The organism is Paenibacillus sp. 2KB_22 (genome assembly GCF_052115745.1).
Taxonomy (GTDB): Bacteria; Bacillota; Bacilli; order Paenibacillales; family Paenibacillaceae; genus Paenibacillus.
Genome location: NZ_JBFRHG010000001.1, coordinates 2,364,531 through 2,479,873 on the forward strand (window position 1 = coordinate 2,364,531; position 115,343 = coordinate 2,479,873).

The 115,343-nt window shown below is 47.6% G+C and carries 97 protein-coding genes (2 of these 97 cut by a window edge); 41 read left to right on the top strand and 56 right to left on the bottom strand.

Annotated elements, in window-relative coordinates; genetic code table 11:
- The 4 genes from AB4111_RS10500 to AB4111_RS10515 form a co-directional block, all read right to left on the bottom strand.
- On the bottom strand, positions 1–889 hold the 5' portion of the coding sequence (locus tag AB4111_RS10500) for an extracellular solute-binding protein (protein WP_442031457.1). The gene continues 707 nt to the left of window position 1, outside the view; the window shows 889 of its 1,596 coding nt (coding positions 1–889); it begins with the start codon at positions 887–889; its stop codon lies off the left edge, out of view.
- A 41-nt stretch (positions 890–930) separates the two neighbouring features.
- Positions 931–1,839 (bottom strand): carbohydrate ABC transporter permease, encoded by a 909-nt coding sequence (locus tag AB4111_RS10505; protein WP_442031458.1) that lies wholly within the window; start codon positions 1,837–1,839, stop codon positions 931–933.
- Between the two features lie 15 nt (positions 1,840–1,854).
- On the bottom strand, positions 1,855–2,826 hold the full coding sequence (locus tag AB4111_RS10510) for an ABC transporter permease (RefSeq protein ID WP_442031459.1): 972 nt from the start codon (positions 2,824–2,826) through the stop codon (positions 1,855–1,857).
- A gap of 830 nt (positions 2,827–3,656) precedes the next feature.
- Positions 3,657–4,580, bottom strand: coding sequence for an S-layer homology domain-containing protein (locus AB4111_RS10515; RefSeq protein ID WP_442031460.1), 924 nt, complete (start codon positions 4,578–4,580; stop codon positions 3,657–3,659).
- Between the two features lie 360 nt (positions 4,581–4,940).
- Here AB4111_RS10515 and AB4111_RS10520 point away from each other — a divergent pair, with 360 nt between their 5' ends.
- From AB4111_RS10520 to AB4111_RS10530, 3 genes are all read left to right on the top strand, one after another.
- A complete protein-coding gene (locus AB4111_RS10520; protein WP_442031461.1) occupies positions 4,941–6,683 on the top strand; it encodes an ABC transporter ATP-binding protein in 1,743 nt (580 codons plus the stop codon).
- Positions 6,676–8,493 (top strand): ABC transporter ATP-binding protein, encoded by a 1,818-nt coding sequence (locus tag AB4111_RS10525; protein ID WP_442031462.1) that lies wholly within the window; start codon positions 6,676–6,678, stop codon positions 8,491–8,493. Before AB4111_RS10520 ends, AB4111_RS10525 begins: the two co-directional genes overlap by 8 nt.
- A gap of 151 nt (positions 8,494–8,644) precedes the next feature.
- The gene (locus AB4111_RS10530) at positions 8,645–9,145 is read left to right on the top strand and encodes a hypothetical protein (RefSeq protein ID WP_442031463.1); all 501 of its coding nucleotides are present in this window, start codon (positions 8,645–8,647) and stop codon (positions 9,143–9,145) included.
- A 38-nt stretch (positions 9,146–9,183) separates the two neighbouring features.
- Here AB4111_RS10530 and AB4111_RS10535 read toward each other — a convergent pair whose 3' ends face one another.
- Positions 9,184–9,615 (bottom strand): Lrp/AsnC family transcriptional regulator, encoded by a 432-nt coding sequence (locus AB4111_RS10535; protein WP_442031464.1) that lies wholly within the window; start codon positions 9,613–9,615, stop codon positions 9,184–9,186.
- A gap of 131 nt (positions 9,616–9,746) precedes the next feature.
- Here AB4111_RS10535 and AB4111_RS10540 point away from each other — a divergent pair, with 131 nt between their 5' ends.
- A complete protein-coding gene (locus AB4111_RS10540) occupies positions 9,747–10,499 on the top strand; it encodes an MBL fold metallo-hydrolase (protein ID WP_442031465.1) in 753 nt (250 codons plus the stop codon).
- 114 nt (positions 10,500–10,613) lie between these two features.
- Here the strand turns inward: AB4111_RS10540 and arfA are convergent, their stop codons facing one another.
- Positions 10,614–12,119 carry an arabinosylfuranosidase ArfA gene (gene arfA, locus AB4111_RS10545; RefSeq protein ID WP_442031466.1) on the bottom strand — a complete coding sequence of 502 codons (1,506 nt, stop codon included), beginning with the start codon at positions 12,117–12,119 and terminating at the stop codon, positions 10,614–10,616.
- Between the two features lie 179 nt (positions 12,120–12,298).
- Here arfA and AB4111_RS10550 point away from each other — a divergent pair, with 179 nt between their 5' ends.
- Complete coding sequence (locus AB4111_RS10550) at positions 12,299–13,207, top strand: ArsR/SmtB family transcription factor (protein WP_253431263.1); 909 nt, start codon at positions 12,299–12,301, stop codon at positions 13,205–13,207.
- A 129-nt stretch (positions 13,208–13,336) separates the two neighbouring features.
- On the opposite strand, the gene AB4111_RS10555 is transcribed toward AB4111_RS10550, so the two are convergent.
- The 4 genes from AB4111_RS10555 to AB4111_RS10570 all read right to left on the bottom strand — a co-directional run bounded on the left by AB4111_RS10555 (position 13,337) and on the right by AB4111_RS10570 (position 23,366).
- Positions 13,337–14,131 carry a C40 family peptidase gene (locus AB4111_RS10555; protein ID WP_440387288.1) on the bottom strand — a complete coding sequence of 265 codons (795 nt, stop codon included), beginning with the start codon at positions 14,129–14,131 and terminating at the stop codon, positions 13,337–13,339.
- 579 nt (positions 14,132–14,710) lie between these two features.
- A complete protein-coding gene (locus AB4111_RS10560; RefSeq protein WP_442031467.1) occupies positions 14,711–17,986 on the bottom strand; it encodes a glycoside hydrolase family 48 protein in 3,276 nt (1,091 codons plus the stop codon).
- 309 nt (positions 17,987–18,295) lie between these two features.
- Positions 18,296–21,289: a glycoside hydrolase family 9 protein gene (locus tag AB4111_RS10565; RefSeq protein WP_442031623.1), complete on the bottom strand. Its 2,994-nt coding sequence runs from the start codon at positions 21,287–21,289 to the stop codon at positions 18,296–18,298.
- A 340-nt stretch (positions 21,290–21,629) separates the two neighbouring features.
- Positions 21,630–23,366, bottom strand: coding sequence for a methyl-accepting chemotaxis protein (locus AB4111_RS10570; RefSeq protein WP_442031468.1), 1,737 nt, complete (start codon positions 23,364–23,366; stop codon positions 21,630–21,632).
- A 494-nt stretch (positions 23,367–23,860) separates the two neighbouring features.
- On the opposite strand from AB4111_RS10570, the gene AB4111_RS10575 reads away from it, so the two are divergent.
- Positions 23,861–24,856 carry an LCP family protein gene (locus tag AB4111_RS10575; RefSeq protein WP_442031469.1) on the top strand — a complete coding sequence of 332 codons (996 nt, stop codon included), beginning with the start codon at positions 23,861–23,863 and terminating at the stop codon, positions 24,854–24,856.
- Positions 24,857–24,994: 138 nt separating this feature from the next.
- Positions 24,995–26,248 (top strand): acyltransferase, encoded by a 1,254-nt coding sequence (locus AB4111_RS10580; protein ID WP_442031470.1) that lies wholly within the window; start codon positions 24,995–24,997, stop codon positions 26,246–26,248.
- 39 nt (positions 26,249–26,287) lie between these two features.
- Here AB4111_RS10580 and AB4111_RS10585 read toward each other — a convergent pair whose 3' ends face one another.
- The gene (locus AB4111_RS10585) at positions 26,288–27,025 is read right to left on the bottom strand and encodes a hypothetical protein (protein WP_442031471.1); all 738 of its coding nucleotides are present in this window, start codon (positions 27,023–27,025) and stop codon (positions 26,288–26,290) included.
- 224 nt (positions 27,026–27,249) lie between these two features.
- Between AB4111_RS10585 and AB4111_RS10590 the strand changes: the two genes are divergently transcribed.
- Positions 27,250–28,197, top strand: coding sequence for a hypothetical protein (locus tag AB4111_RS10590; protein ID WP_442031472.1), 948 nt, complete (start codon positions 27,250–27,252; stop codon positions 28,195–28,197).
- A 54-nt stretch (positions 28,198–28,251) separates the two neighbouring features.
- A complete protein-coding gene (locus AB4111_RS10595) occupies positions 28,252–28,494 on the top strand; it encodes an NHLP leader peptide family RiPP precursor (protein WP_017690236.1) in 243 nt (80 codons plus the stop codon).
- 75 nt (positions 28,495–28,569) lie between these two features.
- Here AB4111_RS10595 and AB4111_RS10600 read toward each other — a convergent pair whose 3' ends face one another.
- Together AB4111_RS10600 and AB4111_RS10605 are read right to left on the bottom strand one after the other, a co-directional pair.
- Positions 28,570–30,468 carry an ATP-binding protein gene (locus tag AB4111_RS10600; RefSeq protein WP_442031473.1) on the bottom strand — a complete coding sequence of 633 codons (1,899 nt, stop codon included), beginning with the start codon at positions 30,466–30,468 and terminating at the stop codon, positions 28,570–28,572.
- A gap of 153 nt (positions 30,469–30,621) precedes the next feature.
- Complete coding sequence (locus AB4111_RS10605) at positions 30,622–30,903, bottom strand: hypothetical protein (RefSeq protein WP_062832955.1); 282 nt, start codon at positions 30,901–30,903, stop codon at positions 30,622–30,624.
- A gap of 145 nt (positions 30,904–31,048) precedes the next feature.
- On the opposite strand from AB4111_RS10605, the gene AB4111_RS10610 reads away from it, so the two are divergent.
- The 3 genes from AB4111_RS10610 to AB4111_RS10620 all read left to right on the top strand — a co-directional run bounded on the left by AB4111_RS10610 (position 31,049) and on the right by AB4111_RS10620 (position 31,937).
- Positions 31,049–31,210, top strand: a complete 162-nt coding sequence (locus tag AB4111_RS10610) for a hypothetical protein (RefSeq protein ID WP_167483752.1) — start codon at positions 31,049–31,051, stop codon at positions 31,208–31,210.
- Between the two features lie 121 nt (positions 31,211–31,331).
- Positions 31,332–31,703: a hypothetical protein gene (locus AB4111_RS10615; protein WP_442031474.1), complete on the top strand. Its 372-nt coding sequence runs from the start codon at positions 31,332–31,334 to the stop codon at positions 31,701–31,703.
- A gap of 39 nt (positions 31,704–31,742) precedes the next feature.
- Positions 31,743–31,937 carry a hypothetical protein gene (locus AB4111_RS10620; protein WP_442031475.1) on the top strand — a complete coding sequence of 65 codons (195 nt, stop codon included), beginning with the start codon at positions 31,743–31,745 and terminating at the stop codon, positions 31,935–31,937.
- Positions 31,938–32,238: 301 nt separating this feature from the next.
- On the opposite strand, the gene AB4111_RS10625 is transcribed toward AB4111_RS10620, so the two are convergent.
- Positions 32,239–33,453: an MFS transporter gene (locus tag AB4111_RS10625; protein ID WP_442031476.1), complete on the bottom strand. Its 1,215-nt coding sequence runs from the start codon at positions 33,451–33,453 to the stop codon at positions 32,239–32,241.
- A 256-nt stretch (positions 33,454–33,709) separates the two neighbouring features.
- On the opposite strand from AB4111_RS10625, the gene AB4111_RS10630 reads away from it, so the two are divergent.
- From AB4111_RS10630 to AB4111_RS10640, 3 genes are all read left to right on the top strand, one after another.
- The gene (locus tag AB4111_RS10630; RefSeq protein ID WP_442031477.1) at positions 33,710–34,360 is read left to right on the top strand and encodes a peptidylprolyl isomerase; all 651 of its coding nucleotides are present in this window, start codon (positions 33,710–33,712) and stop codon (positions 34,358–34,360) included.
- 433 nt (positions 34,361–34,793) lie between these two features.
- Positions 34,794–35,057 (top strand): YqkE family protein, encoded by a 264-nt coding sequence (locus tag AB4111_RS10635; RefSeq protein WP_036612099.1) that lies wholly within the window; start codon positions 34,794–34,796, stop codon positions 35,055–35,057.
- 147 nt (positions 35,058–35,204) lie between these two features.
- Complete coding sequence (locus AB4111_RS10640) at positions 35,205–36,062, top strand: SDR family oxidoreductase (protein WP_367399849.1); 858 nt, start codon at positions 35,205–35,207, stop codon at positions 36,060–36,062.
- A gap of 138 nt (positions 36,063–36,200) precedes the next feature.
- On the opposite strand, the gene AB4111_RS10645 is transcribed toward AB4111_RS10640, so the two are convergent.
- A complete protein-coding gene (locus AB4111_RS10645) occupies positions 36,201–36,962 on the bottom strand; it encodes a YwaF family protein (RefSeq protein ID WP_442031478.1) in 762 nt (253 codons plus the stop codon).
- Positions 36,963–37,379: 417 nt separating this feature from the next.
- Between AB4111_RS10645 and AB4111_RS10650 the strand changes: the two genes are divergently transcribed.
- The gene (locus tag AB4111_RS10650; RefSeq protein ID WP_442031479.1) at positions 37,380–38,354 is read left to right on the top strand and encodes a ring-cleaving dioxygenase; all 975 of its coding nucleotides are present in this window, start codon (positions 37,380–37,382) and stop codon (positions 38,352–38,354) included.
- A 146-nt stretch (positions 38,355–38,500) separates the two neighbouring features.
- Here AB4111_RS10650 and AB4111_RS10655 read toward each other — a convergent pair whose 3' ends face one another.
- From AB4111_RS10655 to AB4111_RS10665, 3 genes are all read right to left on the bottom strand, one after another.
- Positions 38,501–39,208: a stalk domain-containing protein gene (locus AB4111_RS10655; protein ID WP_442031480.1), complete on the bottom strand. Its 708-nt coding sequence runs from the start codon at positions 39,206–39,208 to the stop codon at positions 38,501–38,503.
- A 270-nt stretch (positions 39,209–39,478) separates the two neighbouring features.
- Positions 39,479–40,324, bottom strand: coding sequence for a hypothetical protein (locus tag AB4111_RS10660; protein WP_442031481.1), 846 nt, complete (start codon positions 40,322–40,324; stop codon positions 39,479–39,481).
- Between the two features lie 198 nt (positions 40,325–40,522).
- Positions 40,523–41,800 (bottom strand): methyl-accepting chemotaxis protein, encoded by a 1,278-nt coding sequence (locus AB4111_RS10665; protein WP_442031482.1) that lies wholly within the window; start codon positions 41,798–41,800, stop codon positions 40,523–40,525.
- 325 nt (positions 41,801–42,125) lie between these two features.
- On the opposite strand from AB4111_RS10665, the gene AB4111_RS10670 reads away from it, so the two are divergent.
- The gene (locus AB4111_RS10670) at positions 42,126–43,559 is read left to right on the top strand and encodes an aspartate ammonia-lyase (protein ID WP_442031483.1); all 1,434 of its coding nucleotides are present in this window, start codon (positions 42,126–42,128) and stop codon (positions 43,557–43,559) included.
- A 125-nt stretch (positions 43,560–43,684) separates the two neighbouring features.
- Here the strand turns inward: AB4111_RS10670 and rpoN are convergent, their stop codons facing one another.
- Together rpoN and pruA are read right to left on the bottom strand one after the other, a co-directional pair.
- Entirely contained in the window at positions 43,685–44,989 is a 1,305-nt protein-coding gene (gene rpoN / locus AB4111_RS10675; RefSeq protein WP_442031484.1) for an RNA polymerase factor sigma-54, read from the bottom strand.
- Between the two features lie 86 nt (positions 44,990–45,075).
- Positions 45,076–46,623: an L-glutamate gamma-semialdehyde dehydrogenase gene (pruA, locus tag AB4111_RS10680; RefSeq protein ID WP_442031485.1), complete on the bottom strand. Its 1,548-nt coding sequence runs from the start codon at positions 46,621–46,623 to the stop codon at positions 45,076–45,078.
- A 257-nt stretch (positions 46,624–46,880) separates the two neighbouring features.
- Here pruA and AB4111_RS10685 point away from each other — a divergent pair, with 257 nt between their 5' ends.
- Together AB4111_RS10685 and AB4111_RS10690 are read left to right on the top strand one after the other, a co-directional pair.
- Positions 46,881–47,804 (top strand): proline dehydrogenase family protein, encoded by a 924-nt coding sequence (locus AB4111_RS10685; RefSeq protein ID WP_253431201.1) that lies wholly within the window; start codon positions 46,881–46,883, stop codon positions 47,802–47,804.
- A gap of 534 nt (positions 47,805–48,338) precedes the next feature.
- Positions 48,339–50,186 carry a sigma-54 interaction domain-containing protein gene (locus AB4111_RS10690; protein WP_442031486.1) on the top strand — a complete coding sequence of 616 codons (1,848 nt, stop codon included), beginning with the start codon at positions 48,339–48,341 and terminating at the stop codon, positions 50,184–50,186.
- 48 nt (positions 50,187–50,234) lie between these two features.
- On the opposite strand, the gene AB4111_RS10695 is transcribed toward AB4111_RS10690, so the two are convergent.
- A complete protein-coding gene (locus AB4111_RS10695) occupies positions 50,235–52,304 on the bottom strand; it encodes a hypothetical protein (RefSeq protein ID WP_442031487.1) in 2,070 nt (689 codons plus the stop codon).
- 319 nt (positions 52,305–52,623) lie between these two features.
- Here AB4111_RS10695 and AB4111_RS10700 point away from each other — a divergent pair, with 319 nt between their 5' ends.
- Complete coding sequence (locus AB4111_RS10700) at positions 52,624–52,914, top strand: hypothetical protein (RefSeq protein ID WP_442031488.1); 291 nt, start codon at positions 52,624–52,626, stop codon at positions 52,912–52,914.
- 59 nt (positions 52,915–52,973) lie between these two features.
- Here the strand turns inward: AB4111_RS10700 and AB4111_RS10705 are convergent, their stop codons facing one another.
- The gene (locus tag AB4111_RS10705; RefSeq protein WP_442031489.1) at positions 52,974–54,644 is read right to left on the bottom strand and encodes a PucR family transcriptional regulator; all 1,671 of its coding nucleotides are present in this window, start codon (positions 54,642–54,644) and stop codon (positions 52,974–52,976) included.
- 189 nt (positions 54,645–54,833) lie between these two features.
- Here AB4111_RS10705 and ald point away from each other — a divergent pair, with 189 nt between their 5' ends.
- Complete coding sequence (gene ald, locus AB4111_RS10710) at positions 54,834–55,967, top strand: alanine dehydrogenase (protein WP_442031490.1); 1,134 nt, start codon at positions 54,834–54,836, stop codon at positions 55,965–55,967.
- Between the two features lie 170 nt (positions 55,968–56,137).
- On the opposite strand, the gene AB4111_RS10715 is transcribed toward ald, so the two are convergent.
- Positions 56,138–57,055 carry a PD-(D/E)XK nuclease family protein gene (locus AB4111_RS10715; RefSeq protein WP_339240108.1) on the bottom strand — a complete coding sequence of 306 codons (918 nt, stop codon included), beginning with the start codon at positions 57,053–57,055 and terminating at the stop codon, positions 56,138–56,140.
- 600 nt (positions 57,056–57,655) lie between these two features.
- Between AB4111_RS10715 and AB4111_RS10720 the strand changes: the two genes are divergently transcribed.
- On the top strand, positions 57,656–58,339 hold the full coding sequence (locus AB4111_RS10720; protein WP_339240105.1) for a serine/threonine protein kinase: 684 nt from the start codon (positions 57,656–57,658) through the stop codon (positions 58,337–58,339).
- Between the two features lie 269 nt (positions 58,340–58,608).
- Here the strand turns inward: AB4111_RS10720 and AB4111_RS10725 are convergent, their stop codons facing one another.
- Positions 58,609–59,505 carry an AraC family transcriptional regulator gene (locus AB4111_RS10725; protein WP_442031491.1) on the bottom strand — a complete coding sequence of 299 codons (897 nt, stop codon included), beginning with the start codon at positions 59,503–59,505 and terminating at the stop codon, positions 58,609–58,611.
- 129 nt (positions 59,506–59,634) lie between these two features.
- Between AB4111_RS10725 and AB4111_RS10730 the strand changes: the two genes are divergently transcribed.
- Positions 59,635–60,522 (top strand): sugar phosphate isomerase/epimerase family protein, encoded by an 888-nt coding sequence (locus AB4111_RS10730; RefSeq protein ID WP_105600839.1) that lies wholly within the window; start codon positions 59,635–59,637, stop codon positions 60,520–60,522.
- A 135-nt stretch (positions 60,523–60,657) separates the two neighbouring features.
- Positions 60,658–61,713, top strand: a complete 1,056-nt coding sequence (locus AB4111_RS10735; protein WP_442031492.1) for a Gfo/Idh/MocA family protein — start codon at positions 60,658–60,660, stop codon at positions 61,711–61,713.
- Between the two features lie 304 nt (positions 61,714–62,017).
- Here the strand turns inward: AB4111_RS10735 and AB4111_RS10740 are convergent, their stop codons facing one another.
- Positions 62,018–63,337 (bottom strand): glycoside hydrolase family 125 protein, encoded by a 1,320-nt coding sequence (locus AB4111_RS10740; RefSeq protein WP_442031493.1) that lies wholly within the window; start codon positions 63,335–63,337, stop codon positions 62,018–62,020.
- A gap of 374 nt (positions 63,338–63,711) precedes the next feature.
- Here AB4111_RS10740 and AB4111_RS10745 point away from each other — a divergent pair, with 374 nt between their 5' ends.
- On the top strand, positions 63,712–64,773 hold the full coding sequence (locus AB4111_RS10745) for a LacI family DNA-binding transcriptional regulator (protein WP_442031494.1): 1,062 nt from the start codon (positions 63,712–63,714) through the stop codon (positions 64,771–64,773).
- 226 nt (positions 64,774–64,999) lie between these two features.
- Here AB4111_RS10745 and AB4111_RS10750 read toward each other — a convergent pair whose 3' ends face one another.
- The 3 genes from AB4111_RS10750 to AB4111_RS10760 all read right to left on the bottom strand — a co-directional run bounded on the left by AB4111_RS10750 (position 65,000) and on the right by AB4111_RS10760 (position 67,939).
- Positions 65,000–66,613, bottom strand: a complete 1,614-nt coding sequence (locus tag AB4111_RS10750) for a hypothetical protein (protein ID WP_442031495.1) — start codon at positions 66,611–66,613, stop codon at positions 65,000–65,002.
- Positions 66,591–67,166, bottom strand: a complete 576-nt coding sequence (locus AB4111_RS10755; RefSeq protein WP_442031496.1) for an RNA polymerase sigma factor — start codon at positions 67,164–67,166, stop codon at positions 66,591–66,593. Before AB4111_RS10755 ends, AB4111_RS10750 begins: the two co-directional genes overlap by 23 nt.
- Before the next feature lie 257 nt (positions 67,167–67,423).
- Positions 67,424–67,939 (bottom strand): mismatch-specific DNA-glycosylase, encoded by a 516-nt coding sequence (locus AB4111_RS10760; protein ID WP_442031497.1) that lies wholly within the window; start codon positions 67,937–67,939, stop codon positions 67,424–67,426.
- A gap of 120 nt (positions 67,940–68,059) precedes the next feature.
- Here AB4111_RS10760 and AB4111_RS10765 point away from each other — a divergent pair, with 120 nt between their 5' ends.
- The gene (locus AB4111_RS10765; protein WP_315938154.1) at positions 68,060–68,980 is read left to right on the top strand and encodes an AEC family transporter; all 921 of its coding nucleotides are present in this window, start codon (positions 68,060–68,062) and stop codon (positions 68,978–68,980) included.
- 61 nt (positions 68,981–69,041) lie between these two features.
- Here AB4111_RS10765 and AB4111_RS10770 read toward each other — a convergent pair whose 3' ends face one another.
- Positions 69,042–69,293, bottom strand: a complete 252-nt coding sequence (locus AB4111_RS10770; RefSeq protein WP_442031498.1) for a hypothetical protein — start codon at positions 69,291–69,293, stop codon at positions 69,042–69,044.
- A gap of 275 nt (positions 69,294–69,568) precedes the next feature.
- Between AB4111_RS10770 and AB4111_RS10775 the strand changes: the two genes are divergently transcribed.
- Positions 69,569–69,961, top strand: coding sequence for a RidA family protein (locus AB4111_RS10775; RefSeq protein ID WP_442031499.1), 393 nt, complete (start codon positions 69,569–69,571; stop codon positions 69,959–69,961).
- A gap of 131 nt (positions 69,962–70,092) precedes the next feature.
- On the opposite strand, the gene AB4111_RS10780 is transcribed toward AB4111_RS10775, so the two are convergent.
- The 3 genes from AB4111_RS10780 to AB4111_RS10790 form a co-directional block, all read right to left on the bottom strand.
- Positions 70,093–70,725 (bottom strand): copper amine oxidase N-terminal domain-containing protein, encoded by a 633-nt coding sequence (locus AB4111_RS10780; RefSeq protein WP_442031500.1) that lies wholly within the window; start codon positions 70,723–70,725, stop codon positions 70,093–70,095.
- A 168-nt stretch (positions 70,726–70,893) separates the two neighbouring features.
- The gene (locus tag AB4111_RS10785; RefSeq protein ID WP_442031501.1) at positions 70,894–71,694 is read right to left on the bottom strand and encodes a nucleotidyltransferase domain-containing protein; all 801 of its coding nucleotides are present in this window, start codon (positions 71,692–71,694) and stop codon (positions 70,894–70,896) included.
- A gap of 26 nt (positions 71,695–71,720) precedes the next feature.
- Positions 71,721–73,214, bottom strand: a complete 1,494-nt coding sequence (locus AB4111_RS10790; protein WP_442031502.1) for a TROVE domain-containing protein — start codon at positions 73,212–73,214, stop codon at positions 71,721–71,723.
- Positions 73,215–73,673: 459 nt separating this feature from the next.
- Here AB4111_RS10790 and AB4111_RS10795 point away from each other — a divergent pair, with 459 nt between their 5' ends.
- The 3 genes from AB4111_RS10795 to AB4111_RS10805 all read left to right on the top strand — a co-directional run bounded on the left by AB4111_RS10795 (position 73,674) and on the right by AB4111_RS10805 (position 76,147).
- Positions 73,674–75,029 carry a helix-turn-helix transcriptional regulator gene (locus AB4111_RS10795; protein WP_442031503.1) on the top strand — a complete coding sequence of 452 codons (1,356 nt, stop codon included), beginning with the start codon at positions 73,674–73,676 and terminating at the stop codon, positions 75,027–75,029.
- Complete coding sequence (locus tag AB4111_RS10800; protein WP_442031504.1) at positions 74,977–75,861, top strand: WYL domain-containing protein; 885 nt, start codon at positions 74,977–74,979, stop codon at positions 75,859–75,861. Before AB4111_RS10795 ends, AB4111_RS10800 begins: the two co-directional genes overlap by 53 nt.
- 124 nt (positions 75,862–75,985) lie before the next feature.
- Complete coding sequence (locus tag AB4111_RS10805) at positions 75,986–76,147, top strand: hypothetical protein (RefSeq protein ID WP_442031505.1); 162 nt, start codon at positions 75,986–75,988, stop codon at positions 76,145–76,147.
- On the opposite strand, the gene AB4111_RS10810 is transcribed toward AB4111_RS10805, so the two are convergent.
- From AB4111_RS10810 to AB4111_RS10835, 6 genes are all read right to left on the bottom strand, one after another.
- Positions 76,118–76,621: a hypothetical protein gene (locus AB4111_RS10810; protein WP_442031506.1), complete on the bottom strand. Its 504-nt coding sequence runs from the start codon at positions 76,619–76,621 to the stop codon at positions 76,118–76,120. The genes AB4111_RS10805 and AB4111_RS10810 overlap by 30 nt on opposite strands.
- A gap of 188 nt (positions 76,622–76,809) precedes the next feature.
- Positions 76,810–77,550, bottom strand: a complete 741-nt coding sequence (locus tag AB4111_RS10815) for a hypothetical protein (RefSeq protein ID WP_442031507.1) — start codon at positions 77,548–77,550, stop codon at positions 76,810–76,812.
- On the bottom strand, positions 77,547–78,245 hold the full coding sequence (locus AB4111_RS10820; protein WP_442031508.1) for an ABC transporter ATP-binding protein: 699 nt from the start codon (positions 78,243–78,245) through the stop codon (positions 77,547–77,549). Before AB4111_RS10820 ends, AB4111_RS10815 begins: the two co-directional genes overlap by 4 nt.
- Positions 78,238–78,624 (bottom strand): GntR family transcriptional regulator, encoded by a 387-nt coding sequence (locus tag AB4111_RS10825; RefSeq protein ID WP_026081254.1) that lies wholly within the window; start codon positions 78,622–78,624, stop codon positions 78,238–78,240. Before AB4111_RS10825 ends, AB4111_RS10820 begins: the two co-directional genes overlap by 8 nt.
- A 184-nt stretch (positions 78,625–78,808) precedes the next feature.
- Positions 78,809–79,675 carry an aldo/keto reductase gene (locus AB4111_RS10830; RefSeq protein WP_442031509.1) on the bottom strand — a complete coding sequence of 289 codons (867 nt, stop codon included), beginning with the start codon at positions 79,673–79,675 and terminating at the stop codon, positions 78,809–78,811.
- A gap of 39 nt (positions 79,676–79,714) precedes the next feature.
- A complete protein-coding gene (locus AB4111_RS10835; RefSeq protein WP_442031510.1) occupies positions 79,715–80,272 on the bottom strand; it encodes an STM3941 family protein in 558 nt (185 codons plus the stop codon).
- Positions 80,273–80,835: 563 nt separating this feature from the next.
- On the opposite strand from AB4111_RS10835, the gene AB4111_RS10840 reads away from it, so the two are divergent.
- On the top strand, positions 80,836–82,845 hold the full coding sequence (locus AB4111_RS10840) for a S9 family peptidase (protein ID WP_442031511.1): 2,010 nt from the start codon (positions 80,836–80,838) through the stop codon (positions 82,843–82,845).
- A 186-nt stretch (positions 82,846–83,031) separates the two neighbouring features.
- Here AB4111_RS10840 and AB4111_RS10845 read toward each other — a convergent pair whose 3' ends face one another.
- The gene (locus tag AB4111_RS10845) at positions 83,032–83,721 is read right to left on the bottom strand and encodes a stalk domain-containing protein (RefSeq protein WP_442031512.1); all 690 of its coding nucleotides are present in this window, start codon (positions 83,719–83,721) and stop codon (positions 83,032–83,034) included.
- A gap of 410 nt (positions 83,722–84,131) precedes the next feature.
- On the opposite strand from AB4111_RS10845, the gene AB4111_RS10850 reads away from it, so the two are divergent.
- Positions 84,132–85,322 carry a MalY/PatB family protein gene (locus AB4111_RS10850; RefSeq protein WP_442031513.1) on the top strand — a complete coding sequence of 397 codons (1,191 nt, stop codon included), beginning with the start codon at positions 84,132–84,134 and terminating at the stop codon, positions 85,320–85,322.
- A gap of 197 nt (positions 85,323–85,519) precedes the next feature.
- On the opposite strand, the gene AB4111_RS10855 is transcribed toward AB4111_RS10850, so the two are convergent.
- The 11 genes from AB4111_RS10855 to AB4111_RS10905 all read right to left on the bottom strand — a co-directional run bounded on the left by AB4111_RS10855 (position 85,520) and on the right by AB4111_RS10905 (position 97,446).
- Positions 85,520–86,125 carry an ABC transporter ATP-binding protein gene (locus AB4111_RS10855; protein ID WP_442031514.1) on the bottom strand — a complete coding sequence of 202 codons (606 nt, stop codon included), beginning with the start codon at positions 86,123–86,125 and terminating at the stop codon, positions 85,520–85,522.
- On the bottom strand, positions 86,115–87,071 hold the full coding sequence (locus AB4111_RS10860) for an oligopeptide/dipeptide ABC transporter ATP-binding protein (RefSeq protein WP_442031515.1): 957 nt from the start codon (positions 87,069–87,071) through the stop codon (positions 86,115–86,117). The genes AB4111_RS10855 and AB4111_RS10860 overlap by 11 nt, the downstream gene beginning before the upstream one ends.
- A 2-nt stretch (positions 87,072–87,073) precedes the next feature.
- Entirely contained in the window at positions 87,074–88,072 is a 999-nt protein-coding gene (locus tag AB4111_RS10865; protein ID WP_442031516.1) for an ABC transporter permease, read from the bottom strand.
- Positions 88,069–89,064 (bottom strand): ABC transporter permease, encoded by a 996-nt coding sequence (locus tag AB4111_RS10870; protein ID WP_442031517.1) that lies wholly within the window; start codon positions 89,062–89,064, stop codon positions 88,069–88,071. Before AB4111_RS10870 ends, AB4111_RS10865 begins: the two co-directional genes overlap by 4 nt.
- Positions 89,065–89,106: 42 nt before the next feature.
- On the bottom strand, positions 89,107–90,768 hold the full coding sequence (locus AB4111_RS10875; RefSeq protein WP_442031518.1) for an ABC transporter substrate-binding protein: 1,662 nt from the start codon (positions 90,766–90,768) through the stop codon (positions 89,107–89,109).
- Between the two features lie 289 nt (positions 90,769–91,057).
- Complete coding sequence (gene nikR / locus AB4111_RS10880; protein WP_442031519.1) at positions 91,058–91,597, bottom strand: nickel-responsive transcriptional regulator NikR; 540 nt, start codon at positions 91,595–91,597, stop codon at positions 91,058–91,060.
- A gap of 52 nt (positions 91,598–91,649) precedes the next feature.
- Complete coding sequence (locus tag AB4111_RS10885) at positions 91,650–92,675, bottom strand: alpha/beta hydrolase (RefSeq protein WP_442031520.1); 1,026 nt, start codon at positions 92,673–92,675, stop codon at positions 91,650–91,652.
- An 80-nt stretch (positions 92,676–92,755) separates the two neighbouring features.
- Positions 92,756–93,871 carry a hypothetical protein gene (locus AB4111_RS10890; protein WP_442031521.1) on the bottom strand — a complete coding sequence of 372 codons (1,116 nt, stop codon included), beginning with the start codon at positions 93,869–93,871 and terminating at the stop codon, positions 92,756–92,758.
- A 288-nt stretch (positions 93,872–94,159) separates the two neighbouring features.
- The gene (locus AB4111_RS10895; protein WP_442031522.1) at positions 94,160–96,187 is read right to left on the bottom strand and encodes a hypothetical protein; all 2,028 of its coding nucleotides are present in this window, start codon (positions 96,185–96,187) and stop codon (positions 94,160–94,162) included.
- Complete coding sequence (locus AB4111_RS10900) at positions 96,162–97,064, bottom strand: ABC transporter ATP-binding protein (protein WP_442031523.1); 903 nt, start codon at positions 97,062–97,064, stop codon at positions 96,162–96,164. The genes AB4111_RS10895 and AB4111_RS10900 overlap by 26 nt, the downstream gene beginning before the upstream one ends.
- On the bottom strand, positions 97,057–97,446 hold the full coding sequence (locus AB4111_RS10905; protein ID WP_036606399.1) for a GntR family transcriptional regulator: 390 nt from the start codon (positions 97,444–97,446) through the stop codon (positions 97,057–97,059). The genes AB4111_RS10900 and AB4111_RS10905 overlap by 8 nt, the downstream gene beginning before the upstream one ends.
- A gap of 1,138 nt (positions 97,447–98,584) precedes the next feature.
- Between AB4111_RS10905 and AB4111_RS10910 the strand changes: the two genes are divergently transcribed.
- A complete protein-coding gene (locus AB4111_RS10910; RefSeq protein WP_442031624.1) occupies positions 98,585–99,400 on the top strand; it encodes a futalosine hydrolase in 816 nt (271 codons plus the stop codon).
- Positions 99,397–100,239: a 1,4-dihydroxy-6-naphthoate synthase gene (locus AB4111_RS10915; protein WP_442031524.1), complete on the top strand. Its 843-nt coding sequence runs from the start codon at positions 99,397–99,399 to the stop codon at positions 100,237–100,239. Before AB4111_RS10910 ends, AB4111_RS10915 begins: the two co-directional genes overlap by 4 nt.
- 498 nt (positions 100,240–100,737) lie before the next feature.
- Here the strand turns inward: AB4111_RS10915 and AB4111_RS10920 are convergent, their stop codons facing one another.
- Together AB4111_RS10920 and AB4111_RS10925 are read right to left on the bottom strand one after the other, a co-directional pair.
- Positions 100,738–101,361: a pyroglutamyl-peptidase I gene (locus AB4111_RS10920; RefSeq protein WP_442031525.1), complete on the bottom strand. Its 624-nt coding sequence runs from the start codon at positions 101,359–101,361 to the stop codon at positions 100,738–100,740.
- Between the two features lie 20 nt (positions 101,362–101,381).
- Entirely contained in the window at positions 101,382–102,383 is a 1,002-nt protein-coding gene (locus AB4111_RS10925; RefSeq protein ID WP_442031526.1) for a Gfo/Idh/MocA family protein, read from the bottom strand.
- Between the two features lie 654 nt (positions 102,384–103,037).
- On the opposite strand from AB4111_RS10925, the gene AB4111_RS10930 reads away from it, so the two are divergent.
- The 4 genes from AB4111_RS10930 (at position 103,038) to AB4111_RS10945 (ending at position 107,975) form a co-directional block, all read left to right on the top strand.
- Positions 103,038–104,768: a helix-turn-helix domain-containing protein gene (locus tag AB4111_RS10930; protein ID WP_442031527.1), complete on the top strand. Its 1,731-nt coding sequence runs from the start codon at positions 103,038–103,040 to the stop codon at positions 104,766–104,768.
- A 99-nt stretch (positions 104,769–104,867) separates the two neighbouring features.
- Positions 104,868–105,941, top strand: a complete 1,074-nt coding sequence (locus AB4111_RS10935; RefSeq protein ID WP_442031528.1) for a FecCD family ABC transporter permease — start codon at positions 104,868–104,870, stop codon at positions 105,939–105,941.
- A gap of 2 nt (positions 105,942–105,943) precedes the next feature.
- On the top strand, positions 105,944–106,960 hold the full coding sequence (locus AB4111_RS10940) for a FecCD family ABC transporter permease (protein WP_442031529.1): 1,017 nt from the start codon (positions 105,944–105,946) through the stop codon (positions 106,958–106,960).
- A gap of 67 nt (positions 106,961–107,027) precedes the next feature.
- Positions 107,028–107,975, top strand: a complete 948-nt coding sequence (locus tag AB4111_RS10945; protein ID WP_442031530.1) for an iron-hydroxamate ABC transporter substrate-binding protein — start codon at positions 107,028–107,030, stop codon at positions 107,973–107,975.
- A gap of 132 nt (positions 107,976–108,107) precedes the next feature.
- On the opposite strand, the gene AB4111_RS10950 is transcribed toward AB4111_RS10945, so the two are convergent.
- The 4 genes from AB4111_RS10950 to AB4111_RS10965 form a co-directional block, all read right to left on the bottom strand.
- Entirely contained in the window at positions 108,108–108,530 is a 423-nt protein-coding gene (locus AB4111_RS10950) for a macro domain-containing protein (RefSeq protein ID WP_442031531.1), read from the bottom strand.
- A 59-nt stretch (positions 108,531–108,589) separates the two neighbouring features.
- Positions 108,590–109,582 carry a TIGR02452 family protein gene (locus AB4111_RS10955; RefSeq protein WP_442031532.1) on the bottom strand — a complete coding sequence of 331 codons (993 nt, stop codon included), beginning with the start codon at positions 109,580–109,582 and terminating at the stop codon, positions 108,590–108,592.
- A complete protein-coding gene (locus AB4111_RS10960) occupies positions 109,575–110,060 on the bottom strand; it encodes an NADAR family protein (protein WP_253431031.1) in 486 nt (161 codons plus the stop codon). The genes AB4111_RS10955 and AB4111_RS10960 overlap by 8 nt, the downstream gene beginning before the upstream one ends.
- A 91-nt stretch (positions 110,061–110,151) precedes the next feature.
- A complete protein-coding gene (locus AB4111_RS10965; protein WP_442031533.1) occupies positions 110,152–111,090 on the bottom strand; it encodes an NUDIX domain-containing protein in 939 nt (312 codons plus the stop codon).
- A gap of 413 nt (positions 111,091–111,503) precedes the next feature.
- Between AB4111_RS10965 and AB4111_RS10970 the strand changes: the two genes are divergently transcribed.
- The 3 genes from AB4111_RS10970 to AB4111_RS10980 form a co-directional block, all read left to right on the top strand.
- Positions 111,504–111,938 (top strand): MarR family winged helix-turn-helix transcriptional regulator, encoded by a 435-nt coding sequence (locus AB4111_RS10970; RefSeq protein WP_442031534.1) that lies wholly within the window; start codon positions 111,504–111,506, stop codon positions 111,936–111,938.
- A 103-nt stretch (positions 111,939–112,041) separates the two neighbouring features.
- Positions 112,042–113,829 carry an ABC transporter ATP-binding protein gene (locus AB4111_RS10975; RefSeq protein ID WP_442031535.1) on the top strand — a complete coding sequence of 596 codons (1,788 nt, stop codon included), beginning with the start codon at positions 112,042–112,044 and terminating at the stop codon, positions 113,827–113,829.
- A protein-coding gene (locus AB4111_RS10980; protein ID WP_442031536.1) for an ABC transporter ATP-binding protein crosses the window boundary here: on the top strand, positions 113,813–115,343 show its 5' portion. 311 nt of this gene lie beyond the right edge of the window; 1,531 of the gene's 1,842 nt are visible here — the first part of the coding sequence; the start codon lies at positions 113,813–113,815; its stop codon lies off the right edge, out of view. The genes AB4111_RS10975 and AB4111_RS10980 overlap by 17 nt, the downstream gene beginning before the upstream one ends.

A 115,343-nucleotide genomic window follows, 5' to 3' on the forward strand; every position in this document is an offset into this window, starting at 1 on the left:
TTGCTTTTTTCTGATCGCCTGTTTGAGAGAAGGTCTCATGATCCAGCAGGTCTTCCTTCCACAAGCGATTCATGAATGTCAGATACCCTTTATAACCTTCTTCTTGATAAGGGTAGTGAACTTTTCCGTCCTTATCGGAATAGATGCCTTCGTTGTACATTCCCCAGAAGCCGAAGAAAAACATGCGAAGATCATCGAGTTTTACAGAAGTCAGCGGAATTTCATCTTGCTGGCCATTGCCATTAGGATCTTCTTCTTTTACACGCTTGAGATACGTATACAATTCTTCCGTGGTCTTAGGCTCTTCAACGTTAAGTGCCTTTAGGAATTCCCCGTTGTACCACATTGGGCCTCTATACCATACAGCTGCTTTATCAATGAATGGGAGTGCATACATATGCCCATCAGGTGTTGTAAATGATTTGCGGACATCCGGGTTCTCATCGAGAATCTTTTTGATATTCGGGGCGTAACCTTCGTCAATGTATTTTTCCAACGGGATCAGGATGCCTTGGCTGCCATATGTCACCTGCTCGGCTGGTTTGAGGTCCGCAGCATAGAACATATCCGGCAAGTCTCCGCTGGCAAATACCAGATTTTTTTTCGTTTCAAAGCTGTCGATTGGTGATAGTTGGTATTCCAACTTGATGCCCGACAGTTTCTCCATTTCTTGCAGCACAGGCATTGTGCTCCAGTCGGCTACACCCGCATCCTGAGACATGACCTTCAAGGTTAGCGTTTTGTCTACAATGGGAAAGCCTTCTTTTTTGACTCCCTCAACTTTCGAGGTCGCGCTTCCGTCTTCGTTGGTTGAACCACAAGCTGCAAGCAATGTTGCGAATAAGGTGAGACAGAGTGTAATGGATGAAGCCTTGTGAAGCTTTTTCATGACAACAACTCCCCTTGTTTGATGTGGTATATGGATTAAGATCATCCCTTAACGGAACCGATCATAACACCCTGTACAAAGTAACGCTGGAGGAATGGATACACTGCAATAACCGGTAGGGTAGCAACAATAATGACAGCATATTTGACCAGTGCAGCAATCTCCGCTTTGGTATTCATCGCTGTTGCTGAAGAGGTATCGATAGCGCCTCCCCCCTGTGCCGCCATTTCCTGAAGCACCAGAATCTGGCGCAGAAAGAGCTGCAGCGGGTACTTGGAGGAATCATTCAGATAGATCATGGCACTAAAATAGCTGTTCCAGTGTCCGACTCCGTAAAAGAGTGCCATCACTGCAATGATTGGCATGGAAAGCGGGAGCACGATTTTGACGAACAACCGTGTGTTGGTACACCCATCAATATGCGCCGCTTCCTGCAGCTCCTTGGGAATGGTTGATTGGAAGAACGTACGGCATACGATAATATTCCAGATGGATGCAGCTCCAGGCAATATAAGTGCCCACATGCTGTTCACCATACCAAGATCCTTAACCAGCAGGTAACTCGGGACAAGCCCTCCGCCGAAGAACATCGTTACCATAAACATAGCCATGAAGAATCCGCGTCCCACAAAGTCCGAGCGGCTAAGCGCATAGGCTGCTGGTAGTGTAACAATCAGGTTGACGATGGTACCTACGACGGTATAGATGATCGTATTTTTGTACCCGATCCAGATGTTGGTGTTTTCAAACACTCGGGCATAGCCCTCAAATGTAATTCCTTTCGGAAGTAACCACATCTCCCCTGAGCTTACGTATTTGGGATCACTAATTGAGGCACTGATGATGTACAGTAGCGGATACAACACAATCACGAGTGCTACCGTCAGATAGATGTAATTGCACACTAAGAACACCTTATCGCTTCTGCTTTCTTTCACTGCGGATGACATGTGTATTCCCTCCTTTTACCACAGGCTGTTTTCACTGGTACGACGTGCAATCTGATTCACGGTAATGAGCAAAATTGCATTAACTACGGAGTTGAACAATCCCACCGCCGTAGAGAAACTGTACTGTGCATCAACCAGCCCCGACCGATAGACGAAGGTTGAGATGACATCGGACGAGCCCATGTTCAGCGGATTTTGCAGCAGCAGGATTTTCTCGAATCCGACGCCCAAAATACTGCCCATATTTAGAATTAACAAGATGGTGATCGTAGGGATGATTGCTGGTATGTTAATATGTAAAATCCGTTTAAACCGGCTCGCACCATCCACCACAGCCGCTTCATGCAGTTGCGGGTCTACGCCAGATAGGGCGGCAAGATAAATGATCGTGCCCCAACCTGCGCTTTGCCAGACTCCGGACAGCACATACACTGTTTTGAACCACGCAGGGTCCGTCAGGAATTGAGGTGCCTGTAATCCAAGGGCCTCCACCAAATTGACAATCATGCCTGATGAGGGAGACAAAAAGGTAATGATCATGCCCGACATCACGACGACCGAAATAAAATGCGGTGCATACGTGACGGTCTGCACAGTACGCTTGAAGAAGGAATCCTTCACTTCATTGAACGCTAACGCAAGAATGATCGGCAGCGGAAAACCTATAGCCAACTCATACAAGCTGATGCTGAGGGTATTCCATAGCAAATCCCAGAAATAATAAGAATTGAAGAAACGAATGAAATGATCAAATCCGACCCATGGGCTTCCCGTGACACCAAGCGTTGGAATAAAGTTTTTGAAAGCAATTTGTATGCCGTACATCGGACCATAGTGGAATATAAGAAAGTATAGAAAGGCAGGCGCGATAAACAGATACAACTCCCAGTTTCGAATCATCCTTCTCCATAATTTATTTTTCTTACTGCTCGGATTCGTGTATACCGATAGGTTTTGCGACAAGGCGGACTTCCCATCTGGTTGCATCAGTTGTTTCCTCCTTTTTTGATAACGCTTACATACCGAGTTTATGGTTCATTTCCCCATCCGTAAATATGCCATTTCAACCTTTCGATTTAAAATCACCGAAAATACTGTTACAACGGGGGTTTACACTTTTGTTGCCAGCTTGTCATTGTCATTTTGGGGAAGTAAAACATGTAGAATTTGACCCGTTTCCCTCCCGTAGTTGTCATTAGAGTTTCATCACATGAACCTGGAAAGATGTCAGATCTAAACTGCGGTTAGAAAACAGACCTTAAAGTCAAAACCCACATATACGATCAGACATGGCGTTCATGTCTAAAAGCATTATGCTAAATTCTAAGGGTTACAGATTTCACCAATGCGAACCAATGTAATGTAATGTAATGTAATATTATCTATCATACATCTATCGCATATTATAAACCTGTAATTGCTTGCCTTTATTCTATATTTCTCTTCCCGCTTTCGTATATATGTTGTTTTTATCTTTGCCTGCAGGATACACAAACGCTTATAAACACTGGAATTATGAAGTCGTATGTGTAGATTTTGCACAAGGTGTGGAATCTGATACCCATAGATATTTGGGAAAAGACCATTAAAAAAAGCCGATCCAGTAAGACGAATTGGCTTTAGAACCTAAGCAGATATCCACTTCATTCGCTTTATATGTCACTATAAATATCAATAAATGTAATATAAATGACCATACAAAAGCCTATGTACAGTTTTAACTCAAATAAAAAACCACTCCCCATATATGTATGGAGAGTGGTTTGAGGATACACATTCGTTTTATCCATGATTAGATTATAGGGTTTGCAGTGAATTTACTTGCCAGAAGGTTGAGCTTCTGCCGTATACCCTGTTGGGATATCTGTTTCTGCAGTCACATTCGTGATAACCATCGGATACATCATATCCGGGTCAGGTTGAATAATGGAATAGAGCACGATCGCGCGTCCATCCTTCTCCAATTTCACATCATCAATCTTCAATCCATAACCAGGGTGTGGCATTTCAGCACTGAGTTTAACTTTGGTTGTTTTGTCATCAACCTTCGTTGTTGTCACTTCAGGTACGATCGCTTGTTGGCCTTCACCTGGATTGGTTGGAGCTGGCTCTGCTGAGCCGCCATTGCCGTGTTTATCCACAAATTCGAGTGCATTGAAGATCATGCTTGCAGCCTCCATACGGGTAAGCGACTGATCTGGACGGAAGTTACCGTCCTTATCCAGTTCAATGATGTTCATGTTCAGCAAGTTCTGGACCGCAGATTTGGCGTCCTTACCGATTTTATTTTCGTCCTTGATATCATTATACTTCATGATGACCGGATAATTGCCGGTTGTGTTAATTCCTTCAAGAAGCAAAGTAACAAATAGCTCACGTGTCATCTTGCCTTGCGGATTCACTTCTACTGGAATAGACAATCCATTTTGAGTAGCAGCTTGAACAGCATCGGCATACCATGTGTCCGGACTAATTTTATCCTGAGTGGCAGACGCAGCGTATGCATTTTTCAGACCAAATGCATTCACAATCAGTTGAACACCCTGTGGCTCAGACAATGCGAGATCTGGACGGAACAGATCCGCTGTTACTCCGTTAACAATACCTTTTGATTTCAATGAATCCACAATCGACTTCTGACCTTCATCCTTCACATCTGAGAAAGCGAATACCGATGCACCTCCTGCTGTCAAAGAAACGCAGAGTGCAAGCGTTGCAGCCAATCCTTTTTTATGTTTCATTTCCTGGCACCTCCATATAATTAGTAAAGCCTATTTTTTACCTCTTCATTCCTACAGACGGGGTACCCCTAGAAAATGTTTCAGTAATTTCGACATCTGGTGAATACAACACGGGAACACTGCATAGAACTCATCTCCGACGCCGATAATCCGATTACCTGCTTTTTGCTAACTGGCTTCGTTGACATCCCATTGGATTAGCGCAAAAATAAGAATAGAGAAATCCATCGGATGACGGATAAACAGCGAACCGGATCGCATACAGTAAGAGGGCACGACGCGCTAATAACAGGTGTCGGCCCTTTTCTTGACTCCACCCGCTGAACTGACTTCACCTATAACAAAAGGAGAACAATGCTTATGTCCAAGAATGGATTACTTCGCGGTTATGTTGTATCGAACTGGCCTGTCTATCTGGTTGCTGTTCTTCTGATTATTGCCTCCAATGTGGGGCAAGCATCCTTGCCCCGAATACTTGGCAGTTTCACGGATCAATTGATGCAGAACACGCTTCATATGCAGACAATCGTAAGGTACAGCCTGTCTCTTTTGGCTATTGCCATCGGGTATAATGTGCTGTTCGGTACCGGGCAATTCATGATTATGAAGCTCGGTCGACGCTTCGAATTCATAACGCGTGAGCGTATATTCAGTAAGTTTTCCGAACTTAGCGAACATTATTTCTCCAAACAAGGAAACGGGAAATTGCTCAGTTATGTCATGAACGATGTTACTTCCGTACGTGAAGCAATATCCAATGGCGTGACGCTCATGACCAATGCCACCTTCCTGCTATTGTCCTGCATTGTCATGATGCTGCTTAGCGGGATTCCGTTGACACTCATTCTAATCAGCGTTGTACCTTTGCTGGCGATTCCATTTCTGGTCGTATTTTTCGGTCCGCGGATTCGCAAGCGCTCTCGTGACGTACAGGAAGCCCTTGCAACCATGACGGAATCCGCAGAAGAACAGCTCGGTGGCATTCGCGTAACCAAGACGTTTGCCATCGAAGACAGTGCTCGTGCACGCTTTGGAACTACCGTCGATGCAATCAAGAGCAAACAGCTTCGGCTCGTTCGTCTATCTTCCTTGTTTCAAGCCTTGCTCCCGCTGCTGGGAGCTATCTCATTGGTTGTTTCTCTGCTTGTCGGAGGTATGATGACCATGCAGAATTCTATTACACTCGGGAGTTTTGTCGCCTTAACCTTATATCTGCGCATCATCATGGGGCCGCTTCAACAGATCGGCAATGTCATTAATACCGTTCAGCGCTCAGGCGCATCCCTGGAGCGGGTGAATGACCTGCTCAGCGAAGTAGCAGATGTACGAGAACTTCCTGAAGCTACAGCACTCAAAACCTTACAAGATATCACCATGGAGAATCTGACCTTCTCCTATCCCGGCAGTTCGTCTCCTGCTCTCAAAAACATTCAACTGAATATCCGTGCCGGGCGAACGGTGGGTATTGTAGGCAAGACCGGTTCAGGTAAAAGTACCCTCGTTAAGCTATTGCTGCGTACATATGAACCACCTGAAGGAACGATTCGCATCAATGGTACCGATATTCGGCAGCTGTCGCTGGAAAGTCTGAGATCGCGCATCGCCTATGTCCCTCAGGATGGATTCCTGTTTAGTACCACCATCCGGGATAACATCGCATTCAGCGACCGGGAAGTATCACTGGATACAGTGGAACACAGTGCACGGCAAGCCATGATCTATGACAATATTGTCCGTTTTCCTGATCGCTTCGATACACGTCTTGGCGAACGCGGACTCACCCTGTCTGGTGGACAACGTCAGCGAACCAGCCTTGCAAGAGGACTGATCAAGCAAGCACAGTTACTTATTCTGGATGACAGCATGAGCGCGGTTGATGCCGTCACAGAGAGTGGTATTCTGCGCAGTTTGCGCGAGATCGGCAAGGGCAAGACCACATTGATCATCTCTCATCGCATCAGCGCGGTCCGTCATGCGGACGATATTATCGTTCTGGATGAAGGGCGAGTCGCTGAGCAGGGAACACATGCTCAGTTGATGGCTGCCAAGGGGTTATATGCGGCCACCTACCGTTTGCAGGAGGAGGGATTACATCATGTCTGACGCTAACGCTGAACTTCGACCAGATGCAGAAGAAGATCAGAGTAAACGAACTTCGTTCAAAGCGATGATGGCATACGCCAAACCGCATAAATGGGCTTTTGCCGGTATCTTCTTCTGCTCACTGCTGGGCATATCGGCAGATCTGCTGCAACCCTATCTGGTGAAGATCGCCATCGATGATCATCTGGCCATCGGCCAGACCAGTGTGGGCTTTCTCGTTCAGCTCGCAGCCATCTTTCTTGGGCTGGCTGTCATCAGTTTTATTTTTACCTATATCCAGAATAATCTGTTGCAGCATGTGGGACAGAACATTGTATCCCGGATCAGAAAGGACCTGTTCAAACATATCTCCAAGATGTCCATGTCCTTCTTTGACCGTTTCCATATCGGGAGTCTGGTTACGAACGTATCCAGTGATACGGAGACCATCAGCAGCTTTTTCACCCAAGTACTGCTCAGTCTGATTCGAGATGGTATGATGCTGGTGCTCATTATCGTCTTTATGTTCCAACTTGATCCTGTGCTGGCGAGTTACTCCCTGATCGTCCTGCCTGTCATTGCAGTGGTTGCGGTATTATTCCGTAGTCGACTGCGGAAAGCTTATCAGAATGCCCGTACGCGTCTTTCCCGTTTGATCGCATTTACGGCGGAGAACCTGTCCGGCATGTTCCTAATTCAGGCCTTTCACCAGGAAGAAGAACAGAAGAAACGTTTCTCGGAACAAAATGCGCTCCATCTGAAAGCCAACATTGCTCAAGCCCGCTCCAATGTCATCTTCAACCGGACGTTTGATATCCTTGGCAATGCGGCACTTGTCATGATGGTCTGGCTTGGAGGTCGCGCCGTACTGGGTGAGTCCCTGCAAGTCGGGGTATTGTATGCGTTTATCAGCTATATTCGTCAGTTCTTTCAACCGATTAACCAGATTACGATGCAATGGAATACATTCCAGTCCACGACCGTATCCATGGATCGCATCTGGAACATTCTGAATACGCGGCCTGAAGTTGCTGATCCCAAACCCGGGATGGCCTCCTCTCTGGAACCACAAAATGTGATGGGCCAGATTGATTTTAATGATGTGTCATTTGGTTATCGGGCAGACCGGCCCTTGATCCAGCAGATGAACCTGCACCTCTATCCGGGTGAAATGGTGGGTATCGTGGGAACAACAGGCGCTGGTAAAAGCACACTGATCTCCCTGCTCAATCGCTTCTACGATGTAGACAAGGGCAGTATTGAGATCGATGGTACCGATATTCGACATCTGCCGCAGGCCAAACTTCATCGGATTGTGGGTCTAATTCAACAGGAACCATTCCTGTTCTCCGGTTCCATTATTGATAATGTGAGAATGTTTCGTGAGGATATTACGCGAGAACAAGCGATTGAAGCCTGCCGGTTTGTTGGAGCACATGCCATGATTTCGCGTTTGTCACAAGGGTATGATACACATCTGTCCGAACGCGGAAGCGGGTTGTCCGCCGGGGAGCGGCAGTTGATATCGTTTGCCCGGATCGTTGTGTTCCAGCCCCGAGTGCTCATCCTGGATGAGGCAACCGCCAATCTGGACTCACACACGGAACAGCTCGTGCAGCAGGCTCTGGAATCGGTATCCCAGGGACGCACCACCATTGTCATTGCCCATCGTCTGTCCACAGTGATGCATGCGGATCGAATTCTGGTGATGGAGAATGGTGAGATTGTGGAGGAAGGCTCGCATCAGGAGCTGATTGAAGCTCAAGGCGTATATGCCGATCTGTACACGCATGCGCGTGATGCAGGTAAAAATTCAGCTATATCAGGGTAATGGACCTGAATTAAGTTCGTGTTAAACTATAGTTCGGGCTAATGAATTCATCTGAGTTGTGTTATAGCCAATAACGTCGAACATGCCGCTCTGCTCATGCAGGCGGCACGTTTGGCATATCGATCAGCATTGTTCATTAGGAGGTACATCCATGCAGCAACCCGAAACACCCAAGCATGACCATCAGCAGATTCATTACCGACGCAGCACTGCTCTGTGGAAAGCAAGTCTATGCTTCCTTTTCCTTCTCTTGTGCGTGAGCCTATTATGGATCATCGTGGACGGACAAGCCGAAAGACTGGAAACGATATACTATTCCATCGCTGCCGTGCTGGGTATGTGGTTGATCGGCCCCCTATTCTTCATGTTCGTGTCACGACTAACCAGAACGCCTGCCGTGTTGTTATCCTGGGATGATGATGCGTTGAACACGGGCAAGCGGAAGATTCCATGGAGCCGGATTCGCAAGATCGAACTCGCCTCACCTGCCCGCAGCAAGTGGCTCCTGTCCGCTTCTCCCATGATCGTTCTATTCCTGAAGGACGGCACCCGGTCTCATATTCAGACCGATCATCTACTTAGCAAAAAAGAACTGAATCAGGCCGTGTCTTTGCTTCAGAAGACTTTGCATGAACAGCAGCAAGATCATTGAGTATCGTGAGGGATGAGAAAAGCCTCCCACACCACACATCACTGTGATTTTTCCACACCTATGGACAGGCTGACTCTGTAATTGCCATAAGGCAGCAATGCTTCCAACAGTTGTCCAAGTTGCTCTGTGGTGCCGGTCTGTACCCGCATCAGATAACAGCCTTCTCCGCTGACGCGATGGACTTCAACGATGTCTTTACGATCAGCAATGAATGTACGAAAGGCAGCATGTCTGTCACCGGAGTTCAAGAAAACCGTGACAAATGCCTGTAGGCCGAGGCCAAGGCGTTCCGGGTTCCATTTTACCGTGTACCCTTCGATTACACCCAGGTCTTGCAACTTGCGCACTCTTGCACCGACGGCCTGTCCCGTGAGATGAACCTGTTCACCGATCTCTTTGTGAGAACGTTTGGCATCCTGAATCAGGATCTGCAAAATACGGATATCTGTGTCATCTATGATTTCATTCATCTTGCTTCAGCAATCCTTTCACGGTGAAATTAGCTTAGCCTAATTCCATTCATCATGTTATGTACGCCGTTAAACGGGTTGTATACCATATAGGGTAATACTATTCAACAACCCGAAGGAGTGCAAATATAATGAAAATTCAGTTGATTCGCAATGCAACACTGTGGCTGGAATACGGAGGGCTGAACATTCTTGTTGATCCAATGCTGATGGACGCCGAAGTCATGCCTGCATTCCCCAATACACCCAATGAGTTACGTAATCCAAGAGTAGCTCTCCCTGAAACTGAAACGGATTATCTGAATCCAGATCTGTTGATTGTGACACATACCCATCCGGATCACTGGGATGAAGCAGCGGCGAAACAACTTGGCAAAGACATTCCTCTGTTCTGCCAGCCCGGGGATGAGCATGTATTTCTGGGTGCCGGATTCACGAATGTAACAGCTGTATATGAAAAACATGAGCATCACTCTGTCCGATTCGCCCGTACATCCGGGCATCATGGCACAGGTGAAATCGGAGAACGTATGGGCAACGTGTCCGGTTTCGTACTTGAAGCAGACGGAGAACCCGTCACCTATATCGCTGGGGATACCATCTGGTGTGAAGAACCTGCTGAGGCCATTCGTCAATATACGCCTGAAGTCATTATCGTGAATGCCGGAGGCGCACGCTTCCTGGAGGGTGATCCCATTACAATGGACGGGCCTGACGTTGTAGCCGTGAAGCGCCATGCGCCGTCTGCTCATGTCATCGCTGTGCACATGGATGCGATTAATCATTGTATGATGTCTCGTACGGATCTTGCCACTTATCTGGCATCCGAGCAGTTGGACGGTCAGGTACTCATTCCGCGTGATGGCGAAAGTTTTGAGTTTTAAAGCGAAAGCGCGTACACACCTCCGATGCATTCCTTTCCCTATAAATACAACGAAAAAAGCTGGATGCGATGAACTCGCACTCAGCTTTTTTTGATTCAAGAAACACTCTGACCATTACTGTACTTTCAATCGGATCACGTTCCATGACGCTTTCGCCAAGCTCGCTGTAATCAGGGTATCGGATACAACTGCCCCCCCGCGATTATGAGGAGCAACGCGGTTCGGTTGTGCGGCCGTATTCGATGCTTTGAGATCATCGCTTTCCAGCACGATATGCTCGATCAAGCTGCACTTCCCAAAACTGCGCAGATCCACTTCGAGCGGAAGCGATTCTTCCAGATGACGATTGACTGCGAATACAGTCACTTCACCCTGCTCTTCGTTATGAACTGCAATACCCTCCAGATAAGGAACATCTGTGATTTGTTTAGTGTCGTATTTCGGAGATTGGATCAATGGCACCAATGCTGTTCCACGTCCGAACAAGGACGTATGCATGAATGGATAGAAGATCGTCTGTCTCCACGAACCACCGCCCGTCTCTGTCATGATCGGCGCAATAACATTAACGAGTTGGGCCAGACATGCCATTTTGACCCGATCTGCATGTTTGAGCATACTGATCAACATACAACCGACAAGCAGCGCATCCTCGTGGTTATAGATATCCTCCAGTTGTGGTGGAGCAATCTGCCACGGGTCCATTTTGGAGTCATTTTCATTAGAGTGATACCATACATTCCACTCGTCAAAGGACAGGAACATCGTCTTCTTGCTGCGCTTCTTCGCTTTGATATAATCACAAGTCGCCTTCACAGTATCGATAAAACGATCCATTTCAAGCGAGCGTGCCAGGAACGTTGGTGTATCCTGCTCCTGATTGCCGTAGTACTGATGCAGGGACAGATACTCCACATGGTCATACGTATGATCCAGCACGGTTGCTTCCCAATCCGGGAAGGAAGGCATATTCAGATTCGAACTTCCGCAGGCTACCAGTTCAATGGTCGGGTCCGTCCATTTCATGACTTTAGCCGCCTCAACGGCTGCACGTCCATACTCTTCTGCCGTTTTGTGACCGATCTGCCAAGGCCCATCCATCTCGTTGCCCAGACACCATGTTTTGATCGCATGTGGCTGCTTGTATCCATGCTTGATGCGAAGATCACTATAATACGAACCTTCCGGATGGTTGCTGTACTCTACAATATTGCGTGCTGCATCGGCGCCCCGTGTTCCCAGATTAACGGCCATCATGACTTCGGAATTGGCCTGTTTCGCCCAGTCCACGAATTCGTTGAAACCAAATTCATTGGTCTCAATCGTTCTCCAGGCCAGTTCCAGTCTGCGTTTGCGTTCAGACACAGGCCCAACCGAATCTTCCCAATTGTAACCGGATACAAAATTACCGCCTGGATAACGTACAATCGGTACATTTAACTCCTTGACCATCTCCAGCACATCCGTGCGGAAACCCTGTTCGTTCGCTGATGGATGCCCTGGCTCATAAATCCCGCCATATACGGCACGTCCCAGATGCTCAATAAATGAACCGTACAAGCGCTTATCCACTACACCAATAGTAAAATCTTTATCTACCGTCATTTTTGCTTTTTCCATAATGAATTTCAACTCCCTAAGATTAATATAAAAATTAATTGATATTCTATGGATCAACGTTCATATTTATATTAAAATCGATTATAGCCTTAATTTCAACCTGAATTTTGCAAAATGTTATCCTTTTTATTGGATTTATGATTAACTTAATTCTATACAGACAAAATGGAGGAACAACTGTGATCAGAGCAAATACCGATGCCGAATGGCTTCCCCTATATGAAGCACTTGCCAGTGAAGTACGTTTGCAGATTATCCGCCTTGTTGCCGAGACACCCATGAATGTGAAAGACCTCGCTGCTTCATTGGGTCTGAGTAGTGCCATCGTGACCATGCATGTCCGCAAACTTCAGGATGTGGGCATTATTCAGTCCAAAATGATACGCAAAGACGGTGGCACGCATAAAATGAACAGCCTTGCTGTAGACTGGATTGGCATCTCCATGCCGCAGGAAAGTGGCACAGCCCGCAAGCTGCACGAGGTTTCTGTACCTGTAGGACACTACACCCACTTTGACGTCTATCCGACATGTGGTCTCGCTACATCCACTCAGGTCATTGGACAGTACGATGACCCTCGCTATTTCCTCGATCCCGAGCGGATGCATGCCCATATTCTGTGGTTTGGCCGCGGTTTTGTGGAGTACAAAATTCCAAACTATATCTTATCCGGACAACAGATTAACGCCATTGAATTGTCACTGGAGATCGGATCAGAAGCACCTTCAGTTAATCCAAACTGGCCCTCGGATATTACATTCATGCTTAATGGCATCCGACTGGGGGAATGGACAAGCCCTGGAGACTCAGGCAACGGACGCGGCATGTTCACCCCGGAATGGTGGAGCGACAGTGTCAATCAATATGGGATGCTCAAGGTACTGCGAATTACGAATGAAGGTACATTTATTGACGGACAACATCTATCCGAAATCACTCTCGCAGATATCCCCGTGGAACGCAACCAGTGGACCCTTCGTCTTTCGGTGGAGGAAGATGCCCAGCATGTAGGCGGGCTTACCTTGTATGGTGAGGGATTCGGAAACTACAATCAGGATATCCTGTTCCGACTGTACTATCAGGATTGAATTCTTCAGCTCAATAGAAAACACAAAAACACCTTCCACTCGCCCTCAGAGGCAAAATGGAAGGTGTTTAATATACATATGAACATCTGCAAAATATCGTAGAAGTTCTAAGAAGGTTCCTGTTGCAACTTACAGCGCACTGCCACCAAACAGGAAGCGGTACTCCCAATGTTTGCCGGAGATATCACTAATCGTTACACCACCGCCCGCATTGGAATACGTATGTAATACCTTGCCGTCGCCCAGGTAAATCCCTGTGTGCGTAATTCTTGCACTAGATTTATTAACACTGGAATACGATGATGCGGAGCTGCCTTTATACGACATGAAGTACATCAGGTCACCGCGTTTCAGGTTCTTCCAGTTGGTCTGAACCGCACCCTTAGCTTTTACATAGTCTCCCTGCTTACGAGAATCGGCTGGAAGCTTGATGCCCAGTGCATCGATGAAAGCCTGACGTACAAAGCTGGAACAGTCAAACGTAGCTGTGCTGTTACGACTCGCTCCGAACTCATAAGGTGTACCCCAATATTTCATGCCCGCCGCAATTACTTTTTCCACAGACGCATTGCCGGTTTCTGATGTACCGCTATTCGAACCCGACCCGCTTGTACCGCCACTTACCGCTTGTGTGTATTTGGATGAAGAAGATATGTAGCCTGTCCGATTAGCAGAATCCTTAACTTTATACCAATTCGAACCGGATTGCTGAAGCACCGTTACCGTTTCTCCTTTAGCAACCAAGCGAACAACTTTCGCAGAAGAAGAAGGTGTTGTGCGCAGGTTTACGCCCCAAATTACTTTTACTTGTGAATTCTCAACAGCAGCTGCCGATACCTGTGCCGTTAGTGCTCCTGTCGTCAGACTTCCCATCAGCATCGTTGCTGTGACACTTGCCGTAATAATCGTTTTCTTCCAATTCATGATGTCGAGTTCCCCCTGATGTTACAGAATTTTAACCTGGCTTGCTTCTCCCCGGCTTGCCCCATTGTAAACGGGCTATCCATAACGTTCATCAGTCAAAAGTCCTGTATTGATGCAGGCGCACTTGAGCACTAAGTATCAGGGTCTGTCCATCCTCTATTGGTAAAAAGCACTGCTGATTCCTTCTTTTACAAAGGTTAAATTATTGTAACTATTTGATATGCTTCATTTTTCCGCGATACAAGAGTTAGGTCAAATCTCATCCAGGACATGCGTCATATGAACTAGATTTTAATGTTTAAAATCGCAAATATGGTAAACATTACTATGATTCAAATTCTGAATATCGTTCCCCGTATTCACAATTCTGCCTCCAACCTGGATACAGATCGATTTTCCAACCGTGTCCTTTAGAGTAAGTCAGATTTCATTGTTGCTTGATGAAGTTATATTTTCAGTCAAGATCAACATTTGAAGGATTATTATAAAAAAAAGAAAAGCCAGGGATTTCTCCCCGGCTTAACCTGTATTCCTCATGTTCTTAATGATCCTACAACTGGTAGAGCAACTGTTTACTGTTTAGGGTTCAATCCCCCATACCTTGGCGCCATCCTGATAAGCTGTCACTTTCGTCCAGGCACTGAAGGCCGTTTGGGTGGAATCAAAGGAATAATCATTCGTTAGATCAAAATTCGTCCAGTTGTTTTTCGAGAAACGCACCTGGATAATTCCGGTCTCGGCACCCGCAGCCAAACTGCCCGCACCCGATTTGAATCCAATCTCCAGATAGGTATCTGCCGTGCCCTTGGCCGGATCTATTGATACAAAATGCCCTTCCACGTTACCGCTTCCAATCTGGGCATAATCACACCAGAAACTCAGATCAGCCGCACTATCCTTCGTGAAATAATACCGGACTTTCACTTTGCTCAAGTCCACAGCAGTTGTACCTGTATTCTTCACATTGAACTGTGGAGTGATCGCATTGCCTGAAGTTCCTGAACCACCATTGCGATATTGCACTTCAAGCGTTCCCGTTGTGACTGGAGGGGCTAATGGTGTCAACACCAATACATTCGAATTCGTCTGACCACTCGTATTCACGGCTACGATTCGGTAATTATATGCCGTACCATTCACCGCTGTAGCATCGGTATACGTCAGTGCAGTCAACCCCATTGCCAGATCAGCATACGCCCCGCTGCCTACCGAACGTTGCACCTTATAACTTACTGCTCCAGTCGATGCTGTCCATGTCAGTACCGCCTGGGCATTGCCAGCTGTTCCAGTAAGGTTGAATACGCCTGGCACAACGACACCTGCCAACGGTGTTGCAGATGCCTGTGTCGATGGCGCGGACTCGCCAACGGCATTCACCGCAGTGATGACATAATAATACGTTGTGCCGTTGGTCAAACCTGTATCCGTGAATGTCGATCCTGTGACTCCTGTCGCTACAGACGTATAAGGACCACCGTTCACTTCTGCACGCTTCACGGTATACGAGGCTGCACCAGCAGCTGCGTTCCAATTCAATACCACTTGCTCGCTTCCTCCAGTTGCTGTTACGCCAGCAGGAGCACCGGGTACTTCCACTCCCGGACTATCAGAATCTCCGAGGAGACGATCATACTCTCCGTACGCTGTAGCCATATCCACCTGTGACCAGAAGCGGTGATACGTAAAGGTAGGTGCACCGTTTTCCCACTGCTTCGTGGTCGGGTTATAAGACGTTTTGTACAGGTTATCCAGATAAGCCCACGCCGGATCTTGCTTGATGGCCGGACGCAGATCGGAGTAACCAATGTATACACCATTGCCGCCTTTCGCCGGATCGGATGGTACACCTGCTGTACCCGGAATCGTGTTGCCTTGACCAAAGGTTCCAGACCAGTTCGCCGGGATATAGATCTCTTTGGCAAAGAAGCGGAAGTAGTCTTTCCGCTCTTCTTCCGTTACAATCCCCACGCCATCATTGTAATCCCAAGCTGTATCCAACAGAGCCTCAGCCAGATCCTTGGCTTCTTGACCTTTCACGCTAAGTGTGCCGTTCTCCGCCTGTGTTCCTGCCGCGAAGAAAGTCAGAGCTTTAACGTAACTTCCCAGAACTCCTGTGTCCTGCACGGGATCTTTGGTCGTTACACGGAAGTTCGGATTTTCCGTAAACGAACTGAATCCGTTCCATTTGTCCGGTTGACCCTGCCATTCCTGACCACCCGGAATCCAGAACTCTCCCGGAGCCGGTGTTGTCGCTACCTGAACATTCGTTCCACCCACAATGCGTTGTCCAGCCGCATTCAGATAGTAGCCTTGCGCATCCGTCACCGGACGCTCACCTACAAATACATAATCCTTGGACCAGTCAATCCATTTCGTGATCACTTTCTTGGCCATCTGGAAGTTCTCAGAGGACAGATCACCGCTCTCGGCAAGAATATAATACATCTCGGCCACACGCTCCAGCGGCCATGCCTGGAATCCAAACCATGTGTTGGAATCCGGGTCACGATACACTGGCGCTTCTTGATAGGCCATGTCATAGAATGTACTCGTTCCTGACGGATAAGCCGCGTAGGAACCGCCGATACTGTTGGTTGCTCCCCCGCCGATGGCTCCTTCATGGGATTGCAGCCAAGTGTAGAATTCTAGCTGACGTTTCAGCGTAGCATTCCAGTCTGCCTTCGCTGTCGCTGATTTCGGGATCAAGCCGCCAGCCGGATCAGACAAGGCATAGGCTGCAACCGGGTTTTGATAAGCCTGATGGGTATGGCTCGCTCCAATGCGCCAAGCCCAATCCCCACCTTGACCCAAACCACCGCCCCATGACGTATACCAAGCCATGAGATACATGTTGGAATCCTTGCCTGTACCCGGAGTCGGTGTACCATTCTTAGCACTTCCAATTTTCTGGAAATATTTATCATACATGCCATAGCGCAGGTAGTCGCCCATCTTCTTCGCTTTATCCAGATATTCCGGGTTGTTGTACCCCATCTCCTTCGCCCAATACAGCACCTGTACAGCACGTGCATCGGCATCCGTTGCGTTGGTGTAACGCCATTGCGCTGACGGTGTCTGATTTTCCTTTGTGAACAAACTCATGAAGCCTTCGTTAGCCTTACCAAAGGATTTATCATCCTGGGATGGATGCGGAACGGCTTCCCACACAGACTCCTGCTCCCCGCGCTGGAACGTGTTCACATAGGTAGCCGTATGGGATGGATTCAACAGGTTGCCATACCCATACCAGTTATCTACATCCACCAGCCAGTGCATGAGATAGGTCTGATTGTTACCATAGGTGGCCTTAAGTTCGGCATCAATCGGGTCTTTACCCGCTGCATATTGACCATTAAGTTGCGATGGATATTGATCAGGGAAAGGTTTTTCCCCTGCATACGTAGCAGGGCTGTTCGGGTTGTATGAGCTCATCGTAGGCTGCTCTTCCTTGCCGTCACCTTCGTTGACCGGGATAATGAATTTTTCCATACTGTCCCATGCCGCTTCCAGTTGGGACCAATCTCCCGTATAGTGACCATACATGGTCTCTAGCCATAGCCAGTAACTGTATGCCTCGGACGTCGTCATATGACCATAATCCGGGGCCTCACTCAGCAGGGTCTCAATGGAATGATAAGGTAGACCCTCTGGCGAAAAATATCCGTTTGCCGGATCTTTCAACTGTTCATACAATTGCAAAAACCGGGCTTCATTGATGCTGTCTGACTGAATCTCGATGGCCTGATCTGCGGCATGTGCCGTCTGTGGCCCTGCCCACAGTCCGGTGTATCCGGTCAACATGACAGTTCCCGCCAGCATGGCTGTTAAACTTTTTTTCGCAGCTGATTTCAACATGAATATATACCTCCCTGGAATAGTGAATTGAATATAAGTTCGTGTTCAAAAAGACCGGTTTTCAGTACCGAGAAGATGGGATGAAGCTAGAAATGGAGTAGCGGAGCGTAGGGAAAACTACGTGAGCAACCACAATGTTTCCCAAGGAAACATACTTCGTAAGCCTCCCACTTATTTCGGCTGAATTCCATATTCGATGCTGATGATGCCACCAGGCATCCTTCGTAATCAAAAGTGAACTTTTTGAACATCCTCTATAGATGCTGTTGGTCTGCCCATGCTGCTCTTCGACTTATCACATTCAGCCAGTTACGGCTCCAAGCCCCATACTTTGGTGGTTCCCTGATACCCGGTTACCTTGTTCCATACGGCAAAGGCCGTCTTGGAAGCATCATAGGAATAGTCATTACTTTGATCAAAATTGCTCCAGTTATTTTTGGAAAAGCGTGTCTGGATCACCCCGGTCTCTGCTCCAGCAGCCAAACTGCCTGCTCCGGACTTGAAACTGATCTCCAGATACGTGTCAGCTGTCCCCTTCGCCGGATTCACTGCGACAAATGTTCCTTGAACATTGGCCGTGCCCATCTGAGCATAATCACACCAGAACGTCATATCATCCGTACCATCCTTGGTAAAATAATATCGGATCTTCACTGCACTGAGATCAATCGCCTGTGTTCCGGTATTTTTCACATTGAACTGCGGGGTCACCGCATTACTTGAATTGCCGGACCCTCCACTGCGGTACTGCACTTCGAGTGTACCCGTCGTCACTGGAGGTGCAGAAGGCGTCAGTGCCAGGACGTTGGACAGCGTCTGCCCGTTCGTATTCACGGCTGCAATCCGGTAATTGTATGTGGTGCCATTCATTGCAGTAGTGTCAGTGTAAGTCAACACGGACAATCCGGTTGCCACATCCGCGTATGTTCCGCCTGCCACCGAACGTTGTACCTTATAGCTAGTAGCGCCCGGGGCTGCTGTCCAGGTCAGGACCGACTGTGCATTGCCAGCTATCCCACTTAAAGTCAGTGCTCCCGGCACCGTCGAAGCTGCTTGCGGTGTAGCCGACACCTGTATAGAACCCGATGATTCCCCTGCTGAATTCACAGCAGTCACTACATAATAATAAGTGGTCCCGTTCGTCAGCCCCGTGTTGGTATAGGTCAATCCATTAACACCTGTCGCGACAGTTGTATATGGTCCTCCACTTACCTCGGAACGTTTCACCGTATACGATTCGGCTCCGGACACTGCTGCCCAAGTCAGGTTAACCTGACTGCTTCCCGCCACAGCCTGCACACCGGCAGGTGCGCCGGGAACCGTACCTGGTGTAACACCAGGCTCCTGTCCGTACACCTTCACCCCTGCATCATAGACTGGAAGGTATACGCTCTTCACAGGATTGCCTGTAGTCAGCGTCTGGAACGAATGATCATTGCTTGCGTTCCATGCACCCTGCGGGCCTGTAATGCGGAACTGTACTTCTTTGCGGTAATTCCCTTCCCCACCTGGATAGATCTTCGTATTACCAAAGTTCGCCGTAACGGCATAGATATGCTGGGCTGCATCCACCACAACCGGTTGGGATACCGTCGCCCCCTCCGTATAGGAGGTTGTCACTTGAACGTCCGATACAGTACGTCCGGCAGCATACACTTCACTCAAATCCAGGAAATATTTAAAAGACAGTTGATCTCCCATTCGGGCAGGCCAAGCAGAACGATTATTCAGCTGTGCCCGGATTTCCGTATAATTGGAACCCGATGATTTGATGGAAGCTTCCACAAAGAACTCATCACCCTTGACCTCAGGTGCAGGGAAGTTCGCAAGGGGCTGATGATTCTGACCAAACAATAGATTCATCTTCGCCAGTGCGCCAGTAAAACCGGCATTATAATCGGTTGCCACCTCATTGCTCACATAATCTCCGATATCATCGGTATATCCATCTGATGCATCCGGTCCGCCAACCATGGCACCATACAGAATGTGGCGATGGTTAGCCGGGGTATCCTCGTTATTCAGCCACGAACTGTGAGCGGTCCGATGATGCGGATGTTGGGGTGCATTTTGCCCGTATCCGACCACATAACTGCTCTGACGCGGATTATCACCCAGAATATAATTCATCTGCGAGACAGCGAAATCCTGATATCTTGATTTTTTCACAGGGTCACTGACCCAGTCGGAGTATACGAAAGAAATAAAGGATGCATTCGCTGCATATCGGAGCGAGCCCCATTGATCCAGCCACGCAAGACCTCCTGGCGTATACTTGACTCGTGTCCCGTTAACTCCAACTGTCCAGTAATCCAGATTGCGTTCAGTCGACTGAATAAATCTCGTCGCCTCCGGCATGTTCAAACTGGACGTAATTCGAGCAAGCAGGATCTGGGCACCATAATGTTTACTGTCCCAACCTTGTGTCCAGGTATACGGCCAATTGGCTGAGCCTCCGCTAGAAGACCAACGGTCCGTAGCTGCAATGGCTTTGGACAAGTAAGCGCTATCATTAGTGGCTAAATATAACCATGCTCCGCCCCATGCCAGCTCGTCTTCGTATCCTGTCCACGAGTTATAGAACGCTGCGGCATCCGTGATACAATCGGTGTATTCCCCACGATACGTATCTGCAAAGTTGTACAGCTCTTTCGCATGTTGGAGCAGTCTGGCCGAATATGCCGGATCATCATCTGCAAATACAATTGACGACGCTGCCAGCGCGGCAGCCGTTTCTGCCGCCAGATCACTGCCCGGGCAGGAAGCGTCGATCTTAAACGACGGACGGTTCATCTGCATGACTTCTGCGGGCCCCCACCAGGCATGGTCGGTATTGCCTGCCCCGACTTGTCCCCATAATTCATTTGGTTTCGTATGCGCTTTCATAAAATAGTCAGTCGCCCATCGGATATTATCCTTGATCTCCTCCAGTTGTCCGGCCTGTTCATATCCGTCGCCGTATTCCACGACAGACCAAGCGAGCATCGTAGCTGAAGCAGCCATCGGAAAGCCGAATTTCACATGATCCCCGGCATCATACCATCCTCCGGTCAGATCAACGCCTACATCCGCGCCATCCTGCATGCCCGAATTACCGCGCCATTCGACCCGATTACTCGCTGGCAACGGACCCGAACGCTGTGCCTCATAGAAATAAATGGCCTTTTGCAGTGCTTCAGCATAGTTCTGATCTCCGGCGGCCGCATCCGCCTTAGGAATTCCTGTGCCCATCGATAAACTGCCTGCCAGTAGTCCTGCCGATAACGCAATCATAGCGACTCGTCTCCACCAGCTCCCCTTCATGTTCAACTATTCATCTCCTCTTCATGAATATTCCGTATGCATTACTCTGAACTGCGAGTTTATATCGCTCCTCCCCATGGTGTATTTCAGTGTAAGTTCCACCATTAATTACCATTATAGCCGTTTGTTTTACTAGCTATATAAGCGTTGGTGACTTCTGAAATAACATTGTTGTGACCTGCTCTGCGTCAAACGACAAAAAAGCTGTTTCTCTGACGCATATACGCGTTAGAGAAACAGCTTTTTGCCCTTGCTATAATCAATACCACAAATCAAATGGCATTCTGACCATTCCATCTGTATGTTCTTCTACCCCTTAGGTATCCAAACCTCTCATTGGTTACACTTTGAACTTGTTAATTTGCTCCTGCAGTTCTTCAGCCATTTTGGATAATGAACCTGCGGATGATGCAATCTCTTCCATGGAAGCCAACTGCTGTTGAGTTGCGGCAGATACATTATGAACCCCGCCCGCTGCCTCTCCGGCAATATTGGAGATCTGACTTACATATCCTACAACCTCAGTCGTACTCGCCGACATTTCCTCTGAACCAGCGGATACTTCTTGAATTTCACCCGCTACTTTGTTAACCGCATCCGAGATCTGCTCGAACGCTTGTCCTGCCGCAGTAACCATCTCGATTCCTGCTTCCGTCTCACTGCTGTTCACTTTGACTGCCTGAACCGCATGATCGGTATCTTTCTGAATCAATTGAACAAGATCCGTAATTCGTTGCGCAGATGTGGAAGATTCCTCAGCAAGCTTACGCACTTCTCCTGCAACTACAGCAAAACCACGTCCATGCTCTCCTGCTCGTGCGGCTTCAATGGCTGCATTCAATGCAAGCAGATTGGTCTGCCGGGCAATGTTGTTGATTACCTCGGTAATGGTTCCAATCTCTGCTGAACGTTCCCCCAGCCCTGTCACCAACTCTGTAAGTGAAGCAATGGAATTTCGAACAGAACCCATCTGTTCTACCGCTTGCTGAATAATCATGTTTCCTTCGGAAGACTGATTCGCCGCATCCACAGCAGATACGGATACACTCTGAGCAAGCTCGGCAATCTGCTCTGATCCAAGAGCCATCTCATTCATCGCCTGTGAAGAACGCTTCACAATATCAACTTGATCAGATGTACCTACAGCCAATTCCTCGACTGTTTGGGAGATCTGTTCCGAGGCTTGAGTATTTTGCTCTGCACTTGCAAGAAGCTCCTCCGATGAAGCAGCTACCTGTTCTGAAGTCATCGATACCGATTCAATCATGGAGCGCAAATTACCACTCATGGTATTGAAGGAAGTCGCCAGCATTCCCAATTCGTCCTTGTTCTTGAGCACAATCGTCTCACCCGTCAGATCACCATTCGCAATAGCCATGGCTGCTTCATTCATCTTTTTGATTGGACGTGAAATGATGCTAGCAATGAAGAAAGCAATGAACACGGCGATCAGGAATGCAAAAATCGTCACTGCCAAAATTACATTAAATGTACTCTCGGCCATCTCAACAGATTCATTTGTTGCCGCGTCCGAGCCTTCATTACCTAAAGTGATTAACTTGGTGATAGAGTCGTTTGCTGTGTACCACAATGGATAGGCTTCAGTGTGCAGTCTACTTGCTTCTTCATAGTTATTTGCAATACCGAATTCTATGAATGCAGGCATTTTCTCCACATAAGCATCATAATTCGTACTGAAATCATTGTAGAGCTTCATCGCTTCATCATTGCTCTCAATGTATGTAAGCAACTGTTTACGCTCATCCTCAATCTTCGTGAGGAGCAACTTTAACGATTCATTCACCTTGACATTTTCTGCTTCGTCTTGTTCAACGATAATCGCCAGCGCCAACCTCTCTACGTCTGAGATATCACCATTCATCAATCCCAGGAGGCTCACACTCGGCATCCAAGTCTGATCTACATCATTGGCTTTACCAGACATATTATGGATCTGTACTAGTGCATAGCCGCTTACAATAATCAACAGAGCCACGACTATAAGAAAACCAGTCAGTAACTTGCCTCGAATCGTTAACTTCAATTTCCCCAACATGTTTCCCCGCGTGTCTTCCATGTGTCCCACTCCTCAAAATAATACATATTTATAGTATATCGTCACCTTTAGTCATGAATTGTAGATGTTAGAATTCAATTTCTAGAAATTTCATGTAACTTCGGGAATAACCCAAAACAAGTCCCCCATATTTGGAAAAACCAGAGATACGAGACTTATATATTGAACAAAATGATCACGATTTTGCTACATATTACGTTCAGACTATCCAAAAGAAATCCACCCACAATATCTCCTGAGACATGTCCATCTACACGATAACGGGCAGTGCAAATCATGACCCAGACCGCATATTCGGATGACGTAATCATAAACCAGTCCAAAAACGGGATTCAGTACGGGAACAAGTTTTTTTATATAATTAACAAACGCTAACTATTTGTCAATCAATCGTTACATTGACCGAAGTTACGAAATCAAAGAGGACATTTTGCTTTCTTTTTGTTAAACTAGTTTGGGTTACATATCAGTTCAATCATAGAAAGGTGAAGATTATGGTTAAAAAATGGTTATGGGGTACAGCCCTGACCCTGGCACTTGCGATTACAGGTGTCGTTGTATATTACGGATATTCGATTGTTCATTTTGCCAATAGCATCTCCACTGCTTCCGGGACTTCATCCCACTCGTCCTCTTCCGGCACAAATAGCGATTCAGACACACCATCTACAACGATTCCCAGATGGGAGGGCCAGGAACGGGTGAACATTCTGCTGCTTGGCGGAGATTCAAGAGGTGACGATGCGGGACGCTCGGACTCGGTCATGGTCGCTTCCATTGATCCGGTAAGCAAGAAAGCACATCTATTCTCCGTACTGCGAGATACCTATGTCGCCATCCCAGGGCATGGCAAAAGCAGGCTGAATGCAGCCTTCTCCTACGGAGGTGCGGAGCTGACCAAACAAACTGTCAGTGATCTGCTCGGTATTCCCATTCAGCACTATGTCTACACGGACTTTACAGGCTTCATGGCACTCGTAGATGCGGTAGGCGGTATTGAGATCGATGTGGAGAAAGACATGTATTACACCAGTAAAGCGGATAAACATATGTACGACATCGATTTAAAAAAGGGGTTGCAGCATATGGATGGCAAGACAGCCCTTCAATATGTTCGGTTCCGTCATGATGCCACCTCGGATTTCACCCGTACCGAACGGCAGCGAATCTTCATGACCGAACTGGCCAAGAAGATGCAGAGCACCACTTCGCTCTTCAAAATCCCGGATATCCTGGAAGCGATCGCTCCTTATATAGAGACCGATCTTAGTCCAACCCAGATGCTGAAACTGGCATCACTTGGCTTCGATATCCATGCGAACGAAATAGACCAGCAGCAGATTCCACCGAACAAGCTGCTCACCAATGAACTGGTCGGCTCAGCACAGGTGCTGGGTGTCGATGTGACCAAACTCCAGTCCTACATTCAGAGACTGTTTGAAGAAGATGCCGCATCTTTGCAGCTCCAATCTTCAGACGAACAGAACTAAAACAAATATGAGCTATACTAACAGAAAAGACGGTTTCGGCCGTCTTTTTTTGTACCTATTTTCTCCATTTAATGCAGCCTTAATGTTTAACAGGTACCCTTATATGATGAACTCCGGTTCCTGGAGGGAGGATTATATGTGAAAAAACCGCGAATAGCGGAATGGACCGAGCTGCGGGGCATTGCCTTTCTGGCGATCGTCATGCAGCATAATATCGCTGAGTATATCTATCGCGCCGATATTGAGCAACCGGATTCCATTATGCTGACTATGATATATCATTTGACCCGGTTTGGTACGCCAACATTTGTATTTCTATCGGGTGTCATGTTGTTTTACCATCATCGTAACACCAAACCGGAATATCCTCGCTTCATTCGAAAGCGATTTGGCGATATCTATATGCCGTTTATCGTATGGACACTGATCTACTGGCTGTCTGTCCGTATCTTCACCCCCGCGTTCTGGCTTGCAGGCATACCGGATTTTCGCAGTCTGATTCGTGAACTGTTTGTCCCGCAGACGGGATATCATCTCTGGTTTGTCATTATGGTGTTTCAGTTCTATATTCTGTTCCCCCTGTTCTGGACAGGAGCAAAAGCCATCCAGAGACGTATCCAGAACGCCTCACGTTTCACGTCCATGCAAATCATTGTGGCACTCATTGTCTTGGCAGCTGCATTCTACGCCCTGCTTATGAAATGGTCCTACTATAATATGGGGGGCTGGACAGAATCCATGTCTGAGCCTTGGTCAACGTTACTTCAATATCGCTCCTATTCATGGGTGATGTACTGGTTCTACTTTTTACTGGGTGCCGTATGTGCCTGGTCAGTGGATAGCTGGAGGAGTTGGACCACCAAGGTGCTGCCATGGACGATCTGTCTGTTTGTAGGGATGTATATATGGCTTGGTTACGATGTGCTGCGTGGATCGGGGGATGTTGTTAATCTGAATATCTCCACCTATCTGAAACCAACCACATTTCTGATCATTATGGCTCAGATGCTTATGATGTATGGTTTCCTTGTACTGATGCGGGGCAAAGATACACGGTTTCAGCGATTGCTAGCCTGGATTGGCCGCTATTCGTTTGGTGGATATCTGGTTCATGCACTGGTGATCTACGCGATCGCTTATGTAACTAGACCGCTTCAACTCAGTGGATGGCATCTGCCTGTATCGTTGCTATCGTTCCTTGTAACGGTTGGTATTGCTCTTGCAATCAGCTGGGCACTTTCCAAACTTCCTGGCTCACGTTTCACCGTAGGGTTAATGCGCAAACCACGTTCAACCCCCAATCCAACAGCTGCTGTGGACAAAAGAAACTCACCTGAGCGAACTCCGTCACCCGGCGCAACTCGCAGTCCGGGAACGAGTAAGCCGTTTTAAAATAAAAGAAGCGCGTCCCCTCACGGAGACGCGCTTCTTTTATTTTACTTCGCTCGAAGTTGACCGTCCAGGAACAGGTTCCTGGGGACCTGGGGCTGGATGCACGTTGCCCTTCTGATTCACAAACCTCTTCAGATCACCCGTTAATTGTTCCTTCAGCTTGTCCACCAGCTGTGTTTCGCTAATGCCTTTTGCCTGAGCAATCTCAGCCAAGGATTTCCCTCCCTGAAGCTGCTCGTGCAGTTGAGCAGGGGTGACTCCAATAAAACGGGCAATTTCGCCCTTATCTACCATTGGACGTTTGCCGTGGTGGGCAAATTCACGCCGCAAATCACGCAGCGGGGTATTGATGACCTTTTTTAACTTGGTATCCATGTCCGCCTTCGTGGCTGCAGCTTGTTCCTTGGTGAGACAACCTTCTTCTACAGCTTGATCCAGACGCTGTGCCAGTGTAGGCTTCAACTTCTGCAATAACTGCTCCTCACTAAGTCCCTTACGCTCTTTCGCAATCTGGGACAACGTCTTGCCAAGTTCCATCTGTTCTTTCAGATCCCGAAGTCCAATTCCAAGCAAGTCTGCCGTTTCACCAATCATGAACAGACCGTGTCCTGCCTGCATGCATGGCTTCGCTGGTTTGCCGGAGGAAGAAGCTTTTGACGCACCGCCATGTTCCTCAGCCCGAACCGTTGAATCAGCGAATGCTACATGTCCTGTTGCTGCTGTTATGACTACGGCTGCCAATCCGGCTGCCATCCATGTTTTCCATTTCAAATTCATTTTTCTACCGCCTTTCCGATGTCGAAATCCTGTGCCTTCCTAGTTTGAGCCTAAAATCCACTTTTTTATGCCATAAAATACAAAAAGTCATCATTTTTCTCACAATTGATCACAAAAAATCCTATTTTTTTCAGTTTATTTCAGCTATACTGAATGTAACTTCATGATCTATATCAGTTGAACAGTCCTAGACCACCTTATCGCAGGAAGGACGATACGTAACGATGCGGAGAGATTGGTTAGATCCGTTTAGCTCCGATCTGGAGGTGGTGTTTGCTTCAGCGGAACAGCTCGTACGGAAATATCCCGAACCCTTGTCAGGACATGCATTGAAGCAACTTCATTCGGTTAATCCCCTGTTACGAGATTCGGGGCACAGTTATATCGGGTATATCATTCCACTATGGATGCAGTACTCAGATAAACTCCCTCAGGAGAAAGCACACCAATTAAGTACAGCCTGTCTCATTCACATGTTATATTTTCTGAATCAGGACGACGTGATGGATGAACAACCGGAGAATGCCACACTGAAGTTATCCCTGGGCAATCTATATTACTTGGATGCACTTCAATCTTACTCCGTATTATTCGATCTTTCCTCCACGTTCTGGATCTATTTCAGACAATATGTAGTGGATTGGGCCGTGAGTGTTACGGGTGAGCATTCCATTGATTATTTCCAACAGAATCCCTTGTTGATTGCACAAAAGGCTGCTCCTCTGCTCATTGGAGCTACGGGTGCACTCCTTCTGCTGAATCAGTCCGAGCGGATCATCCCGATCTGTTCTGCCATCAACATTACACTCATGACACTCCAGATGACCGATGACTTCACAGACACGCAACAAGATGCTGTGCATGGAAACTACAACAGCTACCTCTCCCACATATCCGCAGCACTGAATCACAACTATCCCGCTCATCCTCTTAGCGAACGTGTACATGACAATGTATACAATACACAACTCATGAACTCTTACGTAGACATTGCATATCACTATAATCGCACATTAACATCGTCTAACTTAGGAATATCGCATCTCGAGGCGTTTGACTCTTATTTATGCAGCACTTTAGTACAAGCTGTTCAGGACATCACACAACGGAAGAAACGGCTCCTCCAAGGCGGGTTTCATCACTGGATCAGCGATCAACAGTTGGAATTCTGAGCATAAGCACTAAGCTGATTCAGTTTAATTTCAAATATGAAGGGAATGTTGACGATGATGGTATCAGAGAAAACGTTGCATGAGGATATTATTGAAAAGGCTTGGACTGACGAGCACTTCAGACAACAATTGCACTCCAATCCGAAGCAGGCGCTTCGTGAAGCTTTCGGTATCATAATCCCGGAGCACATTCAGGTACGTACCGTTGAGGAGCAGCAGAATGACTATGTTCTTGTCATACCTCCCAATCCTTCCAAAGTAAATTATGATGTGAATTGCGGACCTTGGAGAAGTTAAATCGGGTGAGTTAAATTGGTAATGTAAGAAATTAGGGTAGGAACAAAAAAGCCGCTGTATCCTTCTGGGAGTTCGTCATTCGACGAACTCAGCAAAAGATACAACCGCTTCTGTTCCTACCCCTTTTGTGCTTGTAAAGCTGATCTGCCCTTGCATCGCTTCAACAATACGGAATGTCACCATCATGCCCAGACCTGTGCCTTTGATTTTATTGGAGAAATAAGGCTCGCCCAACCGGGAGAGTGCTTCCTCGTCCATTCCTTCTCCGTTATCCCTGACATGCACCTTAATCATTCCATCCTGCTTGTACGCCCAGATATCAATCTGGCCTTGTCCCTGCAGAGCTTCAATACTGTTCTTGATAATGTTGATAAAAGCCTGCTTAAACTTCGAGGAATTGCCCCGAATATATAAATCTGGCGGAATGTCAGTAGTGATTTTGCCACCTTCCAGATTAGCCATCGGTACAAGAATACCTTCGATATGATTGAACTCATCCGAGATATTGAGCGAGATAATATGGTCAAACTCAGGTTTGGCAAAGGTAAGAAAGTCCGTGATGATGCCCGAAGCCCGATCGAGTTCCTCCAGTGCAATACGCACATACCCCTTATTTTTGTTGTCTTCCTGCTCTGTCATAAGTTGCAGAAACCCTCTTGTCACCTGAAGCGGATTACGTACTTCATGGGCAACGGAAGCGGCCAATTCGCTAATAATCTCCATCTTCTCGGATCGCTGCAACTCATTGTTGAATAACTCCAGTTCCTTGGAATACTCCAGCACTTTGGTGTGTTTTTCGGCAAACCGACTTCCGAGAATGGCAATCAGCGAGATCACAAATGCAACCATGGACCATTTCCACCATAACAGATGATACGTCCCACTCCGCTGATAATACCACAACAGTTCAGCCACACTGATCAAGGCAAATGTACCGAATCCTGTCGCAAGCAGGATGGCTTCCCTATTTCGTTGCAGTGCTTTGGCGATGGTTCCAACCAACAGAATTGTCAGCAGGATGACCAGCACCATACCGACCACACGCTGTACGAGCAGATTGTAGAGAAACTCCCATTGCCCACCTGAAGTAACGTAGATAAATAGAGAGAACACAGCGATAACTGAATATATGAATGTTATTTTTCGCAGTTTGGTGAAGATACCATGCAGTCCCGGCCCGATAATCTGCTCAAAAAAATAACATAGCGCTGGCATACCCAGCAGCATCGCCAGATCAAAGACTACGGAATACAGGTCACCATATACCTGATAGAATGTATACAAAAATTGCGAGTACGTGATGATCATTGTGCCGATGGAACCCATCACTATGCATAGTGAGATCCATAATCCCTTATGGAATTTGCCAAGGAAGAACGTACAACTCAGCATCGTAATCGCTGTGAAGACAAAGGTAGCGCCCAAAATCACATCAATAAGCCCGTTATGAATATATTTCTCCTGTAACGCAGCATAAGGTCCAACCTGAACAGTACCTTGTATGCCCAGACGACCTTTCTCATTTTGAGACCATACATAGAGCGTGTCACCCGCATTTTCGCTGGATAAGGGCAGCAACACCGCATTATTATCATAATTGTAATGGTAGTTCTCGTAGACCTTGTGGTCCTCCAGATAGATAACAATATGATTGCCTTTAATGTTCTCAAATCGAATGGCTGAACTTTCCTCACTCAATTTAGGGATGGTCAGGCGAGTCCATAAGGAACTCGATCGATCTGTATTACTATACTCTAACTTATCGATGCCCTGCTTTTCCCATATCTCGTCTGCTCCCTTAACTTCACTTATGAACCCTTGATCGTCAACGTTCCCCCATTTTACTTCCCATCCTGTTATGGATACAGGTTGTTGAATCGCTCCTGTAGTTGCAAAGACTATCCCATGTGGCATACCCAGAATAATCAATACGCTCATCCATAAGATGACGATAGCTTTGGGCACATTTTTCATTCACAGCACCTCAAAGTTCTAATTTTCCCTATCTTAGATTCTCTCATTTATCATTCGCCACCATTTGTCACGTCACCTTCTTGAGATAAAATGAAATTTCACATTTAAGTCGATTTATAGTCTTATTTCCATTTTATTGTTAAAGCTATCCGGTCAATCACGCAAGTCTTCGAACTGGTTCTCTATCATTTCCCGTTCTTTCTGTTCAACTTGACTGCGGAATTCAAGCCACTGCTCTGTTTCCTCATCATCATAGATGGTCCATATATCGGAAAAAAGGAAATCCCGCAACTGGACAACTTGTCCGGACCATATTCCGCCTACCCAAAATAAACCGTCTGGACGACGGATGACGGTACGGGAGAAACCGGGTGTGGACGCCTTTTGCCCGATACGGATACGTGTAATCATATTGCCCAGTGTGAACCAGTCCACTTGAGATCCCTCCCTTACATATTCAAGCTTCATCATAACATAGGCAAAACAGGAAAAGCTGTAAAAACGGTGGCTGCGATTCAATCCTTTGCTCCAGGTGTAATGGTTTCTCAAAGCAAACAAACACGCTAAGGAGATGATTGTAATGAATGAGCCACATCGTACAGTTGAGGTAGAACATAAGGATGTTCAGCATAAATCGGATTCAAGTAAGGTCGCTTCCACATTTATTAAATACGCCGCTTATATCATTATCTTTTTCGGATTCTTATACTTCTTGGTTAAATATGTATTCCCCAAATTCTAAGGCATTCATATCGTAGCAAACACCCGGGGATAATAAGCTGTGCAAGATTACAACACAAGCGCTTTGGGTAACTACGAGGTAAGAAGCATTGGACAAACGACAATGAAAGGAAGTGTTACTCATGTCTGACAAACCAATTAGTAACGAAGAGAGCGACCGCTATTATGACCGTTATCAGAGGTCCCGCGATATTCCGCCAGAGACGGAAGTCCCGGAAGGCGATATGGATACCTTTGATGAAGTTTCCGGCAGACGGATTATAACGGAAGATTCGGATGTGGCACCCGTAGCCGCAACCGCTGTGGACGAGCCGGAATTGGATTCTCGTTTGGCAGAGACACCGCTGGAATCTGTACCGGATGCAGACCTCCTGCAACCAAACAGTCCAGTTGATCCAGCTGCCCCCGATCCGGATGCACTGCATGGTACCGATCTGCTCAATGGTGCTGGTGCGGATGCCAAACCAGAGAACGACATTCCACCACGACGTTAATTGCTGTTATGACATCCTGAATGAGGAGGTGCATACCCGATGAAGGAAGATCGTGACAAGCATGTGCATGAACCGGATAATCTAGTGACCGAAAGGGACATTGACCCGGACTTCGGACTCTTCACTGAGGACTCCTTCCCCGAAGCGCTTGAGGATGAGGATCAACGTGATGCGGTGGAGCATGCCATTCCTAAAGAGAAGGCCTCTCACAAGCCCTCTTCGAATGACCAATAAAGCCTCCCTATAAAAATTGAACTATAAAGTATTTACACTTGCCACTCCGATGACAGAATAACCTTCTGATCGCTGTTATCCCCAGATTTTTTGATTCACTTTTCAAAGGTAATAATCCGGGGATAAAGGCGAGCACTCCGTTTCTTCAGATTATTTCTGCCCTCTACGTTCTCGTGTAAAAGATTAGTTCAACTTATATAGATCCGTAGTAGACTTAAAAAAGATGACGTCTGTAATTCCACAGCGTCATCTTTTTTCGTTTCTCTACCTATAAGTTCAATTTCTCTTTGCAATCCCATCTTCAAGGCTTTGCGGAGACCTTACCTGCTCCAGGCAGTTTGTGATCCAATCCCGACCACTTCGCGACAATCGCAGTGATGATCAGTGCAAGTCCATTAATGATAAAAATCCAGCGTATCGGCAGCCAGCCACCGAGAACGCCGCCAATAATCGGTCCGGCCATCGTCCCCATCTGGGCAGCGGACTGGTTCAGACTAAAGGCCCTTCCCCTGAAACTTGATGCGGTAGCCTGCACAATCATGGCGTTAATTGCCGGAAATACAGCCGCAAAGAATAAACCATACACAAATCGTAAAATGCCGAATGCGATATAACCTGTTGTAAAGAACTGCAGAAGATTCCCTACAGCCCCACCAACCAGTCCAATAATCAACACTTTACCGTATCCAATCCTTGAACCAATCTTGCCCCACCGCGGCGCCATAATAACGGTTGCTACCCCCACCGCTGAGAAAATAATACCCGAGCTGAGTGAGGCACGATCAGGCTGAACGCCCATTTCCATCACATAGACCGTCAAAAGTGGCTCCAGAATCATAACGGAGAACGTACATATGCCCATCATGCCAAGCACCGTCATAAACAAACGATTCGCTCTCGCTTCACGAATGTCATCCATGACATGGGAACGAGCTTTATTCCGGTTGAAGTTCTCTTCTTTTACCCAGAAGGTTGCGATGATTGCTGAGACTAATACAACAATTGCCGAAAACAAAAATGCATTCCGGTTGCCATAATAGTGACTCACCACGCCACCAATTAATGGTCCAATAATACCACCAGTGGCTCCTGCAGTAGACATAATACCCAGTGCATAACCGGTCTTCTCCTCAGGTGTATTTGTGCCTACCAGAGCAATCGCTGCTGGAACAAATCCTGCAAGGAGACCTTGAAATAATCGAACAACAATCAGCGAATATGGGTCCTGCACGAAATAATTGATTAGATACAAGACGGCAAGGCTGTATCCTGACCGGATGAGCATAGGTTTGCGCCCGTATTTATCAGCCAGCGATCCCCAGAACGGAGACACGAGTGCACTCGCGAGAAATGTAATGCCGAATGCCAGTCCTGACCATAATTCCAGGTGATCACGAACCCCCAAGTCAGCACTTAGAAACAGGGGCAGAAATGGAATCGAGATGGAATACGCCGTGCTGCAAAAAAATACACCAATCCACAATATGACCAGATTTCGCTTCCATGAGAAGTTCATATACCCGCACGCCCTTTCCGTTACTGACGTCGGGACTGCCGTGTATTGGAGCGGACGGAACAGACCCGTACGTCCCCGATGCGGAAGCATTTTCCTTATTTTACACCCATCATTCCATGAAGGCCATCCCTTGTTCACCACAACTACACGTATTACATTGCCATCCTGTCCACAAAAACGGTATGATAGTTGGGTAAATATCCAAATGTGATTTGGAGAAAATATATCATGCAGAGATGCAAGGAGGAACGTTTTCATGTCTTTACGGTGGAAAAAAACAACCGCAGTATCGCTCGTTCTTGCGATGCTGCTTATCGTCATTAGTGGTTGCGGACGCCCTGCGTCCAGTGCCGAGCAAACGCCGGTACCAGCCGCACCTGAAGGTCCAAACCCTGTGGCAACCATTGAGATGCAGGATGGTCAAAAGATCGTTATTGAGCTCTATCCGGAGATTGCGCCCAACACGGTGTATAATTTCATCTCCCTTGCGAATAAAGGGTTCTATGACGGCCTGATCTTTCACCGGGTCATTCCGGGCTTCATGATTCAAGGTGGAGATCCAGAGGGCAACGGTTCGGGCGGCCCAGGTTATACAATCAAAGGGGAATTCACTTCCAATGGTCACAAAAATCACCTGAATCATACTCGGGGAATCATTTCGATGGCACGTAAATCGGATAATCTTGATTCCGCAGGCTCCCAATTTTTCATCATGTTAGCGGATGCGGATTACCTGGATAATTCCTATGCTACTTTTGGTAAAGTGACCGAAGGTATGGACGTTGTTGATGGTATTGCTGCTCAGGAAATAGGGGAAGGTGAAAAACCCGCTACCGACCAAGTCATGAAAAAAGTCACGGTGGATACCCATGGTCTTGAATATCCAGAACCGGTAAAAATGCCTTAATGAACTCTAAACAAAAAGCTCTGTCCTGTGCGAAAAACGCAAGGCAGAGCTTTATTTATTGATCTTAATGATAGCGGTTACATATATGACTTTATAAAAAATGACCTCTTCCGGCATCATCCTCAATACATCCATCCCATCAAACGTAACCAGCCGATAATCGCAATCCATAACGGGCAGCTAAAGGCAACACCCCATGCAAGCCCTTTCAGTAAACCACGGTTTACTTCCACGAACAACGACTCCTTTCTCCAGGGAATAGTCGCAGTATCGGTAATAGTATATGATTTTATACCCGTTTTCATTCGTCACGCAACCCTCGTTTTCCTGCTTTTGTTCCGCAGATTCATGGAATGCTTTACAGGAACCTGATATACTATGACTACTGTACGATAAATGGAACCTGATTCATGTTTGGAAAGGAGATTTCCCTATGGCAAAATCCAAAAAACGCACTCCTGCTCCCAAAGCAGCAGTAGCACAGGATAAACCCACAACACTGAAGGATCTGCTGAGCAGTGATGTGTTGGAGAAGCTGAAAGCTCAGGCGGATGAAGCCAAGGCTGCCGAGGCGGCTCTTAAAGAGCAGGAACGTCAGCAGGCAGAAGAAGCTCGCCAAGCGGAGCAAAAGCGCCGGGATAACGACTTCGAATATCTGCTTAATAACAGCGCTATGGACTGGAAGAAACATAAGTAAGCCAGGGCATGTCCTGAGGGTGTCTCCTACCTTCCACATGCCAAAATAATATTGCAAGCAGACAGATCATGAAGCCGATCTGCTCACAGAACAGGGCCGCGTTGCGGTCCTGTTCTTTTTAATATAGACACATATGATTCATCAGTCTTGAGCCGGGTATGTAGAAGTAGAGCGTACAACGATAATCTAACCCATACGGAGGGATCAGAGATGACTGAACAACGTTTGGAAGGCAAAGTCGCGATTGTAACTGGAGGTGGATCGGGTATTGGTCAGGCTACCGCTATTCGTTTCGCCGAGCATGGAGCCAAAGTATATATGTTGGATCGTACACCCGAAAATGCGGAGGAAACAAAGCAGACGATTGAAAAGGCTGGCGGAGAAGCGTATGTGATCGAATGTGATATCTCCAAACCGGACCATGTGCAGAAGGCGATCAATCAGGCTGCGGCTGAAGCGGGCAAACTGGATATCATATTTGCCAATGCCGGCATCAACGGAACAATGGCTCCGATTGAAACGATGGAAATCGAGGACTGGGACCAAACGATGGAGATCAATATGCGCGGAACCTTCGCAACTGTCAAATATGCCATCCCCCATCTGAAAGAACATGGTGGCAGCATTATAATCACCAGCTCCATCAACGGTAACCGGGTCTTCTCAGGAATCGGATTCTCTGCATACGCTTCCAGCAAAGCGGGACAAACTGCGTTTACGAAGATGGCTGCACTGGAGCTAGCTCGTTATAAGATCCGTGTAAACGCCGTCTGCCCAGGAGCCATTGATACCAACATTGATGATAACACTTACCCATCGGATGATCTGAAAGATGTACAGATTCCTGTTGAATTCCCTGAGGGTCATGAACATCCGCTCAAGGGCGAACCTGGAACGTCGAAGCAAGTGGCTAACCTCGTTCTGTTCCTTGCTTCCGATGAAGCCTCTCATGTTACTGGTACACGAATCTACGTGGATGGTGCGGAATCTCTGCTCCGTGGATAAAATATAAATATAAGTTGGCCCAATTCAGGGACAACGCCCAAATATCCCGCAAGCGATCTGATCCGGTCAGATTACTGCGGGATGTTTTATCTATAAGAAGTTTATAATCCGGTGCAGATGCAACTACAAAGATTATCACTATACCGCGGAGCTTTTACCCTTTTTCACACGATGGTTCAACCGGTCTGGAATGGCAAAGAGCAAAATGTACATCAGCGAGAACAGGACTAGCGCCAGGATCTCTTCCCCAAGGATGTACATGGGATACGGACCTAACATATCCAGCACCGAGGGTGTACTCGGCTTGTGTCTCAAAAACATGTAATTTGCGTCAAGCAAGACATCTACAATGTATACAACTAGTGCTGCCACATTCACAAATATCATCGAACCTGCTACAGATCTCCAGCTAGGTCGCAGCTGTTCCACCCAGGTCATGTAGAGTAAAGCCAGAATGATACAGGCATGAGCGACGAAAAATTGAATAAATCGAAAATGTGCATAACCATAACCCAGATTAGGAGTCAGGATCGCCATAAGTGCTCCAGCAATGCCTGCAAACAGCAGTGCAGAATGCAACAGTCGACTGCGTGTCAGTAGTAACAATGCCGATAATAACAAAGACAGACTGCATAGTTCGAGTGGCAGTGATGTCTGCAGGCTCCATACGTCTCCATACACATACCAGAGTTGAAGCACGATTTCACAGGTGAACATGATACAGGCCAGAACAATCCGCAGTTTGCGGCGGGCCCTCTCTGAACATGATCGAAGCTGGTGTCGAAGCAAAAACAATAGCATAATAATTACTGCAATTAAGCTAATAGTTACGATATGTGAAGTGGAGAACAGGATAAACGGCTCTGCATCATAAGGGTCCAGCCATGGTGGATACGCCATGCATCTCTTCTCTCCTTTGCGAATATCTGACCTACATTATCTCTCTTTAATGTTAACTTTTTCATTTTGCCATTGAATGAAAGAGCTGTCCAGTTGGAATTCTAAATAAGCATTGTAATTTAAATATCTTTATGTTAAGATAAATTCAGAACCAAAACAAACTAAAAGTTAGTAACTTTCTTAAACAGGAATCATTTATAATACACTCAAAATTCGTTCAACTGAACTTTTACACGATAACGGAGAAGACAGAAATAACCTAAAGAAGCGGAGCGTTCGCCTTTATCCCCGGATTTCCCCTTTTAAAAAGGAATCAAAAAATCTGGGGATAACAGCGATCGGAAGGTTGTTCTGTCATCGTAGTATCAGTGTAAATAATCTTTAGTTGAACGTATAACCTAACTAGGAGGAATAACTATGCAAATCAAAGGACTTCACCACGTATCAGCTCTAACAGCACACGCCGATCAGAACTATCGTTTCTACACCAATGTCATGGGTCTGCGCCTCATTAAGAAAACGGTCAACCAGGATGATGTTTCTGTCTACCATCTCTTCTATGGCGATGAGAAAGGTAATCCGGGTACCGAACTTACCTTCTTCGAGATTCCGATGGCCGGACAGACTCGTGAAGGCGTGAACAGCATTTCGGCAACGTCACTGCGCGTTCCAAGTGATGCGGCACTTACGTACTGGCAGCAGCGTTTTGACGAATTCGAAGTCCCACATGGAGAGATTGTTGAACGAGGTGGTCGTGCCACGCTGTCGTTCACAGACTTTGAAGGACAACGTCTGATTCTGGTCTCGGATGAAAATAATGCAGGTGTCGCTGGTGGCAAACCATGGGATCAGAGCCCTGTGCCTGCTGAATATGGCATTGTGGGCCTTGGCCCCATCCATCTTACGGTAAAAGATGCTTCCCTTACCACTCCGGTTCTTACCGAACTGCTTGGTTTCAGAGCCAAAGGAAGTTACCCTGCCTTTACTCCAGGTCAGCCGGATGTACTCGTTTTTGAATCCGGCGAAGGTGGCAGCGGCTCCGAGGTGCATGTTGAGGAACGAAATGACCTTGCCCAAGAACGTCCTGGACGTGGCAGCGTACACCATGTTGCGTTCCGTGTGGACAATGAAGAAGAATTGAAACAATGGGTTGAACGGGTTCATAACTTCCGATTCCCTAACTCCGGTTTTGTAGATCGTTTCTACTTCCGCTCCCTGTATTTCCGTGAAGCAAACGGTATTCTGTTCGAGCTTGCAACCGATGGTCCGGGATTTGATACAGATGAAGAAATGGAGCATCTGGGAGAATCACTGGCGCTGCCTCCATTCCTCGAAGGCCGCCGCGCCGAGATTGAAGCCAATCTCAAACCGCTGGATACCGTCATTCGTTAATCGCGCTTAAGCTGTACAATCCGGCTTGAATCGAAAATAAAAACGATGATCATCATGCGTCTTTTGGATTTCTATCCAGACATCGCACAGATGATCATCGTTTTTTATTTGCTATCAGCGTAACTCGCTTGAATACCTTATCATTTTTATTTGGTTAGATATGATGTAGTTAACGGAACAAACAGTGATGAACCCGGATCTTCAGATACAATCTCGACATAGACGGCGTCTGTACCTTTAACATCCACATCTAGACTCATCATACCGCTTTCTGGAGTGATATTGAACTTTTTGAGTGTCGCGAGATCCTGATCATAGATATGAATCTCCTGATTTCCTGTTAGCGCGGCAAGTTCCAAGTGCAGAGAAGAATACTTTTTACCCGTATTAATCTGGATATCATCCCCCTGTTTCGAAGGATCATTATGCAGATAAACATCCTTGTAATCCTTGCCTTTATATGTGGTATCCTTAGGATCTTTGGTGTGCCAAGCGGTAGATCCTAGTACGGAAGTTCCAAGTGCACTCAGCGTTACTTTTCCGTTCGTTACGGGCGCAGATCCATTCGTTCCGCCAATCAGGACGGATGAAGTTGCACTGTCATAAGTGATCTCTGTGCCAAGCAACGATCCCACAGCACGCACAGGCAAATAAGTCGTTCCGTTGTAAGTGATAGGCAACACCGTTTTACCATTGGCATCTTTGGCTGTCACCGTGGCACCATCCATTTTTAGCGTAATCTTGCTGTTTAGATAAGCTTTAATTTGTTCCAACCCTGTTGCTGCGAGCGCACCCGTCCCGATCCCAAGCGTTAATGTGCCTACCATCAAACCCAGTACAACTTTCTTCTTCATCAAAATCCCTCCTGAACGTTAAAATGATTTGTCCTTTATACATTTAAACCACTAAAGTGATAATGTCAATTGTTTACTGCATTTTTAGTACCCTGTTCCTATTTCCGGGCAGCACAAAACGAGGCTGTATGTCCCAATTTTTTTTCAGCCTCGCCCTGTTTCCCACTGTCTGCAAACGCAGATAAGGAGATATTCTGTTCAGACGCTCACTACATTTCACATTCGAGAACTTCCAAATTCCCGCTGTACTACGATATCAACATGATGACATCAATCAAAAGATTCATAATATTCTTCTTCATACACTTCCATGCTGTATTTCAAATTCGTAGCCTTCCACTCGCCATTCTTATACTCATAAGCGAATGTTAGATCACCGGCATATAAAGCCGCACCGTAAGATCCTGCTGCGGATACGACGAGTTGGCCATTCTCCACGCTGTAATAGGTTACTCCACCGAATTCCAACTCTTTGTTATATACGCCGCCATTCGTATCTTCTTCAATCCGTAAAGGTTCTGCTTGAACGCCATCAACAGCGACATCCACATCCACACGGTCTGTTCTAACCGTAACTTTCGAATTCACATGCTGTTTCGCAATCTCATCCAGAGATTGCATCTTCATCTCTTCCAGCGTTACCGGATTAATGATACGTGCTTGGCCCAAATAAATACCTGTTCCATGACCTTCCGTGTACAAAACAACAATCTCTTTCTGGCCGTCTCCATTCAGATCGAGCTCGTGCACTTCGGGTTTGTAAGACCCGCCTTCTCCTTGCCAATCACTAAATTCTCTTGTCTTGCCGTCCACTTCCAAAATCATGCCGTTATATATATATCCTGAACCCTCAACTTTCATAGGGTATAATCTGACGTTCTCATTCTCTGGAGCTACCGAAACGTATTCCTCTTTCACGGGAATGGATTCCTGTGTTGTCTTTGCTGTGTCATGCAATTTATCTATATTGGAAGCCTCGACCGCTGCGGTTTGGCTGGATTGATCATCTATATTAAGCTGTTTTTGCGATTCATTCATGGTTCTGGCAGCCGAAGTTGTACTAATCGTAGCTACCGCCAAAATAATCATCAGCAGGATACCTGTCCAAGTTTTCAATATACTGGGCTCCTTTATCTGTTGTGATAATCCTATTATATCTTCATTTATCGCCCGCAAGTTGCGAATTTGTTAATCTTTCATAAAATAATCTTTACAAATTTTCGTTTTCACGAAAGAATGTTCGGCTTTAACCAGAATAAGCAAATTATTATGCCAAAACTGTTCTCCAAAAGCAAAAAAAATCCCGAATACAGCTTAAGGCTGCATCCGGAATGCTTTGGTTTTGTCCAATAACCGATCGGTTAATTGTCTCAATTCTTCAGCCGAGGATGAAATCTCCTCCATGATGGCTGTCTCTTCGTGTGCGGCATCCATGATTCGTTTCGCCTCATCCGAGAACGATCCTGCTTTCCCCTGGATCTTCTTCACATGACCATGGGTTTGTTCCACGCGGCCCGTCTGTTCTGCAATCTTGGAACCGATATCATGTGCACCCTTCATAAATACGTCCACCGTGCCTGTCAGTTCATGCAACGTCTGATCCACAGAGATGGTCCGCTCCGATTCATTAACCACGAGACCATGCTGCTCATGAGACAGTTGTGCCGTCTCCCTGATCCGCTGCTGCACACGACTAATCAGTTCATTAATCCGATGTACCGATTCCTTACTCTCGTCTGCCAGCTTACGAATCTGCTGCGCCACGACTGCAAAACCCGAGCCTTCTTCGCCAGCTCGTGCAGCCTCAATGGAAGCATTCAGGGCAAGTAACCCTGTTTCCTCAGCAATATTTTTGACAGACTGGGTAATTACTTCGATATCAGAAGCTTCCTTCTCCAGTAGCAGCATAATGTCGCGGGAACGATTGTGCGACTCGGCCAGCTCGTCCATGCCTTTCATCAACGATGAGAATGTCTGTTTTGTATGATCCACCGATCGTTCCATCTGACCGGACATCTCTGTCATGTCCATGGACTGGCTATGCATACGCTGAAAATCGTTCAGCATCTCATCCGCCGTGATCAGAGATTGATGGGAAGTAACCTTCTGCTCTTCTACGCCTACCGCAATATGATCCACCGCTTCTGACATCATCTCGATCTGCTCCGCAGCTTGGGTAATGGCTTCACTAAGCGACTGCGCATTCTGAGATGTGGTCCGGGTACTGTCCGCAATATCGTTCACAATACTTCTGAGATTAGAAACCATTACACGAAAAGCATCATATAATACAGTAAGTTCATCCTGTGTACGCCGCTGCGGAATCTCCGTTGTCAGATCGCCAGATGAAACCTGTTGCGCCGCACGAGACAGATGAACAATCGGGCGAGTCAGCCAGCGAGAGGCAAACCACCCGAGAATCCCGTTCCAACATACCCCCATAACCAGGATAATCGATATGTATACCCAGTTTGGAATATCTAACGTAATCCAGTCTTTGACAAAAAATATAAAAAAGCCGCTAGTTCCGTACGTAATAATCGAAATCAGTACCAGACCTGCGACAGTCTTTGCTCCTAAAGTCCATTTCATGTGCACACCCCGTAGTCCTTTTTTCCTATTTTACCAATCTTGTACCAAATTACATGTGATAAACATCACTGAAAACGTTCTATTTACGCCCTATTTATGGTTCATGCATGACTTCTCTATCATATAGAGCATAATGAATAAGACAAGCTTGGAAGCCCCCTTTGTTCATGAACTGCATGTCAATAATATCCCTAATTTTATTTATTATCGGCACAAGAGGCCAAATGATTTAGATTGGCATCCATTTTGCTTAAATGATATACTGAGTGCGCTTCGGCAATGCCGGAGCTGACCTATTTATTGGATGCCACTGGAGGCGAACGAAATGTCTACTATGTCCACAAGGACGGAGAAAGATTTTATCGGTGAAAAAGAAATTCCGGATTATGCCTATTACGGCATTCAGACGGTGCGGGCCGTGGAGAACTTCCCGATTACCGGCGTTCCGGTACACCGGGAGCTGATCACAGCTCTGGCTGCGGTGAAAAAAGCAGCGGCAGTTACGAATATGGAACTGAAAATGCTACCAAGTAAAATTGGCAATGTAATTGTCATGGCAGCTGAAGAAATGATGAAAGGCCATCATCTGGATCATTTTATTGTAGACTCCATTCAGGGCGGTGCAGGCACCTCCATGAATATGAATATGAACGAAATTTTGGCCAACCGCGGGCTGGAGCTGTTAACCAAAAGCAAGGGAGACTACTTCCACTGCAATCCGAACAATCATGTTAACATGTCCCAGTCCACCAATGATGTGGTACCTACAGCACTGCGTATTGCGGCATATCAACTGTCCGAGACGTTATTGGCTACCATGAAGAGACTGCAGGAAGCGTTCCATAAAAAAGAAGAAGAGTTCAACGATGTGGTCAAAGTAGGCCGTACCCATCTTCAGGATGCCGTGCCTATTCGCCTTGGACAAGAATTCGGAGCTTATGCCCGTGTCATCGGCAGGGATATCGAGCGTCTGGAATTCGCCAATCGTCGCTTGCTTACAATTAACATGGGCGCAACTGCCGTAGGCACAGGGCTCAATGCGAAACCTGAATACATCGTTAAAGTTACGGAACACCTATCCGATGTTACCGGACTACCACTGCAAACAGCTGAGGATCTCGTGGATGCAACACAGAACACGGATGCCTATCTGGAACTTTCGGCGGCACTGAAGGTATGTGCGGTCAGTTTGTCCAAGATCTGTAACGACATTCGCATGATGGCCTCAGGTCCGCGTGCAGGATTCAATGAACTACTCCTGCCACCGCGTCAGCCAGGATCGTCCATCATGCCGGGCAAAGTCAATCCGGTAATGGCAGAAGTGATTAACCAGGTATCCTTCCAGGTGATGGGGAATGACCACACCATCTGTATGGCGTGTGAAGCTGGTCAATTCGAGCTGAATGTCATGGGCCCGGTTATTGCGTTTAACTTGCTGCAATCACTGAAAATCATGAATAACGGGATTGATGTGTTCACACGTTATGCGGTTGAAGAGATGGAAGCTAACCGAGAGCGCTGTGAATTAATCATGAAACAAAGTTTCAGTGTGGTTACGGCGTTAAACCCACACTTAGGTTATAATGTGGCGGCTTCCATTGTGAAGGAAGCGCTCAAAACTGGACTTACCTTGCAAGAAATCATTCTGGAACGCGGACTGCTGACCCCGGAAGAATTGGAAGAGATTCTTCATCCGGAGCAGATGACCACACCAGGAATTGCCGGAGAACATTTCCTGCGTAATATGGAACGTTTGTAGGAACTCAGGAAACCTAATACAGCAACCTTAACACCAGTAATGTAACAAGAACCCCCGCAGACCGTTCATCCGGTTCGCGGGGGTTCTTGTATTCAGAGATGGTAAGAAAGCAGCTGTTCAATCAATTAAGCCCAGCGTTTACGCTCTAGGGAAGGTAGGATCTGAAGTTCCTCCCTGTACTTGGCAACCGTTCTGCGGGAGATCACAATTCCCTCCTCGGCAAGCAGTGTGGTCAAGCGACTATCCGAGTACGGCCGCTGTGTCTGTTCCGTGCGAATGATTTCTTTTAATCTTCGTTTCACCGCTGATGCTGACGTTTTATCCCCTGACGTTGTACGGATTCCCGAGGCAAAAAAAGCTCTGAGTTCATATACACCATAAGGAGTGTGAATGTACTTACCACTAACGGCACGACTTACCGTTGATTCATGCATGCCAATCTTCTCTGCAATAACAGCCAGATTAAGTGGTTTTAGCGCGGATGGGCCTTTGACCAAAAAGTGCTTTTGCTCTTCCATCACGGCCGCCAGCACACGCACTAAAGTCCTGCGCCGCAGGTGTACACTCCGAATGATCGCCCTCGCTTCTGCCGCGCGGGTTGCCCAGATGTCGTCAGGCGCCGCTTCCCTGATCCAGCGGATGCACGCTTCATTCATCGATACACGAGGGTTACCTGCTACATGTAGGCTAAAATGGGCCTCGCCGTTACGCAACCCTACGATGGCATCTGGAATAATGTAATGTGGTCGTTCCGTACATCCGATGGATCGACAGGGCTTGGGGTCGAGACGTGTAATATAGTCATAGGCAACCTGAGCTTCCCGTGAAGTCATGCCTAATCGACTCCCTGTTTTACCTGGGTGAAAAGGAACCAGTGCTTCCAATCCCGCTTCCACCATCCGCTCCGCATACAGCGCAGCCGATGAATCACGTCTAATCTGGAGCAACAGACATTCCTGCAAATTCCGCGCTCCTACACCAGCAGGGTCCAGCGATTGGAGAAGCTCCAGTCCCGCTGCAATCTTGCTCATCGGTTGCTCAATTGCTGCTTGCACCTCTGCCAGTTCAACGGTCAGATAACCATCATCATTGACGCACCCTGCCAAATATACTGCCATATTTTCCATTTCGACTGGAAGTGTCATCACTCGAATTTGGGCAATCAGCAACTGTTCCAGTGTAGGTTCTGCACCTTTGACCTGAAGCAGCGGATCGTAGGAATCATACCTGCGCTGATCCATTCGCCGCGGAATCCGGGCGAGGGGTGCAACTTGTTCTTCCAGTTCAAGAACTGGATTTTCCTCCGCCGCATCCAGCAAGTAACGAGTCAGATCCTGTCCGGACATGGTTAGCAAATGAAAGGATTGTTTCATCTCCGGGGTGATGGACAGCCGAATACGTTGTTCCTGCACCAACTGAACACCTAACATCCGTTTCCCTCCTTATGCGTTGCAGGGATAATAGCATACTATTCAAACGATTGTAAGAGGAATTTCGTCCGATCATGAGTTTCTGTCTAGTATTTCTCCGATACCAGCTTCGCCTGTGTAAACAGCAGCAGATAGTCTCTTCCACCTGCCTTGGAATCCGTGCCTGACATGTTAAATCCGCCAAATGGATGCGTGCCCACCAGTGCTCCAGTACATTTCCGGTTGAAATACAGATTACCCGCGAAGTACTCGCGTCTTGCCTGTTGCAGATGTTCACGATTACGCGAGATCACCGCGCCGGTCAGTCCATAGTCGGTATTATTGGCGATGTCCAATGCGTCCTGGAAAGATTCGGCTTTGATGAATGCCAGCACGGGTCCAAAAATTTCATCCTGAGCAATCCGGGCTTTGGGGTCCACATCGGCAATTATGGTTGGTTCAATGAAATAACCTTCAACATTCCCTGTACCGCCACCGTGCACAAGACGCCCCTCACCCTTGCCGATTTCAATATATTCCGTGATCTTCGCATATGCCTTGTCATCGATAACCGGCCCGACCTGACTGCCAACTTCAAGTGGACTGCCCATCGTCAGTTTCTGTGTCCGTTCAATCACTTTTTGCAATACTTCATCATATACATCCTTATGAATAATGGCACGGGAACACGCCGAACATTTCTGTCCTGAGAAACCAAATGCTGAAGCGGTAATGGACTCTGCCGCGAGTTCCAGATCACTGTCACTGTCTACCACGATGGAATCCTTGCCACCCATCTCTGCAATGACCCGTTTGATCCATTTCTGACCTGGAGCTGTGCGTGCTGCACGTTCATTAATTCGCAGTCCTACATCTCTGGAACCGGTGAAACTGATAAACCGGGTGAGCGCATGATCCACGAGATAATCGCCCACTTCACTGCCTGGTCCTGGTAAAAAGTTCACGACGCCATCCGGCAGGCCAACTTCTGCGAGCAGTTCCATAAACTTCGCTGCAATCACCGGAGTTGTGCTGGCAGGCTTTAATACCACCGTGTTGCCGGAGACCAGTGCAGCAGAGGTCATGCCTGCCATAATCGCCAGTGGGAAATTCCAAGGTGGAATAACAATGCCAACGCCCAGCGGTATATAACTCAGTTCATTATCTTCCCCTGCAATCCGCACGAGGGGCTGGGGTTCACTCAGTCGCTGCATATCCCGTGCATAGAATTCCATAAAATCAATGGCTTCCGCTGTATCCGCATCGGCTTCAGGCCAGGTCTTGCCGGCTTCATAGACCATCCATGCGGAGAATTCATGCTTGCGACGGCGCATAATGGCAGCTGCTTTGTATAGATATCGAGCCCGTTCATTCGGATCGGTATGTTTCCAAGTGTGGAATGTCTCCGCCGCTGTCTGAATGGCCTTTTCGGCCAATTCCTGATCTGCCTGATGGATCGTTCCGACGACTTGATTCTTGGCCGCGGGGTTCACGGACGTTAACGTGCGGCTGCTTGTTATTTTTTGCCCACCAATAATAATCGGGTATTCCTGCCCAAGTTCAGCTTCTACCTGACGAAGTGCGTCTTCAAATGCTTCCTGGTTCGCCTGGACCGCAAAGGGTGTGAATGGTTCGTTAACAAAAGGGATATTCATCAATGATTCCTCCTTCAGGATGTGGGGTTCGCTGGCTGCTCGCCTGAATTATTTTGCATGTTACTCATCACCAAATATATGTAGCAAAAACCGTGCCAACTCCGGTTGGACCTGAAATATTTTTCTTATTAAATTTTCATGAAAAATAGTAGAGCCTCGCCAAATCTGGCACGCTTCTTGCTTCTATAAGGGATAAAAAAGCATGATTCAACCGAGCTTGAATCGAATGATGCACAATGCTGAAGGAGGAAACGAAAATGAGCGTAGGAACGGAAATATATCGCAAAACCTTATTGACCGTGGCAGGCAACAAAGCTGTAGAGAACCTGTCCATCAAATATGGTAAGAAGCTCGCGGGGAAATTTATTGCAGGAAACACCTTGGAAGAAGCTCTCGAAGAGATTCGCATACTCAATAATAAAGGCATTATGGCTACCCTCGATCATCTGGGCGAAGGTATCACCCGCCTCAGCGAAGCGGCATTATACAGGGATGAGTATGTACGACTGGTAGAAGGCATTGCACGTGAAGGGGCAGACTCCAACGTCTCGCTGAAACCAACCCAGATGGGCCTCGCACTGGACCCCGAAGAGGGCTATCGAAATATCCGTACCGTTGCCGCACAAGCCAAATTGCATGATCTTTTTGTCCGGATTGATATGGAGGATAGTCCATTTACTCAAGCAACGCTGGATATTGTTCGAAGACTGCACTCGGAAGGACTGCACAATACGGGCACAGTATTGCAAGCCTACCTGCATCGCACCGAAGAAGATACGCGTGATATGATTCGGGAAGGCATCCGGCTTCGTCTGGTTAAAGGTGCATACAAAGAACCCGGATCAGTCGCCTATCAGAATACTTCTGAAGTCATTCATCAATTCAAAACAATGATTCGTAATCACCTCGATCAGGGTGTATACACTGCGGTGGCCTCCCATGATGATCACATCATTAACTGGACGAAACAATACGCCAAGGATCGCGGAATCTCGCCGGATGCCTTTGAATTTCAGATGTTATATGGTTTGCGCATGAGCGAACAGGAACGTCTCGCCAAAGAAGGCTATCGCATTCGCTGTTACGTACCTTACGGCACCATGTGGTATCCGTACTATACCCGCCGTTTGGCCGAAAAACCGGCTAATCTCTGGATGGTCGTTAAAAATATGTTTAGATAAAACTTCGATTGAACTCATCATATTTTGTTTGAAAGTACTTCCCCCACCCAGAAAGGTTTTCCCTATAACCATGCTGTCCTGTTATTTTGGAAAGCATGGTTATTTGAGCGATAAAACTGAATTCTTAATCTTTAACACGTTATCAATTCATTTATATGTCTAAAAAATAAGAAACCCCAAATTGAAATGTCTAATATAATAGACACACCAGTATCTTTTCATACAGTTAAATTACACCACTCCCCTCTTCTCTCCGGTTTATCTGCTCTATTTCGCATAAATATATACGTTATGTTTTATAACATAAAATTCACTCAGAGGCTTTGGATTCTAGCTAAAATCAACACTTATCTTCGTTTCAACCCAATGTAATCGCATACAATTAAAAGTGAATTTTTATTTATCGAGTCCAACATACTAACCTGCACACCTGATGTCAAAAAATATATACACAGATTCATCAGAACGTTATAATATACATAATTTCACATTTACATTTTGTTATAAGTATATGCTGCAACCGAGGTGATCCCGATGAGACATTTACTTCCTGAGCTGAATGCTTTATTACGAACAGATATGAGTATTCTGGATGAATTCCTGTATGACGAAAACACACTTCAGTCTATACCGTCAGAACTCCATATAGGTACTGACAGACCTGTCTTTATACGCCGCAATACTGAATACACCTGGTTGTACAGCCAACCCAACAGAACAGTACCATACGGCCGTCTTCCCGTGCCTGTCGTCTCTGCTTCGATTGAACTTGCGGAAGTGATCCCCTTATTTGCTACGAGCCCTCTTCTATTAATAAAGAATGATCAGGGCGAATACGAGGGTTATATCGCGGTATCCGATGTCCTGCATGCCATGATGCATGCGCATCGCCTGATAGAAGCTTATTTTGAGACCACACTGGAGACAGCAGGCTCAGCTCTGACATTAATTAATGAAGAGGCCAAGGTAGCCTACTGGACAACTGGGGCGGAGCATGTTTTTTCGATCAGCAAAAAAGACATCATCGGACAACCTGCAGCGAACTTTTTTCCTCCAGATCGGCTACAGTCTCTCAAGACGCTGTATACCGGCGAAACGGTCTATCGCAAACAGCATCAGCCACGGCCCGACCTGTTCGCTCTGATTAATGCTCGTCCTGTCCAACTGGATGGACATATTGTGGGCGCAGTTGCTGCTGAAGTGGATATAACAACTGAAATTAGATTACACCAGGAACTCTTACATATGACTTCCAAAGTCCAGCATCTGGAGAAAGCCGTTGCTCGGCTACGGCCCGAATTAGATCCATTCGCCAGAATCAAGGGCAGCAGCCCGGTCATCCAGCAGTGCCTGGAGACCATTCGCAAGATCAGTACCACCTCAGCAACCGTACTGATCCTCGGAGAGAGCGGTACAGGCAAGGAGTTATTCGCCAAAGCCATTCATGATCTGCGTGAATTGCAGACTGCACCATTTATCGCGATTAACTGCGGGGCAATCCCTGCTTCATTGTTCGAAAGTGAACTATTCGGCTACGAGAAAGGCGCGTTCTCCGGCGCGGATCCCAAAGGCAAAAAGGGCAAGATTGAGCTTGCCGAAGGCGGGACGCTTTTTTTGGATGAGATCGGTGAGATGCCATTGGAATTGCAAGTGAAGCTGCTTCGGGTGTTGCAGGAGAAGAGCTATTTCCCTGTGGGCGGAACACGCATGAAACAGGCGGACTGCCGGATTATCGCTGCGACCAATCAGAATCTGCTGAATATGATTGCACGCAATCAATTCCGGGAAGATCTCTACTATCGGCTGAATGTCATTAATCTTGTCATCCCTCCACTGCGCATACGCAAGGAGGATATATATGAATTAACCCAAACGTTCCTTCAAGAATTCTCTCTGCTCTATAACCGTCATATTGAGTTGGTTCCACCTGAAGTGTTCAAATTGCTGTTCCAGTATGATTGGCCAGGCAATGTCCGTGAATTACGAAATGTGATAGAACGCTTGACCATCCTGACGACAGATGGTGAGGTGAAGCCGGAATACCTGCCTGACACCCTCACCTCCCTCATCGTGAATGAGCAGTCCGAAGTTCAAACGACATCAGGAATTCTTCCACAAGCCAAAACCGAATATCAGCAACATCCGAAGAAGTCAGGAGACGAACAAGAACCTCGAACTGTTGTAGATGCGGACGAATTAGAGCATTCAGATCCTTCCGATCCAGTCTCCCATGTTACCTTCCAGCAAAAATTGGACACCTATGAGGCGCAACTTCTGGTTCAATATCTGAAAGAAGCAGGAGGCAACAAACGAACACTCGCCAAACAACTAGGCATCTCCAGAGCAACGCTCTATAATCGCATGAAGAGGCTTGGTCTATGACCAGCCTCTTCTTGTCGTAATTAACGGTATGGATGAACGAACAGCTCCCTACAAAATCCGCGCCAAACGAGTCAGCGCTGTTCTGAGATGGCGATAGAAGGTCGCCCGACTCATGGAACACGTCTGGGCTGCGGCAGTTGGATTGCCAGCATGCGTCCAGTAGGCCGCGTACAACAGCATCTGATCCTGCGGGGATAGGCCATGCACTCTGCCTTCCAACAAATCCATGACATACAGCTGTAATTGGATGCCATCCCTTACTCCTGTAACCCTGTCAGCATATTCATGCAATTCTCCCGGAGAACGAAGGTATCCCAGCATCTTGCGAACATCTTGTTCAGTCCAGACGACATCACCCGCTTCCGTTGTTTCCGGCTGTATACGATTCTCTGTTGATTCTGGATCAAGCAGAGACATGACCCACTCTCCGAATCGCCCACTACGCAAATCCAAATCAAGCACGTGCGCCTGATCCTCGAATCTGTCACAGACACGGGTGCGGGTGCGGCGCATCTGGAATCCTATACTTTGCAAAAACAGTTTCAGATGGGGATTCGTTGCAACGAGCATCGCTCGCGCACCATCACCCAGCAGAGACAGTCGGTCCAGCGCCATGTATCCAACGAGTTCTTCTCGTGTATAACCAGGCACATCATCTCTTGCCGCAGCTAGCAAAGCAAAGTGCGTATCACTCTGATCCGGGTCATTTCCCAGCTCCTGTGGTGTGAAACATTCATACATTTCATTCGGAAAATATTTTAATAGCAACTCACTACTATCCTTATGCACAAGAACTGTAATGAACATGGCGATTGTCTCCCCAAGCTTGTCACGCATTAATACGATTCCTTCGGGATAACGGTGTGCCAGTTCCTCCAGGAAGGGGCCATAGGATACGGCCTGCCATGGTTCTACACTGTACTCGCACCATTGCTGTAACAGGCTGTGCAGAGCAGGCAGATCCTCGCTTCTCATCGTTTCGAGAGGTGAGAACAAGGAATCACGGGACACATCCGCGTACTTGCGATATTGAAGCATGGATTCCTGACAGAGCAACAACATCTTACGGGCGATCTGACGACGCTCATGTGGCCCCGCCTGTTCATGCAGCGGTTTTAGTAACTTCACAATCTTGATGCGCAGGGTCTGCAACCGATGAGGCTCACGTTGGCGAAAGTCTCGTAGTAGATGCACCCTGGCCATATCATGCAGGGCAAGACCATCCGGGCCGGAACGGATAAACGACATCTGTCTCAGCATGTGGTACTCTTCTTGTGTCACGGTCATATCCAGTACGGATGATAACAACTCCTGATTGGCTGTCTCAAGCAGTGTCAGCACCTCCACCATGGGATGCAGACGAGGTGTAGTAAGTTCCAATAATAATCGAGCACTGATCATATGTGACAGTTCAGCCCATTCGGACTGCGGAAGATTCCTCCTCTGATCCGCAGCTTCTACAGCAAGGGCCAGACCTAGCGGATGCCCATCGGTCATTCTCGTAATGGTACCTGCCATGCCCTGATTCAGGAACCCTGCCACCGTGATATATTCTGTAATCTCATCACCTGTGAAATGTTGAAGCCGCATCTGTATAAACCTCTGATGCAATCGGGGATGTGTCCGCCAGGTGGATGCCAATTCCGGGCGTGATGCAAGAATGACAAGTATCCCTCTTAACGGAAGTTTGGATACAAAGACTTCCATAAACCAGCTTTCTAACAGAGCCAGCTCTTCATAATTATCCACTGCCAGGACCATTCTCTTATCGATTGATGTGTCTTTCAGCAGACTCAATGGCCGCGGGTACCCTTCACTATCCAGTGTTTCCATTCCTAATGTAGAGGACAAATAATCCATAAAAACGGAAGGTGTCCCCCCACATGATCGGCCATCCATCCAGATTGCCGTCACACCTCGATCCCGTGAGACAGATAACATCTCTGATAGCAAGGAAGATTTACCGATGCCTCCCATGCCGGTAATTGAGAATATAGTCAATGGGGCTTCCGGATGATTAAACCACCGTTCCAGTGCCGTCAGTTCCTTGGTTCGACCAACAAAACGTTTGCCATCCTCAACATATTTGTCGTATTGAGCCTCACTACTGTTTCCCATATATGTCCTCCGTACTAGATACTGGTACTTTTAATGTATTTATTTTCTCACCAAAATTGAGACTATATTGAGACGCGCAGCTGCATGTGAAGTGATAGAATCTTGTTAAAAGCCAATTTATAGGGAATTTTCAAAACAGCGGACATGGAAACGTATAACACGGTATACATGGACACCCCTCCGCGCTCTTCTTATCATAATGGATCATTCCGCCGATCAAGCTACAATTACCATGTACATGAGCATTTACTGATCTCGAATTCATGCTTCCCTTTCAAACCCTACTACCAGCCCGATATTCCAGGAAAGGCGGATTTGTGTGAGAATAAACCTCGATATCTGTAATCTGAGCGGACAACTCGGAATCAATCCCAAACGACTTCATGAGTGGCTGCACCAAAGCGGCATTTCAATGGCAGCCAATGAAGCAGAACCGGAAGGACGCCCCGACCGATCATCATCCCCGTATCGACTGGCTGCTCCCTCTTCATTATCACTGGCACCATCCTCTGGTCATACAAAGCTTTATCGGGGCCGACGCTCCACTTCCACCCTGCAACGCCTGCCTGTTTCATTACAACATACCCGGCGGATTAGTAGAAACTGCTAGACTGTGCATCAGGTAATGTAAGATCGATGCACAGTCTGTCTTGCATACCTTTCACCTCATCAAGAGGATTGCCACTGACCATTCTCGATCATCGTGTGCGCCAGTAGCGCCATCTCCAGACAGATTCTTCTCCCTTGATCCATGTAACCTGGCCCCATCAGCTCTTCCAGCTTCTCCAGTCTGTTGTACAACGTTTGCCGATGAATAAATAACTGGGCGGCTGCGTCCCGCTTGGAACCAAAGTTCTGCAGGTAAGCATCCAACGTCTCTACCAATCGCAGGTGATGCGTTTGGTCATGTTCAATCAACATACCCAGGTGATCCTGGACAAAGGGTTGCAGAAAGGATTGGGGCAATGCCTTTAACATTTGATATATACCCATACGTTCGTAAAAGTGCACATGTTCCATCCGATCTACCGACCTCGAAACTTCAATCACCTGATAGGCCTCCTGAAGGCTCTCCGGCAGGCTGGTCAAACGGCTGCGTAGCTTGCCAAATCCTACATGAATCATAACCTGCTTCAAGTTACGACTGGCAAACCGTTTCACATCCAGGGCGATCCCTTCCAGCAATCGTAGCAGTTGATGACGTGCAGCAGCCGATATAGCTTCCTTTGCACAGCATAGATATACCTGGTTGTTCTTCAGCATGATCAGGCTAGGCAGATTGTTCTTCTTGAGCAGGGAACGAAGCAGGACAAGAACATCCTGATGATTCGCTTCCATTCGCTCCCGGCCTGTACCTTTCAATCGATGCTCAATCTCGATGACCCCTCCTGCAAACCAGTACTGTCCCTTCACCAGCAATCGAAGCCCCATTCGAGTCTGAGCTTGGTCCTCCTGATGGAGGTTGCCATTCATCAGATCCTGGATCAGTTCATTCTGATTGCGGACCATCTTCTCTTCAAGAAACTGGGAACGAAGTGTGAGTGCTGCCGCTGCCTTCGCGGTGTAGTCGAGTAGCAGCTTGAGATATTCCACTGGAGCCGCGGGATGCACAATCATGCCCACAGCAGAAAATACCTGGCCGAAACAGACGACCGGATGGCAGAGCAGAACTTTCTCTTCATCCATATGGAACCATAATTCGGTATCGGAATCATTCAAATCCAGGTGTTCTACCTCTTGCTCATACCAGGTATAGATAGCCTGTTCCATCTCCGGAGCCAGTTCAGGCACAAAACTGCCCGGCTCCATAGACGAAATGTACACCACCGGTTTGGCAGCATACTCATGCAGCAGATTCAGCACAGCAGACATATCTGTACTCTGTAATGTTCGTTGCTGAAGCTGACGGGAGTAAGCTTCCAGACTTTTCAGCAGCTGGTGTTGATGATTAATGAGCAGAGAGTGAATATCCTGTGTTATCTCGACAAAACGGACCGGTTGCTCAAATACGATCAGCGGAAACTGGTGTCTGTCCGCCAGTTCAATCAGTTCTTCCGGGATTCCGTATATGCTGGTACCAAACTCCACACATAACCCCGCTGCCTCACTGCCAATGAGCTGGAGCAGATACTCTTCACGCCCTTCTTCCGATTGAAGCCACAGCCCAGTGGATAAAATAAGATCATGGGGGCTTACAAATGGAGATACATTCGTAATCTCAAGCACATGAACCCAGCCAACCTGACGGTTCACTCCATCCTTCCCCGCCGCTAGTCGTGCTCGGCCAAATACCGGACGTGCAAGGATATCTTTAATCGTAAACACGCGGTCATTTTGCAATGGCGATCCCTCTTTGTGTTATTTTTTCTTACATTATAATCCATGGACAAATGTCCTGAACAGTCTTTTTCGACAATATGTTGAGTACTATTTCTAAAAATTAGACATCAAGTATGGTGCAAAACGAATATTCAAGTCATAAACTTGTAGTATAAGCTAACAACCAATAAATGGACGAGGTGCATGGTGATGAGAATCGGAATTCCCAAAGAAATCAAAAACAATGAGAATCGTGTAGCAATGACTCCGGCCGGGGCTGCTGATTTCATCAGAGCCGGTCACCAGGTGATGATTGAACAAGGCGCGGGAATCGGCAGCGGATTCACGGATCATGAATATCAAGCTGCGGGCGCCGAGATTCGGAGTGATGCCAAGTCAGTGTGGAACGAGGCCGATATGATCATCAAAGTGAAAGAACCGCTTGCCAGTGAATATGGATATTTTCGTCCGGGGCTGATTCTGTTTACCTACCTGCACCTCGCAGCGGAACCTGAGCTTGCAAAAGCGCTTACTGCAAGTCGGGTAACGGCCATTGCATATGAGACGCTGGAGGTCAACAATACTCTCCCCTTGCTAACCCCTATGAGTGAAGTTGCAGGCCGCATGGCTTCCCAGATCGGAGCACAGCTATTGGAGAAGACCGAAGGTGGCAAGGGCATTCTATTGTCCGGTGTACCCGGTGTCAGTCGGGGGAAAGTGGTCATTATTGGCGGCGGTACAGTGGGAACTAATGCAGCCAAAATTGCCATTGGCCTCGGAGCGGATGTAATCATCCTTGATCTGAATCTGAATCGTCTGCGCCAGTTGGATGATATTTTCGGCAATCAGATTCACACGCTGGTATCCAGCCCGTCCAACATTGCAGCAGCTGTTGCGGCAGCGGATCTGTTGATCTGTGCGGTGCTGATTCCGGGCGCCAAGGCGCCAACGCTAGTCAGTGAGCAGGTCGTGAAGACGATGGCACCGGGATCGGTCATTGTGGATGTGGCGATTGATCAGGGTGGGATCGTTGAGACCATTGATCATATCACCACCCACGATGAACCGACCTATGTGAAACATGGCGTCGTGCACTACGCGGTGGCGAACATGCCGGGCGCTGTACCGCGTACGTCTACGGTGGCGCTGACCAACGCCACCATGCCTTATGCGCTGCAGCTGGCTAACCACGGTGCAGCCGCCGCGATTCGCGGCAGTTCGTCCATTCGCAGCGCGGTCAATGCGCTGAATGGACACATCACCTATGAGGCGGTTGCCCGGGATCTCGGGCATGCCTATGTTCCTGCGGGTCAGGCGCTGGAGAATGCCGCCGCTGTCCAGTAATCTTGATATGATCGTTCCACCCCGGCTCCATGTCGCCAGGCCTGTGGAACGCAATAGAAGCGCGAGTCGGGCAGATGTTGTACCCGGCTTGCGCTTCTTGATTTTTTTGCACATATGAAATAGATCAATTCGGATAAGGCCTTGTCTTATGTTCCTCCGGTTTTGGCGCTCTAGACCGCCCGTTCGCTGCATACTTCGCGGAAGTTGCAATCCCGGCAGGAGCGGTGCGAAGGCATCGCTGTGAAATAGCTGACGTCCTTTGGACGGTTATAGTATTCATCCTCCACACAAGATCGCATCTCCTCGATGTAACGACCCACGTTCTCCTCCACCTTCCGGATATCCTCTTCTGTGGCTGTAAACTCCCGGTGTTTTCCCGTTAACAGGTACTCCACTCGCAGCTCAATCTGCTCCAAAGGAACACGGTAGTGCTCTCTTACATACGATGCGTACAGCATGAGCTGATCCGAGAAGTCATCTTCCTTGCCCGTCTTCCAATCCACAATGACAATATTGCCGTTACTGCGCCGATACAATAAGTCCATCTTCACATACACGCGTGTATCGTGCAGCATCATGGTATCCCATTTCTCGATCTCCAGAATGTCCGTACTTGCCCGGGACAAGTCCTCCCACGTAAGCGTCTGGTACAGGTTACTGACACAGGCCGAAGCCCGCTCCTTGATCGTCGCGATCCGGTCATTTAACGTATCATCCCCGTAATAGATCTCGGACAACATCGTGCGATTCTTGGGATTCAGCCGCCACTGATCCGCGTCCATTGATTCCACATACGCCTGATTCAACAACTTGCGTATCGTCTGTTCCAGAAAATGTTCACGCGGTTTATCCTTGCCCTCTTCCCTGCTGCGTACCGCCGACTCACACATCCGATGCGCGAGGTCTCCGAAGACAAGGTACAGATTGCTAAGTTGTTTCAGACGGTACAGACGAACCTGCATCTCATCAGCAGAGTCTGTCTTCCAGCCGTTATGGGCACCGTAATAATGATAATAATATTTGCGCAGGCACTCATCGAACATACTCGCCCGCGACTGCGAATAAGACCATTGCGGGTATTGTGCCATAAGATTTCTGCCTTTCTGTATGCCGGATCTGCATGAGATCCCTTAATGCTCACAGTATAAAGCCAGGGCAACATTGCCGCAAGCTCGCTTCCGTTATTTTCTTCAGACGCAACCGTTTCCGATTCGATCCGTATCGTTTATATAGTAACATCACCAAAAGATGAAATTGCGGAGCAGAACGCATAATATACTTCATAGAGGGCAGTGAAAAGAGAACTTTGAAACTGAAGAGCGGGATTAAAACTTTCTGTAGGGAACTGTCGGGTAGGTTTACCGGTAGAGTTGAAGGTAGGTTGAAGGGAGCCTTACCTTATTACGTGGATTTACAGCACGATCCTAATCTAACGAACTCCAGACACGTTATATAGTCTCATTTCGGCTGGATCACGTGTTTACAGCGTGCAAACGAGCCAATAGCGTGCCTCTGATTCGTTACATTCTCAGAACTGCCGATTTCAGCAAAATAAGACTTGTACGGTTCGTTAGAATAATTCACACTGATCTTTATATTGCAACGCGCGTAGTGGCCCAGTGGACCATTCAAAATTATAACTTATGCGTAAATTCTGTACAGGCATATCCAAAAAGGAGGCACCACCCATGAATCGACCGGATTGGTTCCAGGCGGAAGAAGCATTACAACAGATCCAAGTCATCGGAAGCGACCGGAATGAGCTCGTCAACATCATCGGCGATGTAGAAGGATTGAATTGCATTGGCACAGGTACGGATGCGGCTGTATTTACGTATGACGGCTTACCGCAGTATGCCTTCAAGATGTACTCGGATCATGCCTTGGACAAACTCGAAAATGAAAAACAGGTATACGAACAGCTCAAAGGTCTGCCATACTTCCCTACCTATTACGGCAGCGGCCGAAATGTTCTCGTGATCAGTTTTGAACCCGGAGATACCCTGCTGGAATGTTTGGAAAAAGGAATCCCCGTCCCCGAGCAGGTGATGCTCGATGTGGACGCAGCGCGAGAAGCCGTTCGCAGCCGCGGGCTGAACCCCCGTGACATTCATTTGAAAAATGTAATTCTTCAGGACGGGCGTGGGAAAGTGATTGACGTATCCGAATACATTCAGGACGGCAATGACAATCGCTGGGAGCATCTCGTCTGGGCCTATCACAACATCTATCCGCGAATCAAAGGAACGCCCATATCTCCGCGCATGCTGCAGACGATCAAATGGGGATACAATCAGCTCGATCATGCCAATGTCAAAATGGACGATCTCTCCAAAAAGGCGAATAGATTGTTCTCCAGATTTATGAAATGAGTACATTGTACACATTATAGGATTCTCTTGTTATTCTGATTCTGCAATCCAAACAACCCGGATGAACGCCTTGAGTTGGCCTTGATCCGGGTTATTCTTTATGGATGTACGACCAAGTATGAAGTATGGTGATTAGTACAGTGTAGTACAGTAATTACTGCCGTACGCTCTGCTTTTGCTCATAATTATGACTACGAGTTGTATATGATTACAAACATCGTTGTGACTTTTTATCCGAGACTGCCATAATGATTGCATACTGATTGCACTTAACCTTCTTTTCTCCCCCGCCCCTGTGAAGGGGTCACGCCCTTGTACTGTTTATATAACTTCGTAAAATAGTTGGCGTTGTCGCAGCCTACTCTGGCGGCGATCTCCGTAATGGTCAGACTGCTGCCTTGCAGGAGTTGTTCTGCCTCACTCATCCTGCACCCGTTCACGTATTCAACAAAGGTACGTCCGGTCAGCTTTTTGAACATTTTGCAGAAGTGATATGCATTCAGTCCCACATGGCTTGCCGCTTCCGTAACAGACATCTTGCCTGTGGGGTCCGCTTCAATCTGTGCAATCAACTGTTTGAAACGTTCGCGGTTGGGAAAATACGATCCCACCGATTTATCCGGCAGCTGCTGCGGCATAAAGGTTCGCGCAAGCAGGGTGAATAAGGCATGCAGCTTGGACTTCACCACGAGCTGATAAGCCGGGGGCTGTAACGCCATTTCCTCCACGGCTTCATTTAGCAAAGAATAATATCCTGTGCAGGCGATGTTTTCCTCTGCCGGTTTGACTGGAAATCTCACTCTTCCTTCCAGATACGGCGCGACATATTGCTCATGCACGGGATCGTGGGTGAAATCATGAAACAGTGCACGGTTGACTACAACGGAATCATAATGCACATCCCCCTCGTCCAAGGCATACCCCACATGCAACGTGCCTCCAGGAATGATGATGACCTCACCTGCGCTAACCACATAAGGTTTGCTATCAATATGAAACAGCGCACTTCCCTTGCGCATAACAATCAGTTCGAAATGTTCATGCCAATGCAAATACAGAATGCATTCTTCCGCTTTCATATCTGAACACCGATTTTGGAACAGTTGAAATGGATGTGATTTATGATCAATTCGGGTGTTTTCGTGAAGCGCTTTCAGATCCAGCACGACTTCTTCCCCCTCTTCACAAGATCCGACTAATATTACACAAGATTGTGTAGAGCCATCCCGTTAATGCACGGCTATAATGAGTGTGTCACGAAGTACTATAAGCCAATATTGGAGTGAAATACAACCATGAATAAATCATTACGCATCGGTACCCTTGTAGGCGGGCAGGACGCCGTCCGCGTTATCCCGCAGATCATGCAACACGGCTTCGAATCATTTAACCTGACCTTCTGGCAAACAACTGGCGATCTGGACCTGAAGGAAACAGCCAAACGTGTCCGTGAAATCGTGGACGAACAAGGTATTGTCATCTCCGCGGTGAGTGTATTTGGTAACCCGCTCACCGGAGCCGGAGACAACGCCGATACATTGGCGAGCTGGGAGCGAGTGATCGATCATGCACAGCTCTTTGGTGCAGATATCGTCTCCGGGTTCACTGGCCGATTGACCGATCAACCCATTAACGAGTCCATCCCCCGGTTCAAGGAAGTATTTGGTGAACTCGCACGCCGTGCAGCAGATCGGGGTGTACGGATTGCTTTTGAAAACTGTGATATGGGTGGAACCTGGCAGACAGGCGACTGGAACATTGCCCATAACCCGACGGCCTGGGAGATGATGTTCGATGCTGTTCCAGATGAAAATGTCGGTCTGGAGTGGGAGCCTTGTCATCAAATGTCCAGCCTGATCGATCCGATTCCACAGCTACGCAAATGGGCTCACAAAGTCTTCCACGTACATGGCAAAGATGCCACGATTGCCTGGGATATTGTCAAGGAATATGGCGTACACGGTCCACGGGAATTTGTCTGGCACCGCACACCGGGCTTCGGGGATAACAACTGGGCAGACATTATCACCATTCTGCGTCAGAACGGTTATCAGGGCACGATTGATATCGAAGGTTGGCATGACCCCGTGTACAAAGATGAACTCGAAATGACAGGACAGGTACATGCATTACGATATTTGAAACAATGCCGTGGTGGCGATTTTGTGCCCAATCCGGTATAAAGAATCAACCTCCACTGAAACTTAACCTAAGTTGCTGCTGGCCTAAGACTGAATAAAAACCATAGTTAAATCTATTTCTCATTTCTCGAAAACCATGCGAGCTAAAAACACAATCCATACGAAGGAGATGAGCTGATGAGTCATCCTTATCGGGTAATTATCGCTGGCTGCGGTGCCATGGCAAACACGTGGGCGGACTATGCCTTGCAAAGGCCGGATACAGAAATCGTCGGGCTGGTTGATCTGTATGAACAGACAGCCATTGCTTTTGCTACAAGACACGGCCTCACCTGCCCTACGTTCACTGATATCCGTGAGGCCATTCAAGCCACTGGCGCGAATATCGTATTCGATGTCACAATTCCGGCGAGTCATTACGGCATTGCCATGACAGCGCTCAAGGAAGGTTGTCATGTATTTGGTGAGAAACCCCTCGCAGAGTCCTTCTCCGACTGCACAGATATTGTGCAAACCTCTCGCAGTACAGGACACATTCAAGCCGTGATGCAGAATCGTCGATTCGATCCGCGTATCCGTGCCTACCAGCATCTCATTTCCGGCGGAGCTATAGGGCAGGTAGGTTACGCAGGGGCAGACTTCTTCCTCGGGCCACACTTCGGCGGATTCCGGGATCTGATGGATAGCCCACTGCTGCTCGATATGGCAATACATACGTTTGATCAGGCACGATATATTCTCGGGGCCAACCCGGTATCAGTGTACTGCCATGAGTTCAATCCTCCAGGTTCCTGGTATCAGGGCAATGCGATGGCGTTATGTATATTTGAGATGTCCGACGGGTCCGTATTCAACTATCGCGGATCCTGGTGCGCAGAAGGTGTACCCACATCATGGGAAGCAAGCTGGCGCGTTATCGGTGAAAAAGGAACCGCCATCTGGGATGGTCATGATGACATCTATGCTGAGGTGGTCACTGCGCAAAGCCTAGATGCTGATGGCAAACCATCCTTTTTCCAGCCAAGTGAGCGGATAGAAGCGGAACTGCCTGTCATGGACAAAACAGGTCACCATGGCTGCCTCGAAGACATGTTCGCTGCACTGGAATCAGGCCGACTGCCAGAAACGGATTGTAGCGATAACCAGTTCAGCATGGCTATGGTCCTCGCATCTTTGGAAAGCGCACGTACAGGCCAGAAAGTGTTCATCGCTGATCTGCTGAAAAACACATAGAAAAGCCTATGTACATCAATTAAACAAAGCCCAAACTGCAAAGTTCAGCAGTTTGGGCTTCATTGTTTTTTACCTACTCTCCTATTCTAAAAATGATGTCAAAAAAAGGTCATGCCAAATAGCAGAAGTAGTGTAGGGGAGGAAATCGATTCTGAAGAAACGAAGTGTTCGCCTTTATCCCCGGATTTCGACTTTACAAAAGGCGATCAGGAAATCCGGGGATAACAGCGATCAAAAGAACGATTCGTAACCGGAACGGCCACTTTGCAGGCAGTGAGCAATTATCTTTTTGAATTACATCATTTTATAGAATTCCTTTTTTCATTGCCTTATACACCAGTTGTGAGAACAGACTGTTGGACCAGGCAAACCACGGTCTTGTGAACGTGTTAGGATCATCGGCGTGGAAACCCTCGTGCATATATCCTGTACCCGCATCCGTGTTCTCCAGCAATTCAATCATGGCCAGCATTTCCTCGTCATTGTCTGCGGTCAGACCCTGCATGGACAGCGCCATATGCCAGATGTATCCCGGAGGTGTGTGTGGGCTACCGATCCCTTTGGCTACCTTCCCTTCATAGTAGAACGGATTCTCCCTACTCAAAATGAATCGGCGTGTGTTCTGATACACAGCATCCTCCACCGAAGCAAACTCTATATACGGGATAGACATCAGTCCCGGCGTGCCCGCATCATCCATAAGGCAAAAGTTGCCGTAACCGTCTGTCTCATAGGCAAATATCTGTCCATACTCTGGATGACGGTAAGTACCGTACAGGGAAATGCCATGTCGTATGTCTTCTTCCAATCGAGCCATCCGGCTCACCAGTTGTTCATCCCGAAATACCCACTTCGCGATCTCCCCCATCTGACGCAAGGTTACCGCAGCGAACATATTCGCCGGAATATTATAATGAAAATCACAGGCATCATCGCTCGGACGGAATCCGGACCAGATCATACCCGTGTAATTCACAGGCATACCCAACCCCTCATTACGCAGCGTATCATGAGCTGGACAATTGCGACGCATGAACCGATAAGATGAACGCTCTGCATGATGCTGCTCTGTTTCCCACAGGTCTACGATATTCCCCATAACCCTCTTGAAGCGCTCGTCAAATATATCTGTAAGTTCCGTCTCCCGCCAATATGTATAAGCCAGCTTCATGGTGAAACAGAGGGAATCCAGTTCAAACTTCCGTTCCCACACCCAAGGTGACATCTCCGTCTCATCATTGGCATCCCAATGCCATCCATTCGCCGTTTCATTGAACGCATTGGCATAGATATCCTTATCAGCATAGAACGTATGCCGTTTGATTAGCCCTCCAATGATACGCTGTAAACTCTCGTCACCCTTCGCAAGTGGAACATAATGCATGACCTGCTCTACGGAATCCCTTAACCACATGGCGGGAATATCCCCTGTAATCACAAAGGTTGTCCCATCATCATGCAGCTTCGTCGTCGTTTCCAGCGTATTGGGAAAACAATTACGAAACTGAGCCAGCAATCTCGGTCGATGTTGCAAACGCTCGTCCGCCTCAGTCAGAATATCCTGCACAGCTTGTGGCAACTCCAGATGCGGCATAGGGATTTTCGGTAATCTGAACTGTTCCATGGATGTCGTCTCCTTTGAATTGTTTTATTTAAGTTCAGCTAATATTTTTTACACCAGCACTCCGATTGCAGAATAACCTTCCGATCGCTGTTATCCCCAGATTTCTTGATTCCCATTTGTAAAGGGGAAATCCGGTGATAAAGGCGAACGCTTCGCTTCTTCAGATTATTTCTGCCCTCTCCGTTATCGTGTAAATGTTTAGTTGAACATATATAGATTGGATCTATCACTCCAATATATATTGTTATTTTTGTTATGATAAATTATAATAACATTATTATTTGTAAGTGTACTGTGTCCGAAGATGATCGTCAATTCTTAAAGGTCATCTCATTGGATTTATGCAAATCGCTTACATACGAAGGAGTAATGATATGTCACGCAAAGTATCCATTCAGACGCTGGCTGACCAGCTCGGATTATCCAAATATGCCGTCTCCCGCGCACTCAGTGGCAAGACGGGTGTTAGTGAAGCCACACGTGCACGGGTGCTGGAACTCGCTCGGGCATTGGGATATCGCCAAAGTACTCCGGGGGCTACTAACAGTTCTACTGCCGCAAACCATGCAGATCCGTCCGATCCCCCGTTTGTTCTCATATGCATGAATCAGCTCAATCGCGGTGAACCCCACTACTGGCAACGTGTTCTGTCAGGCATGATCTCCGCCTGTAATGAGCGTGGTTGGCATCATGCCATTGTATCTCCCTCACTCGGAGTGACAGACGAGAACACCTCTCCCGAGAAAGCTATTGCTCCTCATTTGGACTGGGAACGTTGTGCAGGAATTATTGTCATGGGTGCTTTTCCTCATACGGTACTGCAAAGACTCTCTCAGACGGGTCGGCCTATTATTCTCGTAGATCATCAGGAGCCGCTGCTGAATTGTGATACGATCAGCCATGATAATCTGGAAGCTGGCATTACTGTTGCGAGATATTTGATGTCTATGAATTGCCGACGTATCGGCCTCATCACAGATGATGGTCGTGCTGCGAGCTTCGCGCAGCGGAAGATCGGGATTGAGTTGGCCTTGAACCATTTCCATGTGGATACCAGTCATACGACCAGCTTCAGAGAATGGAATATTCCGTATGAGAATGGGGAATGGGTTAACCAGTTAGCCACTAACATTCAAAACATGCCAGAAGACGAACGTCCCGATGCCTGGATTGGTGTTAATGATGATATTGCCTTGCAGTGGATGCACAAATTACAGGAGATGGGTATCTCCACGCCTAAAGATTGCCTTGTCATCGGTATCGACAATGTACACTCTGCGGTTACTTCCTCCCCGCCTCTGACAACGGTTAATCTGTGCAAAGAGGAACTAGGACAACGTGCCGTTGAAGCTTTACAACGCCGGATCGAACGACCGGGGACACCGAAAGAAACGGTGATGTTATCGACCACCTTGATTCCAAGGGAATCGGCGTAATCCGGAACGGGGAACCGCTTTGTTCTTAAGATAATTTCGTTAGGTACTTGCTCTCCCCGTAAAGTCCGGTGCATACAAAAGAAGAGGCCTCGCATATATGCAGGGCCTTTTCGTATATTTGGCTTATATCCTTATATGTCTATACATCCACACTTAAATATGTCGATCCATTCTTATACATCCATTCGAAGCTTCATTTACTTCATGGCTGAGGATTGTACTATGGTTATTTCAGCCAAGGCAGGCTATCGTACGATGGAAGATCCACTTCCCAATTCACATCGCGATACTCTCGGTTAACTGCGGTTCGTTTCAAAGTGAATTTAGTTCCATTTTCTTTTTTAAAACCACGAATCTTCAATTGCAGATCATCTTCAACGTATTCACCGTTATTATTAGGCTGATCCGGATAACCGATCACTTCAACAGGATACTCTTTTCCATCCAAATCTACTGCCACCCAGCGATCACCCATGAAAGCATTCCGGAACGTCCCACTCCCCTTCAGAACTAGTGAATACCCTTCCTTTACATCAATCTTCGGAGGATCATACGATTCCATCAGTGGCTCGTATTCAAAATCATAGAATAATATTTTATCTCCAAGCTGTTCAAACTCTACAAATGTATAAAAATTGATGTCCTTACGCCTCTTATCCAAATCAACTTCTACAGATTTCTCTTCCTTCACCGGCAGGGTGTAACCATCCAGAACAAAGCGAATGTCCTTCGCATCTACCGTTACTAATGCAGGGTCCCATGTCTCCGACAACTTCAATGGCCCTCCATTCCTTAAGTCACTCAGATCTTGGAGCCGAAACTTGGCTTGACGGGAATCTGGTCTTATCCCATTGAAAATTCGGTATTCATTTGTTTCAGGGATTTCAAGATGGTAGATGATGCTCATATAACTCGCCCAATTCTCATCAACTTTGGCACGAAGCTCATCATCCAGACTCACGTTCAGATCAAGTCGGGTTCCGTTTGGCGTGCGTACAAGCTGTGTCATATCAAGCTTTAATCCTTCTGGCGTTGTATAGGTGTTATCCATAGAATTTTCAACAGCCAATGATTTAGCTTTGGTCATATCGATATTAAATTGGAAGCTCCAGTCTACCGTAACTTCTCTATCTTCGTAGGATTTTTTCTTGTAATCATAATAGCTGCCCATATTTAAATTACGCAGTTCACCCCGCACGACAACTTTATCCGGAATTTCATCATCAAACTGGAATAACAATCGTTCAGTTAGAGGGCCCGTTGTTCTTGCATCTCTTGCAAGAGTGGCAACCTGTCGCCCCTCTTCATCCGTAACATGAATTCTCCCCATCTCAGACAATAACCGTGATAACCCTAATCCATCAGGTGTTGTTTGTTGCATGGTCATTACCATATGAGATCGGTCTACAAGCACATCTTCAATTTTAAGCGTGTAGCCCTGGTCATTAATATTGATATCCGGATTAACAACAAGCCCGAGAGGTTTAAGACGTTTGTAATCATCTGCAAAATATGAATATTTCAATGCTTCAGGCACAGGGATGTTCTGTAGTGGCGGGCGATCCACAGCATTTACCACGGGTTGCGCTGGCCCTGCTGTACGGTCAAATGCAAACCAGGCCCCTCCCGCAAGGATCACAACTGCCGCTGCGGCGATCCCCGTCCGGCGCATCCAATGCGTTCTCATGGATTTTTTCACGAACGGATGCTCTTCTTCTCCACTTTCCATAGACACGCCATCCAACTTCTGCATGACCTTCAGCGTAAAATCCGCATCCGGCTCCTCTCGGTACAGGTGTTCCTCCCACAACCGATCCTCATCCCTTGAAATAGGCTTCATACGTAGCCAAACCTCCTTTGCGTTCCATTTGCTTTCTCAGCATTTTTTTCCCGCGATACAAGGCGTTACGCACTTTGGTTGAACTCATGCCTGTAATATCTGTAATCTCTTCATAGCTCAACTCGTTTGTGTACTTTAGTAATAACACCAGCCGATACGAATCTGGCAACTGTTCGAGATGTCGATATATTTCACGCTGCATCTCTTTATGCAGCACACGTTTCTCCGGTGTTTCATTACTGACCGGTTCGATCCTCTGATCGACTGCAGTCATCACGGGTTTCTTTTCCCGTATAAAATCCCGCATCCGATTCACCGCAATGGTATACACCCACGAAGAGAAACTGCTCCCCTCCCGCCTCGACGGAAGATAACGATAGATACGAATAAACGTATCCTGAGCGAGATCCTGTGCATCCGGATGACTCGCGCCCATTCCGCGCATGATGCCGTAGACTTTATTTTTATATCGATCCACAAGCACGGAGAACAACTGCTTATCCCCTGCAACAATGCGCTGAATAAGCTCCTCCTCCGGTATCTGTTGAGTCATGTAATCCCCCTTCTCTACAGCTTCCATGCATGGTTCTGTACTATATAGACGGAAGCCGTTTCCGAAACCTCTCACTTTATCCAAAAAAAAAGAATTCGCCCTATCGACAAAGCCGACTGGTTGAACTCTGCATACACATATGTTATTACCGCAGCACATTCTCTACAGGTTTCGTAGTGATTTTTTGGCAATCCGAATCACACATTCCGTCATAGCCTCTTCCTGCTACCTCTTATCTATCCTGTCTTACTTGTCTCTTAATTTTCCCTGTTCTTCTCCGCAACAAAATCAGCAAGCTGTGAATAGATCGCCACAATCTCATCCATCGACATGCGCACGAGTCCACTGGACGACGGAGCGACGAATTCCTGAATTTCCTTGACGACCGGGTCGTCCTGAAATCCCCATTGCACTTTGGCACGTTTGCTGTACTGGGTGTATACACCTTTTCCAACAAAACAGGCAATGTCCGGTCGGTAGTTCTCCAGCTTTTGCCGCAATATCTGGCGTCCTTCTGCGTACTCTTCCTTCGTAATATCTTCCACACCTCTGGTGGGCCGAGCCACGATATTCGTGAATCCGTACCCCAGCTTCAGCAACTCTCCATCCTCTTGTGCATCGTATAAACGCGGAGTTAATCCCGACCGTTCAAGAATGCGCCAGAACCGGTTACCTTTGTAAGCATAATGATGACCCGTCTCACCAGACGTAATGCTCGGATTGAAGCCAATAAACAATATCGATAAACCAACATCCAGATGATCTGGAATCATGATGCAACACCTCCTGATCTTTTTTAGCCTATTCCCACATTTGGTTGTGTATAAAATGATATAATAAGCAAAGCATTTTCGAAATCGGATGAAATTTTCATGAAAAAGGAAGCTGAACTAATGATTGCAGACATCATGCTTGAAGTCGTCCTACCCGTCTTTCTCCTGATTGCCGTTGGATCCTGGATGCAAAAGGTGTTCAAGCTAGACTTGTACACCCTCGCCAAAATCAATTTCTATTGTATTACCCCCGCAGCCGTCTTTATGAGCATGTATCACTCGGATATGTCGGGCGAATTGCTCGGGACTGTGACATTATTTTACGCAATCTATGTATTGATTCTCTATATTATAGGGTCAGTCGTTTCCCGTTCTCTTCGGATGAATAAAGGCATGAAGGCTGCCTTCAACAACAGCATTATGCTGGATAACGCAGGCAACTATGGACTGCCCATCAATGCACTGGTATTTCGCGGTGATCCACTCGCCTCTTCCATTCAGGCGCTCGTCATGTCTTTACAGGCATTACTGACATTCACCTATGGCGTGTTGTCCATTCAGGGTGCGAAGCTTAAAGGTAATTACCGTGCGGTGATTATTGGATTCCTTAAAATGCCTGTTCCTTATGCGCTCTTGTTAGGGATTCTGTTCCACATGTGGAAGGTTCCCCTGCCGACGTTTCTATCCATGCCGCTGACCTATGCGCAGCAAAGTATGGTTGCCGTAGCGCTATTGACACTAGGGGCGCAGATCGTAAAATATCCAATTCGGCTGTACCGCCTTGATGTGTATATTAGCACATTTTTACGTCTCCTGATTGGCCCCGCTATCGGAATTTCGATTGTGCTCATGTTGGGGTTGGAAGGCATTGCTGCACAGGCACTCATTATCGCTTCGGGTATGCCGACAGGTGTCAACGCATCCATCCTGGCGGAAGAATACGATAACGAACCGGATTTTGCAGCCCAGACAGTACTAATATCAACGCTCTTGAACATCATTACAATTACGGCACTGATCTCTTATGCCAAAACGTTCTAAAATAAAAAAACAAGTCCATGACCCACCAAGAGGTTGTGGACTTGTTTTTTAGGTGCTAAAACTATGATTCAAACGTCGTTCGTTCCGGGAATTTGCCGCCTTCCCTGAATAAACATCGTACCAGTCGCTGCGCGGCTCGGTTAAAGAAAAAGCTCGGACTTACCCCATCCACCTCGACAGGTTCCAGTTCCCTCACACTTTCCTTGATCTTATTCATCTCAATGAGCCCCATCTTTCGCTCATTCGGTCCGAATCGATAAATAACCTTCTCATCGTCCTCCGTCTGTTTCACCAGCAGAATCACGGATGCCATACAGGTTACCCCCTATCGTTACGTTATGAGATTCCATTAATCACTTGCCTATTATAATTATTACCCAGATTCTAGTGGAAGGATATAGGACTTAAGTTAGTTATACCTAAATTAAATATCCTGATTTAAAGATTCTCTCAAGTGAGCCGTTAGGCTCACAAACACCGTGTTAACACTATCCTTTTGGATAGTCACTGTCATGAAAGTGCGTACTGCCCAAGTCGTTTTTCTCCGTTTATACTCATCTTATCTTGAATTCCAAAGGAGAGATTCATATGACTACAGCTCAAATCTATAGCCACGGTGTACCGTGGGAAGAAGCATTCAGTGTCGCTCAGGGATACAGCGTTAACGGTATGATCTACATTGCAGGGCAATTTTCGCATGATATGCAGGGGACGTTCATTGGTGTGGATGATATTGAAGCACAAGTTCGCCAGACACTGGATAACCTGGATCGCGTACTCGCAGGATTCAACGTGACCAAATCGAACATTGCTGAACTGGAGATTTTCTTGGTTCACCCGCAGGAGCATCTTGAGCCATGTGTTGCCGTGTACAAAGAATACATTGGTACGCATCGTCCGGCGGTTACGATGGTCGGCACATCGGGTCTGGCTTTCCCTCATCAACTGATTGAGATTCGTGCCGTTGCACATACCAACTGATCCAGGTCATGTCAAAAGTTGCAGCGCCAAGTAAAATGGCCTGATGAGGTTTCGCTTTAACAAAGTTCATATACAAAAAAAAGAAGCAGGGCCGGATGAATCCTAACCTGCTTCTTTATGATTTCTTATTCTTATTCTTTCACTTTCACCGTCAGCGTATTACCAGATGAAGTAAGGGATGCTCCAAGTCCTTCTACCAGGGCTCTAAGCGGAATGTATGTTGTTCCCTTAATTTCTTTGGGCGCTGCCTGTAAGGTGACATCTTTTCCGTTCACCTTCACCTTTTTACTGCCCAAGGTAAAGACTAGCTTGTACTTGTCTTTGGTAACGGTAATGGTTTGAGTCTTACTGTCCCAAGTTGTTTTGGCTTCCATCGCTTTGGCCATCTCTCGCAAAGGTACAAGATTCGTGTTATTCATTACAATAGGAGAATCAGTGAAAATAACCTTCGAACCATTCACCTTCACCTGAACAGAAGACTTGATATATTCTGGTTTGGGAGCAGCTTGCTTTTTGGTTGCCGTTGAAGATTTGTTACTTTTCTTGGTACTTCCTGAACTGGATGAACTTGAAGATGAAGATTTGGAACTCGAAGAGGAACCTCCGTTGTGATAGTGATACTCCCCTTGTTTCAGCCCCCATTTTGCACAATTGGTGCGACAGGTGTGCCCTCCACTCGCATCTGTTCTTCCCGGATGGGCAGACGCAACCGTAGCAAAAATCATGAAAATGGCAAGCAAACTGCTTATTACTTTGATACGCATATGAATAACCCCCAGCAATTAGTTTGGCCAGAGTATCATACCATAATTACCCATGCAATATAGGTTAATAATAAATTTTATTTTCATATAACAATTTACAAACGCAGGTCCACTCGCTCCGGCTTCAACGATAGCGTTACCCACCCACATGCCACTTTCTCTGTCTTATTACCCTTCGCCCCACACATCTTGCAATGCAAAACGGAAAATTCGATCCAATTCTTCAAATTGAATAATCTGCTCATTCTCCATCTGACTGGCCAGTCTGTCAAAATGCTCGATCTTCTCCGCCAAAAAAGCCTGTATGGCTGGCAGCTGCGGCTCCAGATCCAGTTCCTCACCTGCCTTTTTCCGGCGTAATAACTCATGAATCTCCGTATACAGAGGTGTAGTCGCAGGTACAAGTTCTTGCACCAGCTCTTCGAATGCCATCGGAGGCATCACATCATAACGTTCGATCCAGCCACAAGCGAGTAAGGGACGCAGCACATAGAAATACTTTTTAATCTTGACTCGCTCCCCTTGTAAATAATCCCGAAAATTGCCCTTCGCCATATTCAGATAATGATACATGCAGGACTTGGGCGAGAAGGTCAACGGTGACAGTGCACGGATATGCTGTGCCACGCTGTACTGTTCATCATACTTAATGGGGGATTGCAGCCACTCCAGAAGTGGGGGATTCGATTTGCGAAACAGCTTCAACGCCTTGCGCAGATCCCAACCATTGATATCGAGCTGATCACTGATTGGGCGTTCAATAACATCCCTTCGATCCTCAATCGATAGGTACCATTCAAGCGGTCTCACATACAGAAAACGCACATCGTAATCACTATCCTGGGAAGGAAATCCCCAGGCCCGACTGCCTGATTCACAGGCGTAGATGATCCGTACCTGCTCCTCCTGTTCAATCTGTCTCAGCTGTTGTCTGATCGTATCTTTCATTTCTTCATGAACATAGGTCATGCCCAGTCGCCTCCAATTTCCTCAAATTAAATATCCATCGCTCTAACCCGGTCCGCGAGTATATCATATCCGGCCACAGTCTCGGCAATATACGTCAATACTGTTTCACTCCAGCCGTAGATGTAAAAGGTCTTGCCATCCCGCGGTGGTACCAGTGCTTGCTGATAAGGTGCTATATCCACAATAAATGCCTTTAGCTCCGGATTCATCATCCGGCGATATCGCTCAAGCTCGGCATATAACGGACTGCCTTCATTCTGCTGTTCATCGGTGATCATAATGATCTGATCCACTTTCTCTCCGATATCCCGAAGTTCCCGCACGGGTCGACCTGTATCTGTTCCACCTTGCGCGCGAATCCGGTGAGCTTGAGAAAGAATGCTTTCACTCATCTTGGGACGAGCATCTTCAACCATATGGTCGAATAACCAGAACAGTGCGTTGCCTCTCGTTTGTTTATAAAGTGCCAGCGCCAGCACCGAACCAATGCGTAAATAATCCCCTTGCATGGAACCGGAACGATCCAGGAAAATAGCGGTTCTTCCCGGCAGCGTTGGCAGGTTGCCAATCGATAGCTCCACCGCTTGTCGCAAAGCATCCCGCAGCTCTTCCCTCGCAATCATTTCATACGCACTGGCGAATCGAAAAGGCAATATGCGTGATTTGCGCAAAGCCTCCACATCCGTTAGACGGCGTGTAACAACATCGATGTTTTTCGATTTTTCAAAAACCCCTGCCCGATCCATTGCGTTCAGATGACGCAGCAACGCAAAGGTCGGCATTTGTGACATTAACGCCTCCCACACCGTACGTGTCGGTTGCATGATCGAGGTGACCACCGAATACGGGAGCTTACCTTTCTCGATCAGATGCATCCGGCTTGCGGGGTTGGGCGTAGCTTTTAGTTCTTCCAACGCTTGCAACTGCGGCAGTTCGGAGAGATCCACCTCATGCCCGCGCAAATAACGAAACAAGGATTGCTGCTTCATATCTGTCGGCTTAGGGTGTGCAGTAGCGATCATATCGCCCAGACTGTATCCACGCCCGCGTCCGTTGTATTTGATCGCCCAGTATTCACTGATCCCGTTCAAAAAGAGACTCACCTGACGCTTCACCGCTCGGCCGCCCTGCCCCCGCCCCATTCCTCTCAGAATGGTCAGAAAATCAGCCAAATCAGCCGGTGTCTGTACGACTTGGGAGAACACCTTTGCAAACTGATCCGCGTCCACTTTGGACAGCAGTGCCAGCCCATATAGAGGCTGTAACCGCATCAAACCTTCATTACGAGCATAGACCAGCGCCCTCGCCATAAACCCTGCATCGACCGCAGCCATCTCCTGATGACTGACCATCGCATCCTCCATCAGTTGCTGGGTATCTGCATAGAACGTATTGTTCAACGTATTGGTCATCAACATCTGTATATATTGTTCCTCCACCAATCGCTCATAGGCTCCGTAGCCCCCATGATTACGTGTCGTTGGCTGAGGTTGATTGAATAATTGTTTCGCTCTGCTCATCACTCATGACCTCCCGGTGTGAGTCTATTTACTGTTCTTTCATAATAAAATGTTCCGAGGAAAAAGGTGGGAAGGTATAATACCCGCTCTACCGCTGAGCTACACCGCCATGAACGGCGGCGATTGGATTCGAACCAACGGCCTGGTCGATTAACAGTCGAAGTAACCCTCCCTGGCGCCTCGGAACCTTGATCCACAGTGCTTGTTGCTGCCCCGCTTCACAACCTCATTATGCCTCACACATCTGCATGCGAACATGGCGAAAGTATGACGACGACTGAATTTCTGCAATGGAGTGAACCCTCATAAGTTTAAAATGAATCCTGACACTCTTCCTGCTACAATGAAGGGTATCGTCAATGGGAAGTTCAAGAATGTTTCCTATACCGCAGAATTGTTCTGGCAACATCGTCGTCCATTATATTCGCCTGACTCCAGGCCAACAAGGAGTGAATACTCATGGCTAAAGAGAGTTTTGACAAAGAAATTCAGTTCTTACGCATGTTATCCCTGACAAGCGGTGCGTATACCCGCAAACAGTATGCCGAGCGGCTTGGCATATCCGTACATACCTTTGATAAAACCAATCGTCGGTTAAAAGAAATCATGCAGAGCGTCACGGACCAGCGTTCAGGTGCCGAAGCAAGCCGGGAAATGGCTGACCTCGTTCGCTTCCAGTACGGAGAATCTGCAGAGCCCATGCTGCTCTTCCTCTTCCGCGCCAAGTCGATGAAAGAGACTGAAGTTCAGCGCCTTTCTGTCCTTTTGCATACCCTACAGGATACAGCCCTGACCGCAATGGAATTACTTGACGCCTGCTGTGCTGATCTGCCGGAAGATCTGGCGTTACCTGACGAGAAAACCATTCGCTCCGATCTGAAGTATCTGGAAGAGGTTGGGGTTATTCGAAAAGAGCCGGGTGGCAGACCGTATCGCTATGCCTTGCAACAAGATGTCCTTACCGAATTAACAGTGGAGGAACAGCTGGAGTTGTATGATTTTGTGGATATGATGGCGAACACCCAGGTTCCTTCTGTCCAAGGTTACTTGTTGCGGGACAGTCTGAAGAAAGCCATTACGGCAAGTTTTCCACAAGAAGAAGCGACCGAACCCTATATCTATAAGTATCACTATTATTCTCGTATCCTGGACGAAGCTCATCTTTACACGCTGCTTAGTGCGATTCGTCAGCGCAAGCGTGTGCAGTTCCTATACTATTCACCGAAAAAACCATCCAGCTACAGTTCACAGAATACGAATCCACGCTTTGAACGAGAAGCAGGCGGTCGATCCAACCGGATCGTTCCCCTTGAAGTGGTCTATGACCATCAGTATGGTCGTTGGTATGTCATTGGATATCAGGGCCGCCGTGGCTTCGTGAAATTCCGCATGGAAGGCATAACCCAACTGGAGGAAGAGGATTCCGTAGAAGAGGAATACATGCTCGAGTTGAAGCAGCAGTGGACTGACATCAGTCGCTACAGTTGGCTGGTAGATACGGGGAATACCGTGACAGTTCAAGCTCGCTTTTTCCACCCGGAGCGAGGTCAGCGCAACTTCATTCTGGATCGGGTTCGTCTGCAAGGTCAATGGGGCAAGATCATACCCGAAACGGATCATACCTTTCTCTACGAAATCCAGGTCAACGGTACCACCGAGATCAAACCGTGGTTACGAAGTTTTGGCTCAAGCTGCGAAATCATCGCACCTCAGAGACTACGCCAGGAGATGATCAAGGAATGGAAGGAGATTGCGGAATATTATGAACCTGTTCGAGAAGATGTTCAATTACCAGATGATGACCCGACTGAATGAAACCGGACTGTTCACCTGGACCTCACAGGAACGGGCCTGGCTTCGCATGATGCTGAATCACCCTGCCGCAAGAGAAGCCCTGAGCGCTGTAACATTGGACAAAATGCACAACATGCTGGATGATGAGCCGGACCTGAACCTTCAGGACTATCTGACCGAAAAAGCCAAAAGTGAGGAAAACAGTGTCTCTCATCCACTTCTTAGACAGTTACGACTAATCATTCTGCATCATCAGGGATTTCGAATGACAGGCCGCGTCCGCAATGGACGCACAAGCCATGATGAATTTGGTTTCCCGTATAAACTGGAGTATTCCATGGTCAAAAAAGAATGGTACGTGCTCTGGTACGCGCCTCGCTTCGACAAACTCATGTCTACCAAGCTGCACAGCATCGTTACCGTGGAAGCCCAACCGGTTGAGCCAGATACCACTTCTGGCTACACTGCCCGAATTGCTGCAATTACGGAGAGGCGCAAAACGACCATCACCATCGAAGTATTGCCAGAGTTCAATCAGGAGTTGTCCAGAATCCTCTATGCCTTCTCCTGCTTTGAGAAACAGGTCGAGTACATGGAAGCCAAGCAGACATATCGGATTGAGCTGACCGTCCCGCGGAATGAGATGGATTATGTCTTATCCAAAATGCGTTTTCTCGGCAAACGGGTTCGAATCGCTGACCACACGATGCTGCGGGAGCGAATGTCCGAGACTGCTGCGAAGGCATTGGCCCGTTATGCGGAAAACGAGCCTGATAAGCATGCCGAACACTCCAATGAAGTTCAGTACCGCCAACGCGAGGAAAAACCGCTTGCAAAAGCGGATGGTCATTAAATTCGTTAGAGTGAGTTAACCATATCCCTTTGCTCAAAAACAAACCCATATACAAAAAGGTCTGGATGATCTCATCCAAACCTTTTTACTGTACTTTCTTGCTGGTAAAACGGGCTGTAACCCTATGATTGAACAAGAGCTTTATCTCCTGTTACTTGCGATCCAATTCCTGGTTCTGACACATCCGCGTGATCTGGTTCAGCCGGTTCTGAAACAACTGCTTTGGCCAAGAACACGACGAATCAGTGCTACCGTATTACGTACCTCCACTACTGCTGGCAGCTGAATTTCGCCTCTTATTGATCGCATGCACGCCCATGACCACTGCAATTAATTCATATGTGTCCAGTTGGTCCGACTGGTTATCCAATACAAATGCCCCTGAACTAAACCAGCCGCTGGTGCGACGGAAACTTGCCACGATGCGTCCACCACTTCCACTGATATCATATTCCTGCGAGAATGCCGGAGCAGACACATCGTACGTACCACGCGATCCTGCATCATACTCATACTTTTTGCTGAAGAAACTAAACCTCGCTCGCAATACTCCCAGATGTGTCCCATCGGCTGCAGTGATATCCCAACGATTGGTTAACATGCGGAATTTGCCGCTACAGACCAATCCCGAGTTATCGGATACATCGAGCGAAGAGCCAAAAACACTTTTCAAATCCAGATGTCCTGCCTGTTCCTGATTCGGATTCATAATCTCGGTGTAACCCGCATTAAAAAAATTATCCCTGAAGTATAGTTCCATAATACGTTCTCCTTTCCCTTACATATCCCCTTTCGTTCTCTTTAACCTAGTCTCGCATCGTACACACAATATATCTATATTTATGTATGTTTAATGGGGTTGGATTCAAAAATCGGATCATCACTGGATGTAAAAAAAAAAAAACGAGCAACCCTGGTTGCCCGCATCACGTTCAAGTTATCCTGTCATCAGACTTCAACTTTTTTGTTGTTCAGATAAATGGTAGCCCACACCAAGATAACTGCTACGATGACTTCAAATACAATGCTTCCCCACATGCCGTCCGACCATAATACGCCATTGGCTGTGATTGCAATACCTGTACTTTCTTCGGTGTAACGGAACATCTCATTTGGACTGAAGCGTCCTGTCGTAATTATATTCTCCAACCAGCCAATCAGATTAACGAGGACTAAGAATGCAACGATTCCGATCCATGGTCCAGTTCTCCAACGGAAGCTGCCTGCAATCGAGATCGAAAGGAAGATGATGACAGTCATAAATACCATAACCCAAGCGATAAACAGTAACAAACTAACATAATCCGATACATGCAGACCCGAAAAATCAATATGGGTAGCCATGTTCATTCTGAGCTTCATTGAAATATAAATGTAGGCATGGGTCGTAAATATAATGACTAATCCAAGCCCGCAAAGAGCTCCAAAAATCAAAGGAGACAACACATGCGATAGGCCTGTTACGGGTAAAAGACGGCGATTATAAGAGCGGATATTGGACATGTATGTTTTGATCATTTTCACATAAATAGCCACACCTACCCCAACATAACCCATAATGCCAAGCACAACCCCTGCGACCTCAGACATGAAAAGGGAAAGCGCCACTTGCGCAATAATCAAAATAACCAGCCCAGCCAGCAGTGTATTCCAGTTCCTTCTAAAGTCATACTTCAATAATGTCATCATTCCGCATAGACCTCCTTGAACATCTCATCCACACTTTTCCCATATTTCAGACGGAGCGTTTCCACTTCTTCCCGCATCACCAGCTGACCTTCACGAATAAAGACCACTTCATCAAAAATCCGTTCGATATCATTCACCAGATGTGTGGAGATGATCAGACTGCTGTCTTCATCATAGAATTTGACGATCGCATCCAGAATCTTGCCACGCGCAACCGGATCTACTCCGCCAATCGGTTCATCCAGTAGATATAGACGAGCTTTACGGGATAGCGCCATTGTTAGTTGCAGTCGTTCATTCATACCTTTGGATAGATGCCGCACCCGATCACTCTCGACAAGGTTCATGAAATCGAGCATCTCCCGTGCCTTCTCCTCGTCAAAATCAGCATAGAAATCGCGGTAGTACGCAATCGCATCCCGCACTCTCATCCACTTCTCGGTTAACGGACGATCCGGCATAAATGAAACCAGTGACTTCGTCTCCAGCCCAACAGGCTTACCTGTGACTTGAATCGTTCCACTGCTCGGATGCAGCAAACCTGCAACCAGTTTCATGAGCGTGCTTTTGCCACTGCCGTTGCTACCCAGCAAACCTACGATTCGGCCAGGAGCAATATCCAATGTGATATTACTGAGCGCTTTCTTATTGCCGTATGTCTTGTTAATCTGGTTCAGTTCAAGGATGTTACTCATGTGTTGTTCCTCCCTTTCCTTCCGCAACGGCATCGGCTACGATCGATAAGATATCCTGCTCTTCAATCCCCAGTTCCTGCATTCCGGTCAGAAAGCGTTCCAGCAATTCACCGGCCATCTCTTTTTTGATCGTCATAATCTTCCGCTCCTCACTTGTCACGTATCTGCCCAAACCCCGTTTGGTTTCGACCACTTCTTCTCGCTCAAGTTCCTGAAATGTCCGTTGTACTGTATTGGGATTGATCTGTAATTCAGCCGCCAGTTCACGAACCGAAGGGATTTTGTCACCTGCCTGAAGTGTCCCGGTTACAATCTGTCTCTTGATGTACTGCATAATCTGCAGATATATTGGTAAGTTGTTATCAAATTCCATCGTCACAAAGCACTCGCTCCTCTCTGTACTGGTGTGTTAGTTACATAGTACACTAGTAATATAGTGTTGTAAAGCCCATTTGTCAAAATATATATTCGCTTCGTTGATGGACATGCTTCGGTTATCAGTATGAATACACAAAAAAGAGCAGATCGTGAAGATCTGCTCTGCATAACTTATTAGTCTTGTTTCACACGATGTCTAAAGGTACCTTGCCTTTAGGTGCAGGGAAAGCCTCATCCAATCGGGTCCGTTCCTCTTGTGTCAAAACGATATTCACTGCTGCTGCATTGTCTGCCACATGATTCAGCTGTACCGCCTTGGGAATCGCCAGCACATCTCCGTCCCTAATCACCCAGGCTAATGCGATCTGAGAAGTTGTAACTCCTCGATCCTGCGCAATCTCCTGAATGACCGGATGCTCCAATAATTCACTCCGAAGTCTGCCCCCCTGAGCCAGTGGACAATATGCCATTACAGGAACGCTACGTTCCCGCATCCAGGGGAGCAAATCATACTCAATACCACGCGAAGTTGCATTGTACAGCACCTGATTCACCATGCACTGAGAACCCTCTGGCAAACTCCATAATTCCTGCATATCCCTTGTATCCAGGTTGGAGACACCCCAACGCAAAATTTTACCGGATTGTTTCAATTGTTCCAAGCCCTGAACCGTCTCTTCGAGTGGTACTCCTCCGCGCCAGTGGAGCAAATACAGATCCAGACGATCTGTACCAAGACGCGTGAGACTACGCTCACAGGCCGTAACCATCTGCTTGCGATCTGCATGATGGGGATATACTTTGGATACGAGAAAGACTTCATCACGAAGGCCTGAGATGGCCTTTCCCGTAACGACTTCCGCCCCACCTTCTGCATACATCTCCGCTGTATCAATCACGGTCATTCCCAGTTCAATACCGGAACGCAGTGCCCGTACTTCTTCTTCCTGGATGGATTGCTTCTCTCCCATGTACCATGTGCCTTGTCCTATCGCGGGCAGGGCAGTTCCATCTGGAAGCAGAATCGTGCGTGTCTGATCACCGTGCATCATCTATATTCCTCCATTCTGAAGACTCTATGGACATTATCTCTAACGACGATCATACGAATCATAAATCATGTTATCACTTACATGCCTCCAGTGGCTCATCATCATGATATATAACTGATCCAGTGGAATTGTAAGGCTACTCTGGGCAACACTTATGGTCGCATCGACCATATTGCTGTTGACCGTCATCAATTTGCGTTTCATTCCATTCTGACGATCCAGAAAGGCTTTCTCGTCCCGCAATTTAACCCCGATCATTTTCTGTCCCATCAATTCATACATAAAAATATTCTCAACGTCTCTCCAGGCCACTGCTCCTCCTGCGGTATAAGAAGATGTATCCACAAACCCATCCTCATCGATCACAAAAGAAGGTTCCTTCTTAATCATCTTTACCAGACTGTAGCAGAAACATAGCCCAAAAAACAAAATGGATAGAATTCCTATTACACCCGAGAGGATGGAATCATTCGTAACTGAAGAACGATCAAAAATCAAAAAAAATCCGGCTGCCACAAAAAGTGCTGCCCCTGCCGTAAGCCACGCCATTCGTTTCCGGTTTGGATATTCTACATGCTGCTCATAGGATGTGCTCAACGTGACGTTCCTCCTTCATTACGACTGAATCTTACGCGTTCTATATAAACGAATGGCTATGAACCAAATACCCTAATGTAGAACAGGAATTGCATTGTCCATTAAACCAAATTCACCGAAGTTAAACATTAAATTAAGACCATTTTTCATCATTTCTGCGCTTATTCAACATTAGGATTCGTCATCCTTCGAGCAATTCCTTTTAACACACCTATATGAATTGAATAAAGGATATTTACACTGGCCACTCCGATGACAGAACAACCTTCCGATCGCTGTTATCCCCAGATTTTTCGAATCCACTTTTTCAAAGTGAAAAGCCGGGGATAGCCTATGCTTCCGATGCAGCTTTCTTTCAGAAAGCTTTTAGGCGAACGCTCCGCTTCTTCAGGTTGTTTCTGTCCTCTACGTTACCGTGCAAATATTTAATTCAATTAATATACATTGTTAAATGTCTTACTACTCCTTCATTACACTTATTGTCCTGTCCCTTGCTTTCCGTTAATATAAATGGAAAGGTTAGGAAATTAACCAATTCCAAATTCATGGCGGGAGGACAAACGATGATGAGTCAGCGCGGCATAACATCGGAAGATCTTTATCAGATTACATGGGTTAACGATCCGACTCCGTCTCCTCAAGGCGGACAACTGGTATATGTAAGCCGGAAAACGAATGAAGCACGTGACGGTTATTGTTCTCACCTGAGACTGCTGCATCTGGGGAGTCAGAAGGACAGGCCCTTTACCTCTGGAGAGAAAGATCATTCCCCTGCCTGGTCACCGGATGGGTCCCAGCTTGCCTTTTTACGAGAGGTTGATGGGAAACCCCAGGTGTGGATTATCGCAACAGATGGCGGAGAAGCACAGCAGATCAGTCACCTGAAACATGGCGTCAGCTCCTTGCTCTGGTCACCAGATGGCCATACCTTACTGGTGAAATCTTCCGTGGATATGAGCGGAGAAGACGAATCAGAACATACCGATTCTAAAGACGATAACCATAAACTGCCGCAAGAACATGTTGTGGACCGAATTCGCATGAAATCAGATGCAGGCGGATTGTGGGACGGAAAACGATCCCATCTCTTTGCTCTTGCACCCATTGATGCGGAAGCCATTCCTGTAACTACTGGTCACTATGACGTTGGAGACTACGCTTGGTCCCCGGACGGAACATCCATCGCATGGATTGCACAGATGCCCGAAGCAGGCGAGGAACACAACGATTACACCCTGACCAATCATGTGTACCTTGCTAAGGCAGACGGGTCGGATGTGCAGCAGTTGACCCCGGAAGGATATACGTTCAGCCGACTGACATTTGCACCGGATGGACAATCCCTGGCCCTGCTCGCTAGTGACCGTTCTTATGGAAATGCCACGCTTGTGAAGCTATATACCCTTCCTAAATCAGGTGGTGAACCCGTATGTTTAAGCACGGATTGGGACGTACAGTTAAATCACAGCATTGTTGGTGACATGCGATCACATCTGACAACCACGGGACCTGTATTCAGTCGGGATGGTTCATCCATCTTCTGTCTCGCAACCATTCATGGTAGTGTACGCATCGCCAAATTCGCACGAGACGGCAGCAGTGCCGAGTATATATTGCCTGACGAACGGGAGATTTATCAATTTGCCGAATTGGAAAACGGACAGATCGTTGCCGCTGTTGCCGATACGCGAAGTCCTGGTGACCTCTATATGTATGAACAACCGGAAGATTCCGGTGTAGAACCGATTCAGCTCACCCGCAGCAATCCACAGCTTGAGGATGAGATCCATCTTAGTGCACCAGAGACCTTCTGGTTCAACTCCTCGGATGGCCTGCGGCTGCAAGGGTGGATTATGAAACCTCGTGGCATGGTCGACGGGGTCAAAATCCCGACCATTCTTGAGATTCATGGCGGCCCGCACATGATGTATGGTTTTACATTTATGCACGAGTTTCAGATTCTCGCCGCACAAGGCTACGCTGTTGTATACATCAATCCACGCGGAGGACTCGGATACGGGCAGCAGTTTGTAGACGCCTGTCGCGGAGATTATGGCGGTGGAGATTATCGCGATCTTATGGAAAGCGTGGATTATGCCCTGTCCCAGTATGAGTTTATCGATGAGTCCAGACTGGGCGTAACCGGTGGCAGTTATGGCGGCTTCATGACCAATTGGATTGTTGGGCACACCGATCGCTTCAAGGCTGCTGTTACCCAACGTTCCATCTCCAACTGGTTATCTTTCTACGGCGTCAGTGACATTGGCTATTTCTTCACGGAGGATCAGATTGGCGGTAACGCGTGGGATGACACGGAAAAACTGTGGAAACATTCACCGCTCGCTTATGTCGGCAACGTGAGTACTCCGCTGCTCATTTTGCATGGCGAACAAGATCTGCGGTGTCCGATTGAACAGGCGGAGCAATTATACATTGCGTTGAAACGGCGCAAGCAGACCACTCGTCTCGTTCGTTTCCCAGGGGCCAACCACGAGTTGTCTCGCGGAGGTCATCCCTACTTAAGGGTACGTCGTCTGGAGCATATTGCCGGTTGGTTTAACGAGTACCTGTAACGGACTTTTAATTTAAAACATAGAACCAGATATCAATTCAAACATAAAAGCCGTCCAATGAAATCTGTTTCGATTTCAACGGACGGCTTTTGGCGTTACCTTTTGAATAATAGAAGAAGAATACGGATCACTATACTTTGAACGACTCAAGCAGGATAGTATGAGGACATGTGGTTATACTCGTCATTACTCTTCGCTCCACACCACGGTGATTTCATTCAGATCCTTGTTGGTTGCAGACACAGAACCCGTAATGGTTACGGCATATTTACCATCTTCACGACCTACGATACTGAAGCCGTCTGCCTGTATATCCTGAGTATTTTGAGTCAAGTTTTTGGTCTGATAATAGTCTTTGTAGGAGGTTCCAACGGTTAGCAACGTTTCTTTTGTTGTGTACGTGAGCACCACTTTTTTGTTGCCATCCATGATGTTCTCAACGAGACTTGTCGCCTTCGCATCCTTCGGTAATGGGAAATCTGCTGGCAGATACTTGGACTTCACACCTGCAGCCTGTGTGTTAGTACCTGTTGAGGGTGAGGTTGATCCGCTGTTACCTGTGGATGTCGACCCACCGGAGGAACTTGAGGAGCCGATGCTTACTTTATTGTTCTGGGAATCATACTTTACTTCGGTTTTCAACGCATCCGCAATCGAACGAACGGGGAGATATGTACTTCCCTGGTATGTAATTGGCGCAAGTTTCTTGCCCTGGTCACCTGTCGGTGTGAATTTCTGCCCGTTCACTTCGATGGCGAGCCCATGGTTCAGATAAGCTTTGATCGTCTCCAGTTGTGTACCTGCATATACGCCTGCCGAACCGGTCAACACCATGCCAAACACACACGCAGCAATCAACCACTTTTTGCTTTTCATCCTTAAACGCCTCCTGAGTTCAAATGTCAGTCTTTTGCATAATACGATTCAAGACGATCGCTCCATTTATGCAAAAGACTCATTTCTTTATGCTCATCATGTATGGGTACGAGCTTATTCGGATAACAGCCCGTTGTTCCACCAAATGTTAGCAATATAATAGCATCTGACAAGAGGTTGTAAACGATAAATGAATAAAACAGGACCATGGGCGTACTAAAATAGTCTTTGTCGTATGCCTGCTGTTCTCTGGCTCGTTAAGCTGTTCTTATATGAATAAAGTCCTGAATTTCGGACCATACATATGAAGCTAATCATACACGTACAACAGTTGCGAAATTAACCAATGTATTAGATAATAATTTGTCGATTTGTGGTCGAAAGAACGGAACTCAAGGGGGATTTATACGATGAACAATAACAGTACATTTGATCAGTCTATTAACCGGATCTCTACCGGATCAGAGAAGTGGGATGCACTTGAGGATATCTTCGGTGCTGCTGATGCGCTTCCGATGTGGGTGGCCGATATGGATTTCGCTGCTCCACCATCCGTGATTCAGGCCCTGCAAACACGGATGGAGCACGGAATTTTTGGTTATACAGTACGAACTGAGGCGTATCATGCCGCTGTTGCAGGGTGGATGGAACGGCGCCACAACTGGAAAATTAACGATGACTGGATCGTATTCACTCCAGGTATTGTGCCCGCACTCAGCATTGCTGTACAGCGATTCACTGATCCGGGAGATGCAGTGGTCATCCAGACTCCGGTGTATGCTCCCTTCTATGAAGTTGTACGTGGTCAAGGCCGTGAACTGATCACCAATCCTTTGGTAGAGAATAATGGTCATTACACGATGGATCTGGAACAACTGGAATCCAGCTTGCAGACCGGTCGGGTTAAAATGCTGATTCTGTGCAGTCCACATAATCCGGTTGGACGTGTATGGACTCGTGAGGAGCTTGAAGGCCTTACGTCGCTGTGTCTCCAATACAACGTACTGATGGTTTCGGATGAAATTCATGCCGATCTTGTTCACCAACGTGGAGCCCATACACCGCTCACCTTGATCTCGGACGCCGTCTCTGATCTAAGTATCATCTGTACGGCTCCAAGCAAAACGTTCAATATTCCTGGCCTCTGCACGTCCAACATCATCATCCCAAATGCCAAGCTGCGGGAATCTTTCGCGCAGGGTGTAAGAACGATGGGACTTGCCGGTATCAGCACACTGGGGGCTGTTGCAACCGAAGCTGCTTATAATGATGGCGAGGAATGGCTGGAGGAATGCCTTGCATATATCCATGGGAATATGGCGTATGTACAGCAATATGTTGCAGAACATATGCCAGAGATCAAATTGCATCTGCCCGAAGCCACCTATCTGTTATGGATGGATTTCCGGGAGCTGAATATCCCACATGCACAACTATGCAACATGCTGCTTCATGATGCAGGGCTTGCTTTTAATGATGGGAGCTCCTTTGGAACGGAAGGTACAGGATTCATGCGTATTAATGTAGCCTGTCCACGTTCCACGGTTGAAGAGGCAATGCGTAGATTATCTGTATTGTTAAGCAAACTGTCGGACAAATAGACTGACAGTTACATCTATGCACGTTGCGAACAGGAGCGTATATGCTGTTCGATAAATGATGAATATCTGTAAAATGGAAAAAGGGGTGCCCCGTAGTCAAGTCCATGACTCACATTCATGGTCAATGACTGCACAGGGGGCGCCCCTTTTCTTTTCTTTTCTATTCAATCCATTTATTTATTGAAACATAATTAACCTTACAGTGACATCGACATCGGAATAATTCTGTCACACAACCTGTTCAGCAAATCCCGATCATGGCTTATGATCAGTAATCCCAGATCACGCTGGCGAGACACTTCCATCACGGTATGCCAGATCTGTGCCTGAGTGATCGCATCCAGCATCGTGGTCATTTCATCTGCAATCACATAACGTGTCGATGTACCGAGTGCTCGCGCGACACAGAATCGTTGCAGTTCCCCACCGGATAATTCACCCGGTCTGCGGTCCAGCCAAGCTTGCTGAATCCCCAAATCTTCGAGCAACTGCTCATCCTGCACAGCCGCCTCCTGAAGTACACGCCGCATCCGCCAGCGTGGATTCACAGCTTTCTCCGGGTGCTGGAATACCAGCTGAACTGGACATACTCCTGTACGAGGGAGTGGTTCACCATCCAGTAATACTTGTCCTGTCATGGGTTCAGCATATCCTGCAAGGATGCGCCCAAGGCTTGTTTTCCCACAGCCACTCGGTCCCCACAAGCCAACGACTTCGCCTTGTTGCACCTGCATGTTCATCTGCTGAAACACCCACGATTTCTGATCGTAACGATAACTTACATCCTGTGCTTTAAGTGACATGGAGACACCTCACTTCTCCGCCTCGTATCTGACGAAGCGGAGGACGTTCGCGGGTACATGCAACGGTTGCTGAGCTACATCGGGGAGCAAATGAACATCCTGTGATGATCCCTTGACCTGCCAACGGCTGGGAGCCTGGGAGTGGCTGAAACCCATTCTGCGGCAACGCATTCCAGAGAGCTTTCGTATACGGATGGCGCAGTCGTTCTCCATTCCCCGTAAAATCATCCACCTGCGCTGTCTCTACATTGGCACCCGCATAAAATACAGCGATGCGATCGGCTGCCGTCAAGGCAGTCGTGACATCATGGGTAATCCATAGAATGCCTACGCCTTGATTCGCAAGCTCGCGAAATTGCCTCATCGTCTCGTCCAGCACTTCGGGATGAATGCCTGGTGTCGGCTCATCGGCAATGATCAGCTTCGGCTGGCCTGAGGTCGCTGTAGCCATCAGCACCCGCCTTGCCATACCTCCGGACAACTCAAACGGGTATTTCCCGCCTGTTCCCTGAGGGAGTTGATAACGCTCCGTCAGCTCCTGCTCCGTCTTTTTCACGTGGGATTGAGTCTTGAAGCGGCGCTTCCGTCCCGAATCTCGGGTTACTGGCTGAACTTGTCTCCCCACCTTCATCAGCGGGTCCAAATAACTGACGGATTGCGGAATTAACACCAGTTCGTCTCCACGCAGATGAAGCTGCCGCTCTAGGGTCAAGGGCTCGCCATTGTAGCTCATTCGACCTTCCAACTTGGCATTGGTAGGCAGAATGCCCATGATAGCCTGCCCCAGCACACTTTTACCCGATCCACTTGCGCCTACAACAGCCACAATCTCACCCTCGTTTATGGAAAGATCCAGATTCTGAATGACATCAGTCCGTTCATGTCCAAACCAACCACGAGCGCGCCGAAATGACACCGATACTCCCTGAATATCAAGAAGAGCCATATCTACCTCACCTCCCTTGAACTACCTGTACCCGTCAATGTCTTCAGACTGTTGCCCAATACATCAAACGCACGAACAACCAGCAATAATGCCAGTCCCGGGAAAAAGGCGAGCCACCACATGCCAGCAGATAAATATCTCATCGACTCTGACAAAATAATGCCAATTGCCGGTTGCTGCGGGGACAACCCCAGCCCCAGAAACGTAATGGCTGCCTCATGCAGAATCGCATGGGGGAAGATTAACAGTACGCCCACGAACAATTGTGGGACCAGATGTGGCAGCATATGCTGCACTGCTATCCGTAATCGCGATTGACCCAACTTGTGTGAAATCTGAATATATTCTGCGGATTTCAGTTGAATCATCTCCGCTCGTACAATCCGGGCCAGATTCGGCCAGTGCGTCAGCGCGATGGCTGCCGCCACTCCTGCCAAACCTCCACCAAATACAAAGGCCAACATAACCAGTGATACCAGATGAGGCACACTGAGAAACAGGTCGATAATCCATGAGATCACCCGATCAGCAGCCTTGCTAGTAGCAGCAGCCAAACCCAATAACATTGCGATCGATCCACCGCCACATGCAGCAAGCAGTCCCACTTGAATGCTGGTTGCCAGTCCTTTTAACGTACGCATGAACATATCTCTTCCGAGCCAATCTGTGCCAAATGGATGCGCCCAGGCTGGAGCCAGATTCCGATCCATTAATGAGGTTAGGGTAGAACCAGCAGGAAGAAGTCTGCCCGTCAACCACACAACGGCAATCCAAATCACCGCAAGGCTTCCCCAGATCACCGCTCTTTGGCGAGGATTGCGGAAATGTTGGTCTCTGGCACGCGCATATCCTTTTCTAGTCTGGCTTGTTTCTCGCTCAGCCCCCGCTTGCAACAACTCCGGAGTATTGTTGTACCGTACCGCTTGATTCGCCATTTTTACTTTCTGTACATCGGTTGTTTCGTCCGTCTGCTCGGAGGAGCGTTCGATCGTCTGCTTCATGATATCAGCTCCTCCTTCATTCGCGGATCAATCATACGATACATAATGTCGGCAAGCATATTACCCGTAAAAACAAAAATCGCACTGCACATTACAAGTCCAAGCAGCAGTGGAACATCTCCACGCAACCCCGCTTGAACCGTCGCCTGACCAAGGCCAGGGTATGAAAATACCTGCTCTGCAAGCACAGCCCCACCGAACAGTTCACTGAACGAAGCAAACTGCAGCGTGATGGCTGGCAAAACAACATGTCTGAACCCATGCCGACGGAACAGCTGAAATCCACGCTCACCCCGCGCTCTAGCAAACAGAATATAATCTGACTCCAGCACATCCGTAAGCTTCTGCCGGGTATGCAAAGCGATGGAAGCTACCCCAGTCAGACTGAGAGTCAACGCTGGCAGAATCATATGAATAGCCCGATCTCCCCAGGTCACCTGATCAGCCGACATCCCTGCGGGTACCCCAAGGCCAACTGGAAGCCATCCGAGCCACACCCCAAATACCATTAGCAGCAACAGCGCAATCCAGAATACCGGCGTGGAGGCCAGCGTGTAACAATACCAGCAGATCAGGCGATCCAGCCTTGAATCCCTTCTCATGGCAGCAACTACACCAAGAGTGAATCCGAAGATACCAGATAGTAGCCAGGCTACAGCCATAAGCGCGACAGAATTCATGAATCGTTCCTGGATAATATCCGCTACAGGCTGTCTGTAGATCATTGATGTTCCCAGATCTCCCTGAATAAGTGCTTGTCCCCAGGTCAGCAATCGTTCCATTGGAGATTCATTCAATCCCCAACGCTCTTCGATTAAACTGCGCTGTTCGGCACTTACCCTGATCATATCTCCACCAATGTAAGCTTCGATCGGGTCCACAGGAGAGAATTGCATTAATATAAAAGACAACACACTGACTCCAACCAATAGAGATACGAGTCGCAACACTTTATAACCAACAAATCTGGCCCATCCATTCCTGCCCGTCATCCAATCTCTCCCCAATTCAGGCTAAAGCTACCGCTATGCTTCTTATTTCGCGCTGTTATCCCAGGTCCATTCCTCCAGATTGGATGTCACCGGCCAGCCGTGACCATGGGGGTGAATCTGCTGCTCGCCAATGTTTAGTCCATTCGTAACCAGATACAGATGATCTATATTTACGAGCCACGCCCAAGGTGCGTCCCCCTGATAACTGAAACCTGTTGTGCCATCCCATTCCGCTTTTTGCCAGAAGGGCAATGCCTCTTCCTCACTGGTGGCCTGAAGGGCCTTCTCCATCCATGAATCCACGACAGGATTACTGTACAGTCCTACATTGTAATATCCTTCTCCCTTGTGGGTACTGCTATAGAGGTTATAGGTTTCCAGTGGATCATGACTGCCCCAACCAAATAATACAGCGTTGGAGTAAGCCATCTTTTTCGTCTCTTCACGGCTTTTGCCTTCAACATTGATTTTAATTCCCACCTGGGCAACCATATCCGCAGTAGCTAACGCCAGAGATTGTCTTGTTAAATCACCTGCAAAATAAAGCAGATTGAACTCGGCCTTAACACCGTTTTTCTCGACGATACCATCACCATCTGCATCCACCCAGCCACCAGCCGCCAGAATGTGCTTCGCTTCTTCGAGACTGGCATCCTTAAATACAGCTTCTGCATTGCTCCAAGGCAGATCATCACTGACGGAATAAGCGGGACGACCATACCCTTCAAGTACCCCCTCAACCAAAGCCTTACGATCAATCACAACATTCACCGCTTGGCGAATTGCCAGATCGGATGTCACATCATTCCCTGCGGGAAGACCATCGCCCGACTTGGCACCAGCAGGCTGCATGGGGAACATGATGCCCCGGTTATCTACCGTTTTTACGGCCTCTAATGTCATGCCATTCACCTGTTGTTTGCTAAATGCTGCCGGGATCGCAGCGATATCCACTGTACCTGCCTGTGCAGCGGCATAGGCCGCATCTTCATCCAGATAGAGAAAGGTGAGTTTGTGGAATGCAGACTTGTTACCGTAATACTCTTCATTGGCTTCAACGATGGCCTGTTGTCCTTTGTCCCACTGAACCAGCTTGTACGGTCCTGATCCAACCGGATGCTCTGCATAATCAGCGCCATAGGCATGTTCAGGCACAATACCAAGTGTCGTCAGCAGGCTGATGAATGTTGACTGCGGCGACTTCAGTCTGAATACGACCGTTCTATCATCAGGTGCCTGCACATCAGCCATATTCGTCAAATCAATCACAGAACCACTCTGAGCAGCCGTATCAAACGTAAATTTCACATCCTCAGACGTCAAAGGTTCCCCATCAGAGAACTTCACATCATCCCGAAGAGTAACCTTCCAGGTTAACCCATCTTCACTAACGGAGTATGCCGTAGCCAGATCGTTAACCAGTTGAAGCTTAGCGTCTCTCTTTAGCAAAGTACTCTGGAAAAGTGGAGAACCATACTGCCCCCATCCGGTTGTCGGATCAAAACCACCTTCCGGCTCTGTACCAACAGCCAGCACCAATTCGTCTTTGGTGGTGGAAGTCCCCGGTTGTCCGTTCTCTGCTGCTGATGATGCTGTCGGTTCTACGCCCTGTGCACAACCAGATAATCCAATGGAACATATAAGCAGGATACCAAGTCCTGTTCTAACATTTCGTTTTCCCCATCTCCATGAAAATCTACCCATTCTGGTCGTTCCCCCTCTAAATATGTGCTGCACTCAATTATTTCGTGTTACTTTTTAGGGAAATTGTAGCACAAAACTCAAAACATATGTCAATAAACTTCACTTCGAAATCCAAATATTTTCATATATTTGAACTAATCATTGAATATTTATATGAACCGGCAATTGTAACGCTTTATAAAGTTAGGTATTATAACAAACAACAAAAAAAACAGACGGTTGGCATCTAACCAATGGTCTGTTTTTTAGATTCGCTATATTTTCATAGAAATTAAACTCACACTTCATCTTAATCGGCAGAACGATGATGATGATGACTGTGACCATGCTGACTCGCACTGTGACTGTGATCCTGGCTTTGATCCGGATTGTCATCCTGATCTAGACTTCGAGCATGAGCCAGTTTATTGAGTTCATCCACATAAGTCACAGACAGCTCAGCGTACAGTACCCCTTTTTGCACTTGAATCTGTTGATGCAGATGACGCAATCGTTCCAGGTTTCCCCGCACTGCAATTACCTCCAGACATTGGTCATGGTTCAGGTGCACGTGCATATTGGAGATGATGTCATGATGCGCCTCATGCTGGAGCTCCATCAAGCGAATGGGAAGATCACTGATATGGTGATCATAGACCATCACAATGGTGCCAGCTACATCCTGATCGGATTGCAGTACGGAAGGTTGAAGTAATGTTTTGCGAACAAGATCACGGAAAGCTTCGGATCGGTTTTTGTATCCCTGTTCCTCAATATACTGGTCAAATTGCTCAATCAGAGGTGTAGGAAATGCCACACCGAACCGGGTCAAATCTTCTTTGTCTGCCATGCTTCTCCTCCTGCGCCCTCATTTGCTTCGAGTGTACCACAGACTTGTCTGCTCATCGACTATACTGTTGCATAAAGCGTACTGCCGAATGTATCGCCTGTTGACCAGCTTCACTCTTCAGATCAAATTGATAATCATGTCCCAGCTTCTCTGACGAGTTCGAGAAAAATAAAGTTTCCGTATCAACATCAAGTCGCTTCAAGACTTGTGCCAGCTCAATCGATTGACTTGTCAGCGGGTCATCATTGCCTGAGGTAATAAATGCAGGCGGGTACGCTGCTGTCGCCTGAAGCACGGTCGACATTTCATGCAGACGTGGATAGTCTTCAAATGTTTTGACTCCCGTATATGACCAGAGAAATGTACGTATGAGTGGAAAGCCTGTTTCCGCTACTGTGCTCAGATTGTAAGGACCACAGAATAGAAGAACCCCACGTAATTCTTCTGGCTGAATGGATGGTGTTATATTCATGAGCTTGGCGAGGGAAGGATTCGTCACCACTGCCGCAGTCTGACTTGCAATCTGGGCACCTGCCGAATTGCCTGCGAGAAATATGTTTTCCGGATCACCCTGATACTCACTGACATGGTTCTTCACGTAAGTCAAAGCCTGATTCGTTTGAACCACGGGAATGGGATATTTCATATCCGGTGCGAGTGCATAATTCATACTGACGACAACGTAACCCTGCTTGGCTAATTGTACTGCATAATCTGCGATGTCCGCTTTGTCTCCCAAGACCCATCCACCGCCATGAACCCACAGCACGACAGGCAAAGGTTCCGATGTTACGGAAGGATAATAGATATCTAACGTACTGTCATTATGGCCTTCGTCTGCATAGGGCACATTCGCAACACGAGTTACGCCTTCCGAGATCATACGATCTTTGCTGTTCGCATCTTGATTAGCAATCTCAATAAATGATTTTAATAAAAATACCGTTAGTTTTGGTGTCCATTGTGCACCAATTCCAATAAAACCTATGATGAAAATGAGTACAACGCTAGGAATCCAGTACCGTTTACGTTTAAGCCCTCTTGCCCCCGTACGTTTTGTTTCCAACTTGGACTGCAATAGTTTCACCTCGTTCCATCATCATCGAAGCGTCTTTACATCTAAAGTGGTGTACGTTGCGGAGAGGACAGGGTTTCCTCTTATTTGGGTCTTTTAGCGATTTCCTGTCTGACTTTCATATATGTAGTGGATACTTTTTGCTCCAGTGTATGAATATTTTGTTTTGCGCCTGCCCACTTCTCTGCTGCAGAAGCCAATGCATTCAATGAGCTGAGTACACGTGACGTTTGACCTTGCTTTGCACTCTGTTTGAACTGTTGTAATGCGCCCGAATATCGTTCTTTCGCCAGACTCGCCTGTTTTTTAGCCGTTTGAATCTGTTTCTTCGCGGAGTCGGTGCCTGCTAGCATAATACGTAAACGTTTTATTTCAGCACTCTTCCGTTTACGTGCTTCGGCAAGTTCCTTTTTCTTGATCCGAATGTCTTCTCTGGCAAGCTGTACAACGGGTCTCAATGTGTCTGCCTGCGTACGGATCGCTGCACTCCATTCCTTATTTTTGATGGCTTTGGCTGCATCCAGCTGTCGATTGACTGAACTATAGAGGGCGAATAGCGGTTCATATCGGGCTTGGGTTTGTTTTACTTTTTCAGTTAGAGCCGCGATCTTCGCGTCATCGGTTTGTCTTATTTCTACACGTAATCGCTCCAATTCCGCGGTATTGGCGGCATGAAGTGTCTTTGTCTTTTGTTCCCAAGCCTGCTCTTGAGCCTTCCAGTTCCCTACTTTCTCATACGTTTGCTTCAACGTTAACTTGGTTTGGGCATCGGCTTTGTTCAAAACGGAGTCCCAGGCTTTCTGCGCGGTTACGCCAAGATCTATGCCCGCCGCCTCGACTGAAGAAGCAAAATACATCGTGCCTGCGCCGAACAAAATTACAAGCCCTATAAGTAGGCGTGGTCCAAATAAAAGATGAGCGAATGATCGCAAATGAGATCGTTGGACTTTACGTTGACGTGCTACGTGACTACCGCTATATCCTGTCAAAACATGAGATAGACTTAAACTTGTCTCCATTGGAACTGTACCTTCTAAAGCTAAATCTTCGATATGCTGTCGACCCTTCTTTCCCTCCACCAAGCCATGATGATCTATGAAGTTATGTGAGCTTGATCGTTCCAATAAGGAACAACCACATATCATCGCTAACATGGCCTCCTGATCGTTTATCGTTTCCTCCCACACTTCTGTTTGCATGCGTCTCTACACCCTTTCTTCTAAAATATGTAGCAGAATAGCCAACGAAATCAGCGAACGACAAAAAAGCACCCGCAAGTCAGGCATTTGCCTGCTCTTACGGGTGCTTCCCTCATAAGCCGTTCCATATGAGATTCGATTGAACGAGTCGCTCGAACCTTTCCTTTTTCTAATATATTCCATTCGTTGTATCTGGTCAAGTCGTGCTAGTTTGACTGGTCTAATATCAACCCTTTAATCAACGGGAGAACCCTTCCCGCTTATCGATAACAACTGATATAGCTTAGCTTATTGATTGACCAGAATAGCTTTCATCGCCTCGGTCAGATCCTCTTCTTTCAGCATCATATAGATGTTCTCGCCACGAGTTACATTCAACTTGATCTGATAAATGGTATCTTTCTCTGTTAGATAACCAGACCGTTGACGTTTGAGCAAATCACTAATGATTTCTTTGTTTTTAGTCGCTATCTGTTTGTTACCACTTAGATTTCCATCGATATATTCTGGCTCCGGAGTAGTCCACTGAAGCGAACCCGGACTGTTAATCTCCTGCTTCGCAAACTGAGCGGAGACAATCTCATCTGCCTGGACAAGCAACTGGTCATATAATTTGTTCTCCTTCAGCCAAGCCAATACCCGATCATAGCTAGGTTTGATCTCAAAATTCCACATCTCCCTCGGTTGAAACGGATCTTTTGAAGACGAATCCTGATTCATCTCTGCGTAAGCAAACGACTGCCACGGGGAGCGCTGTTCTTCGTAGGTTTGATCCAAAATGTCCTGTCTCAAGAGTTCCTTGAATTCACGGACTTGCTCCGGATTGCTAATATACACCTTTCGGTATGAACTAGTGGCAGAGCGAATGCCAAAACTTAATGCCTCTTCTTCCAGCTTATACGTTTCAAAGGCAACTCTTTTGTAATCCTGGGACTGTTTCAGAGCCATTAATTCCTGATGGAATTCGGCTTCTGGGATGTAGTATTTACGTTTCATCACCTTGCCGTTATCCAGCTTGTAGTTAATTAATATAGACTCATCATTACGCATACCTGTATTAATTGGATCATCCAGTAAAGGAAGATCGGAATCCACAATTTTTTGATGAAGAGCGATAACTGCCCCCATGTATTCCGGATCATTAGAATAGAGGTGAGCATCGTCCTTTTTCTGACTGACACCGTTACTGTAGGTATAACTCTCCCCGCCAAGTTTGATACTGTTCACCTTGCTCATTTCAGGCACTCGAGCGGCGTATCCATTCCAGTCGGCAATAGGTACGTACAGTATCAGACCAGCGATGATACCATATAGAATCAGCTTGGGTAGCAGCCTGCTGCTCCAGATCAGCCATGTTTTGCGAATAATCATCTCCGCAACGATATAACCTACAATTCCGCCGAGGATATATCCGAATATTCCCCATCCAGCTGATCCTCTTGGAGCAATCATTGTAAAGTAACCTCCGCCAATCAGAACCAATGTAAACATTAATCCAAAGCGGAATATAGGTTTTATAAGCTTAAACGTAACTGCTTGAGTAGCAGATTCAACCTGTCTCTTCGCATAAAGTACATAGGCTAGAGGAATAAACAGGATTGCAAATATCGCATAGATAATTAACTCCTGACGGATTACAGGGAGGTTACTGATCGAACCCACACGCAGGACAAGTGAAAGTTTCTCCGCATTAAAGCCCACTTCTTCAAAAGCATATCCGAGCAAATAATGCTGTAGATGAAGTGACATAATGAACCATACGACAACAGGTAACAAGACGAGTGCGTACACGGTGAGTCCCTGCAATACAGATTGACCAATGCACATACCGACCGCCACAGTTAGCATGAACATAAACAGCGAGTAGATACTCATGCTCAAGCCCCACATCCAGATTGTACTGCCATCGAACAGAAAAGCAGGTTGATCCAGTACAGCCCATACCCAGCCTGTAATCGCAGTTGTAATCCAGATTGGCAGCAGGATCAAGGCATATCCGGTCAACAGATTAACCGTTAATAGATGTTTACGACGTAACGGCAAACTATGGAACAGATCAGAAGGTGAACCGGATTGAATATACCGAAAAAGAAAGATTCCAGCCGCTACGGGCAGCGTAATGGCGAACAAAATCTGCACTTCACCATTGGCCTGAAACAAACTTGTAATCTGCTCTGGCACATCCCTGTACTCGGTAGCGATATATAACGGAAGTGAGAACAACAATGTGATGAGATACAAAATGCCTATCCATCCATGCTGTCTGAAATTTTGGATCAGGATGCCCCGGTTACAGAACAATCGGTTGAATATCATACCCTGCGTCCTCCATTTCGTAGATAAATATTTCTTCGAGCGTCAGAGGCAGTACATCCAGCAGATACGGATCATGTATACGGAATTGTTCCGTTACCTGTTGTCGGTTGCCTTTGACAATGTACAGGGATACACTTCCCCGTTTTTCTTCATGCAAAATATCAATCTGCTTATCCATGGCTTCGGCATGGTCAGGGTGGCGGAAAGCAACCTGGATTTTATGCGTATCGGCCTTCAGATCATCAAGATCCTTCTCTACAATAATTCGGCCTTTGTGCATAATCGCCACATGGTCACACAGATCTTCGATCTCACGCAAGTTGTGGGACGAGATCACGATTGTGACGTGACGCTCAGCTGCTTCCTGGAACAGCAAGTTTTTGATCTGCTGGCGCATGACCGGATCAAGACCGTCAATCGGCTCATCCATCAGCAGCACTTCAGGCATACAGCTAAGTCCCAGCCATACGGCTGCCTGACGGCGCATGCCTTTGGACATGCGATGCAACTTGCGTTTGACATCCAGTTTGAACACGGTCGCCAGTTGCTTGAACCGTTCCTCATTCCAGCGTGGATATACGGAACGATAAAATGCAGCCATCTGAGTTATTGAAGATTGCGGGAAAAAGTAGGGCGCATCTGCCATAAAAATCGTGCGGCCTTTGAGATCCATATTTTCATAAATCTCATGATCTTCGATACGAACAGTCCCGCTGTCCTGACGGTAAATACCAGCCATCATTTTGAGCAGCGATGTCTTGCCTGCCCCGTTGGAACCGAGCAAACCATAGATCGACCCCTTATGTATGTTCATCGTTACGCCATCCACTGCCTTTTCCTGTTCAAACGCTTTGACGACTTGATTCAGCTCAATCATGAGGCTCCTCCTTCTCTATACGGGCCATCGCTTCCTCAAACAAAAGCGTCATATCCGCTTTGGTCAAACCGGAATACGAAGCTTCTGCAATCAACTTCACCAGAGACTCTCTGATCTCATCTCTCATGGCTTCATTCGGATGTTCCACTGACGATGATACGAAGCTTCCTTTTCCCTGCAAAGAATAGATGTAACCTTCACGTTCAAGCTCGCGATACGCTTTTTGAATCGTATTCGGATTCACAGTCAGCTGCGTGGATAACGCACGAACGGAAGGAAGCTGTTCGTCGGGCTTTAGAATACCGTATACGATCATTTCTTTGACTTTGTCCACCAGTTGCTCGTAGATCGCCTTACGGCTGCGTACATCTAATTCGAACATCCCGCACCTCCTTTCTGTAAATGTGTGAAATAACCTATGGGTTTAAATGACTGTATCTGAAGTGTATTAGGTGTATTAACTGTACTACTATTATTAATACAGTTAATTCGGATTGTCAACCGTTAACTTTGACTTCCTGATTTATTCGGAGTACGTTAAAGAGAGAGAAAACATATGGTTTATTTGACATATAGAACATCTAGGAGCAGGTTCATTGCGCCTTAGGACGGGGCATAATTAGAGTGGCATTCACTTGAAGTGAGGTAAAGTGGGCTATTGGAAGCGTTACGGCTACTTGAAGTGATCCGTCTACACGAAACCTTTGCTTTTAACTTTTAACGTTTAATGTTTGTCCAAATGACATACAAAGGTTGTTCAGGTCTTTCCCCTTCCGTTATGATGGAGAGGAATATTGTTCGATAATCACTATGCAGCTAAATTAGAGTTAGCGAGACTATGTACTTGCTTTAAGTTCGGGTTTGCACAAATGAGCTACTGTGAGAGGGCGAGTGTAGACTCGGTCATTATTCATTTGGTTTGTTGGTATGAAATTTGAAGATTGATATAGGGTTAGCGTTGCTTGGGTCTGGGTCTGGGTCTGGGTCTGTGCAGCCTTCAGCCTTTTCGATCTTTTATTTGTTCGTTTGGAGTGCCAACTTGTGCTGTCCCTACTGGGCATACATATTGTAGATATGTCTTTCAAAGGGTGGACACGGACAGGAGCAATCAACCTAGAATTGATATCCTACATATAGATTATTTACACTCTTTTATCCCAAAACATCTATATGTAGTGTTTCATTTTTCTGGATAGGTATAGTACCTTTTTAGAAAAAGTGTCCACTCTTTGAAAGACAAAAATGAGATGAATGTCCTTTTGCAGTGGACAAGTATATGCCTCCATTCAATTGATACAAGTTGAACTATACATTCACACGGAAATATCGAAAGCAGGAATAGAACCGAAGAAGTGTAGCTAAAGCTTTCTATTGAAAGCTGCTCCCAAAGCATCCGTTACACCTTTAATACCTCACAAGGAGAATTCGAGATGAATGACCATAAACAGGATGAACAGCAGAATAATAAACCGAACGCATCACTCGAAACCAGTGGACACCAGAGGGAAATAACTGGGGAAATGACCACTTCAGATATCCGTTCCGTCCAAACAACTTCATCATCACGCGTGTTAATTGTCACCGCGGTGGATGCGGAAAAAGCTGCGGTCCTCCGCGGCTTGGGAGATACGGCCGCGGAACGTTTTGACGTCATCGCTGCGGGCGTTGGCCCAGCCTCGGCCGCAGCTGGAACAGCAGCTACATTGGCATATGCCGTAGCGGCTGCAAGCACAAGTGCGTTGGCGCACGGTTACACCGCGCCAAGCCCATCGGATGTGGCACAGACATCTGCCACATCTTCAAGGCCGGGGCCCCTTGCCGGGACCGGCTCTTCACCAGCCTACATGCTGGTGATCAGTGCCGGCATCGGCGGCGGGTTCCCCGGCCGGGCAGACGTCGGCTCCCTCGTGGTAGCCGACGCCATGGTTGCCGCCGATCTGGGCTCGCAGACGCCAGACGGCTTCCTTAGTGTGGACGAGCTCGGATTCGGCTCGTCCATTGTGGCGGCGGACGCGGAGCTAGCCGCTCGCCTGCGCCATGAGCTGCAGCGGGCCGGGCTCGCTGTCAGCGGAGGCACGGCGGTCACCGTGTCCACGGCGACCGGAACAGCGGAGACGGCCGCGGAGCTATTGCGCCGCGTGCCGGATGCCGCCGCCGAAGGCATGGAAGGCTTCGGCGTGGCAACCGCCGCCCAGCAGTTCGGCGTGCCAGCACTCGAACTGCGGGCCATATCCAACGCGGTCGGTCCACGCGACCGCGACGCTTGGCGCATCAAGGATGCCCTCGATGCGCTTCAGGCTGCAAGTTCCATTCTACGGGAGGTTATTACATCATGAAAATTGCATTTTCCCCTTGTCCAAATGATACATTTATCTTTCACGCGTGGGTGCACGGGCTGATCCCAGGCGCACCTGAGCTGGATGTCCGTTATGCTGATATTGATATTACCAATGGTCTGGCTGCAAATCCGGATGGACCCGACACTCCTGAAGTGATGAAAATATCTTATGCAGCACTGCCATACGTGTTATCTGACTATGCTCTGCTTCCTGCTGGAGGCGCACTCGGCAGAGGATGCGGTCCGCTGGTTCTGACAGCAAACGGTACGACCGATCCAGCCTATCTGTCTGGACGACGGGTTGCTGTGCCGAGTGAACGCTCAACAGCATATCTATTATTCCGTCTGTGGGCAGCACAAAATGTTCCTGGTGGCGTAGGTGAGATTGTCGTCATGCCATTCGACCAGATCATGCCTGCTGTACGTGACGGCAAGATCGATGCCGGACTTGTCATCCATGAAGCACGCTTCACGTACCAGAACTATGACCTCAAACTGATGACGGATCTTGGTAACTGGTGGGAAAGCGATACCGGGCTTCCGATTCCGCTGGGAGCAATCATTGCACGTCGCAACATGGATGCCCATGCCCTCGCCGGATGGGCACGCGCCTCCGTTGAATATGCATGGGCGCACCCGGAAGAGTCGAGAGCATACGTTATGGAACATGCACAAGAAATGGACCCTGACGTAGCTGCACAGCATATCGGACTGTATGTTAACGAATTCAGCGCTAATCTGGGCGATGATGGCTACGGTGCGATTACTGCACTTCTTGGACGTGCCATGAAAGAAGGACTCGTTCCCGAGTTCGATCTTGATCTGTTGCGGATCTAACATTGCTTGATTCGGAGCTATAGCTGTGCGTTCTAAAACTAACGAACCCTATGCACGTTATTCTGCGGAATATCATGCAACGAAAATTCTAACGAATCCCAGACACTCTATTTAGCTAGAAATGGGTCATATCACCAACAAACTCGCTTAAATTCGCAAAATAACGTTCCTACGATTCGTTAGAAATTGCGATGTGCGTATTTCCAGCGAATAACGTTTGCTCGGTTCGTTAAAGTCCGTCCCAAGGCCACAAAATAGAAAGAGCTGTCCCCTAAAGTCAGACGCATGACGACGGGACAGCTCTTTTTTGACTTTATATTTCAACAGAAAGAACGCCTGCTGCTTTACTCAACCTCACGCTCTCGACTTCGTCCTGTTCCTACCTACTCCTACATCCAATCCTTATTCCCACATCCAAACCCACTTCTAATTAATCCTTCTTCTCTTCCTCTTAGCCGTATCTATTCTCGTTAGCCATGTCTACTTCGTAAACATTCCCTACGAATCAGCCACAATCGTGCGGATCATCATCCGCAGCGCATCCAGCATCACGGGTATAGGTAGCGAAGGGATCGAAGGCTGCAATACAGCCATCTCTGTTGAGGCGGGAAAGTGTACAAATCCGGCACGGATCAGAAGTTGACCTACTCGAATGTGATCCAGTACCCGGTACATCGTGTTGTTGCAGATATACGTGCCTGCTGTATTGGAGACGGCTGCCGGAATACCTGCTGCTGACATGTCATTCACCATGGCACGTATAGGCAACGTGGAGAACAAACCGTCCGGGCTACCATCAACAATTGGCTCGTCCACGGGACGCTGCCCCTGGTTATCCGCGTAGGAGCCAGGCGGAATGTCTTTGACATTAACGGCAATCCGCTCCGGTGTGATGCACGTTCTGCCCTTGGCCAGCCCACAGGCGATGACAACATCGGGCCCATAGGCTTCCATCTCTGCGATGAGCAGATCTGCACATTCATCGAAGTGCACGGGCAACAGTACTGTTTTTAGCTCAGCACCCTCGATCACTTCGTTCGCAAGAGCTTCCATTAACGCTCCCGTCGGATTCACTGTATCTCCGCCAAAAGGTTCAAACCCGGATATCAGAATTTTCACCATCACACGTCAGCTCCTGTCTGTTACTCCGATTTGTAACGCAATCCCCACTGACCCCGAATCGTGTCCATCAGTTTCATAATTTCCAGGGATTCGTCCAGTTTAATGGTATTGCTCTCCGTCCGACCTTCGAGGATACAGCGTCCGGCTTCTTCTGCCTCAAAAGCATAACCAATACATGTTCGATCATCCGTGAACTTCTCCGGCTCGTCCTGACCATTCACATGAAGATAGGCTTCTTTGCCCGCCAGGAATAAAGGGAGACGAATCTTGCCTTCCGTACCGTATATGACCGCTTCATTGCTGAGGTTCAGACGAATGGCAGCACTCAGTGATGCAGAACGCCCTTCGGAATAGGACAGTAATACGGAAAACTGCTCGTCCACCCCCGTCTCACCGATATTGGCCGTACTCCATACATGCTGGGGCTGTTCGCCAAAGATCATCGAAGCAAAGGAGATCGGGTACACCCCTGCATCAAGCAAAGCTCCCCCACCCAGATCCGGATTAAGCAACCTTCCTTCCGGCTCCCAGCCGACACGGAATCCAAAGTCTGCCTGAAGCAAACGTACTTCACCGATTCGTCCTTCAGCAATCCATGCTCTGGCTTGAGCGATCGGCGGCAAAAAGCGTGTCCACATCCCTTCCATCAGGAAGAGGTTGCGCTCCCGTGCCGTCTCCACCAGTTGCTCCAACTGACGCGCATTCATCGTAAACGGCTTTTCACAGAGCACCGCCTTGCCTGCCTCCAGACAAGCCATGACATTCTCCTTATGCACAGGATGAGGTGTTGCCACATAGATAATATCTACCTCAGGATCTTGCAGCATCTCATCATAAGAACCGTAAGCGCGTGCAAAACCATATTCAGCTGCAAACTTCTCCGCGCTACCCGCTGTCCGTGAACCTACCGCTGCTTTCACTGCGTTCCCGGCATGCTCCAGATCCCTTGCAAACTGGGATGCAATCCATCCCGTGCCCATAATGCCCCAACGTACTTTGTCCCGTCCCGCTACTTCTGTCATATTAAAGCCTCCCTACTGCAAATGTGTTAAAAAGGATCATGATTCAGATCAGGCCAACAGGTTATCCCCTTTATTTTACCAAAAAGAAACGCTTACGTCAGAAAACGATTTCGATTATGTGTTCTCATTAGAATTCCAGTTCACCAGGGACTCGAACATCTCTGTGTACATTTCAATTCTCCAATAGATTTGCTAAGATTATCAGCAGACTTGGGTCAAGAGTTCTTGTCCCTAAGCTGACTTGTAACTAGGGCGTGTCTGAAAACTCCGAAGGAAACAGTCTTTGCTGAATTTTCGTTCCAAGCAAGAAAGGTTTTCCGTAGGCGTGCCGGGGCACGTCAAAGGGAAGTGCGCTGTGTGGGGCGAAAAGGCGGTAAAAGATGTACGTCAGCGAGTTTTGAGACACGTCCTGGGGACAATCCGGTTACATTATCCACCACACCTGATCAACAGAACCTATCCCCGTCTTACATGTATAAAATATCTGACTATACTGCAAACGTGCTTTTGACAAGGCAGCCAGTAATCATAAAATCATGCGAAACGCATCAATAGATGTTCAAGAACAACGTTCAGGTCGAGCGAATATAGTCCCGTTCCAGAATCAATCATTACCTAAATAACTTTTCATAAGAGAGGAGGTCGCCTAGCCCCATGACTACCATCCCAAGTCCCGCCCACAGCGGCATCAATCCACACCTGTTGCATCAGCAGACAAGTCCCACATCAGTAAAAGAATCCTCAACCCGTGCAGACCTGGATGCATTCCTGCATGATATCCTGATCGAATTCCGACAGGCAGAACAGATTATAACCCGTGGGAAATGGCACTGGTCCACGACTGAGCTTGCTCATCATACCTTCATATATATGCACAAATTCACGGGCACACTGATCATGAATGGGACCGAATCCCACCTAGGTCGCAAATCAGCTTGTCTGTGCACACCCGGCACAACAATTGAAATGATCGGAGATGAAGACCATGATATTGAACTATATATCATTCACTTTGATCTGTATCGGGCTACGGAGAAGACCAATGCCAGACGCATCTACGAACGTGAACTCAGTTCACCGGTTACAGGCTGGATTCAGGGCCCCTTTTACGGTATACAGCGCATTGCCGTGCAGCTTACACAACTTAACAACGATAATTCGCAAAAAGACTTGAAAGCACAGCTCTTCCTGACGGAACTGTTGCATATGCTCTGGCCCCAAGAAGACCCGACTGACGTAGTGGCTGGACAGGAGGAACCCGAACAGTGGCTCAGGTCCACCCTGCAATACATGCGCGAAAACTATATGAACGAGATCAAGCTGGAAAAGCTGGCTGAACTGGCTGACATGCACCCGTCCTATTACTCACAGCTATTCAAGAGCCGCATGCAGAAGAATCCGATTGAATACATCACGCATCTGCGTATGAACCGGGCCAAGGAATTGCTGCTCACTTCCGATCTGCGTATCCGTGATGTGGCTCGTGAAGTGGGTTACCGTGACGAATTTTATTTCAGCCGACGTTTCCGGAACCATGCTGGGTATGCTCCCACTTCCTATGCGAAGCAGGTTCACCGGAACATCGTATCGCTCTCCTATCCATACACTGACCATCTGATGACACTTGGCATCACGCCATGCGCAGCTCAGATCCAGGGCCACCTGCCTCATCTGCCCAAATCGCTGGCACTGCCCTTCCACGCTTATGAACCGTGGGAACAGGGACGTCAGGCTTTCCTGGATGTGAATCCTGAATTGATTCTGACCAAGGACAATGCAGCTGCAAAAGCCATGGAGCATATTGGCGATATCGCTCCCATCATCACCATTCCCTGGAACCAGACAGACATCTTCGGTCATCTGCATCAGATTGCATCTATTGTGGATCGTACCCAAGCAGCGACAGATTGGCTGGATCGACATGAGCGCAAAGCCGAGCGTGCACGCAAAAAAATCAAGGAATTGGCCGGAGATATTACCGTCGCCGTTGGCACGTTAACGCCTAAAGGTCCACGGATGTACAGCCACCGCAACTTCGGACATGTCTTTTACCGCAGTCTGCAATTGGCCGCTCCTCAGCGCATTCAGACCGAACTGGCTGGCAAACCTCCCGGCGTCGGATTCAACTGGTTGCCCTTCACACTAGGAGAATGGGATGGTTTGGAGGCAGATGTGCTGGTACTGGCGGTTAATTCTATGCATGAAAAGGCAACACTGTTGAAAGAGATGGCCTCGAATCCGCTATGGAACAGCCATCCTGCGGTAAAAAACGGACGTGTACATCTCATTGACTGGAACTCATGGGTCGTATATGCTCCTTATTCCATCAACATCCAGCTTGATGAAGCGCTCTCTATGTTGACGAACAAACCTTCACTTATGTAATCTAAAAAATGTCCATCTCCAGAATCTTAATTTATGCCATGTACGGGCCTGAATTAAGATTCTATAATGATCACTAATTGATAATGATAATCAATAACAATGAAATGCGTTGTTGGTACCAAAGGAGTGACCCGTATTCAACATCCGGGACTGCCACATCGTCCGTCTAATTCAAGAAAATCTGCAGTGACCGTTGGGCTGACGTTTTTGTCTGCCGTAGCCATACTGCTGCTAAGTATGTTTGTCGCCATCTCTTTAGGTGCCAAAGGGCTAACGCTGGAAACTGTATGGGCTGCCATATTTCAGTACAACCCGGCTTTGACACCACATCAGATTATTCATGAGCTGCGGCTGCCTCGTGTTCTTGCCGCGGTTATTATCGGCGCTGCCTTTGCCGCTGCAGGAGCTTTAATGCAAGGCATTACACGTAATCCGCTGGCAGACACGGGCATTCTGGGCATCAATGCTGGAGCCACTTTTGTAGTAGCACTGAGCTTTGCCTTTTGGCCCGGACTGCCATACGGCTGGATTATGTTCTTATCATTCGTAGGGGCTGTTCTGGGCACACTGCTTATCTTCCTGCTTGGCATGGCAGCACCTGGTGGTCTGAATTCCATTAGACTGACCGTTGCCGGGGCCGTTATTGCAGCCATGTTAACCTCGCTCAGCACAGGAGTTGCCATTTATTTTGACCTGAGTCAGGATCTGGCCTTCTGGTATGCAGGAGGTTTTGGCGGAATAGAATGGCGGCATCTCAAGCTGATTCTTCCCGTGCTGCTCGCCACACTCGTACTGATTATGCCACTCGCCCGGCGTGTATCGCTGATGTCACTCGGTGAAGAAGTGGCGATTAATCTCGGGATCAACCTGCGCTGGACGAGGTTTTTCGCCCTCGCAGCAGTTGTTGTGCTGGCTGGTGTGTCCGTGTCGGCAGTAGGCTCAATTGGATTTGTCGGACTGGTCATCCCTCATATCTCACGCAAATTGGTGGGTGTGGATTATCGACTCATCATTCCGATGTCTTCTCTGCTTGGAGCGATATTACTGGTGCTCGCCGATCTGGGCTCACGCATCGTGAACCCGCCGGAAGAGCTCGCCGTAGGCATTATGGTCGCCTTTGTTGGTGTACCGTTCTTCCTCTATCTGGCCCGTAAAGAAAGGAGGGCCTTGTAGCGATGAATTTCAATACACCTTCACGAGGTACACGTTCGATAGTCGTCAGTATCACGCTGCTCTGCATCGCCATTGCCGTTATTGCGATCAGCCTGAACACGGGGACCATTCGCCTCTCCCCAGCGGCTGTGTTACAGACTTTGTTTGGTCATGGCAGTTCGGACGATCAGATTGTTCTGTTTGATTACCGCCTGCCTCGCATCCTGGTCACGGTACTGGCCGGAGCGGGACTTGGTATTGCCGGAGCAGCCCTGCAAGGGATCACCCTCAATCCACTGGCGGACCCGGGCATTCTGGGATTACATGCAGGGGCAGCGTTTGGACTCATGGTGTTTGTTAGTCTCTCCTTTACGATGGATGGCTCTGTAGCCTTGCTGATTCCGTTATTTGCTTTTGCAGGCAGTGTTGCCGCCGCCCTGATCATCATGCTGCTATCTTATGATCGCCATAACGGCGTATCACCCATTAAGCTGATTCTGGTGGGAATTGCGGTAGCGGCCGGGTTCCATGCGTTGACCCTCTACCTATCCCTGCGTCTGGATGAAGACACCTATTCCTTTGCCGCTCGCTGGCTGGCAGGAAGCGTCTGGGGCAGGGACTGGATTCATGTGCAAGCGTTGCTTCCTTGGGTGGTGCTTTGTATCTCGTACATTTGGAGTCGTTCCAAAACGCTCGATGCCTTCAATCTTGGAGATGCTGCCGCAACCAGCATTGGGACGCCTGTTCGATCCCAGCGTGTTATTTTGCTGCTCTGTGCCGTAGCCTTGTCTGCCGTTAGTGTATCGATGGCTGGTGGCATTGGCTTTATCGGTCTGGCAGCGCCGCATCTGGCGCGCAGACTTGTCGGTCCGATGCATCGGCATCTGATCCCTGCTGCCGGGCTCATCGGTATGGTTATTCTGGTGACCGCCGACACGATCGGTCGCACTATTTTTCAGCCTAATGCCATTCCAGCAGGCGTGGTGGTTGCTGCGATTGGTGCACCTTACTTTTTGTACCTGTTAGTACGAAGCAAGTGATCTTTTTTTTTCAAAAAATAAAACAATAAAGACATCCAAGAGATGTTCAAGGAGAATGTGACTACCCATGTTAAAGAAAAATCTTATGCTTGTCATGAGTATCTGTCTGGTGCTTGTGCTTGCAGCTTGTGGAACGGCCAATAATTCATCATCTGCTTCTGGTGGTTCGTCTACGGATACTTCAACCAAGAATCAGGACAACAGTGCAAGTTCAGGAGAGCCACGTATTGCCTCCATGTCGATCCATCTGACCAATGATCTGCTGTCTCTCGGGATTACGCCGGTTGGTTCTGTTATCGGTGGCGAAGCCAAAGGCTTCCTGTCCCATGTTGCTGATCGCCTTCAAAATACAACCCCACTTGGTCCGGTTAAAGACCCGGATATGGAAGCTTTGCTTGCCCTGAAACCCGATGTGATCTATCTGGACGAAGAATTCTCCGGTGATGATATTGCCAAATTCGAAAAAATTGCTCCAGTGCATGTCTTCAATCTGGATGACGGTACATGGCGTGATCATCTGAAAGACATTGGCAAACTCGTGAATCGCGAGAAGGAAGCCGAACAATACATTCAGGACTATGCGACTGAGACGGAAGAAGTGAAATCTCTGATTCATGATACGATTGGTGATGGTACAGTAATGGCGATCCGTGTTACTGCCAAAGAATTACGTGTGTTCAGTACACGTCGTCCCATGGGTCCGATTTTGTATGAGGATCTCGGTCTGACGCCTGCCAAAGGCATCACAGATATCGATTCCACTAAACCGTATCAAGTCGTCTCCCGTGAAATCTTGCCGGACTATGATGCAGATGCGATCTTTGTGGTTGTGAATTCGGATGATGAAGCCCAAACCATGTTTAAGGAGCTGCAAAACAATCCGATCTGGCAAGGTCTAAAAGCAGTCAAAGCTGGTCATGTCTACCCAATTGGTGCACAACCTTGGCTCGATTACTCATCGATCGGTAATAAAATGGCCATGGATGAAGCCAAAGAAATGTTCTCCAAAAAATAACCAAAAAACCTCACTTTGAAAGCGGAACAGCGTTCGTATGAATCATACTTACGCTCTATCCCCCTCAAAGCTGAGGTTTTTGCTTTGGATCTGCCACCAAGCTGGCATTTCATCCTCTTCCACCAAGCTCGCTCACACCGTACAGACAATGATCTCAACATCCGTATTAGCAAAAGTTGCCTGGATAATCGGACTGACCTTATCCCATTTCAGCCTGTCCAGCCCACATCCTATTCGGGGCATCGCCAGTTTCGTAATACCTTCCATCACACATACGTCCCGCATGGATTCTACCGCATTAGTCAACGATTGGTACGTTGGCTTATTGGAGAACTTTGCCTTGGTGACCAGATTGAGCGTCCGTCCTACCGGATAACATCGTCCAATCTCAAGTGGCTCTTGTTTGGCCTGTTCTTGAAGATTCTCCAAACCGAATCGCTCGCGGAACTGTACCGCAATGCCCTTGCCCATCCTTGCATCAGCTGATATGCAGTGCGCAAGCATGTACTCATCTTCCAGATCAAATAAATCCTGTTGTCTCTCATGGAACTGCATGCCATCTCTCTCCTTTTGTCCCGCTTTCTTCTTTAAACTACATCCTTTGTTCTACTTAATTACGCCTCTGCCAAAAAACGTTGAAACGCCTTTAATGTTCTCTGACCTGCTGATCGATCATATACAGCAAATACAATGCGTTCAAAGGCGTCCTTATAAGCCTCTCCCACTAACACATCATGAAAATACTTCGCCACCACTGCCGGTTCGTTACGGAATACGCCGCAACCGTACGCGCCCAGAACAATTGTGCGATGACCGTTGGAAGCAGCCACATCCAGAATATAACGGATACGCGCCTTCATCACGGACTCAATCTGTAGATCATCCGCTTCTCCACGCTCTTTCACCACACCCGCATTTACCGCTGGCGCAGTAATGAATGAAGATACATAATATTTGTCCAGCAGACGGTCTTCATCATCACGGATCACTGGAACATCCGGCGAATAGATCATATAATCCGAATAGAGAGCCGATCGCTGTTTGCGATTGTACTCGTACATTTCATCCATCTGGGCGATGCACGGGTATAGTCCTGTCGCTCGGGCCAGACTCTCTTCCTGTGCCTGACTTCCGCCAAGGAAGCCACCGCCAGGATTTTTCGCCGATGCAAAGTTTAGACAGACCACATCTTCTCTTCCTTCAGCTACCGCCAAACGTGAAGCGGCTCCAAGTGTAGTCTCGCCAGTAACCTCAATGCGAACTGACACTGCTTCAAACTCAGTAGATGAGGCTACCGGTTGAATTCCAGCCTGAGCTTCTGTACGACGCTTTTCTCTGAGCGCGGACAATGCTGATGGACGATATAACACCGAATTACGGATGGCTTGCTGCACATCGGTACCGATCCCAACCTTGCGATCATAACCATTTACGTAATGCCCTTCATCCAAAATAGCCAACGTCTGCTGTGCGATATTAGCCCGCACGGAACGTGAATTGGAGCCGGCATTCCCAGTTGATCTACCGAGTTTATTATTGTTGTTATAACGCCCACTGCTATTTTTGTTATTGATGGTATTGTTCTTATCCTGTTGTTGGTCACTCATCTGAATCACTTCCTATATCTTCTCTTAGACGGGTCAGAATCTCACCCAGCCAGTTGGTTCCCCGCCATGTTCTTCTATTGCGAATACGCGGGTCTTCCTCCGCCAGTCCCACACCCCAGATACGATCATCTGGACTTGCTTCCACAAGGGTCGTTCCACGAGTGGCGCGCAGCGCGGTTAGCAGTTCTTCGTTTTGTGTAAATTTGGCCCAATTGCCCTCGTAAACGATGCGCTGGCACTCAGCTTCCCATAACGTCTGGTCGAAGCCTGCGACCTGTCTGCCCAGCTTTTTTTGTACCGAAGCAGAGCTTGCCTTCAGAATCTTATCTGCGATGGTCTGATCGCCAAACAGCAGTGCTTTCTGGTGCATCATGTATTGCTCCGCACTCGTGTAGCGAACCCCGTTCACGGTAAAATCCGCCGGGTGCCACTGTGAGAACGGCGATGCAGTCCGCCAGAAAAACGTAAACTTTTCCATCCATATCCCCTCTTTACTTGCTCCTCATGTATGCAGCGATCGGGCCCCTGGCCTGAATCACTTCGTACGAGTTCATTGATTCTTACCGTTTCTATGGTGTATGCCTCTCTGGGTTCAATCTGTATAAACGTGATGGTCGATGACCGGCACTGCTCGCATAGTCTCCCGTCTCAATGACCCAATCGGCGATTTTGCGCCGGAAAGCAGCAGCCAGCAGCTTTTTGCCACTGATGATCTCGTGTACTTTCTGAAGCGCAGTCAATGTGAACGTCTCTGGCATCAGATTGAATGCAATATCCGTATACTCGATCTTGGATCGCAGACGTTCAAGTGCATAATGAATGATTTTGGCATGATCAAATGCAATCCCCTGAACCTCAACCAACGTCACATGATGGCTCCGCACTTTTCCTTCTATCGTTTCTTTCGTCTCAACAATGGCCGACAACTCTTCTGTTCCATTGGTCAAAATCAATTGCAGCCTGCGTTCTGTCACACGTCCACGCTCATGGATATGGCGCTTCTCTTCCAGAAGTCGCTGCTCCACCCGAAACCAATTGGCTTCACTGGCATCATCACCGGCCTGAAGCTCCAGCTCGCTGCTATCCACCAGCGCCATATAGGAACAGCTGATAACCCGTGTACGTGGATCTCGCTCCACATCTCCCCAGGTGTACAGTTGCTCCAGATAAATATCATCCAGCCCCGTCTCCGTCAACAATTCCCGCCGAGCAGCATCTTCCAATGATTCCTGCATGGAGACAAATCCGCCCGGTAACGCCCACTGTCCCAGATAGGGATGGCCGCCTCGACGAATCAGCAGCAACTGAAGTTCGGGTTCCGCGAGCTTGCGATAATTCTCCTGAGCTTCACTGCGAATCGTAAATACCAACATGTCCACGGTGACGGAAGGACGTTCGTAATCGCCAGCATCATAGCTGTCCAAAAACTGTTCTTCACTAATATGTGCCTGATCCTGATGCTCCTGGTAATCGGGAGCATTTCCTCCAGAGGAACCTTCGTTAGTCATACGATATAAACCCCATTCTGTTATTAACGTTTTGTTATTAACAATTAGATAATATCAATTTATCACATCGTTTTATCTCAGGTCAATATTTCCAATCCAAAATAAATGATCTGTATTCACTTGACGATATGTCAAATCAAACTTAAAATTTAGTTAGTCGACTAACTAAATAATGTGTTCAAAAAGTCCAGTTTTCAGTACCGAGAAGATGGGATGAAGGTAGAAATGGAGTAGCGGAGCGTAGGCAAACTACGTGAGCAACTACAATGTTTCCGAAGGAAACAACCTTCGTAAGCATCCGCTTATTTCGGCTGAATTTTATATTCGATGCTGATGATGCCGCTAGGCATCATTCGTAATCAAAAGTGGACTTTTTGAACAACCTCTAAAAGGATATGAATGGAGCGGATGATATGAACCCAGTCCACAATGAGCGGTTAATGGGACAGCTATCCGAGCTCGTGAAACTGAAACGTTACAAGGTTCATGAGAAACTTGTAAACCACCCCGAGTTATACCCGGGGCAGCCCCCTTTGCTGTTCCAGCTTGAACGGGAGGATGGCCAATCCCAGAAAAATCTGGCCGAACAACTTCAGCGGAGCCCCGCAACAGTAACCGTCATGCTCAAGCGCATGGAAACATCCGGTTATGTGAGACGCGAAGCAGACCCGAAGGATCTGCGCAGTCTGCGGGTATACCTGACCGATCAGGGGCGCTCCGCGCTACAAGAATTGAGAGTAGTGATTCAGGAGTTGGAACAGCAGGCTCAGAAAGATTTTACACTGGAAGAATCCCGGATCATGTCTCTACTTGCACAGCGTATGCTCCAAAACCTGCGTGAATCCTGAGGTGATGCAAACTCTCGACATCGCTAACAACAACTGGCTTGACGCAGCTAAAGGTATGATGAAATTGATTCACTTATGCAATTAAAACTGAGGTGATTTCCTATTGTGGACGTTAAAACGATTCTTGACGCCGTATAAGTCAGCGGCGATCATCGCCCCACTGCTCATGGTACTTGAGGTAACCATGGACCTGCTCCAGCCCAAGCTGATGTCCAGCATCGTGGATGATGGTGTACTTGCAGGGAATCTGTCCCATATCCTAACTACAGGTCTGATCATGCTGCTTGTTGCATTAATCGGCTGGGTCGGCGGCGCAGGATGTACACTCTATTCAAGCAAAGCTGCCGTGGGATACGGCACGGATCTGCGTCAGGAACTATTTGATCATATTCAAACCTTCTCCTTCCGTAATCTGGATACGTTTCAGGAAGGATCTCTGATCACTCGTCTGACCAGTGATATTACCCAGATGCAGACCTTTGTGCAGATGCTGCTGCGGATGTTTATCCGTTCGCCAATGCTGATCATCGGTAGTATTATCATGGCGTTTACGATCAGTGTGAAGCTGGCACTCATTCTTATTCTGACTGTACCGGTACTGTTTATTATTTTATTTATCCTGATAAAAGCATCCTATCCGCTGTTCGCCAGTGTTCAGAGCAAGCTTGATCAGGTCAACGCTGTCCTTCAGGAGAATCTTGCCGGTATCCGTGTCGTCAAGGCGTTTGCACGTGCACGTCTGGAGAAAAAGCGGTTCAAGCAATCCAACGAAGATTACACGACAACCGCTGTCAAAGCCTGGCGTATTGTAACGCTGAATGCACCTGTGCTTAGCTTAATGCTGAACGCTACCATTGTAGCGGTGCTGTGGTTCGGAGGTTTCCAGGTAGTAGGAGGCGATATTGCTGCCGGAGATCTGATTGCTTTTATCAACTATGTCACGGTTGTCCTCTCGTCCCTCACGTCGATCGGCATGATGATGATGAGCTTCTCCCGCGCCAAGGTATCTGCCGCCCGGATCAACGAGGTGTTACATACACAGCCGGATATTCAATCAGGAAGCGATAACTTCAGGAATATACAGTCACCCCCGTCTACCCGTGACCACCAGAGATCATACCAACCATCTCCTGTCGTGTCGCGCACAGCTGGTCAAGTGGAGTTCAGAGACGTGTCTTTCCGTTATGACGGAGACCATGCACTCTCTGGCATTAACCTAATCGCTCGCCCGGGTGAGAAAGTGGCCCTGATCGGTTCCACAGGTTCAGGCAAAACATCGCTGGTGCAGCTGATTCCCCGTCTGTATGATGCTTCGCAGGGTGAAGTGCTCGTGAATGGAGTGAACGTACGCAACTGGGATCTTCAGGAGCTTCGCAGCCGTGTGTCCATTGTGCTCCAGGAATCCATTCTGTTCAGCGGCAGCATCCGGGATAACATATGCTTCGGCCGGCCCGGTGCAACGGATGCTGAATTGCGTGCTGCGGCACAAGCTGCGGCAGCGGATGATTTTATTATGAAACTGAAAGACGGATATGACACGGAACTGGGTCAACGCGGGGTCAATCTGTCCGGTGGGCAGAAACAACGTATATCCATTGCACGCGCCCTGCTCATGCGACCGGAAGTGCTGATTCTGGACGATAGCACCAGTGCTGTGGATTTGCGCACAGAAGCGAGTATTCAGAAGGCTTTACAGTCCTTAATGAAAGACAGCACCACCTTTTTGATTGCACAGCGGATCTCCTCCGTGAAGGATGCAGACTGTATATATGTCATCGATGAAGGACAGATCGTTGCCAGGGGCACACATGATGACCTGATGGCTCATTCATCACACTACCAAGCGATCTATTATTCGCAGCAACGGAAGGAGGATGTTCAATTTGGCTAAACCTGCCTCTTCCTCCATACAACAAACGGTCGTGCCTCCCATCGGAAGACCCGGACCTGCGGGCAGAGGACCTGTTCCCAAAGTCAGAGCCAAAAATGCCCGCCACGCCTTAATCCGGGTATGGTCATACATGGGACGTCACCGCAAAGGAGTCATTGCTGCATTGGTGCTGACCGCTCTCGGAACACTACTCAATCTGGCGGGACCTTATCTTCTCGGCCGCGCCGTTAACGAACATATCGTTCCCAAAGTAACAGCGGGTTTGCTGAAAGAATGTCTCCTCTTGCTGAGTGTTTATATCCTTGGCTCACTCCTGATGTGGGCTCAATCCTATGTCATGATTGGTGTGTCACAGTTGACCGTTAAAGATCTGCGACACGCGTTGTTCTCCCGACTGCAAGAGCTGCCTGTCAGCTTTTTTGATAAAAATCAAAGCGGGGATCTGATGAGCCGGGCCACCAATGATATCGATAACGTATCTACAACGCTGAATCAAAGCGTAACCCAATTGATGTCCAGCGCCATCCTGCTCGTTGGCTCTTTGTCCATTATGTTTGCACTCGATGTTCGGCTTACCCTGCTCAGCCTGGTGACGGTACCCTTAATTACCATCGCCACTCGCCTGATCGCTTCAAGAACACGCAAACACTTCACCGCCCAGCAGAAATTGCTCGGTGAGCTGAATGGGTATGCTCAGGAAACCATTGCTGGACAGAAAGTCGTAGCGGCTTATAACCGTCAGGATCAGGCACATCAACATTTTGAGAACCTGAACGAGAAACTTCGCACATCCAGCACCCAGGCCCAGACTGTTTCGGGTTTGGTTGGGCCTACGATGAACGTGATGAACAATATCGGGTTTGCCATACTGGCTTCTGTAGGTGGATGGATGGCTTATCATGATCTGACGTCCATCGGACTAATCGTCAGCTTTCTCGCTTACTCCCGCCAGATTGAGCGACCGCTGAGCGATCTGGCCAATCAGTACAATCTGATTCAGGCTGCCATTGCAGGTGCTGAACGTGTGTTTCACATCATGGATACGCCTGGCGAATATGTGGAGGAACAGAAGAAACAACTGGATCAGATTCAAGGTAAAGTTGTATTTGAGGATGTGTCCTTCGGGTACAGTGCGGAGCGAGACATTCTGAAGAAGGTCAGTTTTACTGCAAAACCTGGCGAGATGATTGCACTTGTTGGACCCACCGGCGCAGGTAAAACGACCATTATCAATCTGTTACCTCGTTTCTACGAGATTACAGGCGGACGGATTACCATCGATGGATGTGACATCTCTGAACTGGAGAAGGATCAACTCCGTCGGCAACTCGGCATTGTACTTCAGGATGCCTACCTGTTCTCGGGTACCATTCGCGACAATCTCGCCTATGGCAAGCCGGACGCAACCGATGAACAGATCAGGCAAGCAGCTATGCTTGCGAATGCACATTCATTCATCCGCAAACTGTCGCAGGGCTACGATACCCCCATCATTTCCGGGGGAAGCAATCTGA

Coding starts and splice junctions, on each gene's coding strand:
- AB4111_RS10505 (WP_442031458.1), bottom strand. CDS start 1,839: ATGTCATCCGCAGTGAAAGAAAGCAGAAGCGATAAGGTGTTCTTAGTG.
- AB4111_RS10510 (WP_442031459.1), bottom strand. CDS start 2,826: ATGCAACCAGATGGGAAGTCCGCCTTGTCGCAAAACCTATCGGTATAC.
- AB4111_RS10515 (WP_442031460.1), bottom strand. CDS start 4,580: ATGAAACATAAAAAAGGATTGGCTGCAACGCTTGCACTCTGCGTTTCT.
- AB4111_RS10520 (WP_442031461.1), top strand. CDS start 4,941: ATGTCCAAGAATGGATTACTTCGCGGTTATGTTGTATCGAACTGGCCT.
- AB4111_RS10525 (WP_442031462.1), top strand. CDS start 6,676: ATGTCTGACGCTAACGCTGAACTTCGACCAGATGCAGAAGAAGATCAG.
- AB4111_RS10530 (WP_442031463.1), top strand. CDS start 8,645: ATGCAGCAACCCGAAACACCCAAGCATGACCATCAGCAGATTCATTAC.
- AB4111_RS10535 (WP_442031464.1), bottom strand. CDS start 9,615: ATGAATGAAATCATAGATGACACAGATATCCGTATTTTGCAGATCCTG.
- AB4111_RS10540 (WP_442031465.1), top strand. CDS start 9,747: ATGAAAATTCAGTTGATTCGCAATGCAACACTGTGGCTGGAATACGGA.
- arfA (WP_442031466.1), bottom strand. CDS start 12,119: ATGGAAAAAGCAAAAATGACGGTAGATAAAGATTTTACTATTGGTGTA.
- AB4111_RS10555 (WP_440387288.1), bottom strand. CDS start 14,131: ATGAATTGGAAGAAAACGATTATTACGGCAAGTGTCACAGCAACGATG.
- AB4111_RS10560 (WP_442031467.1), bottom strand. CDS start 17,986: ATGTTGAAATCAGCTGCGAAAAAAAGTTTAACAGCCATGCTGGCGGGA.
- AB4111_RS10565 (WP_442031623.1), bottom strand. CDS start 21,289: ATGAAGGGGAGCTGGTGGAGACGAGTCGCTATGATTGCGTTATCGGCA.
- AB4111_RS10570 (WP_442031468.1), bottom strand. CDS start 23,366: ATGGAAGACACGCGGGGAAACATGTTGGGGAAATTGAAGTTAACGATT.
- AB4111_RS10575 (WP_442031469.1), top strand. CDS start 23,861: ATGGTTAAAAAATGGTTATGGGGTACAGCCCTGACCCTGGCACTTGCG.
- AB4111_RS10585 (WP_442031471.1), bottom strand. CDS start 27,025: ATGAATTTGAAATGGAAAACATGGATGGCAGCCGGATTGGCAGCCGTA.
- AB4111_RS10590 (WP_442031472.1), top strand. CDS start 27,250: ATGCGGAGAGATTGGTTAGATCCGTTTAGCTCCGATCTGGAGGTGGTG.
- AB4111_RS10595 (WP_017690236.1), top strand. CDS start 28,252: ATGATGGTATCAGAGAAAACGTTGCATGAGGATATTATTGAAAAGGCT.
- AB4111_RS10600 (WP_442031473.1), bottom strand. CDS start 30,468: ATGAAAAATGTGCCCAAAGCTATCGTCATCTTATGGATGAGCGTATTG.
- AB4111_RS10610 (WP_167483752.1), top strand. CDS start 31,049: ATGAATGAGCCACATCGTACAGTTGAGGTAGAACATAAGGATGTTCAG.
- AB4111_RS10615 (WP_442031474.1), top strand. CDS start 31,332: ATGTCTGACAAACCAATTAGTAACGAAGAGAGCGACCGCTATTATGAC.
- AB4111_RS10620 (WP_442031475.1), top strand. CDS start 31,743: ATGAAGGAAGATCGTGACAAGCATGTGCATGAACCGGATAATCTAGTG.
- AB4111_RS10625 (WP_442031476.1), bottom strand. CDS start 33,453: ATGAACTTCTCATGGAAGCGAAATCTGGTCATATTGTGGATTGGTGTA.
- AB4111_RS10630 (WP_442031477.1), top strand. CDS start 33,710: ATGTCTTTACGGTGGAAAAAAACAACCGCAGTATCGCTCGTTCTTGCG.
- AB4111_RS10635 (WP_036612099.1), top strand. CDS start 34,794: ATGGCAAAATCCAAAAAACGCACTCCTGCTCCCAAAGCAGCAGTAGCA.
- AB4111_RS10645 (WP_442031478.1), bottom strand. CDS start 36,962: ATGGCGTATCCACCATGGCTGGACCCTTATGATGCAGAGCCGTTTATC.
- AB4111_RS10650 (WP_442031479.1), top strand. CDS start 37,380: ATGCAAATCAAAGGACTTCACCACGTATCAGCTCTAACAGCACACGCC.
- AB4111_RS10655 (WP_442031480.1), bottom strand. CDS start 39,208: ATGAAGAAGAAAGTTGTACTGGGTTTGATGGTAGGCACATTAACGCTT.
- AB4111_RS10665 (WP_442031482.1), bottom strand. CDS start 41,800: ATGAAATGGACTTTAGGAGCAAAGACTGTCGCAGGTCTGGTACTGATT.
- AB4111_RS10670 (WP_442031483.1), top strand. CDS start 42,126: ATGTCTACTATGTCCACAAGGACGGAGAAAGATTTTATCGGTGAAAAA.
- rpoN (WP_442031484.1), bottom strand. CDS start 44,989: ATGTTAGGTGTTCAGTTGGTGCAGGAACAACGTATTCGGCTGTCCATC.
- pruA (WP_442031485.1), bottom strand. CDS start 46,623: ATGAATATCCCTTTTGTTAACGAACCATTCACACCCTTTGCGGTCCAG.
- AB4111_RS10685 (WP_253431201.1), top strand. CDS start 46,881: ATGAGCGTAGGAACGGAAATATATCGCAAAACCTTATTGACCGTGGCA.
- AB4111_RS10690 (WP_442031486.1), top strand. CDS start 48,339: ATGAGACATTTACTTCCTGAGCTGAATGCTTTATTACGAACAGATATG.
- AB4111_RS10695 (WP_442031487.1), bottom strand. CDS start 52,304: ATGGGAAACAGTAGTGAGGCTCAATACGACAAATATGTTGAGGATGGC.
- ald (WP_442031490.1), top strand. CDS start 54,834: ATGAGAATCGGAATTCCCAAAGAAATCAAAAACAATGAGAATCGTGTA.
- AB4111_RS10715 (WP_339240108.1), bottom strand. CDS start 57,055: ATGGCACAATACCCGCAATGGTCTTATTCGCAGTCGCGGGCGAGTATG.
- AB4111_RS10720 (WP_339240105.1), top strand. CDS start 57,656: ATGAATCGACCGGATTGGTTCCAGGCGGAAGAAGCATTACAACAGATC.
- AB4111_RS10730 (WP_105600839.1), top strand. CDS start 59,635: ATGAATAAATCATTACGCATCGGTACCCTTGTAGGCGGGCAGGACGCC.
- AB4111_RS10735 (WP_442031492.1), top strand. CDS start 60,658: ATGAGTCATCCTTATCGGGTAATTATCGCTGGCTGCGGTGCCATGGCA.
- AB4111_RS10740 (WP_442031493.1), bottom strand. CDS start 63,337: ATGGAACAGTTCAGATTACCGAAAATCCCTATGCCGCATCTGGAGTTG.
- AB4111_RS10745 (WP_442031494.1), top strand. CDS start 63,712: ATGTCACGCAAAGTATCCATTCAGACGCTGGCTGACCAGCTCGGATTA.
- AB4111_RS10750 (WP_442031495.1), bottom strand. CDS start 66,613: ATGAAGCCTATTTCAAGGGATGAGGATCGGTTGTGGGAGGAACACCTG.
- AB4111_RS10755 (WP_442031496.1), bottom strand. CDS start 67,166: ATGACTCAACAGATACCGGAGGAGGAGCTTATTCAGCGCATTGTTGCA.
- AB4111_RS10760 (WP_442031497.1), bottom strand. CDS start 67,939: ATGATTCCAGATCATCTGGATGTTGGTTTATCGATATTGTTTATTGGC.
- AB4111_RS10765 (WP_315938154.1), top strand. CDS start 68,060: ATGATTGCAGACATCATGCTTGAAGTCGTCCTACCCGTCTTTCTCCTG.
- AB4111_RS10770 (WP_442031498.1), bottom strand. CDS start 69,293: ATGGCATCCGTGATTCTGCTGGTGAAACAGACGGAGGACGATGAGAAG.
- AB4111_RS10775 (WP_442031499.1), top strand. CDS start 69,569: ATGACTACAGCTCAAATCTATAGCCACGGTGTACCGTGGGAAGAAGCA.
- AB4111_RS10780 (WP_442031500.1), bottom strand. CDS start 70,725: ATGCGTATCAAAGTAATAAGCAGTTTGCTTGCCATTTTCATGATTTTT.
- AB4111_RS10785 (WP_442031501.1), bottom strand. CDS start 71,694: ATGACCTATGTTCATGAAGAAATGAAAGATACGATCAGACAACAGCTG.
- AB4111_RS10790 (WP_442031502.1), bottom strand. CDS start 73,214: ATGAGCAGAGCGAAACAATTATTCAATCAACCTCAGCCAACGACACGT.
- AB4111_RS10795 (WP_442031503.1), top strand. CDS start 73,674: ATGGCTAAAGAGAGTTTTGACAAAGAAATTCAGTTCTTACGCATGTTA.
- AB4111_RS10800 (WP_442031504.1), top strand. CDS start 74,977: ATGAACCTGTTCGAGAAGATGTTCAATTACCAGATGATGACCCGACTG.
- AB4111_RS10805 (WP_442031505.1), top strand. CDS start 75,986: ATGATTGAACAAGAGCTTTATCTCCTGTTACTTGCGATCCAATTCCTG.
- AB4111_RS10810 (WP_442031506.1), bottom strand. CDS start 76,621: ATGGAACTATACTTCAGGGATAATTTTTTTAATGCGGGTTACACCGAG.
- AB4111_RS10815 (WP_442031507.1), bottom strand. CDS start 77,550: ATGATGACATTATTGAAGTATGACTTTAGAAGGAACTGGAATACACTG.
- AB4111_RS10820 (WP_442031508.1), bottom strand. CDS start 78,245: ATGAGTAACATCCTTGAACTGAACCAGATTAACAAGACATACGGCAAT.
- AB4111_RS10830 (WP_442031509.1), bottom strand. CDS start 79,675: ATGATGCACGGTGATCAGACACGCACGATTCTGCTTCCAGATGGAACT.
- AB4111_RS10840 (WP_442031511.1), top strand. CDS start 80,836: ATGATGAGTCAGCGCGGCATAACATCGGAAGATCTTTATCAGATTACA.
- AB4111_RS10845 (WP_442031512.1), bottom strand. CDS start 83,721: ATGAAAAGCAAAAAGTGGTTGATTGCTGCGTGTGTGTTTGGCATGGTG.
- AB4111_RS10850 (WP_442031513.1), top strand. CDS start 84,132: ATGAACAATAACAGTACATTTGATCAGTCTATTAACCGGATCTCTACC.
- AB4111_RS10855 (WP_442031514.1), bottom strand. CDS start 86,125: ATGTCACTTAAAGCACAGGATGTAAGTTATCGTTACGATCAGAAATCG.
- AB4111_RS10860 (WP_442031515.1), bottom strand. CDS start 87,071: ATGGCTCTTCTTGATATTCAGGGAGTATCGGTGTCATTTCGGCGCGCT.
- AB4111_RS10865 (WP_442031516.1), bottom strand. CDS start 88,072: ATGAAGCAGACGATCGAACGCTCCTCCGAGCAGACGGACGAAACAACC.
- AB4111_RS10870 (WP_442031517.1), bottom strand. CDS start 89,064: ATGACGGGCAGGAATGGATGGGCCAGATTTGTTGGTTATAAAGTGTTG.
- AB4111_RS10875 (WP_442031518.1), bottom strand. CDS start 90,768: ATGGGTAGATTTTCATGGAGATGGGGAAAACGAAATGTTAGAACAGGA.
- nikR (WP_442031519.1), bottom strand. CDS start 91,597: ATGGCAGACAAAGAAGATTTGACCCGGTTCGGTGTGGCATTTCCTACA.
- AB4111_RS10890 (WP_442031521.1), bottom strand. CDS start 93,871: ATGCAAACAGAAGTGTGGGAGGAAACGATAAACGATCAGGAGGCCATG.
- AB4111_RS10895 (WP_442031522.1), bottom strand. CDS start 96,187: ATGATATTCAACCGATTGTTCTGTAACCGGGGCATCCTGATCCAAAAT.
- AB4111_RS10900 (WP_442031523.1), bottom strand. CDS start 97,064: ATGATTGAGCTGAATCAAGTCGTCAAAGCGTTTGAACAGGAAAAGGCA.
- AB4111_RS10905 (WP_036606399.1), bottom strand. CDS start 97,446: ATGTTCGAATTAGATGTACGCAGCCGTAAGGCGATCTACGAGCAACTG.
- AB4111_RS10910 (WP_442031624.1), top strand. CDS start 98,585: ATGACCACTTCAGATATCCGTTCCGTCCAAACAACTTCATCATCACGC.
- AB4111_RS10915 (WP_442031524.1), top strand. CDS start 99,397: ATGAAAATTGCATTTTCCCCTTGTCCAAATGATACATTTATCTTTCAC.
- AB4111_RS10920 (WP_442031525.1), bottom strand. CDS start 101,361: ATGGTGAAAATTCTGATATCCGGGTTTGAACCTTTTGGCGGAGATACA.
- AB4111_RS10925 (WP_442031526.1), bottom strand. CDS start 102,383: ATGACAGAAGTAGCGGGACGGGACAAAGTACGTTGGGGCATTATGGGC.
- AB4111_RS10930 (WP_442031527.1), top strand. CDS start 103,038: ATGACTACCATCCCAAGTCCCGCCCACAGCGGCATCAATCCACACCTG.
- AB4111_RS10935 (WP_442031528.1), top strand. CDS start 104,868: ATGAAATGCGTTGTTGGTACCAAAGGAGTGACCCGTATTCAACATCCG.
- AB4111_RS10940 (WP_442031529.1), top strand. CDS start 105,944: ATGAATTTCAATACACCTTCACGAGGTACACGTTCGATAGTCGTCAGT.
- AB4111_RS10945 (WP_442031530.1), top strand. CDS start 107,028: ATGTTAAAGAAAAATCTTATGCTTGTCATGAGTATCTGTCTGGTGCTT.
- AB4111_RS10950 (WP_442031531.1), bottom strand. CDS start 108,530: ATGCAGTTCCATGAGAGACAACAGGATTTATTTGATCTGGAAGATGAG.
- AB4111_RS10955 (WP_442031532.1), bottom strand. CDS start 109,582: ATGAGTGACCAACAACAGGATAAGAACAATACCATCAATAACAAAAAT.
- AB4111_RS10960 (WP_253431031.1), bottom strand. CDS start 110,060: ATGGAAAAGTTTACGTTTTTCTGGCGGACTGCATCGCCGTTCTCACAG.
- AB4111_RS10965 (WP_442031533.1), bottom strand. CDS start 111,090: ATGACTAACGAAGGTTCCTCTGGAGGAAATGCTCCCGATTACCAGGAG.
- AB4111_RS10970 (WP_442031534.1), top strand. CDS start 111,504: ATGAACCCAGTCCACAATGAGCGGTTAATGGGACAGCTATCCGAGCTC.